Origin of the sequence: Mesorhizobium sp. AR07, assembly GCF_024746815.1 — a bacterium.
GTDB lineage: Bacteria > Pseudomonadota > Alphaproteobacteria > Rhizobiales > Rhizobiaceae > Mesorhizobium.
On record NZ_CP080525.1, the window covers coordinates 989,972 to 1,101,485 of the forward strand.

Annotated in this window: 102 protein-coding genes and 1 pseudogene (2 of these 103 cut by a window edge); 43 read left to right on the plus strand and 60 right to left on the minus strand. The window is 62.9% G+C overall.

Going from position 1 to position 111,514, the window contains the following annotated elements:
• The 6 genes from BPNPMPFG_RS05285 to BPNPMPFG_RS05310 form a co-directional block, all read right to left on the minus strand.
• Window positions 1–124, minus strand: partial view of a proteasome-type protease gene (locus tag BPNPMPFG_RS05285; protein WP_258593685.1) — the 5' portion only. It extends 608 nt beyond the left edge of the window; only the first 124 of its 732 coding nucleotides appear in the window; its start codon is at window positions 122–124; its stop codon lies off the left edge, out of view.
• A gap of 29 nt (window positions 125–153) precedes the next feature.
• Window positions 154–948, minus strand: coding sequence for a transglutaminase family protein (locus BPNPMPFG_RS05290; RefSeq protein ID WP_258593687.1), 795 nt, complete (start codon window positions 946–948; stop codon window positions 154–156).
• Between the two features lie 85 nt (window positions 949–1,033).
• The gene (locus tag BPNPMPFG_RS05295) at window positions 1,034–1,975 is read right to left on the minus strand and encodes an alpha-E domain-containing protein (RefSeq protein WP_258593689.1); all 942 of its coding nucleotides are present in this window, start codon (window positions 1,973–1,975) and stop codon (window positions 1,034–1,036) included.
• A 64-nt stretch (window positions 1,976–2,039) separates the two neighbouring features.
• Complete coding sequence (locus BPNPMPFG_RS05300) at window positions 2,040–2,354, minus strand: four helix bundle protein (protein ID WP_258593691.1); 315 nt, start codon at window positions 2,352–2,354, stop codon at window positions 2,040–2,042.
• Between the two features lie 112 nt (window positions 2,355–2,466).
• Window positions 2,467–3,879 (minus strand): circularly permuted type 2 ATP-grasp protein, encoded by a 1,413-nt coding sequence (locus tag BPNPMPFG_RS05305; protein ID WP_258593693.1) that lies wholly within the window; start codon window positions 3,877–3,879, stop codon window positions 2,467–2,469.
• Window positions 3,880–4,049: 170 nt separating this feature from the next.
• Entirely contained in the window at window positions 4,050–4,286 is a 237-nt protein-coding gene (locus tag BPNPMPFG_RS05310; RefSeq protein WP_258593695.1) for an Lrp/AsnC ligand binding domain-containing protein, read from the minus strand.
• A gap of 253 nt (window positions 4,287–4,539) precedes the next feature.
• On the opposite strand from BPNPMPFG_RS05310, the gene BPNPMPFG_RS05315 reads away from it, so the two are divergent.
• On the plus strand, window positions 4,540–4,959 hold the full coding sequence (locus tag BPNPMPFG_RS05315; RefSeq protein ID WP_258593696.1) for a DUF4864 domain-containing protein: 420 nt from the start codon (window positions 4,540–4,542) through the stop codon (window positions 4,957–4,959).
• 3 nt (window positions 4,960–4,962) lie between these two features.
• Here BPNPMPFG_RS05315 and tgt read toward each other — a convergent pair whose 3' ends face one another.
• The 7 genes from tgt to coaD form a co-directional block, all read right to left on the minus strand.
• Window positions 4,963–6,093 carry a tRNA guanosine(34) transglycosylase Tgt gene (gene tgt, locus BPNPMPFG_RS05320; RefSeq protein WP_258593697.1) on the minus strand — a complete coding sequence of 377 codons (1,131 nt, stop codon included), beginning with the start codon at window positions 6,091–6,093 and terminating at the stop codon, window positions 4,963–4,965.
• Entirely contained in the window at window positions 6,086–6,355 is a 270-nt protein-coding gene (locus BPNPMPFG_RS05325) for a hypothetical protein (RefSeq protein ID WP_258593699.1), read from the minus strand. Before BPNPMPFG_RS05325 ends, tgt begins: the two co-directional genes overlap by 8 nt.
• Entirely contained in the window at window positions 6,345–7,433 is a 1,089-nt protein-coding gene (gene queA, locus BPNPMPFG_RS05330; RefSeq protein WP_258593701.1) for a tRNA preQ1(34) S-adenosylmethionine ribosyltransferase-isomerase QueA, read from the minus strand. The genes BPNPMPFG_RS05325 and queA overlap by 11 nt, the downstream gene beginning before the upstream one ends.
• A complete protein-coding gene (locus BPNPMPFG_RS05335; protein ID WP_258593703.1) occupies window positions 7,433–7,882 on the minus strand; it encodes a DMT family transporter in 450 nt (149 codons plus the stop codon). The genes queA and BPNPMPFG_RS05335 overlap by 1 nt, the downstream gene beginning before the upstream one ends.
• Window positions 7,883–7,894: 12 nt before the next feature.
• Complete coding sequence (locus BPNPMPFG_RS05340) at window positions 7,895–8,407, minus strand: peptidylprolyl isomerase (protein ID WP_258593705.1); 513 nt, start codon at window positions 8,405–8,407, stop codon at window positions 7,895–7,897.
• 41 nt (window positions 8,408–8,448) lie between these two features.
• Window positions 8,449–8,943, minus strand: coding sequence for a peptidylprolyl isomerase (locus BPNPMPFG_RS05345; protein WP_258597066.1), 495 nt, complete (start codon window positions 8,941–8,943; stop codon window positions 8,449–8,451).
• Window positions 8,944–9,109: 166 nt separating this feature from the next.
• Window positions 9,110–9,610 (minus strand): pantetheine-phosphate adenylyltransferase, encoded by a 501-nt coding sequence (coaD, locus tag BPNPMPFG_RS05350; protein ID WP_258593707.1) that lies wholly within the window; start codon window positions 9,608–9,610, stop codon window positions 9,110–9,112.
• A 195-nt stretch (window positions 9,611–9,805) separates the two neighbouring features.
• Between coaD and BPNPMPFG_RS05355 the strand changes: the two genes are divergently transcribed.
• Window positions 9,806–9,958: a hypothetical protein gene (locus BPNPMPFG_RS05355; RefSeq protein WP_258593708.1), complete on the plus strand. Its 153-nt coding sequence runs from the start codon at window positions 9,806–9,808 to the stop codon at window positions 9,956–9,958.
• 68 nt (window positions 9,959–10,026) lie between these two features.
• On the opposite strand, the gene gyrA is transcribed toward BPNPMPFG_RS05355, so the two are convergent.
• Entirely contained in the window at window positions 10,027–12,831 is a 2,805-nt protein-coding gene (gyrA, locus tag BPNPMPFG_RS05360) for a DNA gyrase subunit A (protein ID WP_258593710.1), read from the minus strand.
• Window positions 12,832–13,042: 211 nt separating this feature from the next.
• Here gyrA and BPNPMPFG_RS05365 point away from each other — a divergent pair, with 211 nt between their 5' ends.
• Window positions 13,043–14,743, plus strand: coding sequence for a SulP family inorganic anion transporter (locus BPNPMPFG_RS05365; protein ID WP_258593711.1), 1,701 nt, complete (start codon window positions 13,043–13,045; stop codon window positions 14,741–14,743).
• Window positions 14,740–15,360 (plus strand): ParB-like protein, encoded by a 621-nt coding sequence (locus BPNPMPFG_RS05370; RefSeq protein WP_258593713.1) that lies wholly within the window; start codon window positions 14,740–14,742, stop codon window positions 15,358–15,360. Before BPNPMPFG_RS05365 ends, BPNPMPFG_RS05370 begins: the two co-directional genes overlap by 4 nt.
• On the opposite strand, the gene BPNPMPFG_RS05375 is transcribed toward BPNPMPFG_RS05370, so the two are convergent.
• Complete coding sequence (locus BPNPMPFG_RS05375; protein ID WP_258593718.1) at window positions 15,324–16,223, minus strand: helix-turn-helix transcriptional regulator; 900 nt, start codon at window positions 16,221–16,223, stop codon at window positions 15,324–15,326. The genes BPNPMPFG_RS05370 and BPNPMPFG_RS05375 overlap by 37 nt on opposite strands.
• Window positions 16,224–16,308: 85 nt before the next feature.
• Between BPNPMPFG_RS05375 and BPNPMPFG_RS05380 the strand changes: the two genes are divergently transcribed.
• Window positions 16,309–16,839 carry a hypothetical protein gene (locus BPNPMPFG_RS05380; protein WP_258593720.1) on the plus strand — a complete coding sequence of 177 codons (531 nt, stop codon included), beginning with the start codon at window positions 16,309–16,311 and terminating at the stop codon, window positions 16,837–16,839.
• A gap of 314 nt (window positions 16,840–17,153) precedes the next feature.
• A complete protein-coding gene (locus BPNPMPFG_RS05385) occupies window positions 17,154–17,783 on the plus strand; it encodes a MarC family protein (RefSeq protein ID WP_140569344.1) in 630 nt (209 codons plus the stop codon).
• A 28-nt stretch (window positions 17,784–17,811) separates the two neighbouring features.
• Here the strand turns inward: BPNPMPFG_RS05385 and BPNPMPFG_RS05390 are convergent, their stop codons facing one another.
• The 3 genes from BPNPMPFG_RS05390 to BPNPMPFG_RS05400 are packed head-to-tail and all read right to left on the minus strand — an operon-like array spanning window position 17,812 to window position 19,244.
• Window positions 17,812–18,237, minus strand: coding sequence for an OsmC family protein (locus BPNPMPFG_RS05390; protein WP_258593724.1), 426 nt, complete (start codon window positions 18,235–18,237; stop codon window positions 17,812–17,814).
• Between the two features lie 50 nt (window positions 18,238–18,287).
• A complete protein-coding gene (locus BPNPMPFG_RS05395) occupies window positions 18,288–18,701 on the minus strand; it encodes a DUF2306 domain-containing protein (protein ID WP_258593726.1) in 414 nt (137 codons plus the stop codon).
• A 27-nt stretch (window positions 18,702–18,728) separates the two neighbouring features.
• A complete protein-coding gene (locus BPNPMPFG_RS05400; protein ID WP_319945977.1) occupies window positions 18,729–19,244 on the minus strand; it encodes a single-stranded DNA-binding protein in 516 nt (171 codons plus the stop codon).
• Between the two features lie 227 nt (window positions 19,245–19,471).
• On the opposite strand from BPNPMPFG_RS05400, the gene BPNPMPFG_RS05405 reads away from it, so the two are divergent.
• The 8 genes from BPNPMPFG_RS05405 (at window position 19,472) to BPNPMPFG_RS05440 (ending at window position 27,632) form a co-directional block, all read left to right on the plus strand.
• Window positions 19,472–19,786, plus strand: coding sequence for an ArsR/SmtB family transcription factor (locus BPNPMPFG_RS05405; RefSeq protein ID WP_258593733.1), 315 nt, complete (start codon window positions 19,472–19,474; stop codon window positions 19,784–19,786).
• Between the two features lie 14 nt (window positions 19,787–19,800).
• Complete coding sequence (locus tag BPNPMPFG_RS05410; protein ID WP_258593735.1) at window positions 19,801–20,301, plus strand: SRPBCC family protein; 501 nt, start codon at window positions 19,801–19,803, stop codon at window positions 20,299–20,301.
• Window positions 20,302–20,326: 25 nt separating this feature from the next.
• Window positions 20,327–20,932, plus strand: coding sequence for an ATP-dependent Clp protease proteolytic subunit (locus BPNPMPFG_RS05415; RefSeq protein ID WP_258593736.1), 606 nt, complete (start codon window positions 20,327–20,329; stop codon window positions 20,930–20,932).
• A 93-nt stretch (window positions 20,933–21,025) separates the two neighbouring features.
• A complete protein-coding gene (locus BPNPMPFG_RS05420) occupies window positions 21,026–21,325 on the plus strand; it encodes a hypothetical protein (RefSeq protein WP_258593737.1) in 300 nt (99 codons plus the stop codon).
• 717 nt (window positions 21,326–22,042) lie between these two features.
• Window positions 22,043–24,964, plus strand: coding sequence for an excinuclease ABC subunit UvrA (gene uvrA, locus BPNPMPFG_RS05425; protein ID WP_258593739.1), 2,922 nt, complete (start codon window positions 22,043–22,045; stop codon window positions 24,962–24,964).
• 34 nt (window positions 24,965–24,998) lie between these two features.
• Complete coding sequence (locus BPNPMPFG_RS05430; protein ID WP_258593741.1) at window positions 24,999–25,469, plus strand: GNAT family N-acetyltransferase; 471 nt, start codon at window positions 24,999–25,001, stop codon at window positions 25,467–25,469.
• 24 nt (window positions 25,470–25,493) lie between these two features.
• Window positions 25,494–26,300, plus strand: a complete 807-nt coding sequence (locus tag BPNPMPFG_RS05435; protein WP_258593743.1) for a DUF72 domain-containing protein — start codon at window positions 25,494–25,496, stop codon at window positions 26,298–26,300.
• 183 nt (window positions 26,301–26,483) lie between these two features.
• Window positions 26,484–27,632, plus strand: coding sequence for a GGDEF domain-containing protein (locus BPNPMPFG_RS05440; protein WP_258593744.1), 1,149 nt, complete (start codon window positions 26,484–26,486; stop codon window positions 27,630–27,632).
• A gap of 52 nt (window positions 27,633–27,684) precedes the next feature.
• Here BPNPMPFG_RS05440 and BPNPMPFG_RS05445 read toward each other — a convergent pair whose 3' ends face one another.
• From BPNPMPFG_RS05445 to urtA, 6 genes are all read right to left on the minus strand, one after another.
• On the minus strand, window positions 27,685–27,861 hold the full coding sequence (locus BPNPMPFG_RS05445) for a hypothetical protein (RefSeq protein ID WP_258593745.1): 177 nt from the start codon (window positions 27,859–27,861) through the stop codon (window positions 27,685–27,687).
• A 267-nt stretch (window positions 27,862–28,128) separates the two neighbouring features.
• Window positions 28,129–28,824, minus strand: a complete 696-nt coding sequence (gene urtE / locus BPNPMPFG_RS05450; RefSeq protein WP_258593747.1) for an urea ABC transporter ATP-binding subunit UrtE — start codon at window positions 28,822–28,824, stop codon at window positions 28,129–28,131.
• Window positions 28,825–28,893: 69 nt separating this feature from the next.
• Window positions 28,894–29,640 carry an urea ABC transporter ATP-binding protein UrtD gene (gene urtD / locus BPNPMPFG_RS05455; protein ID WP_258593749.1) on the minus strand — a complete coding sequence of 249 codons (747 nt, stop codon included), beginning with the start codon at window positions 29,638–29,640 and terminating at the stop codon, window positions 28,894–28,896.
• 6 nt (window positions 29,641–29,646) lie between these two features.
• Window positions 29,647–30,879, minus strand: coding sequence for an urea ABC transporter permease subunit UrtC (gene urtC / locus BPNPMPFG_RS05460; protein WP_258593751.1), 1,233 nt, complete (start codon window positions 30,877–30,879; stop codon window positions 29,647–29,649).
• The gene (gene urtB / locus BPNPMPFG_RS05465) at window positions 30,876–32,492 is read right to left on the minus strand and encodes an urea ABC transporter permease subunit UrtB (RefSeq protein WP_258593753.1); all 1,617 of its coding nucleotides are present in this window, start codon (window positions 32,490–32,492) and stop codon (window positions 30,876–30,878) included. Before urtB ends, urtC begins: the two co-directional genes overlap by 4 nt.
• A 108-nt stretch (window positions 32,493–32,600) precedes the next feature.
• Entirely contained in the window at window positions 32,601–33,911 is a 1,311-nt protein-coding gene (gene urtA / locus BPNPMPFG_RS05470) for an urea ABC transporter substrate-binding protein (RefSeq protein WP_258593755.1), read from the minus strand.
• A gap of 313 nt (window positions 33,912–34,224) precedes the next feature.
• Here urtA and BPNPMPFG_RS05475 point away from each other — a divergent pair, with 313 nt between their 5' ends.
• Entirely contained in the window at window positions 34,225–34,632 is a 408-nt protein-coding gene (locus BPNPMPFG_RS05475; protein WP_258593762.1) for a hypothetical protein, read from the plus strand.
• Between the two features lie 289 nt (window positions 34,633–34,921).
• On the opposite strand, the gene BPNPMPFG_RS05480 is transcribed toward BPNPMPFG_RS05475, so the two are convergent.
• The 3 genes from BPNPMPFG_RS05480 to BPNPMPFG_RS05490 all read right to left on the minus strand — a co-directional run bounded on the left by BPNPMPFG_RS05480 (window position 34,922) and on the right by BPNPMPFG_RS05490 (window position 37,546).
• On the minus strand, window positions 34,922–36,493 hold the full coding sequence (locus BPNPMPFG_RS05480) for a GMC family oxidoreductase (RefSeq protein ID WP_258593764.1): 1,572 nt from the start codon (window positions 36,491–36,493) through the stop codon (window positions 34,922–34,924).
• Between the two features lie 47 nt (window positions 36,494–36,540).
• Entirely contained in the window at window positions 36,541–37,071 is a 531-nt protein-coding gene (locus BPNPMPFG_RS05485) for a gluconate 2-dehydrogenase subunit 3 family protein (protein ID WP_258593766.1), read from the minus strand.
• Window positions 37,072–37,150: 79 nt separating this feature from the next.
• Window positions 37,151–37,546: a VOC family protein gene (locus tag BPNPMPFG_RS05490; RefSeq protein WP_258593771.1), complete on the minus strand. Its 396-nt coding sequence runs from the start codon at window positions 37,544–37,546 to the stop codon at window positions 37,151–37,153.
• A 234-nt stretch (window positions 37,547–37,780) separates the two neighbouring features.
• Here BPNPMPFG_RS05490 and BPNPMPFG_RS05495 point away from each other — a divergent pair, with 234 nt between their 5' ends.
• Entirely contained in the window at window positions 37,781–38,086 is a 306-nt protein-coding gene (locus tag BPNPMPFG_RS05495) for a ribbon-helix-helix domain-containing protein (RefSeq protein WP_258593772.1), read from the plus strand.
• 170 nt (window positions 38,087–38,256) lie between these two features.
• Here the strand turns inward: BPNPMPFG_RS05495 and cckA are convergent, their stop codons facing one another.
• Window positions 38,257–40,830 carry a cell cycle histidine kinase CckA gene (cckA, locus tag BPNPMPFG_RS05500; protein WP_258593774.1) on the minus strand — a complete coding sequence of 858 codons (2,574 nt, stop codon included), beginning with the start codon at window positions 40,828–40,830 and terminating at the stop codon, window positions 38,257–38,259.
• A gap of 222 nt (window positions 40,831–41,052) precedes the next feature.
• Here cckA and BPNPMPFG_RS05505 point away from each other — a divergent pair, with 222 nt between their 5' ends.
• Complete coding sequence (locus tag BPNPMPFG_RS05505) at window positions 41,053–41,805, plus strand: flagellar biosynthetic protein FliO (RefSeq protein WP_258593776.1); 753 nt, start codon at window positions 41,053–41,055, stop codon at window positions 41,803–41,805.
• Between the two features lie 193 nt (window positions 41,806–41,998).
• On the opposite strand, the gene dksA is transcribed toward BPNPMPFG_RS05505, so the two are convergent.
• Window positions 41,999–42,415, minus strand: a complete 417-nt coding sequence (gene dksA, locus BPNPMPFG_RS05510; RefSeq protein ID WP_006202025.1) for an RNA polymerase-binding protein DksA — start codon at window positions 42,413–42,415, stop codon at window positions 41,999–42,001.
• 299 nt (window positions 42,416–42,714) lie between these two features.
• On the opposite strand from dksA, the gene BPNPMPFG_RS05515 reads away from it, so the two are divergent.
• The 4 genes from BPNPMPFG_RS05515 to BPNPMPFG_RS05530 all read left to right on the plus strand — a co-directional run bounded on the left by BPNPMPFG_RS05515 (window position 42,715) and on the right by BPNPMPFG_RS05530 (window position 46,568).
• Window positions 42,715–43,218: a SixA phosphatase family protein gene (locus BPNPMPFG_RS05515; RefSeq protein WP_258593777.1), complete on the plus strand. Its 504-nt coding sequence runs from the start codon at window positions 42,715–42,717 to the stop codon at window positions 43,216–43,218.
• 76 nt (window positions 43,219–43,294) lie between these two features.
• Window positions 43,295–44,773, plus strand: a complete 1,479-nt coding sequence (locus tag BPNPMPFG_RS05520) for a YcjX family GTP-binding protein (RefSeq protein ID WP_258593780.1) — start codon at window positions 43,295–43,297, stop codon at window positions 44,771–44,773.
• The gene (locus tag BPNPMPFG_RS05525) at window positions 44,770–45,879 is read left to right on the plus strand and encodes a YcjF family protein (RefSeq protein WP_258593782.1); all 1,110 of its coding nucleotides are present in this window, start codon (window positions 44,770–44,772) and stop codon (window positions 45,877–45,879) included. The genes BPNPMPFG_RS05520 and BPNPMPFG_RS05525 overlap by 4 nt, the downstream gene beginning before the upstream one ends.
• Before the next feature lie 134 nt (window positions 45,880–46,013).
• Window positions 46,014–46,568 (plus strand): hypothetical protein, encoded by a 555-nt coding sequence (locus BPNPMPFG_RS05530; RefSeq protein ID WP_258593794.1) that lies wholly within the window; start codon window positions 46,014–46,016, stop codon window positions 46,566–46,568.
• Between the two features lie 79 nt (window positions 46,569–46,647).
• Here the strand turns inward: BPNPMPFG_RS05530 and BPNPMPFG_RS05535 are convergent, their stop codons facing one another.
• Window positions 46,648–46,914, minus strand: coding sequence for a hypothetical protein (locus BPNPMPFG_RS05535; protein ID WP_258593795.1), 267 nt, complete (start codon window positions 46,912–46,914; stop codon window positions 46,648–46,650).
• Window positions 46,915–47,262: 348 nt separating this feature from the next.
• On the opposite strand from BPNPMPFG_RS05535, the gene BPNPMPFG_RS05540 reads away from it, so the two are divergent.
• Window positions 47,263–49,098, plus strand: a complete 1,836-nt coding sequence (locus tag BPNPMPFG_RS05540) for a monovalent cation:proton antiporter-2 (CPA2) family protein (protein WP_258593797.1) — start codon at window positions 47,263–47,265, stop codon at window positions 49,096–49,098.
• Window positions 49,099–49,112: 14 nt separating this feature from the next.
• Window positions 49,113–49,658, plus strand: a complete 546-nt coding sequence (locus tag BPNPMPFG_RS05545; protein WP_258593798.1) for a DUF924 family protein — start codon at window positions 49,113–49,115, stop codon at window positions 49,656–49,658.
• A 26-nt stretch (window positions 49,659–49,684) separates the two neighbouring features.
• Here BPNPMPFG_RS05545 and folK read toward each other — a convergent pair whose 3' ends face one another.
• Genes folK through folP form a run of 3 tightly spaced genes read right to left on the minus strand, consistent with a single transcriptional unit; the run spans window position 49,685 to window position 51,395 of the window.
• On the minus strand, window positions 49,685–50,197 hold the full coding sequence (folK, locus tag BPNPMPFG_RS05550) for a 2-amino-4-hydroxy-6-hydroxymethyldihydropteridine diphosphokinase (protein ID WP_258593800.1): 513 nt from the start codon (window positions 50,195–50,197) through the stop codon (window positions 49,685–49,687).
• Entirely contained in the window at window positions 50,181–50,540 is a 360-nt protein-coding gene (gene folB / locus BPNPMPFG_RS05555; protein WP_258593802.1) for a dihydroneopterin aldolase, read from the minus strand. Before folB ends, folK begins: the two co-directional genes overlap by 17 nt.
• A gap of 3 nt (window positions 50,541–50,543) precedes the next feature.
• A complete protein-coding gene (gene folP / locus BPNPMPFG_RS05560; RefSeq protein ID WP_258593803.1) occupies window positions 50,544–51,395 on the minus strand; it encodes a dihydropteroate synthase in 852 nt (283 codons plus the stop codon).
• 124 nt (window positions 51,396–51,519) lie between these two features.
• Between folP and BPNPMPFG_RS05565 the strand changes: the two genes are divergently transcribed.
• Together BPNPMPFG_RS05565 and BPNPMPFG_RS05570 are read left to right on the plus strand one after the other, a co-directional pair.
• Window positions 51,520–52,137: a DUF922 domain-containing Zn-dependent protease gene (locus BPNPMPFG_RS05565; protein WP_258597069.1), complete on the plus strand. Its 618-nt coding sequence runs from the start codon at window positions 51,520–51,522 to the stop codon at window positions 52,135–52,137.
• Window positions 52,138–52,351: 214 nt separating this feature from the next.
• Complete coding sequence (locus BPNPMPFG_RS05570; RefSeq protein WP_258593804.1) at window positions 52,352–53,830, plus strand: MDR family MFS transporter; 1,479 nt, start codon at window positions 52,352–52,354, stop codon at window positions 53,828–53,830.
• 32 nt (window positions 53,831–53,862) lie between these two features.
• Here the strand turns inward: BPNPMPFG_RS05570 and BPNPMPFG_RS05575 are convergent, their stop codons facing one another.
• From BPNPMPFG_RS05575 to BPNPMPFG_RS05585, 3 genes are all read right to left on the minus strand, one after another.
• Window positions 53,863–54,891, minus strand: coding sequence for an NAD(P)/FAD-dependent oxidoreductase (locus BPNPMPFG_RS05575; RefSeq protein WP_258593806.1), 1,029 nt, complete (start codon window positions 54,889–54,891; stop codon window positions 53,863–53,865).
• Between the two features lie 156 nt (window positions 54,892–55,047).
• Complete coding sequence (locus tag BPNPMPFG_RS05580) at window positions 55,048–55,368, minus strand: (2Fe-2S)-binding protein (RefSeq protein WP_258593808.1); 321 nt, start codon at window positions 55,366–55,368, stop codon at window positions 55,048–55,050.
• Window positions 55,369–55,467: 99 nt separating this feature from the next.
• Window positions 55,468–55,836 carry an Hpt domain-containing protein gene (locus BPNPMPFG_RS05585; RefSeq protein WP_258593810.1) on the minus strand — a complete coding sequence of 123 codons (369 nt, stop codon included), beginning with the start codon at window positions 55,834–55,836 and terminating at the stop codon, window positions 55,468–55,470.
• Window positions 55,837–56,107: 271 nt separating this feature from the next.
• Here BPNPMPFG_RS05585 and BPNPMPFG_RS05590 point away from each other — a divergent pair, with 271 nt between their 5' ends.
• The gene (locus BPNPMPFG_RS05590; RefSeq protein ID WP_258593811.1) at window positions 56,108–62,674 is read left to right on the plus strand and encodes a kinesin; all 6,567 of its coding nucleotides are present in this window, start codon (window positions 56,108–56,110) and stop codon (window positions 62,672–62,674) included.
• Window positions 62,675–63,033: 359 nt separating this feature from the next.
• Here the strand turns inward: BPNPMPFG_RS05590 and BPNPMPFG_RS05595 are convergent, their stop codons facing one another.
• The 4 genes from BPNPMPFG_RS05595 to BPNPMPFG_RS05610 are packed head-to-tail and all read right to left on the minus strand — an operon-like array spanning window position 63,034 to window position 67,108.
• Entirely contained in the window at window positions 63,034–63,672 is a 639-nt protein-coding gene (locus tag BPNPMPFG_RS05595) for an ABC-type transport auxiliary lipoprotein family protein (RefSeq protein ID WP_413776899.1), read from the minus strand.
• A gap of 37 nt (window positions 63,673–63,709) precedes the next feature.
• A complete protein-coding gene (locus BPNPMPFG_RS05600; RefSeq protein WP_258593814.1) occupies window positions 63,710–65,083 on the minus strand; it encodes an MlaD family protein in 1,374 nt (457 codons plus the stop codon).
• Window positions 65,084–65,097: 14 nt separating this feature from the next.
• Window positions 65,098–65,919, minus strand: a complete 822-nt coding sequence (locus tag BPNPMPFG_RS05605) for an ABC transporter ATP-binding protein (RefSeq protein ID WP_258593816.1) — start codon at window positions 65,917–65,919, stop codon at window positions 65,098–65,100.
• Between the two features lies 1 nt (window position 65,920).
• Window positions 65,921–67,108, minus strand: a complete 1,188-nt coding sequence (locus BPNPMPFG_RS05610) for an ABC transporter permease (RefSeq protein WP_258593817.1) — start codon at window positions 67,106–67,108, stop codon at window positions 65,921–65,923.
• 76 nt (window positions 67,109–67,184) lie between these two features.
• Here BPNPMPFG_RS05610 and dgcA point away from each other — a divergent pair, with 76 nt between their 5' ends.
• Complete coding sequence (gene dgcA, locus BPNPMPFG_RS05615; protein ID WP_258593818.1) at window positions 67,185–68,168, plus strand: N-acetyl-D-Glu racemase DgcA; 984 nt, start codon at window positions 67,185–67,187, stop codon at window positions 68,166–68,168.
• Here the strand turns inward: dgcA and BPNPMPFG_RS05620 are convergent.
• Together BPNPMPFG_RS05620 and BPNPMPFG_RS05625 are read right to left on the minus strand one after the other, a co-directional pair.
• Window positions 68,139–69,353: an MFS transporter gene (locus tag BPNPMPFG_RS05620; protein ID WP_258593820.1), complete on the minus strand. Its 1,215-nt coding sequence runs from the start codon at window positions 69,351–69,353 to the stop codon at window positions 68,139–68,141. The genes dgcA and BPNPMPFG_RS05620 overlap by 30 nt on opposite strands.
• A gap of 125 nt (window positions 69,354–69,478) precedes the next feature.
• Window positions 69,479–70,294, minus strand: coding sequence for a UDP-2,3-diacylglucosamine diphosphatase (locus BPNPMPFG_RS05625; RefSeq protein WP_258593822.1), 816 nt, complete (start codon window positions 70,292–70,294; stop codon window positions 69,479–69,481).
• A 120-nt stretch (window positions 70,295–70,414) separates the two neighbouring features.
• Between BPNPMPFG_RS05625 and BPNPMPFG_RS05630 the strand changes: the two genes are divergently transcribed.
• The 3 genes from BPNPMPFG_RS05630 to BPNPMPFG_RS05640 all read left to right on the plus strand — a co-directional run bounded on the left by BPNPMPFG_RS05630 (window position 70,415) and on the right by BPNPMPFG_RS05640 (window position 74,975).
• On the plus strand, window positions 70,415–71,194 hold the full coding sequence (locus BPNPMPFG_RS05630) for an SDR family oxidoreductase (RefSeq protein ID WP_258593824.1): 780 nt from the start codon (window positions 70,415–70,417) through the stop codon (window positions 71,192–71,194).
• Between the two features lie 175 nt (window positions 71,195–71,369).
• Entirely contained in the window at window positions 71,370–73,694 is a 2,325-nt protein-coding gene (locus BPNPMPFG_RS05635; RefSeq protein ID WP_258593825.1) for an NADP-dependent malic enzyme, read from the plus strand.
• Window positions 73,695–73,769: 75 nt separating this feature from the next.
• Complete coding sequence (locus BPNPMPFG_RS05640) at window positions 73,770–74,975, plus strand: DUF2865 domain-containing protein (protein ID WP_258593827.1); 1,206 nt, start codon at window positions 73,770–73,772, stop codon at window positions 74,973–74,975.
• Here BPNPMPFG_RS05640 and gltX read toward each other — a convergent pair.
• From gltX to BPNPMPFG_RS05670, 6 genes and pseudogenes are all read right to left on the minus strand, one after another.
• Window positions 74,893–76,266, minus strand: a complete 1,374-nt coding sequence (gene gltX / locus BPNPMPFG_RS05645; RefSeq protein WP_258593828.1) for a glutamate--tRNA ligase — start codon at window positions 76,264–76,266, stop codon at window positions 74,893–74,895. The two genes, BPNPMPFG_RS05640 and gltX, sit on opposite strands and share 83 nt — an antisense overlap.
• Before the next feature lie 206 nt (window positions 76,267–76,472).
• Window positions 76,473–77,654: a hypothetical protein gene (locus BPNPMPFG_RS05650; protein WP_258593829.1), complete on the minus strand. Its 1,182-nt coding sequence runs from the start codon at window positions 77,652–77,654 to the stop codon at window positions 76,473–76,475.
• Between the two features lie 493 nt (window positions 77,655–78,147).
• Window positions 78,148–79,954 (minus strand): annotated as a pseudogene (locus tag BPNPMPFG_RS05655) (ABC transporter ATP-binding protein).
• A 388-nt stretch (window positions 79,955–80,342) separates the two neighbouring features.
• Entirely contained in the window at window positions 80,343–80,753 is a 411-nt protein-coding gene (locus BPNPMPFG_RS05660; protein ID WP_258593830.1) for a GNAT family N-acetyltransferase, read from the minus strand.
• Between the two features lie 52 nt (window positions 80,754–80,805).
• Window positions 80,806–82,482 carry an NAD+ synthase gene (locus BPNPMPFG_RS05665; protein WP_258593832.1) on the minus strand — a complete coding sequence of 559 codons (1,677 nt, stop codon included), beginning with the start codon at window positions 82,480–82,482 and terminating at the stop codon, window positions 80,806–80,808.
• Window positions 82,483–82,666: 184 nt separating this feature from the next.
• Window positions 82,667–83,383 carry a DNA-3-methyladenine glycosylase I gene (locus tag BPNPMPFG_RS05670; protein WP_258593833.1) on the minus strand — a complete coding sequence of 239 codons (717 nt, stop codon included), beginning with the start codon at window positions 83,381–83,383 and terminating at the stop codon, window positions 82,667–82,669.
• Window positions 83,384–83,477: 94 nt separating this feature from the next.
• Between BPNPMPFG_RS05670 and BPNPMPFG_RS05675 the strand changes: the two genes are divergently transcribed.
• Both BPNPMPFG_RS05675 and BPNPMPFG_RS05680 read left to right on the plus strand, forming a co-directional pair.
• Window positions 83,478–84,041 carry a DUF1003 domain-containing protein gene (locus BPNPMPFG_RS05675; RefSeq protein ID WP_258593835.1) on the plus strand — a complete coding sequence of 188 codons (564 nt, stop codon included), beginning with the start codon at window positions 83,478–83,480 and terminating at the stop codon, window positions 84,039–84,041.
• Entirely contained in the window at window positions 84,038–84,625 is a 588-nt protein-coding gene (locus tag BPNPMPFG_RS05680) for a DedA family protein (protein WP_258593837.1), read from the plus strand. The genes BPNPMPFG_RS05675 and BPNPMPFG_RS05680 overlap by 4 nt, the downstream gene beginning before the upstream one ends.
• Before the next feature lie 45 nt (window positions 84,626–84,670).
• Here the strand turns inward: BPNPMPFG_RS05680 and BPNPMPFG_RS05685 are convergent, their stop codons facing one another.
• From BPNPMPFG_RS05685 to BPNPMPFG_RS05695, 3 genes are all read right to left on the minus strand, one after another.
• Complete coding sequence (locus BPNPMPFG_RS05685; RefSeq protein ID WP_258593839.1) at window positions 84,671–85,255, minus strand: hemerythrin domain-containing protein; 585 nt, start codon at window positions 85,253–85,255, stop codon at window positions 84,671–84,673.
• 102 nt (window positions 85,256–85,357) lie between these two features.
• Window positions 85,358–85,717 carry a diacylglycerol kinase gene (locus BPNPMPFG_RS05690; RefSeq protein WP_258593841.1) on the minus strand — a complete coding sequence of 120 codons (360 nt, stop codon included), beginning with the start codon at window positions 85,715–85,717 and terminating at the stop codon, window positions 85,358–85,360.
• A 78-nt stretch (window positions 85,718–85,795) separates the two neighbouring features.
• Entirely contained in the window at window positions 85,796–86,215 is a 420-nt protein-coding gene (locus BPNPMPFG_RS05695; RefSeq protein WP_258593842.1) for a GFA family protein, read from the minus strand.
• Between the two features lie 441 nt (window positions 86,216–86,656).
• Here BPNPMPFG_RS05695 and BPNPMPFG_RS05700 point away from each other — a divergent pair, with 441 nt between their 5' ends.
• From BPNPMPFG_RS05700 to BPNPMPFG_RS05710, 3 genes are all read left to right on the plus strand, one after another.
• Window positions 86,657–87,727 carry a GGDEF domain-containing protein gene (locus BPNPMPFG_RS05700; protein ID WP_258593844.1) on the plus strand — a complete coding sequence of 357 codons (1,071 nt, stop codon included), beginning with the start codon at window positions 86,657–86,659 and terminating at the stop codon, window positions 87,725–87,727.
• Window positions 87,728–87,822: 95 nt separating this feature from the next.
• Window positions 87,823–88,197 (plus strand): MbcA/ParS/Xre antitoxin family protein, encoded by a 375-nt coding sequence (locus BPNPMPFG_RS05705; protein WP_258593846.1) that lies wholly within the window; start codon window positions 87,823–87,825, stop codon window positions 88,195–88,197.
• Window positions 88,157–88,924, plus strand: coding sequence for an RES family NAD+ phosphorylase (locus BPNPMPFG_RS05710; protein WP_258593848.1), 768 nt, complete (start codon window positions 88,157–88,159; stop codon window positions 88,922–88,924). Before BPNPMPFG_RS05705 ends, BPNPMPFG_RS05710 begins: the two co-directional genes overlap by 41 nt.
• A 30-nt stretch (window positions 88,925–88,954) precedes the next feature.
• Here the strand turns inward: BPNPMPFG_RS05710 and BPNPMPFG_RS05715 are convergent, their stop codons facing one another.
• The 4 genes from BPNPMPFG_RS05715 to BPNPMPFG_RS05730 form a co-directional block, all read right to left on the minus strand.
• On the minus strand, window positions 88,955–89,518 hold the full coding sequence (locus BPNPMPFG_RS05715) for a DUF4337 domain-containing protein (protein ID WP_258593849.1): 564 nt from the start codon (window positions 89,516–89,518) through the stop codon (window positions 88,955–88,957).
• 199 nt (window positions 89,519–89,717) lie between these two features.
• Complete coding sequence (locus BPNPMPFG_RS05720; protein ID WP_258593851.1) at window positions 89,718–91,091, minus strand: class II 3-deoxy-7-phosphoheptulonate synthase; 1,374 nt, start codon at window positions 91,089–91,091, stop codon at window positions 89,718–89,720.
• 363 nt (window positions 91,092–91,454) lie between these two features.
• Complete coding sequence (gene mfd / locus BPNPMPFG_RS05725; RefSeq protein WP_258593853.1) at window positions 91,455–94,952, minus strand: transcription-repair coupling factor; 3,498 nt, start codon at window positions 94,950–94,952, stop codon at window positions 91,455–91,457.
• Between the two features lie 96 nt (window positions 94,953–95,048).
• Complete coding sequence (locus BPNPMPFG_RS05730) at window positions 95,049–95,336, minus strand: succinate dehydrogenase assembly factor 2 (RefSeq protein WP_258593855.1); 288 nt, start codon at window positions 95,334–95,336, stop codon at window positions 95,049–95,051.
• A gap of 92 nt (window positions 95,337–95,428) precedes the next feature.
• Here BPNPMPFG_RS05730 and recG point away from each other — a divergent pair, with 92 nt between their 5' ends.
• Window positions 95,429–97,537, plus strand: a complete 2,109-nt coding sequence (gene recG, locus BPNPMPFG_RS05735; RefSeq protein ID WP_258593857.1) for an ATP-dependent DNA helicase RecG — start codon at window positions 95,429–95,431, stop codon at window positions 97,535–97,537.
• Here the strand turns inward: recG and BPNPMPFG_RS05740 are convergent.
• From BPNPMPFG_RS05740 to BPNPMPFG_RS05760, 5 genes are all read right to left on the minus strand, one after another.
• Window positions 97,489–98,244: a DUF502 domain-containing protein gene (locus BPNPMPFG_RS05740; RefSeq protein ID WP_258593858.1), complete on the minus strand. Its 756-nt coding sequence runs from the start codon at window positions 98,242–98,244 to the stop codon at window positions 97,489–97,491. The two genes, recG and BPNPMPFG_RS05740, sit on opposite strands and share 49 nt — an antisense overlap.
• Before the next feature lie 81 nt (window positions 98,245–98,325).
• On the minus strand, window positions 98,326–98,628 hold the full coding sequence (locus BPNPMPFG_RS05745) for a HigA family addiction module antitoxin (RefSeq protein WP_258593859.1): 303 nt from the start codon (window positions 98,626–98,628) through the stop codon (window positions 98,326–98,328).
• Window positions 98,629–98,660: 32 nt separating this feature from the next.
• Window positions 98,661–100,484, minus strand: coding sequence for a glutamine--fructose-6-phosphate transaminase (isomerizing) (gene glmS, locus BPNPMPFG_RS05750; RefSeq protein WP_258593861.1), 1,824 nt, complete (start codon window positions 100,482–100,484; stop codon window positions 98,661–98,663).
• Between the two features lie 175 nt (window positions 100,485–100,659).
• The gene (glmU, locus tag BPNPMPFG_RS05755) at window positions 100,660–102,018 is read right to left on the minus strand and encodes a bifunctional UDP-N-acetylglucosamine diphosphorylase/glucosamine-1-phosphate N-acetyltransferase GlmU (RefSeq protein WP_258593863.1); all 1,359 of its coding nucleotides are present in this window, start codon (window positions 102,016–102,018) and stop codon (window positions 100,660–100,662) included.
• Between the two features lie 152 nt (window positions 102,019–102,170).
• Window positions 102,171–102,917: a cytochrome c biogenesis CcdA family protein gene (locus tag BPNPMPFG_RS05760; RefSeq protein WP_258593864.1), complete on the minus strand. Its 747-nt coding sequence runs from the start codon at window positions 102,915–102,917 to the stop codon at window positions 102,171–102,173.
• A 179-nt stretch (window positions 102,918–103,096) separates the two neighbouring features.
• Here BPNPMPFG_RS05760 and BPNPMPFG_RS05765 point away from each other — a divergent pair, with 179 nt between their 5' ends.
• The 7 genes from BPNPMPFG_RS05765 to BPNPMPFG_RS05795 all read left to right on the plus strand — a co-directional run.
• Complete coding sequence (locus tag BPNPMPFG_RS05765; RefSeq protein ID WP_258593866.1) at window positions 103,097–103,474, plus strand: COG4315 family predicted lipoprotein; 378 nt, start codon at window positions 103,097–103,099, stop codon at window positions 103,472–103,474.
• Window positions 103,475–103,845: 371 nt separating this feature from the next.
• Window positions 103,846–106,482, plus strand: a complete 2,637-nt coding sequence (gene topA, locus BPNPMPFG_RS05770; RefSeq protein ID WP_258593868.1) for a type I DNA topoisomerase — start codon at window positions 103,846–103,848, stop codon at window positions 106,480–106,482.
• Between the two features lie 6 nt (window positions 106,483–106,488).
• Window positions 106,489–108,795, plus strand: a complete 2,307-nt coding sequence (gene rnr, locus BPNPMPFG_RS05775; RefSeq protein ID WP_258593870.1) for a ribonuclease R — start codon at window positions 106,489–106,491, stop codon at window positions 108,793–108,795.
• Window positions 108,796–108,806: 11 nt separating this feature from the next.
• On the plus strand, window positions 108,807–109,241 hold the full coding sequence (locus BPNPMPFG_RS05780; RefSeq protein WP_258597070.1) for a DUF983 domain-containing protein: 435 nt from the start codon (window positions 108,807–108,809) through the stop codon (window positions 109,239–109,241).
• A 74-nt stretch (window positions 109,242–109,315) separates the two neighbouring features.
• Window positions 109,316–110,056 carry an NUDIX hydrolase gene (locus BPNPMPFG_RS05785; RefSeq protein ID WP_258593871.1) on the plus strand — a complete coding sequence of 247 codons (741 nt, stop codon included), beginning with the start codon at window positions 109,316–109,318 and terminating at the stop codon, window positions 110,054–110,056.
• A gap of 15 nt (window positions 110,057–110,071) precedes the next feature.
• A complete protein-coding gene (locus tag BPNPMPFG_RS05790) occupies window positions 110,072–111,250 on the plus strand; it encodes an MFS transporter (protein ID WP_258593873.1) in 1,179 nt (392 codons plus the stop codon).
• Between the two features lie 118 nt (window positions 111,251–111,368).
• On the plus strand, window positions 111,369–111,514 hold the start of the coding sequence (locus BPNPMPFG_RS05795) for a YqfO family protein (RefSeq protein ID WP_258593874.1). 313 nt of this gene lie beyond the right edge of the window; 146 of the gene's 459 nt are visible here — the first part of the coding sequence; its start codon is at window positions 111,369–111,371; its stop codon lies beyond the right edge, outside the window.

A 111,514-nucleotide genomic window follows, 5' to 3' on the forward strand; every position in this document is an offset into this window, starting at 1 on the left:
CGCCCGGCTGCTCCCAGACATGCATTTTTCGAAAGGTGGAGATCGAATCCATGCCGGCATTGGTGCGCGTGTCCGACATGAACACGAGCCCGCGATCGATCTTCAGGCCGACGCAATAAGTCATGGAATCTCTTTAACGGCAATCCTAGGGGATTACTGCTCTACCGTAACGGTGACCGCAAGCTGTTCTTCCGCCTGTCCCAGCCGAATTCCCGACACCGGCGTGGCATCGCGATAATCGCGCCCTGTCGCCACCTTTACATAGCGCTCGTCCGGAGAAATGCCGTTGGCGGCGTCGAAGGCGACCCAGCCGAGACCCGCGACATGCGCTTCGGCCCAGGCATGGCTCGCGGCCTGCTCGACAGTCGTATCCAGCATCAGATAGCCGCTGACATAGCGGGCCGGAAAGCCCATGGCGCGCGCGGCGGCGGCAAAGATGTGGGTGTGATCCTGGCAGACGCCGGTCTTCAGCGCCAAGGCTTCCTCCGCCGGCGTCGTCGCATTGGTAGTGCCGGGCGTATAGGCGACGCGTTCGCCGATCATGGCCATCAGCCGGTGCAGCCTTTCGATGTCGGTGCCCTTGCCGACCGACGCGGCAAGGTCGCGAACACCGCCGCCGATCGCCGTCAATGGCGTTTCATGGCTGTAGAGCCAGAGCGGCGTGAAACCCTGATGTGGTCCGGATACACCTGCCGTATCGCGCGTCACCACTTCGCCTGATGCTTCCACCGTGATGAAGTCGCGCTCGCCCTCGACGCTCAGCAGCCTTGTGTCGTTGCCGAAATGGTCGACAAAGCGAACCTCTTCGCGCGCGCCTTCGATGGCCAGCGCCCAGGACAGCACGGTCTGCGTCGATCCGCTGACCGGAAGCAGCCGCAACCGCTGCAGGAGATAGTGCACCGGCGCATCGTAGCGGTATTCGGTCCGGTGGGTGATCTTCAGCCGCATATTTGTTGTCCGTTTGCGAGCATCATCTCGACCGAAAACCGGTTCCCACTTTTCGCCATCGCGGTCCTTCGGTTCGGGATCATGCTCAATTGAACCGGTAATCCTGTGCGATCTCGTCGCCGAGCCTGGTGTTGTCACGAATGAAGTTGGCGAGGAATTCATGCAGGCCGGTGTCGAATATGTCCTTGATCGACCCGGCTCTCAGCATGGCTTGCGTCGTGTCGGCGGTTGCGTGGCAGGCATGGCGTTCGCCGTAGTCGTCGCCGAGGAATTTCAGATGTTCGGCCAGGAAGCGGTAGCAGAAGGTCAGCGAGCGCGGCATGCGGACATTGAGGATCAGATAGTCGGCGATGTTGGTCGGCTTGTAGTCAGCGTCATAGACCCAGCGGTAGGAGCGGTGCGCCGACACCGAACGCAGGATCGATTCCCACTGGTAGTTGTCGAGCGTCGAGCCGACCCAGGAGATCGACGGCAACAGCACGTAGTATTTCACGTCGAGGATGCGCGCCGTGTTGTCGGCGCGCTCGACATAGGTGCCGAGCTGCGAGAAATCGAAGATCTCGTTGCGCAGCATGGTGCCATAGAACGAGCCGCGGATCAGCGCCGTCTCGCGCTTGATCGCATCGAGCACGCTGGGCAGGTCGCGCTCGTCGATCGGCCTTGCCAGCATCCGCTTCAGCGACATCCAGGCTTCGTTGATGCTTTCCCAGGTCTCGCGCGTCAGCGCGGTGCGCACCATGCGGGCATTGTTGCGAGCCGTCTCGATCGCCGCCATCGTGCTCGATGGGTTGGACGTATCGCGCAACAGGAAGTCGGCGACATTGGCTGCGGTATATTCAGAATATTTCTGGCTGAAGGTGACGTCCGAACCGGCACTAAGCAGCACGGAACTCCACTCCTCAGACGCGCTCTGGGTGCGGGTCAATGCCATGCGCAGGCCGGCATCAACAAGGCGTGCCATGTTTTCCGCCCGCTCGATGTAGCGGTTCATCCAGTAAAGCCCGTTGGCGGTGCGGCCTAAAAGCATTTCAACGTGCCTCGATATTGAGCGAGTAGGGAATAGCGAATAGCGAATAAGGGAAAAAATCGCTTCATGACTTTTGTTGCAGGCTCCTGATCATGGAACGCAGCATTTTCCCGATCTCCTCGGCTTGGCTAAGCAAACGTACCACTTCTGCTTCGATCATCAGTCCTACTTTTCCGGACAAGATCAGGTGTGTTTCCAATTCTTTGAGAGACCCCTGCGCCATGCGAAGAAATTGAATGAATGACCCTGTATTTTCTCGTCCATGTCCTTCGGCGATATTCGCGGCAATCGATACGGACGACCGCCGTATCTGGGAGGTCATCCCGTAGATTTCGCTGCTTGGAAAAGCCTTCGTTGCCGAATAGCAATCTACGGCCAACTCGACAGCCGCCTTCCAAACAATCAAGTCCCTGTAAGAATTGATCGCCGTCTCACTGCCCCCCTTTTCCTTCTTTCCCTACTCGCTATTCCCTACTCGCTATTCCCTCATCTCAATCATCCAGCACCCACGTATCCTTGGTGCCGCCGCCCTGTGAGGAATTGACGACCAGCGAGCCTTCCTTGAGCGCGACGCGCGTCAGCCCGCCGGGTACGATCTGGATGCGGTCGGAGACCAGCACATAGGGCCGCAAATCGACATGGCGCGGCGCCAGCCCCTTTTCCGTCAGGATCGGGCAAGTCGACAGCGCCAGCGTCGGCTGGGCGATATAGTTCGATGGCCGTGCAGCGAGTTTCTTGGAAAAATCCTCGCATTCCTTCTTGGTCGCGGCCGGCCCGACCAGCATGCCGTAGCCGCCGGAGCCGTGCACTTCCTTGATCACCAACTCGTCGATGTGTTCGAGCACATATTTCAAACTGTCGGGCTCCGAACAGCGCCAGGTCGGGATGTTGCCGAGGATAGCCTTGCGACCGGTGTAGAATTCGACGATCTCGGGCATGTAGGAATAGATCGCCTTGTCGTCGGCGATGCCGGTTCCCGGTGCGTTGGCGATGGTGATGTTGCCGGCGCGGTAGACATCCATGATGCCGGGTATGCCAAGCGCCGAATCCGGCCGGAAGGTCAGCGGGTCGAGGAAGGAATCGTCGACGCGGCGGTAAAGCACATCGATCTGCTTGTAGCCTTCCGTGGTGCGCATCGCGACATGGCCGTCGACAACGCGCAGATCCTGGCCTTCGACAAGCTGCACGCCCATCTGGTCGGCAAGGAAAGCGTGTTCGAAATAGGCGGAGTTGAAACTGCCTGGCGTCAACACGGCGATGGTCGGCGTGCCCTTGGTGCTTTGCGGCCGCACCGCCGCCAGCGACTGGCGCAGAAGCTGCGGGTAGTTCTCCACCGGCCGCACCTTGATCTTCTGGAACAGCTCGGGGAACAGCTGCATCATCGTCTCGCGGTTCTCCAGCATGTAGGAGACTCCCGACGGTGTGCGTGCATTGTCCTCCAGCACGTAGAATTCGTCCTCACTGATGCGGACGATGTCGACGCCGATGATGTGGGTGTAGACGCCGGCCGGCGGCCTGACCCCAATCATTTCCGGCAGGAACGCCTCGTTTTTGGCGATCAATTCCCTGGGCACGCGGCCGGCGCGCAGGATCTCCTGGCGATGGTAGATATCGTCGAGGAAGGCATTCAGCGCCTGCACACGCTGTTCGATGCCTTGCGTGAGGCGCCGCCACTCATTGCCCGAGATGATGCGTGGAACGATATCGAACGGGATCAGCCGTTCGGAGGCCTCCTGCTCGCCATAGACGGCGAAGGTGATGCCGGTCTTGCGGAAGACGCGTTCGGCGTCCTGCATCTTCTCGGTAAGCCTGGCCGGATCCTGCTCCTTCAGCCAGCGATCATAAGCCGAATACGGTCTTCTCAATCCGGAGACTTCCGGAAGCATTTCATCGAACGCTGCCAATCGCATACTCCCCTGTGACGCCATTTCACTGGCGTCGCCGGAGAAAATCAAGCGTAATCGGTGATTTGAGAGGTGCGGAAGACCAGTATGTTGCGCCTGCCTAAAATTGAGGCAGCTGAAATATGACAGTAATCAGGCTTTGCCTCGTGCCCGGGCACGGGCGTTGAAGGCTAGAAGGCGCGGAACGTGACGACGGTGAACGTGTCCTTGATGCCCGGGAGAATCTGCACCTTCTCGTTGACGAAATGGCCGACATCTTGCTCGTCGTCGACATAGAACTTGGCGAGCAGATCGTAGTTGCCGGCGGTGGAGTAGATTTCCGAGGCGATCTCGGCATCGGCGAGCGCGCTGGCAACCTCGTAGGATTTGCCCAGCTCGCATTTGATCTGCACGAAAAATGCCTTCATGGCTTCGTCCCGCTAAACGTCCAAGTCCAAGCGGCCCTTCTGGCAGACTGGAGGCGGGCTTTCAAGCGTTGGAATACAGACTTAGCCGGCCCGAGCCTGGGCAACGGCTTTCCGCGGCTCCGTTATAATTCGCCGATGCAAGACGAATATTCGCCATCGCTGAAACCGTGAAGCGCCGCCAAGCGTATGTTAGAATGCTTCCAGGAACAGCTTTTCTGGAGAGGCAGCTTTCGAGGGACAACGGAGACAGGCCATGCGCCGCATGTTTTTCGCATTCGCGTTCGTTCCATTCATTCTGGCCTCGTCGGCATTTGCCGGTGATGCCGAAATCAAGGCCGGGCAAGCTGTCATCGACGGTCAGTTGAAGGCCCTCATCGCCAATGACGGCGCCACGGCCTACAGCTTCGCCGCGCCGAATGTGAAGCAGATCTTTCCGACCGTCGACGCCTTCATGAACATGGTCACCAACGGCTATCCGCCGGTGCGTAAGCCGCAGACCTACTCCTTCGGCAAGGTCGAGGAAACAGGCCCGGGTTCGATCATCCAGCAGGTGCTGATCGTCGGGCCGGACGGCAAGGATTATGAGGCGGTCTACACGCTCCAGCTACAGCCCGATGGCCGCTATCAGATCACCGGCTGCAGCCTGCGCGCCTCGAATTCGCTAAGCACTTGAAGTTCACAGGACGGGGATATCGCCCCTCGCCCAGCCTTCGGTCATCTCGGCCGCGCGCGCCTCGAACGCACCGGTCTCGATCGCGGCGCGGATGTCCTGCATCAGCTGCTGGTAATAAGAAAGATTGTTCCAGGTCAAAAGCATGGCGCCGAGCGCCTCTTGCGAACGCACCAGATGGTGCAGATAGGCGCGTGAGTAGTCCCGGGCGGCCGGGCAGTCGCTTTCCTCGTCCAGCGGGCGCGGATCGTCGGCATGGCGGGCGTTGCGCAGATTGACCTTGCCGCGCCTGGTGTAGGCAAGGCCATGCCGGCCGGCCCGCGTCGGCATCACGCAGTCGAACATGTCGATGCCGCGCGCCACCGATTTCAGGATATCGTCCGGCGTGCCGACGCCCATCAGATAGCGCGGCTTGTTGTCAGGCAGTTCCGGACAGGTGATGTCGAGCATCTCGAGCATCACCCCTTGCGGCTCGCCGACGGCCAGGCCGCCGACGGCATAACCCTTCAGCTCCATCGCGCTCAGCGCCTGCGCCGAACGCACCCTGAGGGCTGCATTGTCGCCGCCTTGCACGATGCCGAACATCGCCTTGCCCGGCTGGTCGCCGAACGCCGTCTTGCAGCGCTCGGCCCAGCGCAGCGACAGCTCCATGGCGCGCTCGATCTCCTTCATCTCGGCCGGCAGCGCCGTGCATTCGTCGAGCTGCATCTGGATATCGGAATCGAGCAACCCCTGGATCTCGATCGAGCGCTCCGGCGACATCTCATAGGCGGCGCCGTCGATATGCGAGCGGAAGGTGACGCCTTTTTCGGTGAGCTTCCTCAGCTTTGACAGCGACATCACCTGGAAACCGCCGCTGTCGGTCAGGATCGGGTGCGGCCAGCGGGCGAATTCATGCAAGCCGCCCAGACGCGCCACGCGCTCGGCGCCGGGCCGCAGCATCAGATGGTACGTGTTGCCAAGGATGATGTCGGCACCAACGCCGCGCACCTGGTCCATATACATGGCCTTGACCGTGCCGCCGGTGCCGACCGGCATGAAGGCCGGCGTGCGGATCTCGCCGCGCGGCATGTCGATAACACCGCGCCGCGCCTTGCCGTCGGTCGCCAGAATCTTGAAGCTGAACGGCTTAGCCATTGAATTCCTTGTCGTGGACCGGCGCATCCGGCGCCTGCTTGTCGAGCGACTGCCGATACTGGACGCAACCGCGCATGAATTTGGGCCAGGGTGGTACGGCGATCGATGGCTCGGTTTTTTCTGGCAGCAGATCCCACAGATCGGGATGATGCCAGCAGAGATCATGGCCAGATGTATCGCGATGCGCACGAATGCCGGCGCGCAGTTTTCTCACTTCCGCGATCAAGGCATCGCGGTCCAGGCTCTTGAGATCATCGTCCATCGCTCATCTCCGCTCGATAAAGCAGGCTTGCGTCTCCGTAGGAGTAGAACCTGTAGCGGTTGTCGATGGCATGCGCATAGGCGGCACGCATCGTGTCGAGGCCGCTGAAGGCCGAAACCAGCATGAACAGGGTCGAACGCGGCAGATGGAAATTGGTCATCAGCAAGTCGGCGGTGCGAAAGCGGTAGCCGGGGGTGATGAAGATGTCGGTCGGGCCGGACCAGGCAACCAGCGTGCCGTCCTCGCGCGCTGCACTCTCCAACAGGCGCAGCGAGGTCGTGCCGACGGCGACGATACGGCCGCCCCTCGCCTTGGCCGCGTTAAGCGCCTCGGCGGTTGCCTCGCTGACCAAACCGGTCTCGGCATGCATCTTGTGGTCGGCGGTGTCGTCTGCCTTCACCGGCAGGAAGGTGCCGGCGCCGACATGCAAGGTGACGAAGCGGCGCTCGACACCCTTGGCGTCGAGTGCCGCAAAAAGCTCCGGCGTGAAATGCAGGCCCGCCGTGGGCGCCGCTACGGCGCCTTCCTCCCTGGCATAGATGGTCTGGTAGTCGGCCCGGTCGCGTTCGTCGTCGTCGCGCTTCGAGGCGATGTAGGGCGGCAGCGGAATGTGGCCGACCGCATGCAGCGCTTCGTCCAGGAAGGGTCCCGACAGGTCGAAGCCAAGCAGCGCCTCGCCGCCCTCGCCTTTTTCGATCACCGTGGCGTCAAGCTGGCCGAGGAAACAGGAATTGCCGTCATGGCCGAAATGGATGCGGTCGCCGGCGGCGATGCGCTTGCCCGGCCGCATGAAAGCCAGCCAGCGGTCCGGCGCCATGCGCATATGCAGCGTGGCTTCGACCTGCGCCTGTGCCTCGCCGCGCCGCCGGATGCCTTTCAGCTGCGCTGGAATGACCTTGGTGTCGTTGAACACCAGCACATCGCCGGCGCGGAGCAAGGATGGCAGGTCGCCAACCGCCCGGTCGTCGAGCCCCTCGCCTGGCTTGACCACCAGCATTTTGGCACTGTCGCGCGGCTCCGCCGGGCGAAGCGCGATACGCTCCTCCGGCAGATCGAAGTCGAAAAGGTCGACGCGCATCAGTAGAGCCGGACGAGCAGCGCTCCGGCCAGCAACAGCACCGCACCGGCGATGCGTCCGAGCGAGATTTCGCGCACCGCGACGCCGAGGAAGCCGACGCGGTCGATAAGCATGCCGGCCAGCAACTGGCCAGCCACCAGAAACGCCATCAGCGCGGCAGCGCCGATGCGCGGCGTCAGGATCGTCGACAGCGTGACATAGAAGCCGCCGAGCATGCCGCCGGCGACGAACAGCCATGGTGCCGGCACCTTCCAGTCGAGCGAGATGCCTTGCAGCTTCACCACCGTGACGGAGATGATGCCGAGCACGACCGCGCCCGACAGGAACGAAAACGCGGCCGCCGCGACCGGGAGGCCCAGGCCGCGCGCCAGCTGCGAATTGATCGGCGCCTGAATGGCAATGAAGGCGCCGGACAGGATGCCGAGAAGCGACCAGACGACGCCCATCATTGTCGTTTCGCCTTACTTCACGTCGGCCGCGACCTTCAGCGACACGATCTTGTCGGGATCCGGTACCGGCTCGCCGCGCTTGATATTGTCGACATTGTCCATGCCTTCGATGACCTGGCCCCAGACCGTGTACTGGCGGTTGAGGAAGGCGGCATCGTCGAAGCAGATGAAGAACTGCGAATTGGCCGAGTTCGGGTTCTGCGAACGGGCCATCGAGCAGGTGCCGCGGCCATGGTTGGCGTTGGAGAATTCGGCCTTGAGGTCCGGCTTCTCGGAACCGCCCATGCCAGCGCGCGACGGCGCGAACGAAGGCTTGCTCGAATTGCCGAACTTGACGTCGCCGGTCTGCGCCATGAAGCCGTCGATGACGCGGTGGAAGACGACGCCGTCATAGGCGCCTTCGCGTGCCAGTTCCTTGATGCGGGCGACATGGCCGGGCGCCAGGTCGGGGAAAAGTTCGATGACGACCTTGCCCTTGGTCGTTTCCATGATGAGCGCGTTCTCGCGGTCCTTGATCTCAGCCATGTCGGATATCCTTTTTCAGAAAACAGATTTATTTGACAACTTTACTTGTCTGCGGCGATGCGCACCTTGATCATCCGGTCGGGATCGGTGACCGTGCCATTGTCCGCCTGGTCGCCCTTCTTGATGTGATCCACCAGCGCCATGCCGCTGACGACGTTGCCGACGATGGTGTACTGGCCATCGAGCGGCGGCGCCGGTGCGAACATGATGAAGAACTGCGAATTGGCGGAGTTGGGGTCCTGCGAGCGGGCCATGCCGACCACGCCGCGTTTGTAGTGTTCGCTCTGCGAGAATTCGGCCGGCAGGTCGGGCAGATCGGAGCCGCCGGTGCCGACGGCCTGGGCGCTAAAACCCTTCTTCATGTTGCCGAACTTGACGTCGCCGGTCTGCGCCATGAAGCCGTCGATGACGCGGTGGAAAGCGACATTGTCATAGGCGCCCTGGCGCACCAGCTTCTTGATCTGCTCGACATGCTTGGGCGCGAGATCGGGCCTGAGCGCAATGGTGACGTCGCCATCCTTCAGCGTGATGATCATGGTGTTTTCCGGGTCGGCGGCGAAGGCCGAGACCGATGCGGTCACGAGACCGGCAAGCACGACGAGGAACGAGGCGAGCTTTTTCAGCTGCATAACTATCTCCGGGATCTTTGTTTCCATGCATGTCGTTGCCCCAAAACCGGGTTCCACTTTTGGGCGACATGCATCATTTCGCGAATTTTGCGGTGAGCGAACCGGCCACGGCCGCCGGCACGAAGGGGCGGATGTCGCCGCCCATCGAGGCTATCTGGCGGACAAGTGTGGCGGTAATGGTGCGCACGGAGGGGCTGGCGGGCAGAAAAACCGTCTGCAGCTCCGGTGCCATGGTTTCGTTCATGCCGGCCATCTGCATCTCGTAGTCAAGGTCGGTGCCGTCGCGCAGGCCGCGGATCATGATCGAGGCGCCCTGCTTTCTGGCCGCATCGATGACCAGCCCGTCGAAGGCGACGACCTTGATGCGGCCGCCATCGCTGCCGAATTCCGCTGATGTAGCCGCCTCGATCAGCTGCACGCGTTCCTCAAAGGAAAACAGCGGCTTCTTGCCGGGATGGATGCCGATCGCCGCATAGACGATATCGGCGACGGCCAGCGACGCCTTCAGCACGTCGAGATGGCCGTTGGTCAGCGGGTCGAAGGAGCCGGCATAGAGGGCGATGCGTTCAATCATGGCTGGTGCTTCTAGCGAGCCTCTCTCGCAAAGGCAAATCCGATTGGCGAGCAGGGGCGTGAACCTTTTCCGGCCCATGAACGACAGATGAACACGCTGATCACGAAGCCTTCACGCAGCGTTCACTAGATTGCACCTTAATAAGATGAAACCAAAATCCCATCTATCCGTTGTAAGGCGCAGGAGAACACGCACATGCTGATCTACATGCTCGCCACCGCAATGACCGTCGCCATGCTGATCGCCACCGTATTCGGGTTGCATCAGGAAGCTCAACGCGTCCGCGTCAAGGCGACCACAAAGCGTTACGAAGGCTTCGGCCCTCGCAAGCCGTATCGTCACTACTAAGTTCGTCTGAACTTGCTGCCGCGCCGGCCAATGGGCCGGCGTTGCTATGTCAAAACCCGAAGCTGGACTTACTCAGCACCATCCGGAGCGGCGTCCACCGCCGGATCGATCTCGGCACCGGCATCGGCGCTTTCTTCGATTTCCTCGTCCGATTGCGGTTCAGAGATCCGCTCGACCGAAACCACCTTTTCGCCTTCAGCCGTGTTGAAGATGGTCACGCCCTTGGTGGCGCGGCTGGCGAAACGGATGCCGTTGACCGGCACCCGAATGACGGTGCCACCATCCGAAACCAGCATGATCTGGTCGTCATTGCCGACCGGGAAGGTCGCCACCAGCCTGCCGATCTCGGCTACCTTCGAAACGTCGGTGGCACGGATGCCCTTGCCGCCGCGTCCGGTCAGCCGGAAATCGTAGGACGACGAGCGCTTGCCGTAGCCATATTCGGTCACCGTCAGCACGTATTGCTCGTGTGCCTTGAGGAACTCATAGCGTTCGTCGGAAAGCTCCGTCTCCTCGCCGACCTCCTCGTTGGTCAGCGCGATCTCTTCCTCCTCGCCGGCCGCGATGCCGGCGGCAAGCCGCCGTTCCGCCGCCGCGCGCTTGAGATAGGCAGCGCGCTCAGCCGGTGGCGCGTCGACATTCTCGATAACCGCCATGGAAATCACCCTGTCGGTATCGGCCATGGCAATGCCGCGCACGCCAACCGAATTGCGGCTCTGGAACACGCGCACGTCGCCGACCGAAAAGCGGATGCACTGGCCGGAACTGGCGGTCAGCAGCACGTCGTCATTGTCGGTGCAGGTCTCGACGCCAAGAATCTCGTCGCCCTCCTCCTCCAGCTTCATGGCGATCTTGCCGTTGCGGTTGACCTGGACGAAGTCGGAAAGCTTGTTGCGGCGCACGGTGCCGCGCGTGGTGGCGAACATCACGTCGAGCTCGCCCCAGCTCGTCTCGTCCTCGGGCAGCGGCATGATGGTGGTGATGCGCTCGCCCTGCTCCAGCGGCAGCATGTTGATCAGCGCCTTGCCGCGCGATTGCGGGTTGCCGATCGGCAGCCGCCAGACCTTTTCCTTGTAGACGATGCCGCGCGAGGAGAAGAACAGCACCGGCGTGTGGGTGTTGGCCACGAACAGCCGGGTGACGAAATCTTCTTCCTTGGTCGACATGCCGGAGCGGCCCTTGCCGCCGCGGCGCTGCGCCCGGTAGAGCGACAGCGGCACGCGCTTGATGTAGCCGGAATGGCTCACCGTCACGACCATGTCCTCGCGCTGGATCAGGTCCTCGTCTTCCATGTCCGAGCCACCGTCGGTGAGTTCGGTGCGCCGTGGCGTACCGAACTCGTCGCGCACGGCGGCGAGTTCGTCCTTGACGATCTGCTGAACGCGCGCGCGGGACGACAAAATGTCCAGATAATCAATGATTTCGGCGCCGATCGTGTTCAACTCGTCGGCGATCTCGTCGCGGCCGAGCGCGGTCAGGCGCTGCAGGCGCAGTTCGAGGATGGCGCGTGCCTGCTCCTCGGAGAGATTGTAGGTGCCGTCCTCGTTGATGCGATGACGCGGATCGTCGATCAACAGGATCAGCGATTCGACGTCGCCTGATGGCCAGCGCCGCTCCATCAACTGCTCGCGCGCCGTCTGCGGATCCGGCGCGGTGCGGATAAGCTTGATCACTTCATCGATGTTGGCGACGGCGATGGCCAGACCGACCAGCACATGGGCGCGGTCGCGCGCCTTGCGCAGCAGGAATTTCGTGCGCCTTGTGATCACCTCCTCGCGGAAGGCGACGAACGCCTTCAGCATGTCGGTCAGCGTCAGCAGTTCCGGCTTGCCACCATTCAGCGCCACCATATTGGCGCCGAAAGAGGTCTGCAGCGGCGTGAAGCGGTAAAGCTGGTTGAGGATGACGTCGGCGACGGCGTCGCGCTTCAACTCGATGACGACGCGGTAGCCCTGGCGGTCGCTCTCGTCGCGGATATCGGAAATGCCCTCGATGCGCTTGTCGCGCACCAGTTCGGCCATCTTCTCGATCATCGACGACTTGTTCACCTGGTAGGGAACCTCGGTGATGATAATCGATTCACGGTCGTTACCGCGTTGTTCGATGTTGACCTTGCCGCGCATGACGATGGAGCCGCGACCGGTCGAATAGGCGCTGTAGATGCCGGAACGGCCAAGCACGATGGCGCCGGTCGGGAAATCCGGGCCGGGAATGATCTCCATCAGCGCCGGCAGGTCGATCGCCGGATTGTCGATGAGGGCGATGGCGCCATTGCAGATTTCGCCGAGATTGTGCGGTGGGATGTTGGTCGCCATGCCGACGGCAATGCCGCCGGAACCGTTGACCAACAAATTGGGGAACCGTGCCGGCAGAACCTTGGGCTCGCTGCCTGATGCGTCATAAGTGTCTTGGAAATCGACGGTGTCCTTGTCGATGTCCTCAAGCAATTCATGCGCGACCTTGGTCAGCCGCGATTCGGTGTAGCGCATCGCCGCCGGCGGATCGCCGTCGATCGAGCCGAAATTGCCTTGCCCGTCGATCAGCGGCACGCGCAGCGACCAGTCCTGCGCCATGCGCACCAAGGCGTCGTAGATGGAGGCGTCGCCATGCGGATGGTATTTACCCATCACGTCGGCGACCGGGCGGGCCGACTTCACATATTTGCGGTTCCAGTGGTAACCGCTCTCATGCGAAGCGAAGAGAATGCGGCGATGCACCGGTTTCAGGCCGTCGCGCACGTCCGGCAGCGCACGGCTGACGATCACGCTCATGGCGTAATCGAGATAGGAGCGCTGCATCTCCTCGACGATGGATATCGGCTCGATGCCGGTGGGGCCGCCGTCGGCGCCGCGCGGAGTCTTTTGGTCGGTCAAATCGGATCACAATCTAATCGGGAATCACTTGCTGCTTATATAGGAAGCAAGCTCGAAACTCCAATATTCGCGGCACTTTTCCAGTGTCAATTTTGGTGGTAATTTCAAAAGGATACCACTGATTGCGACGATATGGCCAAGACAGTTTTCGCCGCCATCAAGGCAAAAGCCTGCAATGGACCGTTTTCCCCGAGCGAAAGCCGCGAGCGCGATGAATTGGACCCCTTGGCTGCCTTTGCGAGCACTGAGCGGTTGGACGCCGAGGGATCTCAACGGCGATCTGGTCGCGGGCTTGACACTGGCGGCGATCGCCATTCCCGAACAGATGGCGACCGCCCGCCTCGGCGGCTTTGCTCCCGAGATCGGCTTCTTCGCCTTTGTTGCCGGCTCGGTGGCGTTCGCCCTGTTCGGTGCCAATCGCCACCTCTCGGCCGGCGCGGATTCGACCATCACGCCTTTGTTTGCCGGCGGCCTCGCCGTGCTCGCCGCATCCGGGTCGCCGCATTATCTGGCGCTGGCTTCCATGCTGGCGCTGATGGTCGGGCTGATCGTGACCTTGAGCGGCATCTTCCGCCTCGGCTGGGTCGCCGACTTGCTGTCGGTACCGGTCACCACAGGTTTTCTGGCCGGCATCGCCGTCCATATCATCGTTTCGCAATTGCCCGGACTGCTCGGCCTGCCCGCCGAGAACGGTGAAACCTTGCGGCGCGTCGGCGAGATCGCCGGCAGCCTCCATCTCACCAATCCCTGGAGCCTGGGGCTCGGCCTCGGCGTGTTCGCCATCGTGTTCTGCGCCGAGCGCATCAGCGCCCGCATCCCCGGCGCGTTGATCGGCATGGTGCTCGCCACCTCGGCCGTTGCCGTCTTCGGCCTTAGGAATCACGGCGTCGAGGTGCTCGGGGCCTTGCCCAATGGCCTGCCACAGGCCGGCCTGCCGCTTGCCAGCCTTGACGATGTGCAGGCGCTGGTCCCGCTGGCATTGCTGATCGCCATCGTCGTCATGGTGCAGACGGCGGCCACCTCCCGCTCCTTCGCGCCGCAACAGGGTGACGCTCCCGACGTCAACCGCGATTTCGTCGGCGTCGGTGCCGGAAGCATCGTGTCAGGCCTGTTCGGCGCCTTTGCCGTAAACGCCAGCCCGCCGCGCACGGCAATCGTCTCCCAGTCGGGCGGCCGGTCGCAGCTCGCGGGCCTCGTTGCCGCGGCCATCGTGCTGGCGCTGGGGGCTTTCGGCGGCGGACTGCTTGCCGATGTTCCGCAGGCCGCCCTTGCCGGCGTCCTGCTGTTCGTTGCCCAGCACATTCTGCGCTGGAAGGTGTTCGCCAATGTCTACCGGCAGGCGCCGGTCGAATTCGCGTTGATCCTCATCACCATGGCAGCCATCGTCGCGCTGCCCATCGAGACTGGCGTGGCGATCGGCATCGGCCTGTCGCTGCTGCATGGGATCTGGAGCGCGACCCGCACACAGCCGATCGAGCTGGAACAGGTGCCGGGCACCTCGGTGTGGTGGCCGCCCGGCAAGCCAAGTGCGGGCGAACAGCTACCAGGCGTGCTGGTCGCGGCGTTCCAGGCGCCGCTGTCCTTCGTCAATGCCGACCGCTTCAAGCGCGGCCTTTGCGATCTTGTCGATGCCAGGCGCGAAACCGTGAAGCTGGTCGTGCTGGAGGCCAGCAACATCGTCGAGATCGACTACACAGCCGCGCAAGCCCTCATCGAAACCATCACCCATTGCCGCAAAGCGGGCGCGGTCTTTGCCATCGCCCGGCTGGAATCGCTGCGTGCCCAGGCAGCGCTGGGACGATTTGGCATCGCCGACCTGATCGGCCCACAGCGGATTTTTCACAGTGTCGATGCCGCGATCAGAACGCTCGGTCCGGACCAACGGCCGCAACAACAGGACGAAGCACAATGACAACCCAGCGCGAACCCTTGCTGAACCCCGTCGCTGTCAGCGATTTGCGGCCGACGCAGATCACCGTCGGCATGCGGGAAGTGGCCCTGAAGCGCCAGATGATCCGCTCGCAAACCGCCCGAAAGACCGGGACGTTTCTCGGCACCCACATGGTCCCCGTCGTGCTGGGGCCAAAGAAGCGCAACTACGTCACCGATCACCACCATCTCGCCCGCGCCCTGCTCGAGGAAGGCATCAGGGATGTTCTGGTCACGGTGATCAGCGACCTGTCGGGCCTCGACAAGGACGCCTTTTTCAATGTGCTCGACAATCGCGGCTGGATGCACCCGTTCGACGAGAACGGCAAGCGCCGGGACTACGACGCCATTCCCAAAACCATGGCTGAACTCGTCGACGATCCCTACAGGAGCATGGCTGGCGAACTGCGCCGGCAAGGCGGCTTCGCCAAGGACACCACGCCGTTCAGCGAATTCCTGTGGGCGGATTTCCTGCGCCGGCGCATCGACCGGGATGCGGTGGCGAAAAACTTCGACAAGGCGATGAAGGAGGCCCTGAGCCTTTCCAAGGGCAAGGACGCCGGCTACCTGCCGGGTTGGTGCGGGCCGACATCGGATTGACGTCGCAAAGCCGCAGCGGCAGATAAAGTGGGCACAACGCCGCTCGCCCAGCGGGCGCGATAAACCCCCGGCGTCTCACCCATGACGCGTCGAAACCGGCGGTTGAAAGTCGACAGATCGTTGAAGCCGACCTCGAAGGCGATCGCCGAGACTGCATCGTCCGACATGCGCAGCCGCACCGCCGCGCGGTGCAGCCGGGTCTTGAGCAGGAACTGATAGGGCGTCGCGCCCGCGACCTGCCGGAAAATGCGCAGGAAATGATAGGGACTGGTCGCGGTCTCATCGGCAAGCGCTGAAAGCGAAACCGACCTGTCGGCATCGAGTTCGATGCGCCGCACCGCTTCAGCAACCCGTTTCTGATCGCGGCGGCTTGGCGCGCGTCTGACATGCGTGAGGCCAGAGGCGGCAGCGACTGAAGCCCCTGCAATACGCAGGGAAAGCTCCTCGAAGGCGTCGTTGTCAGCCATTTCGCGCGCGGTTTCCGCCTCGGCCAACAGTGGTGCCAATACCGGCAAAGGTGGCAGGCGTGGCGCATCGAAGGCCAGCTTTTCTGCGCCCGGCACGCCGGCCACGATGCGTTCCATATAGGCCGGTCCGAAATGGAAGGAGAGGCAACGGTCGCCGCTGCCATGTTCATGCCCGCATTCATAGCATGTGCCGGGATTGCCAAGCAGGAGCGCACCGGGCGCCAACATCGCCGTGCCTTGTTGGGCGCGATAGCGGAACGTGCCGCTGGTGACCGCGGCGACACAGAAATCCTGATGTGCTTCCTCGAATGGCCGGTCACCGGCGTCGGCCGTGCAGATCACATCCGCCACGTGCCAGCCAAGCCCGGATGCGAGAGTGTGCGTGGTCGCTGTCATGACCGAAATATAGCAATTTTTCCCAAGCACAGAACCCCGTGACGGCCTACTCCTCGTGGTCTCCTGACAAGAAGAGGCCGGAGTCATGTTCGACCAATCCTCGTTTGCCAAAGCCTTGCACAGCCCCGGACCAATCGAAGGGCTTACCGAAAAACTGAACCTCTATGGCCGTTTCGTCGGCGCCTGGACTTTTGACGCCTCGCGCCATCTCGAGGACGGCACGGTGCTAACCGGGCGTGGCGAGGTGCATTTCGGCTGGGTGCTGGAAGGCCGGGCAATCCAGGATGTCTGGATCCTGCCCGCCCGCGACGCTGGCCCCTCGCCCTCGCTCGGCAAATGGACTTTCTATGGCACGACGCTGCGAGTCTATGATCCCGGTGCGGATGCCTGGCACATCTTCTGGAGCGACCCGCGCAACCAGTATTTTAGCCGCCAGCTTGGTCGCGTCGAGGGCGACACCATCGTGCAGGTGGGCGCCGATGGCACCGGCTCCTCGGTGCGCTGGAGTTTTTCCGGCATCACCGAGAATTCCTTCCGCTGGCTCGGTGAGCGTTCGCACGACAATAGCGCGACATGGCGGTTCGAAGTCGAGTTCCTGGCGCGCCGAATGGTTTGATCACCGAGGAATGCAGCAGCCCGGAATGAAAGCGTCGCGATCCTTCGCGCCCCCCTCTGTCCTGCCGGACATCTCCCCCCACTTGGGGGGAGATCGGCTGTAATCGCCGTTTTTGCCAATATTCAACATCGCAGGATGGGCGAAGCATAGACGCTGCCAATCTCCCCACCTGTGGGGGAGATGTCCGGCAGGACAGAGGGGGGCGCTGTCCCGCCAACATCAAAGTTCCCGGCACGCGAACCACTGTTCCCACCGACCGGGCTTTGCTCTACCAATATCACGATGCGGGCATGGCCCGGCGGGAGGGGTCAGCGATGCCGAGCTTCGACAGCCTGTTCAACGCCTTCGTCACCATTCTCGTGACCATCGATCCGCCCGGCCTGGCACCGCTGTTCCTCGCCGTGACACGCGGCATGAACCGCGAGGAGCGCCAGCAGGTTTCCGTCCGCGCCTCGATCATAGGCTTCCTGGTGATGGCGCTGTTTGCGGTTGCCGGCGCCTCGATCCTGTCGGTGTTCGGCATCACGCTGCCGGCCTTCCGCGTCGCCGGCGGTTTTCTTTTGTTCTTCATCGCCTTCGAAATGGTGTTCGAGCGCCGGCAGGACCGCAAGGAGAAGATCGGCGACGTCGCCATCACCAAGGACATGATCCACAACATCGCCGCCTTCCCGCTGGCGATCCCGCTGATCGCTGGCCCCGGCGCCATTTCGGCAACGGTGCTGCTCTCCGGCTCGTTCCAGGGCTTTGCCGCCCAGGCGGCGCTGGTCGGCATCATCTTCGTCTGCCTGGCTATCACCTATCTGGTGTTCGTGCTGTCGGAGCGCATCGACCGCATCCTCGGCCAGACCGGGCGCTCGATCCTGACCCGGCTTCTCGGCGTCATCCTGGCGGCACTGGCCGTGCAGTTCGTCGCCGACGGCATCAAGGCGCTGATGGCGAGCTGACGCGCTACTACCGTCGCCGAAGCCGACCCTACCTTGCAGTCGTGTCGATGACCTCGAAATCGTGCGTGATGGTGGCGGTCTTGGCCAGCATCGCGGAGGCGGAGCAATATTTTTCGATCGAAAGGTCGATCGCCCGTTTGACTTTGTCGGGCGAAAGCGCCCGGCCCTTGACGACGAAATGCATGTGGATGCGCGTGAAAACCCGAGGCTCGGTTTCGGCCCGGTCGGCATCGAGCTCGACCACGCAATCCTCGATCGCCTCGCGGCCCTTTTCGAGGATATGCACCACGTCATAGGCCGAACAACCGCCGGTGCCGATCAGCACAAGTTCCATCGGGCTCGGCCCCGGCGTCTTGCCGTCCGGTCCGAGCGCGGTTCCCAGCACCACCTTGTGGCCGCTACCGGACTCGCCGACGAAGGTGCGCTCCTCGACCCATTTTACGCGTGCTTTCACGTGAGATTTCCTTCCACTCGGGGGTCATCCGCCTCAGGGATAATACAGGATCACGGTCCAGCTCGTGCGGAGCCAAAGACGACGTCGTGCATGATCCTGCCCGGCAGCAGGGTGAAGATGCCGGCGCCAATCAGCGCGAAAACATAAAGCGAAATCATGACCTTGCGATGCTGGGCGACGCGGTGATTGTGGGCATGCCACACCGCCAGCGGCACGGTGACCAGCACCAGGATCGACAGCAGATGAATCGGGCTGAAAGGGCCGATGAGGCGTATCTGATGAATCCAGAAACTCGAGACGGCGATGACCAGCATCAGCGCAGTCCAGACATAACCCGCGATGCGATGGCGCGGCGTTCCCTTCGGCAGTGCCAGCTGCGTGGCCCCTATCGCCAGTGCGGCGAAGGCCGCAAAGGCATGCCAGGGAATCGGAGAGGGTGCGGCAAGCAGCGGTTGCAGCGACATTGCCGCCTCTCTGCTGGTTAACTGTCCTCAGAACGGGATTTCGTCGTCCAGCTCGCGCGACGAACCGCCGCCGCCCTTGGGAGCGCCGCCACCACGATTGAAGCCTTCGCTCGGGCTAGACTGGCCGAAATCGGAACCACGGCTGCTGCCGCCACCGGCATAGCCGCCGACCTGACCGCCCTCACCCTGGCCGCGCGCGTCGAGCATCTGCAGCTCGCCACGGAATTTCTGCAGCACGACTTCCGTCGTGTACTTGTCGTTGCCGGTCTGGTCCTGCCATTTGCGCGTCTGCAACTGGCCTTCCACATAGACCTTCATGCCCTTCTTCAGATACTGCTCGGCCACCTTGGCGAGCTGATCGTTGAAGATGACGACGTTGTGCCACTCGGTCTTTTCCTTGCGCTCGCCAGAATTCTTGTCGCGCCAGCTTTCCGACGTCGCGATGCGGATGTTGACGACCGGCTCGCCCGAATTCAGGCGACGGATTTCCGGGTCCGCACCGAGGTTGCCGACCAGAATGACCTTGTTGACGCTACCCGCCATGATATTTCTCCGCGCTCATCCGAAACAAAATTTTTGTTGCAGCACCTTACAGGCTACGGACAATCGCCGCCTGCTATGGCTGGCTTTTCCCACAAGGTTTTTGTTCCCTTTTCGTTCCTATATGCATTGCCGCTTATTGTCAAGGAATGGCAGCAATGTCCTGACCCAACATATGGGTTTCAAAACAGCGCTTGCCAAATCAATAAGTGTAGACTTATTCTTCTGCCATGATCGAAGCAGAGATTTTCCGCGCCCTTGCCGACCCGACACGCCGCGCGGTCTTCGAGCGCCTCGCCACGGCTGAGATGAGCGTGTCGGAACTGCGCAGCGGCATGACGGTGTCGCAGCCGGCCGTATCTCAGCATCTGGCGGTGCTGCGCGGCGCTGGCCTGGTTGTCGAGCGGCGGGCGGGCCGCAACGCCTATTACCGCGTCGATCCGCAGGGGCTTGCCCCCTTGCTCTCCTGGATCGAACGCTACCGGACCTTCTGGCCGGAGCGCATCGAAAGGCTGAAGACGGTTTTGAAGGACATGGATCAATGACGAGCATGGGATCAATGACAGGCCAAAGCCACGCGGACTCCGAGGCCGCGCTTGACGCGATCGAGTTCGAATGCGACCTGCCGGAGCCGCCTGAGAAGGTGTGGCGGGCCTTGACCGTGCCGGAGCTGCTCGCCGCCTGGATGATGCCGAACGACATCAGGCCGGAGATCGGTAGCCGTTTTGCCTTCGCCGGACCGGATGCGGCGATCGAATGCGAAATCATCGACGCCGAGCCCGAACGGCTGTTGCGCTATTCCTGGCGCGAGCGGCCGCAGCCAGGCGATGCCGCGCGGCAGAATCCGCTCGACAGCCCATTGGACAGCATTGTCACCTTCACGCTCGCCCGCACCGTTTCCAGCGGCACGCATCTGCGCATCGTCCATGACGGCTTTGCCCGAAAGGCGATGCCCGCGGTTGCAGTGGTCAGCACCGGCTGCCGGCTTTCATTCGACGCAAACAGGTCACGCAAACCAATCGCCGCAAACACGCCTCGCCTCTTGCTGCGCGCGGCCTGACCAACGAAACGAACGGAGAAAAACAATGAGCGGTGTTGCCAATCTGGTACCGATGGTGATCGAGCAATCGAGCCGCGGCGAACGTGCCTTCGACATTTTCTCGCGGCTGCTGCGCGAGCGCATCGTCTTCATCAACGGTGAAATCAACGACGATGTCTCGGCGCTGGTCTGCGCGCAACTGCTGTCGCTGGAATCGGACAATCCCGACAAGGAGATCTCGCTCTACATCAACTCGCCAGGCGGCGTGGTGACCAGCGGTTTCGCCATCTACGACACGATGCAATATATCGCCTGCCCGGTGTCGACCGTGTGCATGGGCTTTGCCGCGTCGATGGCTTCGTTCCTGCTGATGGCCGGCGCGCCTGGACGTCGCATCTCGCTGCCGAACGCTACCATCCTGCTGCATCAGCCGCTGGGCGGATTCCAGGGCCAGGCCTCCGACATCCAGCGCCATGCCGAGCGCATCGGCCAGACAAAACGGCACATGGCGGAACTCTACGCGCAGCATTGCGGCCGCACCTATGAAGAAGTCGAGCGCACGCTGGACCGCGACCACTTCATGACGGCCCGCGAAGCCCAGGCCTGGGGCATTGTCGACCACGTTTTCGACACGCGCAAACAGGCTGCGTGAGGCTAATTTGGGCCAGATCGGATTCCAGCCGGCTGTCGAAGATTTGACGATGCCGGTCTGGTTCCGTCGGCGTCACGTCACTATAATCAGGCGATGACCGACACTCATCCGTCCACAACATTGCCCCGCGTCATCGCCGTTGTCGTGGTCGCTCTTGCCGGCCTCACGAGCGGCGCGGCCTTTGCCGACGACAGCTCACCGGCGCAGAAAGGCGCCCTGCCCGGCGTGACCGGTGACTATCGCATCGCCAAACCGGCTCCCGTGCCCGAACCGGACGACGTACTCCCCAGCAATGGCAACGGTCAGTTCAAGATCGGCAATACGGATGTCAGGATTTCCGGCAGCATCACCGTCGATGTCGGCGCCGGCTCGATAGGGCTGCCGCGTCATTGATACCACGCGGCGGTGTGCCGCGCTGCAAAAACAAACAGCCCCGCCGTGCTTTGCGCAAACGGACGGGGCTTTTTGGATATCAAATCCAATTTTGCCGGGAGTGTACTGCCGGCGTTTGATTTCGGATGCTTCGCGGTGTTCAGCCGACGATCCGACTAGCAGTCTCTGATTTTTGGGGGATATGGCAGGTCACGGTTTGTCGGGTGGCGCAAACGCTAAACCCTGGCACTTATGCCTGCCGCAGCTCCAGTGACAACTGGAACCCTGGGGGACTATCCGGTGGCGTCATTGGCTCCGCTCCTGTGTCCGTTTGCGACTGTTGTCAATCCGAAGCGCAAATCGCAAATGCCTGCGGCGTCTCGCAAGCCGCCCCTGGGCGGCGAGGCCATCGAAAGACGGCCGGCTTCGTTGACTTCTGGAGTCTGCTCCCCTGATTCGAAGACGTCAACCTTCAATAGCCGGTTACGGAAAAAAGTGATCGCAAGACGCCTGGTGGAGCCAGGGGGTACACAGGAGAAGCCAGGGTGGTACACAGGATTTGTCAGGAGCGTGTTCGGCCTTTGTTCTTTCCGCTTGCCCGTTGAGGCGAAAGACGGTTAAACGCTTTTGTCGGGAATTGTGGCGTCTCTCGACGTGGCGGCAAAATTACCTACATAGGGGATGGCCGGGAAAACCCGCCATTCCAGGAAATTCCAGATTCTGAGGCGGCGACCGGCAATGGCCGACCATAAATATCTTTCCATTCGCGGGGCGCGCGAACACAATCTGAAGAATGTCGACCTCGATTTGCCGCGTGACAGCCTGATCGTCATGACCGGCCTGTCGGGGTCCGGCAAATCGTCGCTTGCCTTCGACACCATCTACGCCGAAGGCCAGCGTCGCTATGTCGAGAGCCTGTCGGCCTATGCAAGGCAATTCCTCGAAATGATGCAGAAGCCGGACGTCGACCAGATCGACGGCCTGTCGCCGGCCATTTCGATCGAGCAGAAGACCACCTCGAAGAACCCGCGCTCGACGGTCGGCACCGTCACCGAGATCTACGACTACATGCGGCTGCTGTTCGCGCGCGTCGGCATCCCCTATTCGCCGGCCACCGGCCTGCCGATCGAAAGCCAGACGGTCAGCCAGATGGTCGACCGTGTGCTGGCGGTCGAGGAAGGCACCCGCCTGTTCATCCTGGCGCCGATGGTGCGCGGCCGCAAAGGCGAGTACCGCAAGGAACTGCTGGAGCTGCAGAAGAAGGGCTTTCAGCGCGTCAAGGTCGACGGTGTCTTCTATGAAATCGCCGATGTGCCGGCGCTGGACAAGAAGTACAAGCATGACCTCGACGTCGTCGTCGACCGCGTCGTCGTGCGCGGCGATCTGGCCACAAGGCTTGCCGATTCCATCGAGACGGCGCTGAAGCTGGCCGACGGGCTTGCCGTGGCCGAGTTTGCCGACAAGCCGCTCGACGCCAGCCAGACCGGCGAGGACTCCGTCAACAAGTCGAAGAACGAGACGCATGAGCGCATCCTGTTCTCGGAAAAGTTCGCTTGCCCAGTCTCCGGCTTCACCATTCCGGAAATCGAGCCCAGGCTGTTCTCGTTCAACAACCCGTTCGGCGCCTGCCCGACCTGCGACGGTCTCGGCAGCCAGCGCGCCATCGACCCCAATCTGGTCGTGCCCGACGAGAACGCCTCGCTGCGCGATGGCGCCGTCAGCCCGTGGGCGAAATCGACCTCGCCCTATTACGCGCAGACACTGGAAGCGCTGGGCAAGGCCTATGGCTTCAAGCTTGGCGACAAGTTCAGGGATTTGAGCGCTGACGCCCAGGAGGCCATCCTGCGCGGTACCGGCGAGCGCGAAATCACCTTCCAGTATGATGACGGCCTGCGCTCCTACAAGACCACCAAGACTTTCGAAGGCGTCATCCCCAATCTCGAGCGGCGCTGGAAGGAGACCGAATCCGCCTGGATGCGCGAAGAGATCGAGCGCTTCATGTCGGCCACGCCCTGCCCGGTCTGCAAGGGCTATCGGCTGAAGCCCGAGTCGCTGGCCGTCAAAATCGCCGGCAGGCACATCGGCGAAGTCACCGAACTTTCCATTCGCAAGGCCGACCAGTGGTTCACCGACCTGCCGGCGTCGCTCAACGACAAGCAGAACGAGATCGCGGTGCGCGTCTTGAAGGAAATCCGCGAGCGGCTGCGCTTTCTCAACGATGTCGGTCTCGACTACCTGACGCTGTCGCGCAATTCCGGCACGCTGTCGGGCGGCGAGAGCCAGCGCATCCGGCTGGCGTCGCAGATCGGCTCCGGCCTCACCGGTGTGCTCTATGTGCTGGACGAACCCTCGATCGGCCTGCATCAGCGCGACAATGCGCGGCTGCTCGACACGCTGAAGCATCTGCGCGACATCGGCAACACGGTGATCGTCGTCGAGCACGACGAAGACGCCATCCTGCATGCCGACTATGTCGTCGACATGGGTCCGGCCGCCGGCATCCATGGCGGCGAGATCATCGCCCAGGGCACGCCGCAGCAGGTGATGGCCAATCCCAACTCGATTACCGGCAAATATCTGTCGGGCGCGCTCGAAGTGGCGACACCCGGCGTGCGGCGCGAAGCCAAGAAGAACCGGCGGCTGAAAATCGTCGGCGCACGCGGCAACAACCTGAAGAATGTCACCGCCGAAATCCCGCTCGGCACCTTCACCGCCGTCACCGGCGTCTCGGGTGGCGGCAAGTCGACCTTCCTGATCGAGACGCTGTTCAAGGCCGCCTCGCGCCGCATCATGGGGTCGCGCGAACACCCGGCCGAGCACGACCGCATCGAGGGCCTCGAATTCCTCGACAAGGTCATCGACATCGACCAGTCGCCGATTGGCAGGACCCCGCGCAGCAACCCCGCCACCTACACCGGCGCCTTCACGCCGATCCGCGACTGGTTCGCCGGCCTTCCCGAGGCCAAGGCGCGCGGCTATCAGCCCGGCCGCTTCTCCTTCAACGTCAAGGGCGGCCGCTGCGAGGCCTGCCAGGGCGACGGCGTCATCAAGATCGAGATGCATTTTTTGCCCGACGTCTACGTCACCTGCGATGTCTGCCACGGCAAGCGCTATAACAGAGAGACACTCGATGTCCTGTTCAAGGGCAAGTCGATCGCCGACGTGCTCGACATGACCGTCGAGGAAGGCGTCGATTTCTTCGCCGCCGTGCCCGGCGTGCGCGACAAGCTGGAAACGCTGAAGCAGGTCGGCCTAGGCTATATCCATATCGGCCAGCAGGCGACAACGCTGTCCGGCGGCGAGGCGCAGCGCATCAAGCTGGCCAAGGAACTGTCGCGCAAGGCGACCGGCAAGACGCTCTACATCCTGGATGAGCCTACCACCGGCCTGCACTTCCACGACGTCGCCAAGCTCCTGGAAGTGCTGCATGAACTGGTCGACCAGGGCAACACCGTGGTGGTCATCGAGCACAATCTCGAGGTGATAAAAACCGCCGACTGGGTGCTCGATCTCGGCCCCGAAGGCGGCGACGGCGGCGGCGAACTGGTCGCCTCCGGTACGCCGGAAGCCATTGTCCGCGAGAAGCGCAGCTACACCGGCCAGTTCCTCAAGGAATTGCTGGAGCGACGCCCCGGAGGCAAGCGCGAAGCGGCGGAGTGATGGTCTGGCCGGTTGGCGCTCGGAGAGCCTTTGAATGACAATCAGAAAAGCGCTTGCCGGTGATCTCCAAACTGTCGTCTCGCTGACCGAAGCTGCCTATGCGCCGTACACCGCCCTGTTCGGCGCGCCGCCAATCCCCGTCACCGAGGACTATGCACCGCGCATCGCGGGTGGCGAGGTCTGGCTTTTGGAGAGTGGTGGCGACGTTGCCGGACTGCTCACCTTGGAACGTCATGAAGATCACGCGATGATCTTCTCCGTCGCTGTCGCACCAGCATTTCAGGGCAAGGGGTTTGGTATCGCCTTGCTGGAACATGCCGATGAACAGGCCCGTCTGTGGGGCTTGCCTGAAGTACGGCTCTACACCAACGCCAAAATGGAGCGGAACATCGCGCTCTATCTGGCCTACGGTTTCCACGAAACGGGTCGCCGGCCCAATCCCTACCGGCCTGGATGGGTGCTCGTCGACATGGCCAAGGCCGTCGACGAAATCACGACGGCCTGATTTTTCTGAACTCGGGAGGATGACATGAGCAAATCGGGAACAATCCGCTCCGGCATGGGCGGCTGGACGTTCGAGCCGTGGGATACCTCCTTTTATCCTGACAAGCTTTCCAAGGCCAAGCAGCTGAACTACGCCACTCGGCAGGTGCCGAGCATCGAGGTCAACGGCACCTATTATTCCAGCTTCAAGGAGCCGACCTTCGTCAAATGGGCGAGCGAGGCGCCAGACGGTTTCGTCTATGCGCTGAAGGGCAACCGCTTCGTCACCAACCGGCGCGTGCTTGGCGAGGCGGGAGAATCGATGATGCGCTTCCTCGGTTCGGGCGTTGCGGCACTCGGCGAAAAGCTCGGGCCGATCCTGTGGCAGTTCGCGCCGACGAAAAAGTTCGATCCGGACGATTTCGAAGCCTTCCTGAAATTGCTGCCGGAAAAACAGGACGGCGTTGCGCTGCGCCACGCGGTCGAGGTCCGCAACGACAGTTTTGTCGTGCCGGAATTCGCGGCGCTCGTGCGCAAATACAAGGTGGCGATCGTCTATGCCGACCACGCGAAATATCCTGATATCGCCGACGTCACGAGCGATTTCGTCTATGCGCGGCTGCAGACCGGCAGCGACGACAATCCTGATTGCTATACGTCAACGGGCCTCGACGAATGGGCTGTGCGGGCAAAGACGTGGGCGCAGGGCAAGCAGCCGGCCGACCTGCGGCGCGCCGATCCCGCCACTGAAGCGCCGGTCAAGCCGCGTGACGTCTTCGTCTACTTCATTACCGAGGGCAAGGTGCGCGCGCCGTTCGGAGCCATGGCGCTGATGCAGCGCGTGGCCGACTGAAGAGCTCCCGCGTAAGACTCCTCACACGCTGCAAGCGCGTCACATATGCGTTTTGCGCGCATTCGAAAGTCCAATCGCGGCATATTCGGCGTCATCGTAACCTTATCGATACCTCCTTGCTGCATGACTCCAGGCAGGCGAAATCGCTGATCCGGGATCGCCGCCGGCAACGGACGAGGGGGCATGTCGCTCGACTACACTTCACTTCTGCTGGCCGTTGGTTTTTCCGCCGCCTGCCTGAGCCTGACATTGTTTGGCATGTGGCTAACGGCGCGCTCGGAGAAATTCCTGCTGACATGGGCTATCAGCCTGCTGTTCGTGGTCGGCGATATTTTTGTCTATGACGCCTATATCGAGATGCCCGGGCGCCTGCTCGGCATCGCAACCCTTGCCCTGTTGCTGATTGGGTTTTCGACCATGATGGGCGCCGCCTACCAGTTCAGAACCGGCGGCTCGCCGATCCGGCGAACGGCGCTTGGCAGCATTTCGCTGGCCGTTGCGCTGCCGCCCATGGCCCTTGGTTATGACGGCCTCGGTTTCATGTTCGAGAACCTGTTCGCCGCCTTGCTTCTGTTTGCGACTGCGTTCGAATACTGGAAGGGCCGCGACGAAGCCCCAGCCCTGACGATCGGCATCACCGCCCTCTATTCGGCCACGGCCATGTCCTTCGCTCTCTGCGCCATGGTTCTTATCCGGGACGGAAAGCTGATCCTTGGGCATGCGCCGAGCAACTGGGCCGAAGAGTTGAGCCTGATCATCGTCATTGCCAGCATGACCGGCATCGGTGCGCTGTCACTGGCGCTCAATCAAGGGCGTCTGGCTAGGCATCACCGCCACAACGCCCTGACCGATCCCTTGACCGGTCTGCTCAACCGCCGTGCCCTGTTCGACCTGCATGGCAATGCCCCGGTCGGCGCTTTCACCGCCGTGGTTGTGTTCGACCTCGACAGCTTCAAAGCCATCAACGACGAATTCGGCCACGCCGCCGGCGATGACGTGCTGAGGGTGTTCGCCAGGGAACTCGCCGGCAATCTTCGCCCGGCTGACGTCGCCGCGCGCATGGGCGGCGAGGAATTCGCACTGGTGCTGAAGCGGACCTTGCCCGAAACGGTGGAAGCCACCGCCGAGGCGATACGCGCAGCCTTCGCCGCGCGCCGCATCGAAACCGAAACGGGTTCGCTGATGTGTACGGTCAGTGCCGGATTTGCTTTCGGCACCAAGGAGGGGCTCAGCTTCGACAAGGTGCTTAGCGCTGCCGACAAGGCGCTGTACGCCGCCAAGCGCGGCGGCCGCAACCGCGTCACCGGCTCGACATTCCGGCGCGCGAGCTGACCACGGGCATCAATACCGCGTCCATGATTGTTGGAATGGGCGAGCGCGGCTTCTATGCCGCCATGACAATTTCGTTGAAAGCATCGAGATCGACATAGAAGACCTTGGTGATTTCCCCGATCAGCTCGTCGTAACCATACCCCTGGGACCTCAATATGTTGATGGCGGTGATGATGTCGACGCGCTCGGTAAGCCGCCGCTTCTGGTAGTCCTCGACGTAACGTTCCATGGCTGTCCCTTAGCCTGTGTGCCCAAACGCGTTGAACGACAATCAGATCGCAGGAGGGAAGCTAGGAATGCTTGCTTGCGTGGAACTTGCCCGGCCTTCGCCGCGCCCCTCGATCCGCGATAACCAGACTGATACGGAAGCGGCCGACTCACAAAAGCCAAGTAAAAGACTAGCACGCAGCCCCCGGTGCGCCAGAGACGTAGATGACTGGATCGAAGAAATATTCGACCGCGAAGGACTTCGGTCACCTGAAGTCCAGTACCGATTCTAGACGGTCAGGAATTTACGGACATCCGCCCTATCGAGATCTTCCGCCGGGCCGGTATGGACGATCAGGCCGCGGTCCATGATGTTGACCTCGTCGGCGAGCTCGCGGCAGAAATCGAGATATTGTTCGACCAAAAGCACGGCAATGCCGGCCTGGTCGCGCAGATAGCGGATGGCGCGGCCGATATCCTTGATGATCGACGGCTGGATGCCTTCGGTCGGCTCGTCGAGCACCAGCAATTTCGGCCGCATCACCAGCGCCCGGCCGATGGCGAGCTGCTGCTGCTGGCCGCCGGAAAGGTCGCCACCACGGCGGCCGAGCATCTGCTTGAGCACCGGAAAAAGCTCGAAGACATGGGCCGGCACGTTGCGGTCGGCGCGCTTCAGCGGCGCGAAGCCCGATTCGAGATTTTCCCGCACCGTGAGCAGGGGAAAGATCTCCCTGCCCTGCGGCACGAATGCGATGCCCGACCGGGCGCGATCATACGCCGCGCTCCGGTCGAGCGCCTTCCCCTCGAAGGCAACGCTTCCGCTCGTCAGCCGGTGGTGGCCGACGATCGATCTCATCAAACTGGTCTTGCCGACGCCGTTGCGGCCGAGCACGCAGGTGATCTTGCCGGCGCCAGCCTTCAGCGTCACGCCGCGCAGCGCCTGGGCGGCGCCATAATGGAGCGTGGCATTGGAAATTTCGAGCATGTCAGCGCCTCTTCCAGAACCGGAGGAACGACAGATCGAAGCGATGGAATTGAACCCGCCAGACCATGCTCATCTCCCCAGATAGACTTCGACGACGCGCTCGTCGGCCGAAACGAAATCGAGTGTGCCTTCGGACAGCACCGAGCCCTCATGCAGGCAGGTGACCTTGACGCCGAGCTCGCGCACGAAATGCATGTCATGCTCGACGACGATGACCGAATGGTCGCGCGCAATGTCTTTGAGCAGCCGGGCGGTTTCCTCGGTCTCGGCATCGGTCATGCCGGCAACCGGCTCGTCGACCAGAAGCAGCTTCGGGTCCTGTGCCAAGAGCATGCCGATCTCCAGCCACTGCTTCTGTCCGTGGCTCAAATTTGCCGCCAGTTGGTCGCGTTTGTCGCCCAGCCGGATGACACCAAGAATGTCGTCGATCTGCCGCGCTTCGGCGGCCGAGCGGCGATGGAACAGAGCCGGGAAGATCGAGCGTGGCCCCTTTAGCGCCAGCATCAAATTTTCCTCGATGGTGTGGCTTTCGAAAACGGTCGGCTTCTGGAATTTGCGGCCGATGCCCATCATGGCGATCTCGGCTTCATCATGCTTGGTGAGGTCGACCAGGCCGTCGAAGAACACCTCGCCCTCATCGGGCCGCGTCTTGCCGGTGACGATGTCCATCATCGTCGTCTTGCCGGCGCCGTTGGGGCCGATGATGGCGCGCATCTCGCCTTTGTCGAGTACCAGCGACAGATTGTTGATGGCCCGGAAGCCGTCGAAGGAAACCGAGACGCCGTCGAGATAGAGGATCGTGTTCGACTTGCTCATGGTCGCTCACTCCGCCGGCTGCGGTTCAGGGCTGGACGAGGACCAGTCACCCGGCTTTGTCGCCGCGCCGCGAACGATCTTCCGTGGCGGCGGGACATCGGGATCGGTGCCGGCTTCCTCGGCGATCGAGGCCGCTCGCAACGCCCTGGCGTTGCCGCGCCAGGAATCCCACATGCCGACGATGCCTTTCGGCAGCAAGAGCGTGACGGCGACGAACAGGCCACCGAGCGCGAACAGCCAGAATTCCGGCAGCACGCCGGTGAACCAGGATTTGCCGGCATTGACCAGCAGCGCGCCGAGGATCGGCCCGACAATGGTGCCGCGCCCGCCAACGGCCGCCCAGATCACCACCTCGATCGAGTTGGACGGCTCGAACTCGCCCGGATTGATGATGCCGACCTGCGGCACATAGAGCGCGCCGGCGATGCCGGCCACGACAGCCGACACGGTGAAGGCGAACAGTTTTACATTTTCAGCCCGCCAGCCGAGGAAGCGAGTACGGCTCTCGGCGTCGCGCACCGCCATCAGCAGCTTGCCGTATTTGGAGCCGACGATCGCCCAGGTGACGAACACGGCCAGCGAAAGCATGATGGCACTGGCCGCGAACAGCGCCGAGCGTGTCGCGTCGGCCTGCACGTTGAAGCCCAGAATATCCTTGAAATCGGTCAGGCCGTTGTTGCCGCCGAACCCCATATCGTTGCGGAAGAAGGCGAGCAGCAGCGCATAGGTCATCGCCTGGGTGATGATCGAGAGATAGACGCCGGTGACGCGGCTGCGGAAGGCGAACCAGCCGAAGACGAAGGCGAGCAGGCCGGGCACCGCGAGCACCATCAGACCAGCGAACCAGAAATGGTCGAAGCCGGTCCAGAACCAGGGCAATTCCTTGTAGTTCAGGAACACCATGAAATCAGGCAGGATCGGATTGCCATAGACGCCGCGCGAGCCGATCTGGCGCATCAGATACATGCCCATCGCATAGCCGCCGAGCGCGAAGAACGCGCCGTGGCCGAGCGAAAGGATGCCGCAATACCCCCAGACGAGGTCGAGCGCGAGCGCCAGCAGCGCATAGCAGAGATATTTGCCGGTCAGCGCGACGATGTAGGACGGCACGTAGAACGCGCTGGTCGGCGACACCGCAAGATTGAGCAGCGGCACGATGATGGCGGCCGCCAGCAGGGCGACAATCGTGACGGCGATGCGGCGATCCGCACCCGCGGCGAAGAAGCGCCCGGTGATCATGCTTCCACCGCCCTGCCCTTGAGTGCGAACAGGCCGCGCGGGCGCTTCTGGATGAACAGGATGATCAGCACCAGCACGACGATCTTGCCGAGCACGGCGCCGGCATAGGGTTCGAGGACCTTGTTGACGATGCCGAGCGAGAAGGCGCCGACAAGCGTGCCCCAGAGATTGCCGACGCCGCCGAAGACGACGACCATGAAACTGTCGATGATGTAGCCGCGGCCGAGATTGGGCGAGACATTGTCGATCTGGCTGAGTGCGACACCGGCAATACCGGCAATGCCGGAACCGAGCGCGAAGGTCAGCGCATCGACCCATGGCGTCCTGATGCCCATCGACGCGGCCATCCGCCGGTTGGCGGTGACGGCGCGCATCTGCAGGCCCCAGGGCGTGCGCTTCATCACATAGAGCAGTACGGCGAAGATGGTGAGCGCGAAAACCAGGATCCACAGACGGTTCCAGGTGATCGCGAGTTGGCCGACATTGAATGAGCCCGACATCCAGGATGGGTTGCCGACTTCCTGGTTGGTCGGTCCGAAGATCGAGCGCACGGCCTGCTGCAGGATCAAAGAGACGCCCCATGTCGCCAACAGCGTCTCCAGCGGCCGGCCGTAAAGGAAGCGGATGACGCCGCGCTCTATGGCCAAGCCGACGATCGCGGCAACCAGGAAGGCCAACGGCAGCGCGATGACCAGCGACCAGTCGAACAGGCCGGGAAAGGATGTCCGGATCACCTGCTGGACGACGAAGGTGGTGTAGGCGCCGAGCATGACCATCTCGCCATGCGCCATGTTGATGACGCCCATGACGCCGAAGGTGATGGCAAGCCCGATCGCCGCCAGCAGCAGCACCGAGCCCAGCGAGATGCCGTACCAGATGTTCTGGCCGGCATCCCAGAAGGCCAGCGTCGAATTGATGTTGGCAATTGCGGCGGTCGCCGCTTCCTTGACTGCGCCCGAGCCATTCGCCTCGACCGAGGTCAGCAGCGAAACCGCATCACGGTCGCCACGCGCACCGATCAGCGCGATTGCTGCGAGCTTGTCGGCATCTGGCCGATCCGAGACAAGAACCGAAGCAGCGCGCGCCTGTTCGAGCAGAGCCTTGACGCTGGCGACGGTCTCACTGGCGATCGCCGTGTCGAGCGGCCCGATGTTTGCGGCGTCTTGTGTCTTGAACATGGTGTCGGCGGCCGCAATGCGCACGGCCGGATCCTTGGCGCCAAGCGTCAGCGTGCCCAGCGCATCGCGGATGACGCGGCGCAGCGTGTTGTTGACCTTGATCTTGGTGATGTCGTCCTTGGCCGCTTCGCCGGACGCTTCGCCGCTCAGCGGATCGAACAGTTGGACGCTTTCGCCCGCTTCCTTGCCGACAAACACCAGCGAATCGGCCTTGCGGATATAGAGGTTGCCGTCGGCGAGCGCGGCAAGCGGCCGTTCGACCAGGGGATCACCCGTGGCCGTCAGTTCGTGGACGACAGCTCCTGTCTCCGAAAAACCCTTGGCCGTCGCGAATTTGCCGATGATGCCACGCAGATCGGCTTCGCCAGCGCCCGATGACGACAAAGTCGCCAGCAGAAACAGCAGCGTCAGGCCAAATGCGCGAAACAGGTTCATCGGCTTCAGGTGACCCTTGAAGGTTGAATTGGGCGTCCGGACGGCGGAGGAAACCGTCCGGACGCCTGCGGTCTTAGGCCATGGACCTGCGGTCCAGACCGGGGAGGATCAGTTTGTGCCCTTGCCGCCGCATTTGCCGGTGACGACATTGAAGTTGCCGCAGGACAGAGGCGCGCGCCAATCGGAGATCAGGTCTTTGGAGTCAGGCAAATAGTCGGACCATTCGTCGCCCATCACCAGGCCCGGCGTGCGCGAGACCGTTTCGAACTGGCCGTTGGCCTGGATTTCGCCGATCAGCGCCGGCTTGGTGATGTGGTGGTTCGGCATCATCGTCGCATAGCCGCCGGTCAGGTTCGGCACCGAAACGCCGATCATGGCATCGATGACCTTGTCCGGATCGGTGGTGCCGGCCTTCTCGACCGCCTTCACCCACATGTTGAAGCCGATATAATGGGCTTCCATCGGGTCGTTGGTGGTGCGCTTGTCGTTCTTGATGAATTTGTGCCAGTCGGCGATGAACTTCTTGTTCTCGGGCGTGTCGACGCTCTCGAAATAATTCCAGGCGGCGAGATGGCCGACCAGCGGCGCGGTGTCGAGACCGGCAAGCTCTTCCTCGCCGACCGAGAAGGCCATGACCGGGATGTCCTCGGCCTTGATGCCCTGGTTGCCGAGTTCCTTGTAGAACGGCACGTTGGCGTCACCGTTGACGGTCGAGACGACGGCGGTCTTCTTGCCGGCCGAGCCGAATTTCTTGATCGCCGAGACTTCGGTCTGCCAGTCGGAGAAGCCGAACGGCGTGTAGTTGACCATGATGTCTTCGGCCGCGACGCCCTTGGCCTTCAGATAGGCCTCGAGGATCTTGTTGGTGGTACGCGGATAGACGTAGTCGGTACCTTCCAGCACCCAGCGCTTCACCGAACCGCCGTCCGCGCTCATCAGATAGTCGACAGCGGGAATGGCCTGTTGGTTTGGCGCGGCACCCGTGTAGAACACGTTGCGCTCGCTTTCCTCGCCCTCATATTGGACGGGATAGAACAGGATGTTGTCGAGTTCGGAGAACACCGGCAGCACCGATTTGCGCGACACCGAGGTCCAGCAGCCGAACACCGCGGCGACCTTGTCCTTGGAAATCAGCTCGCGCGCCTTCTCGGCGAACAACGGCCAGTTGGAAGCCGGATCGACGACGACGGCTTCGAGCTTCTTGCCGAGCAGGCCGCCCTTGGCGTTCTGCTCGTCGATGAGCATCAGCATGGCGTCCTTCAGCGTTGTCTCCGAAATCGCCATGGTCCCCGACAGCGAATGGAGAATGCCGACCTTGATCGTGTCGTCAGCCGCCCTGGCCGGAGCGGACATCAACAGACCGGCGGCAACCACGCTTGCCGAAAAGATTTTTGTTATTGTCGAGAAATTACCCCTCATGTCCAAGACTCCCAAGCTGGTTGATTTGCACCGCAACAATGCAAAGCAACCCCCGTGCCAAGTGTCGAAATGGTGTCACCAGAGGTAGATAATTTAGCATTATCAGCATGTTGCTACATCAAGCTTATGGAAAAAACGAGGATCGGTTAAAAATTGGTTGAGAGAAATTTGCGCAGCGCACAAGACTCCTGCCTAATTTTCGCCCAAATCAAACCAATGCCTAGTTTTTAACCTCCGTGACCAGGTCACGGACGACAATTGTTGCGGCATGGCACAAAAATGGGGCAAGCTCGCCCTTCAACCGAGCGACGCCATGGCATCCCTTATCTCACGCATTTTTCTCTGCATATGGCTTCTGGCTGCGGCAACCGGCGCCGCACGAGCCGACTTCAGTGACGGCAAGATGCCCGACGGCACCTACCATTGCGAAGTGTACCTGCTTGGCATGTTCCTCAACCTTGGCGACATCACCATCAAGGGAAACGTTTACAGCGGCCCGGTCACCTTCGGGACCGCCCAGCAGGGTTATAATTATCAGATGGATGCAAACGGCGTGATCTCCTGGCTGGGACCGCTGGGTGGATACACCGCCGGCGGCAACTCGCTGTCGCTGACCCAGGCCACGCTGGACGGCGAGACCGCGCCCTCCTTCGACATCATCATGAAACAGCCCGATGGGGCCTTCACTGCCTCGACCTGCACAAGGGGCAGCAGCCAGTAGGGCTGCGCCCGGGGAAGCAGCCAGTAGGCCATTCCCCGGCAACGGCCGCCGCCTCTGCGGCCTGCCTGCCTCTCATGTCATCTGGATGTTGCCGAAGCTGGATAGGCAGCGGTGCGCCGTCACCATCCACCTTGAGAGGCGTGATCGCCATCCGCCGCAAGGACGGACAGCCGGTCGGCGCATAGCAAGTCGATAAAAAGCGGAACGCGCGTTACGCGTTCCGCTTGGCGGTCCGGGAGGACGCTGAAGTTTGGCACCGCCCCGATGACCGGGGCGATGTCTTGCCGGCTCAGATCGTCTTGGCCGACATCTGCGCGGCGATGTAGTCGGCCTGGCGGATGGCCAGCGAAACGATCGTCAGGGTCGGGTTTTCGGCAGCCCCTGTCGTGAACTGGCTGCCGTCCGACACGAACAGGTTCTTGATGTCGTGCGTCTGGCCATGTTTGTTGACCACGCCGTCGGCCGCCTTCTCGCTCATCCGGTTGGTGCCGAGATTGTGGGTCGACGGATAGGGCGGCGTCGGGAAGGTGCGCGTGGCACCGACCGCGTCGTAAAGTGCCGATGCCTGCTTGTAAGCATGGTTGCGCATCGCGGTGTCGTTCGGGTGATCGTCGAAATGCACGTCGGCGATCGGCATGCCGTGCGCGTCCTTCATGTCGGCATGCAGCGTGACACGGTTCTCCGTGCGCGGCATGTCCTCACCGACGATCCACAGGCCGGCCATATGATCGTAGTGGTCGAGCGCCGTGGTGAAGGAGCGGCCCCAGGCACCCGGATCGAGGAAGGCCGCCATGAACGGCAGTCCCAGCGACAGCGTCTCGAACTCATAGCCGCCGACGAAGCCGCGTGACGGATCATGGCGCGCCTCGTCGCGGATGATGCCGGCCATGGTGGTGCCACGATACATGTGCACGGGCTTGTCGAAGATGGCATAGACCGAGCCGGTGGTGTGGCGCATGTAGTTTTTGCCCACCTGTCCCGAGGAATTGGCAAGACCATCGGGGAACTTGCCCGACGCCGAATTGAGCAGCAGCCGCGGGCTTTCGATCGAATTGCCGGCGACGGCGACGATGCGGGCTTTCTGCTCCTGCAGCTTGCCGTCCTTGTCGGCGTAGACGACACCAGTCACCTTGCCCCCGTCGTCATGGTTGATCTTGATCGCCATGGCGTTCGGCCTGACCTCGAGATGGCCTGTCGCCTCGCCCTTGGGGATCTCGGTGTAGAGCGTCGACCATTTGGCGCCCCATTTACAGCCCTGGAAGCAGAAGCCGGTCTGCTGGCAGGACATGCGATCGTCGCGCTGCACCGAGTTGATCGCCATGTTGCCGGTGTGGCATTCCTTGTAGCCGAGCTTGTCGGCGCCGGCCTTCAGCACCTTGAAGTTGTTGTTACCCGGCAGTCTCGGCCAGTCATTGGTGCCGGTGACGCCCATCTTGGCTTCGGCCTTGGCATAGTAAGGCTCCATCTCGGCCAGCGTGATCGGCCAGTCGAGCAGGTTCGCGCCCTCCAGCTTGCCGTAGGTCGACAGCGTCTTGAACTCATGTTCCTGGAAACGCAGCGACGCTCCGGCCCAGTGGGTCGTCGAACCGCCGACCGACTTGACGATCCAGGCCGGCAGGTTCGGAAAATCCTTGGCCACCCGCCAGTCACCTGAGGTGGTGCGTTTGTCCGTCCAGGCAAGCTGGGCGAAAGAACCCCACTCGTCGTTGACAAAATCCTCATATTCGTGACGCGCGCCGGCCTCCAGGATGACGACGTCGACACCCTTCTGGGCAAGTTCGTTGCCGAGCGTGCCGCCGCCGGCGCCCGAGCCGATGATGACGACCACGCCGTCGTTGTTCAGATCAAATGCTGCTGCCATGGTTTCCTCCCATGATTTTCTGTTTGCGGCTTCAAGAACGACTGGGCTCAGAGCCACTCGATGTCGTTGAAACCGCGTGCGATGTAGCCACCCTTGGAATAGGACTCGCCCTCGTAGCCGAAGATCGGCCAGACCTCTTTCTGGTTGTAGAGGCTGACGACGAGGCCACCACGGATGGCCTGGAAGAACGGCGAGGATTCGATCTGCTTCAGCACCGCGACGCGCTGGTCCTCCCAGCCAAGGCCCCGGTAGCCTCCGTCCCCCGACTTCTTGTCGAGGTCGGCGATGCCGTCTTCGATCATGGCCTTGTAGGTGGCGTCCTTGCCGGCCTGCTCGTCATGGCCCTTCACGGCAATGGCGTAATATTTGTCGGGAACCTGATCGTGCGGATAGATGTCGCGTGCCAACTGGATCAGCGTTGCCATGGTTTCGGGCTTGAGCGTCGATGTCTCGAGCCCCCAGGCGTGTTCGGGGCTGATGACCGCGCTGCCCGAGATGACGAGCAACGCGCCGATGCCGCCGCGTTTGAGAAGCTCACGACGTGAAAGTCCAGGCTTCGCGTCATAGATCGTGACCATTTTTGTTCCTCCCTGCTTGCTGTTCGCACCCCAAGGGTGCCGTTGCTGGCGCCGCGCCGGTCCGCGCGGCGGGTTGTCCCTATTGGAAGCGGCCTCCGCGCTGCAGAACCTCGATCTTGTAGCCGTCCGGATCCTCGATGAAGAAGAATCGGGCGATCAGCGAACCGTCATGGTTGAACTCGACGATCTTCCTTGGGTTGAGGCCAAGCGCGCCGAGACGATCATGCTCGCTGTCGAGGTCGGCGACCGAGGCCGCGAGATGGCCGTAGCCGTCGCCGAGCCCGTAAGGCTCGGTCCGGCCCTTGTTCACGGTCAGTTCGAGTTCGAACCCCGTTTCAGCGTTGCTGAGGTAAATGAGCGTGAATGTCTCGAAGTCCAGCCTGTCGGCGATATCGAGCCCGAAGGCGTTTCTGTAGAAGTCGACGGATCGGGCCTCATCGAGAACCCGGATCATGGAATGGATCGCCTTGGCCAAATCAGTCTCCGCCCTGGTGTGTGGAAACGATTATGGGCAGCGCCGGAAAAAGGTGGTGGCAGCCGGTTACCACGCCCAAAAGCGTGATTTGGGCTTCATTGCCGACAGGGACGAAAGTCCGATTGCCGTTCCGGCAGTTTTGCCCGAGAATACGTATGGGGACAGGTCGAGCAGGATCAGAATCAAACTGCAGGCCTACCCGCCCAAGACCAACAAGCATGGGAGGTTTGTCGGATGTGCAGGGTATTTGCGGGCCAGGACCCCGAAGGCTATCGCCAGATCAACCGGTCGATTCGCATTGACGGCCACTCGACCAGCATCCAGCTTGAAGCGACATTCTGGGCGCTGCTTGATGAGATCGCCGAAAACCAGGGTCTGACGACGCCAAAATTCATCTCGAAGCTTTATGACGAAGCCATCGAGATCAACGGCGCCATTCCGAACTTTGCGTCGATGCTGCGCACCACTTGCGCGCTCTACCTGCGCGGTCATCGGCCAGGCATGGATGAGCTGATGGTGCCGAAGCGGGAAGCGGCCTAGCGCCCTTGCACGGCGACAGCGGGCGCCAGACGCCAAGGACCGCGTCAGCGATTGAAGCAGCGCGGTGCCTCCGGAAAAAGTTTGCGCCACCCTTCAGCGCGTTGCGGGTCGCCCGGCAACAGCACCGTCGTCACGGCGCTGTGCAAGGAAAGAACATCAATTAGGCGTCACTAAGACTCCAGCACATCCTTGACGATCGTCGCCAACTGCTTGAGCGAGAACGGCTTTGGCAGGAAGCCAAAATGCGCGTCTGCCGGCAGGTTTCTGGCGAATGCGTCCTCGGCATAGCCGGACACGAAGACGAACTTGATGTCCGGCTGGCGCTTGCGCAATTCACCGAGCAGCGTCGGCCCGTCCATTTCCGGCATCACCACGTCGGAGACGACGATGTCGACCTTGCCGCCCAGCGCTTCGAACACTTCCAGCGCCTCGACGCCCGAGGATGCCTCGTGCACGGTGTAGCCGCGCGACACCAGCGCCCGCATGCCGCCCATGCGCACTGCGTCCTCGTCCTCGACGAGCAGCACCGTGGCCGAGCCCGACAGATCCTTGGCTGTATCGGCGACTTTCACTGGTGCTGCCGGCACATCGTCAGGCGAGCCTGCTTTTTTCGCTTCGGCGATATGACGCGGCAGGAAAATGCGGAAAGTCGAGCCTTTGCCGACCTCGGAATCGCAGAAGATGAAGCCGCCGGTCTGCTTGATGATGCCGTAGACCATCGACAGGCCAAGACCGGTGCCCTTGCCGACTTCCTTGGTGGTGAAAAACGGCTCAAAAATCTTCTTCAGCACGTCTGGCGCGATGCCGCTGCCGCTATCCTCGACCTCGACCACGACATAGTCGGCCGGGGTGAGTTCGCGGTAGGAAAAGGCCTTGCACTCCTCTGCGGTCACATTGCGCGTGCGCACGGTGAGGTCGCCGCCGGTCGGCATCGCGTCGCGCGCGTTGACCGCGAGGTTGACCACCACCTGTTCGAACTGGCCGATGTCGACCTTGACCGGCCACAGGTCGCGGCCATGATCGACCTTCAGCTTGATGTCGTTGCCGACCAGGCGGGCGAGCAGCATCCTGAGGTCGGCGAGCACGTCGGTCAGGTTGAGCACTTCCGGCCGCAGCGTCTGCTTGCGCGAGAAGGCCAGCAATTGCCGCACCAGCGAAGCCGCCCGGTTGGCATTCTGCTTGATGTTCATGATGTCGGGGAAGGACGGGTCCGACGGGCGGTGATTGGTCAACAAAAGGTCGGACGCCATGATGATGGCGGTCAGCACATTGTTGAAGTCATGCGCGATGCCGCCGGCAAGTTGGCCGACCGCCTGCATCTTCTGGCTTTGCGCCATCTGCCCTTCGAGCGCCTTCTGCTCCGTCGTCTCGACGGCGTAGACGATGGCCGACTCCTCGGCGCCCTCGCCGCCGGTGCCGTCGGCGACCGCGTTGACGTAGAAGCGGATGTGCCGGTCGTCGTTGCCGGGCAGCAGGGTGTCGATCGGCTCGATGTCGGCCTGCCGCTGCTGCGCCTTTTCGAAGGCCGCGGCAAAGGCTGGCCGGTCGCGCTCATGGATCACCGTGTCGAGGCGCACGCGGCGATCGACGGCATCGCGGTCGACAACGGACGAAAACAGCGACAGGAAAGGCGCATTGGTGCGCAGGATGCGCCCGTTATGGTCAACCCCCGCGATCGCCATCGGTGTCGAGTTGAAGAAGCGGGTGAAGCGCACTTCCGAAGCACGCAAATCGGCCGAGGCGTCCTCGCCTTGCGTGCGGTTGAGCACGATCGTGCGCGTCGGGCCGTTGAGGCCTTCGCGGCTGGCTGAAACGCGGTGCATGAAGCGCACCGGCAGCGCCTCGCCCGTCATCGTCGTCAGATCGAGATCGATGACCGCGTTGCGTGTCGTGCCGGGATCGGCCTTGACCGAGCGGACCAGTGCCATGCCGTCGCCGGCCACGATCTCCGGCAAGGAGACGGAGCCGGGCGTGAAGCTGGTAAGGTCGATGCCCAGCCATTCGGCGAGCGTCGCGTTGATATAGGTGACGCGGCCTTCCTGGTCGGCCGAAAAGAAGCCAGCCGGGGCGTGGTCAAGGTGATCGATCGCCTTCTGCAAATCGAGAAAGAAACGCTCCTGCTCGGCCCGCTCCTGCGAAATGTCGGCAAGCTGCCAGGCCAGCATCGGCAGCCGCTGGCCCGGAACGCTGAAGGCGCGGGCGCGCGCCCGGTACCAGCGGGCGCCCGGCTCGGCACCGGGGCGGATGGACTGTGCCAGCCGAAACTCGCCGTCGCCCGGCTGGCCGTCGCGCAGGCCCGACGCCAGCCGATAGATCGTCACCGAGGCTTCGGGAACGTCCGAGAGCAACCCTTCGACCGTCTTCAGGTCGGCCGCCGACGACGCTCCGGTCATGTCGGCATAGGCCCGATTGGCGTAGACCACCCGGCCCTTGGTGTCCGTGACGAGAAGGCCCTGCGCCATCGAATCGACGAATGCCTTCGACAGTTCGTCGCCCGACGAGCGTGGCGTGACCTGCACGAAGCCGATCGCCGTGGCGAACAGGAAGCCGACACCGATCATCGCCAGCACGCCAAGCATGCCGAGCAGGAAAGGATCGCCGAGACGCTCGCGGAAAAGGCCGAAGACGATCGCGGCCCCCGTCAGAACGATGATGAAAATGATGAGCCGGGTGACCGCACCCGGTCGCGTATTCTGGTCGACGATCGGTACCGGATAGAAATCGCCACGCGCTTCCTTGGCCATATGTCCCCTGCTCGTGAATTCCGGTGTTCCGACACCCGCCCCTAGCGGGTTGAATCACATTCTCCTAGACCGGAAAAGGCCTGGGCGGCAAATGTCGGATAAAAATGATGTCTTGCGGCCTTTGGAGTTTTCAAGCTGTTACCAAGCGTGAAAGGCAACTTGCGGTGGCCCGCCGCAACAGTCTAGTGTCGCGTCACTTCCAAGGACAATCAGGGGAAACCAATGCAATGGCTGGATAGCGTGGCGGGCCCCGGTTATGCCGCAGCCCTGTTGTGGACGTTTGCAGCACTCGTCCTGCTGGTCATCGTCCTCGTCATCGTCAAGCTGGTGCGCAATCTGACGTTTGGAACCTTCGTTGCCGGCGGCAGGAACCGCAAGACGCGGCTGGCCGTCATGGATGCCACCGCCGTCGACAGCCATCGTCGGCTGGTGCTGATACGCCGCGATGACATCGAACATCTGCTTCTGATCGGTGGTCCGACCGACGTCGTCGTCGAACGCGACATCCGGCTTTCGGCGCCGCGCCGTCCGGCGCTGACCGGAGATGGCGGCCTGCAGCCGGTCCCGGCCGCGTCGGCCCCAGTGGCAAGGCCGCGTCCGCCGCAGCCCGCTCCGGCGCCGGCGCGGCAGGCACCCGCTCCACAACCGGTGAACATGGCGGCGCCTGCCCGCCCGCGCCAAACGGCGCCAGTACCCACACCCACACCCGCACCGAAGCCGGTGGCGCAAAGCTACCAGCCGACCAATGTCACGCCGCTGCCCGCCTATGGATCCGCGAACGCCAATACCGTCAGGCATGCGCCGCCACCGCCAAGACAGGACAGCATCGACGATACGCTGATGAAGGAACTCGAAGTGTCGCTCGACCAGCCGCGTTCGAGCGGCCCGGTGGCCAAACCGGTGGCGAAAGCGCCGCCATCGCTCGACGACGAAATGACGAAGCTGCTGGGCGAACTCTCCAGCCAGAAGAGATGAGCGGCCGCCAGTCCGTCTGAAAAGACCGCGATCTGTTTGTGCCGGAACCTCAGGCCCAGAAACACGTCAGGGCCTGGGATTTCTTGGTGTCCCGACAGGTGTGTGGCGCGCCAACAAAAATGGCCGGAAAACCGGCCATTTTCAAAATCAACGTCGCTCGTGACGGCTTGCCGTGCGCCGCCCGCCTTGACCCTTAGTCGTCGCGATAGACTTTCTCGCGGCGCTCATGCCGCTCCTGCGCTTCGATCGACAAGGTCGCGATCGGGCGCGCATCGAGCCGCTTCAGCGCGATCGGCTCGCCGGTCTCCTCGCAATAGCCATAGGTGCCTTCGTCGATGCGCTGCAGGGCGGAATCGATCTTTGAAATGAGCTTGCGCTGACGGTCGCGGGCCCTGAGCTCGATGGCGCGGTCGGTTTCCGAAGAGGCGCGATCGGCAAGATCGGGGTGGTTGGCGTTTTCCTGCTGCAGGATTTCGAGTGTTTCGCGCGCTTCGCGCAATATGTCATTCTTCCAAGTGACGAGCTTCAGGCGGAAGTAGGATTTCTGCCGCTCGTTCATAAACGGCTCGTCTTCGGAGGGTACGTAATCGGCGGTAACGATGTCGTTCATTCGACTCACCCAAACAGCCCCAAATTTCGCGCCTATATATTCGCGGTCCGACGCCTGCACAAGCGCAATCGGCCGCCGTCTCACGCAATTGTTAATGTGCGGCGGCGGACACCTTTGCGTCGGCGTAAGGTCGTTTTGATACCAAACCGCGCTGCGCCACTTTGCCGATACACGAGCGCCTTTGCGGCACCGCACCATGGGTGATTCGGCGTGTTCGAAGAACGCGGGCCATTGTGCGCGACGCCATTCTCGTGGCTAATCCTGGGAGCTTCGGCATTCGGCGCCGGCGGAGGGTTGGGGTGAGCAGGCTTTATCTGTTGCGACATGCCAAGGCCGGCTGGGCGCTACCCGGCATGCGTGATTTCGATCGTCCGCTCGACGCATCCGGCCGCGCCGATGCCGAGATGATGGGCGCCGCCATGCGGTCCCGCTGCTATGTTCCGGACCTGACCCTGTGCTCCAACGCCAAGCGCGCCAAAGAGACGCTGGAAGGCTTGGCCGGCCAGACCGATACTGGCCGAGTCCTGTTCCTTGGTTCGCTTTACAGCGATGATGCCGCCGGCTACCTCCGCCTCATCCGGGACAATGGCGGATCGGATTCACTGCTGGTTATCGGCCACAATCCGATGACGGAAGATCTCGCCATGGCGGTTTCGGGCGACGGCGACGAGACGGCGCGGGCAACGCTCAACCATGGCTTCCCGACTTCGGGCCTGGCGGTCGTTCGCTTCGACGGCGATCTGGCGAAAGCTGCCCAGGGCGACGGCTATCTCGAAGCGTTCCTGACACCGGCCGACCTGTGATGTCGACCCCCAGTGCCATTTCAAAGCTGGGTTGCAGAGCCTATATCGGGCGGACCGAGGCCCGAGAGATCATATTTTGGCATCATCGCTGACCACCTTCACCGACGAGGCGAGGATTGCCCTCGACACGCTGTCGGGCCGCGCCACCGGGCTTTTTTCGCCATCGCTGCGATTGGGTGTCACGGGCCTGTCCCGCGCGGGCAAGACGGTCTTCATATCGGCTTTTGTCCACAATCTGATCCATGGCGGGCGCCTGCCGCTGTTCGAGGCACAGAAATCCGGGCGCATCGCCCGCGCCTTCCTCGAGCAGCAGCCGGACGACGCCGTGCCGCGCTTCCAGTACGAGGACCACATCGCGGCCCTGGTCAATGACCGCGCCTGGCCAGATTCGACACGCGCCATCTCGGAATTGCGGCTGACCATCGAATATGAATCGGCCTCCGGCTGGAGCCGCATGTTTTCCTCCGGCAAACTGTCGGTCGATATCGTCGACTATCCCGGCGAATGGCTGCTCGACCTGCCGCTGCTTGGCAAATCCTTCGCCGATTTTTCGCGCGAAGCCTTCGAAATGGCCGCTCTGCCGGTGCGCGAGGACCTGTCGCGGGCCTGGCGGGCACTATCGGGCGAGGTCGACCCCAACGCCGATGCCGACGAGATGACGGCACGCCGCCTAGCCGAAAGCTTCGCCGCCTATCTGAAGGCATGCAAGCTCGACGAGCGAGCGCTTTCCACCTTGCCGCCCGGCCGTTTCCTAATGCCTGGCGATCTCGAAGGCTCGCCAGCTCTGACCTTCGCGCCCTTGGCGGGGCTCGCCGCCACGCGCCCGCGCCCGGGGTCGCTGCATGCCATGATGGACAGGCGCTACGAGGCCTACAAGACGCATGTTGTCAAACCCTTCTTCCGCGAACACATCGCCCGTCTCGATCGCCAGATCGTGCTGATCGACGCCATGCAGGCTCTGAACGCCGGCCCCGGCGCCATGGCCGACCTGGAGCGCGCCGTGACCGAGATCCTCAGTTGCTTCCGCCCTGGCCGCGGCAGCTTCCTCACCGACCTGTTTTCGCGGCGCATCGACCGCATCCTGGTTGCCGCGACCAAGGCCGACCACCTGCACCACGAAAGCCATGACCGCCTACAGGCGATTGTGCGACGGCTTGCCGATCGCGCCGTGGCACGGGCGAATTTCACCGGCGCCGATGTCGACGTGGTTGCCATGGCGGCGGTGCGCGCGACCCGCGAAGGCACCGTCAAGCAGGGCCGGGAGACGCTTCCCGTCATCATCGGCACGCCGATCGCCGGCGAGCGGATCAACGGCGAAACATTTGATGGAAAGACGGAAACGGCTATTTTCCCTGGCGATTTACCGGAGAACATCGATGCGGTGTTCGATGTTTCGGGACCCAACCACAGACAGGACACTGCGGATCCTGCGATCCGCTTCGTCCGTTTCCGTCCACCAAAACTCGAACGCACGGCCGAAGGCATCACGCTGTCGCTGCCGCATATCAGGCTCGACCGCGCCTTGCAGTTCCTGATCGGAGATCATCTGGCATGACCGCGCCCCGCAAGCCGGCGGCATTCCGCATCGAGCCGGAACCCGCACCGAAGCAGGAAGCGCCGGAGGCGCGCCGTGCCCAGGCTGGTACTCGTTCCCAGACCGATACCGAGCGCAAGCCGCGCGCGATAAAAACCGATGTCGCGATGGTCATTCCGGCGGAGGTCGATGTCTTCGACGAGCCTGACATCGTTGCCGCCGAGCCGCCGCCGGCGATCGCGCCCAGAAAACGCTCGCTGCTCGCCAGCATCTTCTTCGGCGCCTTTGGCGTCCTGGTTTCGCTGGCCGTCGGCCTGTGGACCGATCAGCTCATACGCGACCTGTTCGCGCGCGCCGAATGGCTGGGCTGGCTGGCCGCCGGCATGGCGGCCATCGCCGTGCTGGCACTCGTGGTCATCCTGATCCGCGAGTTCTTGGCGATCGCCCGCCTCGCCGAGGTCGAAAAGCTGCAGAAGCGGGCGCTCGATGCCATTGCGCGTGACGATCCCAAGGCGGCACGATCGGTGGTCGACGAGCTGTCGGCCTTCGTCGCGGCAAAACCCGAGACCGCGGCCGGCCGGCGTGCGCTGGCCGAGCTGCGTGGCGAGATAATCGATGGCGGCAATCTGGTGCGTCTGGCCGAAGCCGAAATTCTCGGTCCCCTCGATGCCAGGGCAAAGGTGATGATTCTCGAAGCCGCCAAGCGCGTCTCGCTGGTGACGGCGGTCAGCCCGCGCGCGCTCGTCGACGTCGCCTATGTCGTGTTCGAGGCCGGACGCCTCATTCGCCGCCTCTCGGAACTTTATGGCGGAAGGCCGGGAACGCTCGGTTTCTTCCGCCTGGCGCGCAGCGTGCTGGCGCATCTGGCGGTCACCGGCTCGATCGCGGTGGGTGATAGTTTCGTCCAGCAGATCGTCGGCCACGGCCTGGCGGCGCGCCTTTCGGCGAAACTTGGCGAGGGCATCGTCAACGGCATGATGACGGCGCGCATCGGCATCGCGGCGATGGAGACGGCACGCCCCCTGCCCTTCAGCGCCGCCAGGCGTCCGGGACTGGGCGATTTCCTCTCGGCGCTGACATCGTTTGCCACCAAAAAAGGTGTTGAAACGACCCCACCCGGCAAGTAAGCCGGGCGGCAACGTTGGACCTTCGGAATTGTTGCCGGACTGCTTGGTGACGGCCCTGCGGTGACGAAGCATTAACCAATCTTGTTCATGGTCAGACGGGTTCCAAACAGCCTCTTTGTTGCCGGGTGTCGTCGATGAAAAGCGTATTTCTGTCCTGCGTCCTGCCCCTGGCGACCGTGATCACGGCAGTCGCCGGTATTGCCGGAGCAGCATCCGCGGCGGAACCGGACATGCAGTTCTTCCACTCGGCCGAAGGCAAATGGATCGGTCCTGGCGAAATCATCGCCGGCAAATACAAGGGCACCAAATTCAACTGCAGCTTCACCGGCTCGACGCCGGACGGCAAGGTCGGCATGGCGCTCGACGGCGGCTGCCGGGTCGGCATGTTCACCCAGCAGATGTCGGCCAAGATCGAGCGCAAGGGCCGCGAGGGCTATAAGGGCAGCTTCATGGGTGGCGCGACCGGCTCCGGCCTGGACATCATCGGCGGCAACGTGGTCGATGCCCGCAAGGTGGTCTTCACCATCAACCGCAACCAGCTGCGCGGCGTCATGCAGGCCCGCATCCCCGACGATAATTCGATGACGGTGACCATTGCGGTGCGCGTCGACGACCAGTTGGTGCCGGTGATCGGCATGAGCCTGAAGCGTGTCGATGCCGTAGAAGTCGGCTCCATCGCGCCGAACTGAACAATCATCGATCCCTAAAGACAAAAAAGGCGGCGACCCAACGGTCGCCGCCTCGTTTAGACTGGTCGAATGAGGCCACTTAGCCCTTGATAGCGGCCGTCACCTCGTCATAGGCCTTGCAGGCGTCGGCCAAGGTCGTGGTCCCCTGATACTTGGTTGTCACCGCCTGGACCTTGGCCGTCAGATCAGCCGCCTTGGACGGGTCCTTGGTGATCGCTTCCTGCAGCGCGGTAGCCATGTCCTGCGCTTTCTTGGTCGCGATCTCGGTCGTGCACTCAGGCGCCTTCGAACAAGCCGAACCGGCAAGCACCGCCAGGCCGACGGCAGCAAACAAAAACTTCTTCATGTCAGTCATCTCCTCAAAAGGGCTCGACTTGATCGTCGCTCACCCTTCAATGGCCGAAGCCGAGCGTCCTTAGCCTTCGATTGTGGCAAGATGCAACGCGCGCCAAGCGTCAACTTGTGTAACGCGCCTGCAACATCGCCGGCGATCCGGATTCGGGCTGTTCGATCCCTGCCGAAGCCCCTATCTTCGGCCTAAGCAGGTTCAGCAAAAGTGTCCCACGGTTTTGCGGCAAGAACCTGCGACAAACAAAAGAAAACGAAGCAGACGCGCGTTGGCGAAGCCAGCGAAGTCGGCTTGGTCACAGAACTTCGAAATCGGAATCGGCCCTCAAACGAGCGGAATGACGGCATGGCGGTAGAGGCATCGAACAGCGATCTGGTTCAGGTGGTGGCACTGCTTGCCGCCGGCGTTGTCGCCGTTCCGATCTTCAAGCGCATGGGCCTCGGCTCGATTCTCGGTTATCTGGCCGCCGGAGTGGTGATCGGTCCATTCGGCCTCCGCGTCTTTTCCGAATCGGAGGCCATTCTCCATGTCGCCGAACTCGGCGTGGTGATGTTCCTGTTCATCATCGGGCTGGAAATGCAGCCGTCGCGGCTGTGGGGTCTGCGCCGCGAGATCTTCGGCCTTGGCGCACTGCAGGTCGGCGTCTGCGCGGTCTTGCTGACCGGTGTTGGCATGGTGGGAGGTTTTCCAATCTCGCAATCCTTCGTCGCCGGCGCCGGTTTCGTGCTGACCTCGACTGCGATCGTCATGCAGCTTCTCGAGGAACGCGGCGAAATCGCCGCACCGAAAGGCCAGCGCATCGTGTCGGTCCTGCTGCTCGAGGACCTCGCCATCGTGCCGCTGCTGGCCCTGATCGCGTTCCTGGCGCCTGGCGGCGCCGACACCAGCTTGACGGAGCGGCTCACGGAGGTCGGTATCGGCCTTGCCGCGATCGTCGGACTGGTGCTGGCCGGCCGTTATCTGCTCAATCCGTTCTTCCGCATCCTGGCGGATGCCCGCGCCCGCGAGGTGATGACGGCCGCGGCACTTCTGGTCGTTCTCGGATCCGCGCTCGCCATGCAGCTCAGCGGCCTGTCGATGGCAATGGGGGCGTTCCTGGCCGGCGTGCTTTTGTCGGAATCGACCTTCCGCCATCAGCTCGAAGCCGACATCGAACCCTTCCGCGGCATCTTGCTCGGCCTGTTCTTCCTCGCGGTCGGCATGTCGCTCGACCTGCATGTGGTGGTCGCGAACTGGCGGCTGATCGCCATCTATGTTGTCGCCTACATGGTGATGAAGGCGCTCGGCATCTACATCGTCGCCCGCGTGCTGAAGTCAGGCCATCGCGAAGCTTTGGAGCGTGCCGTCTTCATGGCGCAAGGCGGCGAGTTCGCCTTCGTGCTCTATTCGGCGGCTGCCGCGGTCGGCATCATCGACAGCCAGGCCAATGCGACGCTGACCGCCATCGTCATCATCTCGATGGTGCTGACGCCGCTGGCGATCATCGCGCTGCGCTACCTGACGCCGCGCGACGAGCAGTCGCTCGACGGGATCGACGTCGCCGACGGCCTGACCGGCAGCGTGCTGATCATCGGCTTCGGCCGCTTCGGCCAGATCGCCAGCCAGCCGCTTCTGCTGCGCGGCATCGATGTCTCGATCATCGACAATGATGTGGAGATGATCCAGGCGGCGGCCGATTTCGGCTTCAAGGTCTATTATGGCGACGGCACACGGCTCGACATCCTGCGCGCCGCGGGCGCCGGCCGGGCGCGTGCCGTGCTCATCTGCGTCGACAAGCCGGATGCCGCCGTTCGCATCGCGGAGCTCATCAAGGCGGAGTTTCCCCTGCTCACCGTACTGGCACGCGCCTTCGATCGCGGCACCGCGCTGCAGCTCATCCGCGCCGGCGTCGATTATCAACTCCGTGAAACCTTCGAATCAGCCCTTGTCTTCGGCGGCTCCACCCTGGAAGCCCTGGGTGTCGACCCGGAAGATGTCGCCGAAGTGATCGAGGATGTCCGGCGCCGCGACGCTGCCCGGTTCGAGACGCAGCTCGCCGAAGGCATCCGCTCCGGACAACGCTTCCTGAAAGGCAATATCGGCACGCCGATCCCGACACCGCTCTCGACGCCACGGCGCCCTGGCCAGGCACTCAACGAAGAGACCGCGGGCGTGCTGCACAAATCCGAGCCCACCGGTTGAACAAGGAATTAGGCATGCAATTGGACAGCGGAGCCTTGTCTGTCACCAAATTCTGGCGCGACGCCGGCGAGGATGCGTGGTTCGAGAAGAACGAGGCCTTCGATGCCGACTTCCGCAACCGCTTTCTCGATCTGCACTACGCCGCAGCGCGGCGGGAATGCGACGACTGGTCGGAGCATGCCGAAGGCTCGCTGGCGCTGATGGTCCTGCTCGACCAGTTTCCGCGGAACTGCTTTCGCGGCACCGGCCATATGTACGCGACCGATCCTCTGGCCAGGTATTTCGCCGCAAAGGCGATCGCGGCGGGTCATGATCTGGCGCTCGAGGAAGAAGTCCGCGTTTTCCTCTATTTGCCATACGAGCATTCGGAACTGCTCGCCGATCAGCACATATCGGTAGACCTCACGCAAGCCAGGGCCGAGCCCTACCTGAAATACGCCGTCGAGCACCGCGACATTATCGAGAATTTCGGCCGTTTTCCGCACCGAAACAGGATGCTTGGCCGCGAGACGACACCGCGGGAGCAGGCCTTCCTGGATGGTGGCGGCTTCTCCGGTTAAGATCTCGCTGCCGCGCCATCCAGGCGTCAGACCAGCCACCAATCTCGGCCGGAAGGCAACCGTTCGATACCCGAGATGTCGACGGCAACCAGCCGGTCCGTGATGCTGCGGCCACCGACAACCAGGTCGGGCGCGATCTCGGCCAGCGGCGCCAGCACGAAGGCGCGTTCCAGCATGCGCGGATGCGGCACTTCCAAGCCGGTCTCATGGATGACGCGGTCGCCGAACACCAGAATGTCGATATCAATCAGCCGCGGTCCCCAGCGCTCCTCGCGCACCCGCTTCAGTTTGCGCTCGGCGTCGAGACAGAGGTCAAGCAGGGCGCGCGGCGCGAGCCTGGTGGAAATTTCGGCGGCCGCGTTGAGAAAGTCCGGCTGATCGAGCTTGCCCCAGGGCGGCGTGCGATAGAGCGAGGAGACGCCGGTGACACGGGTATCCGCGTCGGCGTCCAGCATGCGCAACGCCGCGCCCATCGACTTTGCCGGGTCGCCAAGATTGCCGCCAAGGCTGAGGTAGACCGTGCTATTCGGGCCAGACAACGGTCACCTCGACATAATCGAGCACGCCGGGCACCGGGGCGTTGGGCTTACGCACCGTGATCTCGGCTTTCTTGATCTGCGGAAAACGCGCCGTCAGCGCACGGGCCACCTCGAGCGCCAGGGACTCGATCAGAAAACGACGCTGCCCCGTGATGATCTTTTCGATCACCGTGAAAGCGATACCGTAGTTGACGGTGTCTTCGATGGAATCGTCGACAAGCGCCCGGCCAGGATCGACGGTAAGGGCGGCATCGACATAGAAGCGCTGGCCGAGCCTTTCCTCCTCGTCCAGCACGCCGTGCCGGGCAAAGAAGGCGCAATTCTTCATGCGGATGACATACATCGCTCAGTTTCTCGCCCAGTCGGTTTGACGTGCCAGCATAGCATCTGCAAGCGCCAATGCGTCCACGTTGAATGCGACATCGTGGACGCGAAACAGATCGGCGCCCTTGAGCCTCAGGATGACGCTGGTCGCCGCGGTCCCGACACCTCTGTCGGCGGCATCGCGACCGGTGACAGTGCCGATGAAGCGCTTGCGCGAGGTTCCGGCCATCAGCGGAAAGCCGAGCGCATTGAGCTCGGAAAAGCGCGCCATCAGGTCGAGATTTTCCTCCGCCGTCTCCTTGGCGAAGCCGAACCCGGGATCGAGCACGATATGGTCGTCGGCAACGCCGCTCCGACGGGCGATTTCCAATGATGTTCGCAAGAAGGCCAACTGATCGGCAATCACGTCCGGCAGCTTCTCGCGGTCCCGCCCGGTATGCATGATGACAAGCCCGGCGCCGGTGTCAGCGGCGACACGCGCAATGTCTGGCTCGCGCTGCAGCCCCCAGACATCGTTGACGATGTGCGCGCCGGCGGCAACCGCAAGCCGGGCGGTATCGGCGCGATAGGTATCGACCGAAATCAGCACCTCGCCTGCGCTTGCCAGCGCCTCGATCACCGGCAGGATGCGGTCCTGTTCCTCATCAGCCGATATCGCGGCGGCGCCCGGACGGGTTGATTCTCCGCCGACATCGACGATTTGTGCCCCTTCCCCCATCATGCGGCGGGCCTGGGCCAGCGCCTTTTCGGGGACATCGAACAGACCGCCGTCGGAAAAGCTGTCGGGCGTGACATTGAGGATGCCGACGACCACGGCCTTGCCGCCAAGGTCGAGATGGCGTCCATGCGCCAACTGCCATTGCCTCGCCGTCATTGTTCATCAACCATGGGGCTCATCAAGCATGTGTGATCCGTGGCGGATCAATTCCGTTGCGCCGGCAACGGCCGTAAAGCAAGGTGGGCGAAGAGGCAACATGATGAAACGATCCATGCTTGGCATGAAACATTCCTTGGCTTGCGCGCTGCTGCTTGGCGTTACCGCCGTCCCGGCCGGTGCGGCCAATCTCGTCAAGACGTACAGCTATTTCGCCGTTGGCGGCAGCACGCTCGACGACATCGAGGCACAGCTGTCCAAGCGCGGGCCGGAGGTGAAAAGCACTGGCACGCGGCACCCGGGCGCCACGCAGATGGCCTTCACCACCCGCATCAGCTATGCGAAGACATCGACCTCCTGCCGGATCGCCGACGCGGTTGTGACCGTCAAGGTCAAGGTGATCCTTCCCGAGTGGCGCCGCCCACGCAAGGCGGATGCCGATGTGCGGCTGTTCTGGGATACGCTATCCGCCGACATCAAGCGCCATGAGGAGCGTCATGTCGAGATTGCCAAGAACCATGGCCGCGAACTCGAAGACGCCCTGAAAGCCACCTACCCGCAAAAGAATTGCGACGCCGCCAAGGCCAAGGCCGCGGAAATCACCGCCGCCGTTCTCGCCAGGCATGACCGTGCCCAGCTGCAGTTCGACCGCGTCGAAAGCGCCAATTTCGAAAGCCGTATCCTGCGGCTGCTGCGTTATCGCGTCGAACGCATAGAGAGCGGTCAACTGCCGCCGGCCTGAACGCATTCGAGCCGGTCAGCTGAAAGCCAAATTCGCCGAAGCGTAGTGCCAGCCTCGAAAAACTTTCGAGCCCCTGTCGAAATCGGCCTATACGGGACGACTTATATCAGGTTCGCCAGGCGCGGACTTCAAACGCCAATGCGATCAAAAGCGGTCCAAGTGACTGGACGGCCGAGCAGCGCCGGTCAGATCGCAAGCTTACGGATGAACGATCATGGACCAGGCTGTCGACAAGCAAACGATGGTGGAAACCGGCACGCCGCTGACCGAAAGCGAAAAGAACGCCATCATCGGCGGCGTGCTGCTGTCGATGCTGCTGGCGGCACTCGATCAGACCATCGTCGCACCTGCCATGCCGACCATCGGCCATGCGCTCGGCCATGCCCAATATCTGCCGTGGATCGTCACCGGTTACCTCCTGACCGCGACCGCCATGGCACCGCTCTACGGCAAGATCTCAGACGTTTATGGCCGCCGGCCGACCGTTTATGCGGCGATCCTGATCTTTCTCCTGGGTTCGCTGGTCAGCGCCATGGCTCCCAACATGTTCGTGCTGGTTGTCGGGCGAGCGATCCAGGGCGCCGGTGGCGGCGGCCTGTTCACATTGACGCAGACCGTGATCGGCGATCTGGTTCCACCACGCGAGCGGGCGCGCTACGCCGCCTGGATCTCCGGTACCTGGGCTGTCGCCAGCATTGCCGGGCCGCTGCTCGGCGGCACTTTCGCCGAACATCTGCATTGGTCGCTGATTTTCTGGATCAACATTCCGCTCGGCCTGCTGGCCATGGCGATCATCAACAACCCGCTCAAGAAGCTGCCGATCGCCGCGAAGCAGCATCGCATCGACGCCCTGGGCGCGCTGCTGCTTGTCGTGGCCACGGCATTGCTGCTGCTGGCGTTGAACTGGGGCGGCAGCACCTACCCCTGGCTGTCGCGCGAAATTCTCGGGCTGCTGGCCGTCTCGGTGGTTTTCTGGGCGGCGTTTGCCTTGCGGCTGCTGCGCGCGGCCGAACCGCTGATCTCGCTTGAAGTGCTGAGCAACCCGATCGTTCTCGCCGGCACCTCGTCGATGTTCCTCCTGCAAGCCGCCAACATAGGTCTGGCGGTCTATCTGCCTGTCTATCTGCAGTCGATTGTCGGCCTCTCGGTGAGCGAATCGGGTCTCGCGATGCTGGGCCTGCTGCTGGGCACCGTGGCCGGCGCTACGTTCAGCGGACGCGCAATACCGCGCTTCGTCCACTACAAGCGGATCGCCATGGTGGGCGTGCTCTTTTCGATTGTATGCCTCGGCCTGCTCGCCCTGGTCGCCGGGCACGCCTCGCTACTGGTTGTCGAGATCCTGACGGTCTGCATCGGCGTGGGCAGCGGCACGACCTTCCCGGTCGCCACCGTATCGGTCCAGAATGCCGTCGACCGCACGCACCTTGGCGTCGCAACCGGCGTGCTGACCTTCCTGCGTTCGCTGGGCAGCGCGCTGGGCGTCGCCATGCTCGGTGCCGTCGCCCTCGGCTACGGCCTGCCGCTTGCAGGTGAAGGCACGCTGGCCGTCGGCCAGGTTGTTTCGGCAGCGCCCTTCGTGATGATCTTCCTTGTCGCCGCGGCAACGCTGCTGCTGGCGCTGATCACACTCGGCCTGATGCCGGAGAAAGCACTTCGCGGCCACGCCGAGCCTGCTCCGGTGATGGCGGAATAGAGCGGTTGGCGAAACTGCGCCGATCCTGCGGCTCAGCCGACGACGCCGAGCTTCTTCTGCAGGCTGGTCGACGAGGTCGTGTACTGGAACACGATGCGTTCGCCGGGGCTGATGATGCGCTTGGCCGCTTGCGCCATCAGCGCCACCTCGTGGAAGCCCGACAAGATCAGCTTCAGCTTGCCCGGGTACCAGTTGATGTCGCCGACCGCGAAGATGCCGGGCACCGATGTCTGGAACTTCTCGGTATCGACCGGAATGAGGTTCTCGTGAAGATTGAGCCCCCATTCGGCGATCGGCCCGAGCTTCATGGTCAGGCCGAAGAACGGCAGCATGCGCGTACAGGGCACCTCGACGTCGCCGTCCGGCCCCTTGATGACGGCCGATGACAGCTGGCCGTCGGCGCCGGTCAATCCGGTCACTTGCCCGACCTGGAACTCCAGCTGCTTCATCTCCTGCATGGCATACATCTTGTTGACGCTGTCTGGCGCGGCGCGGAATTCGGGCCGCCGGTGCACCAGCGTCACGCTCTTTGCCACCGGCTGCAGGTTGAGCGTCCAGTCGAGCGCCGAGTCGCCGCCGCCGACAATGACAAGGTCGTGGCCGCGAAAGTCCTCCATCCGGCGCACCGAATAGAACACGCTCTTGCCTTCATAGGGTTCGATGCCCGGGATCGGCGGGCGTTTCGGCTGAAAAGAGCCGCCGCCGGCCGCAATCACCACCACCTTGGCCTCGAACACCTCGTTCTCGTCGGTGATGACGCGAAAACTGCCGTCCTCCAGTCTTTCGAGGCTGGAAACCATGCGGTTGTAGGTGAAGTCAGGCTTGAACGGAGCGATCTGCTCGAGCAGTCTGTCGACCAGCCCCTGCGCCGAGATCGATGGCCAGCCGGGAATGTCGTAGATCGGCTTCTCCGGATAGAGTTCGGCGCACTGGCCGCCCGGCCGGTCGAGGATATCGATCAGGTGGCATTTCATGTCGAACAGGCCGAGCTCGAACACGGCGAACAGGCCGACCGGCCCTGCCCCGACGATAAGCACGTCTGTCTTGGTGATGTCGGTCATGCGATGTGCCTCGCTGCGCCAAATAGAAGTGCCACGGCGTCCTTTGCGCGGCCAAGAGGATGCGCGGCGCCGTGGTGGAAACAAGCACGACACTGCATGACCATTGCTCCGCTGCCAAGCCGCGGCAGGAGAAATCAGTTGGCAAATATCCTGGGCTTATCCCTGACGGGCCGGCACGCGCACGATCAAGCCATCAAGCGCGTCGCGCACCTTGATCTGACACGACAGCCGCGAGTTCGGCTGGACGTCGTAGGCGAAGTCCAGCATGTCCTCCTCCATCGCTTCCGGCTCGCCGACTTGCGCCGTCCATGCCTCGTCGACATAGACATGACAGGTCGCGCAGGCGCAGGCACCGCCGCATTCCGCCTCGATCCCGGGCACCGCGTTGCGGATCGCGTTCTCCATGACGGTAGAGCCGTTTTCGGCGTCCATGTCGAAATGTGTGCCGTCATGGGCGATGAAGGTCAGCTTGGTCATTTGTCACCTGAAGGAGTCGCAGCCGAGATAATCACTCCGGCAGACAAGTCAACTGCCGCGCGAAAGCGCCGCTCCGTGACGTTTTTCCGCAAACCGGGTTCAGCGATTGATGGCGGCGATGAAATCGCGCACTTCGTCGATCAGCTTGCCAAGCCGCTTGAGCGTCTGATTGTCTTCCGGCTGACGCTCGATCTCGGTGGCGCAATCGGCAATGGCAAAGGCGCCGACGCCCCGTGCCGAACCCTTCAGCCCGTGGGCGAGCAGAAGCCGGTCCTTGATATCGGCGTCGACTATTCTGTCGCGCACCGACAGCGCCTGTTGTACAAAGAGCGCCAACACCTCCTGTTCGAGGCTGCGGTCGCCCATCGTCTGGCGGGCAAGGTGTGCCAAATCGACCGGCCGTGACCGTCTTGGTCCGGATACGTCGCCCCCGGGCATTGAGAAGGCAATGCCGCTTTCGCCACGCATGAACTCGAACTCCGTTTCTTCGATCGCCCGAAAACCTAGGCGAATCCAATGGACAACGGGTTAATGAATGGCCGGGAAAAATGTTGCGAAAGCGGCGCCGAAATCACGCTTCCGTTAACCTTATATTTAAAGTTTTACGTATCTCGCGGAATGCATGTTTTCTTTACCCCCCTGTGTCATTACGATACGAGGGTCCATTTTCAGCCTCCTGCGCGGGGGTACGACAACCAGAATTATAAGCCCGCGGCAGCTAGTACAGGGTAGCGAAGGCATGGCAAAGAAACCAACGACGACGAGAAATCTCGACAGCGACGTGGCCAGGGAACTGGAAAAGGCGCTTGATCTCGACCTCAGCAGCGATGTCGGCGGCGACCTCGACATCGCGGCTTCGATGGAGGATCTGGAGGCGCAGATATCCCAGGCCGCCGACGAATTGGCGCGCGAGGGACGCAATCAGACACCGGAGCCCTCTCAGAAACCGGAGCCCGTCTTCAATCAGAGCCAGGCCGCAAAGCCGGCGCCAAAGGCCAAGCCTGCCGAGTTGCGCCCCGTGGAAACACGCAATGGCGCCCAGCCTGCCGGTTTCGCGCCGGCCAATGACGATCGCCAGAAGGACTACAAGACGCTCCTGCACAGCCTCAACAGGCGTGCCTCGAACACCATTTATTGGGTCGTTGCCTTTGTCTCGCTGGCCTGGATCGCCGGTGCCGGCGGATTGGCCAATCTCCTTTTCGGACCGAGCATCTGGAGGATCCGCACGCTCGATCAGTTTTTTGCCCGCCCCGAACTGATCGGCCTGGCGATCGCGGCGATCGTGCCCGTCATCCTGTTCTGGGCCTTCGCGACGATGATTCGCCGCGCCCAGGATATGCGCATCGCCGCCCAGTCGATGACCGAAGTGGCCTTCCGCCTGACCGAACCGGAAAATCTTGCCCAGGATCGCGTCATGATGATCGGCCAGGCCGTTCGCCGCGAGGTTGCGGCCATGGGCGAAGGCATCGAACGCACGCTCGCCCGCGCCGTCGAACTGGAAACGCTGGTCCACAGCGAGGTCAACCAGATCGAGCGCTCCTATTCGGAAAACGAATCCCGCATCCGTTCGCTGGTCGACGGGCTCGGCAGCGAGCGTGAGGCCGTTGTCACCCACGCCGAGCGTGTCCGCGCCTCGATCACCGGCGCGCATGAGACGCTGAAGGATGAGATCGGCGCTGCCAGCGACATCATCCGCGACAGCATCCTCAATGCTTCGACCAAGCTGTCGATGACGATCACCAATTCCGGCGACACGCTCATCGACCGCATCAATGAAAGCTCGCTGTCGATCTTTGATTCGGTGGAAGGCCGGCTCGATTCGATCACCGACAAGCTGTCGACCTCTGGCGAGGCCTTCGCCAGCCTTCTCGATACCCGGATCGCCAAGCTGACGGACACCACCGACGGCCTGACACGGTCGTTGACCGATCTGCTCGACGATCGCACCACTGGCATGGTGTCGCTGCTTGGCGGTGCCGCGCGCACCCTGAATTCCGAGTTCGAGGCCAGCCTCAACGGCATCGAGCGGACGCTTGCCGAACGCGGCCAGGCGCTGATCAGCGAGTTCCAGACCCGCGCCGAGGCGCTGGACACCGGGACGCAGAAGCTCAACGCGGCGCTCGAGGCCCGTGCCCGCCAGATCAACGAGACGCTGGTCGAGCGCGCACGCGAAATCGCGCACACCTTTGCCGAGAGCAAGGACACGCTGTCGGCGATGATCGATCAGGGCAAGACCCAGATCGGCGCCGACATGGCCGACATCGTCACCTCGACCTCCTCCATGCTCGAAGCCCGCGCCAGCGATTTCGCCGGCCGCATGGAAGCCGCGCGTCACGTCGTCTCGCGTTCGTTCGACAGCGACATCCAGCGGCTCGCCGACGCCCGCGTCGGCATCGAGGAAGCCGTCGAAAACCACAGCCGCAAGCTTTCCGAAAGCCGCGAGCGCATGGCCGAGGCTATGCAGGCCGACCTGGCGAAGTTCGCCGACGGCCGCGCCGGTATCGATGCGGCGGTGACCAACCAGGTGCAGAAGCTGGCCGAAGGCCGCAACCTGATCTCGCGCGCCCTCGAAGAGGATCTGCGCAAGGTCAATGAATCGCGGGCTGCCATCGATGCATCGCTGGGCAGCCATCTTGAAAGGCTGGAAGAAGGCCGCAACAGGCTCTCAAATGCCTTGAACGAAGACTCCGGGAAACTGGTACAAGCGCGTACAATCATTGATGAAATGGTTGCTGGACACGTCGGCAAGCTTGCCGAGGGTCGCAACATCCTGTCGCGCGCCCTGGAAGCCGATCTCGGCAAACTGTCCGACAGCCGCGCCAGCATCGACGGGCTGGTCGCCGGCCAGGTCGAGAAGATCGCCGAAGGTCGCGCCGTGCTCGCCAAGGCGTTGGAAAACGACATCGTCGGCATCAAGAGTCTCATCGAAGCTCACTCCTCCAAGCTGGCGGAAGACCGCACGCAGCTTTCCCGTTCGCTCGACAACGATCTGTCCGGCATACGCGGCCTGATCGACAGTCATTCGGGACGGCTGGCCGAGGATCGCAGCCTGCTGTCGCAGACCCTTGAAGCCGACCTTGCCAAATTGGCGGACAGCCGGTCAAGCATTGACGGGCTGGTTGCCGGTCAGGTCGAGAAGCTGGCCGAGGGCCGCGACATTCTCAAGCGCGCGCTGGAATCCGACCTGAACACGATCAAGAGCGTCATATCAAGCCAGTCGGAAAAGCTGGCCGAGGATCGCGGGCAGCTTTCGCGGGTGCTGGAAACCGACCTGCAAAATGTGAACAGCGTCATCGCCGACCACATGAACAAGCTCGTTCAGGATCGTTCGACCCTGTCGAAGGCGCTCGAAGACGACCTCGCCAAGCTGGCCGAGAGCCGTTCCAGCATCGACGGGCTGGTCGCCGGCCAGGTCGAGAAGCTGTCGGAAGGCCGCGACATCCTGCGCCGTGCCCTCGAAGCCGACCTCAATACGATCAAGGGCACCGTTGCCGACCAGTCGCAGAAACTGGTCGATGATCGGGCACAGTTCGCACGCGCCCTCGAAGCCGACCTGGAAAGCGTCAACGGCCTGGTCAACAGCCATTCCGAACGGCTCGCCCAGGATCGCTCGACGCTGTCGAAGGCACTCGAGGCAGACCTCGAAAACGTCAACAGCCTGGTCAACAACCACGCGGAACGGCTTGTCGATGAGCGCTCGACCCTGTCGAAAGCGCTCGAAGACGATCTTGCCAAGCTGGCCGAGAGCCGTTCCAGCATCGACGGGCTGGTTGCCGGTCAGGTCGAGAAGTTGTCGGAAGGCCGCGACATCCTGCGCCGTGCCCTGGAAGCTGACCTCAATGCGATCAAGAGCACCGTTGCCGACCAGTCGCAGAAACTGGTCGATGACCGGGCACAGTTCGCCCGGGCACTCGAGGCTGATCTCGAAAACGTCAGCGGCCTGGTGAACAGCCATGCGGAAAGACTTGTCGGGGAGCGCTCGACCCTGTCCAGGGCGCTCGAGGACGATCTCGCCAAGCTGGCCGAAAGCCGGTCCGGCATCGACGGACTGGTCGCTGGCCAGGTCGAGAAGCTCGCCGAAGGCCGCGACATCCTCAAGCGCGCTTTGGAAGCCGATCTGCAGAAGCTGTCGGCAAGCCGCGGCGATATCGACGACATCATCACCGGACATGTCGGCAAGCTGGCCGAAGGCCGGGATCTGCTGGCCCGCGCGCTTGAAGACGATCTCGGCAAGCTGGCCGAGACCCGCAAGGACGTCGACCGCTCGCTTTCGGGCCATATCGACCAGATCGCCGCCAGGAGCACCGGCATTTCCGATGCGATCGCCGCCGATGTCGAAAAGATCGAGCAGGCTTTCAGCCGCCAGACCGGCATCATCGAGGAGCGTGCCGGCACCATGGAGCGTGCGCTCTCGACAGGCGTCGACAACGTCCGTGCCGTGCTCGAGAAGAGTGCGGTCTTCGTTGCCGGCGCACTGCGCGAAAAGGTCCTGGAAGTCACCAGCACGCTGCACGAGCAGGCTGGCGCTGCGTTCAGTGACGCCGACCGCAAGATCGCCGAGCGTGCGGAGCAGACCTCTGCCGCCCTGCTGGCGCGAGCCGAAGACATCGCTCGCACCTTCGAGGAGGCCGACCGTCGCCTCCACGCCCGCGCGGAAGACACGTCGAACGCCTTGCTTGCCCGCGCGGACGATACCTCCAGTTCCCTGCTGGCCCGCGCTCATGAAACCGCTGATCAATTGGCCGCTCGTGCAAGCCAGATCGCCGGCACCTTCGACGTAGCGGACCAGAAGTTTGTCGCCCGCGCCCAGGAAACCGCCGATCAGCTGGCTGCTCGTGCAAGCCAGATCGCCGGCACCTTCGACGTGGCGGACCAGAAGCTCGCCGCCCGCGCCCAGGAAACCGCCGATCAGCTTACCGCCCGCGCCCAGGACACCGCCGACCATATGGCCGCCCGTGCCAGCGAGATTGCCGGCGCATTCGATGCGGCCGACCAGAAGCTGGTCGCCCGCGCTGTCGAGACGGCCCAGTCGCTGGCCGCCCGCGCAGGCGACATCCTGCGCAACTTCGAAGGTGCCGACCAGCGGCTCGGCGTGCGCATCGGCGAATCGGCCGAAGCGCTTGCCGCACGTGCATCGGACCTTGGCCGCATCTTCGATGCCGCCGACCAGCAATTGGTCTCGCGCATCGCCGAAGGCTCGGAAGCACTGTCGAGCCGCGCGTCGGAAATCGGCCGCATCTTCGACGACGCCGATCAGCGTCTGGTGTCGCGCATCGCCAACAGCACATCGACGATCGGCGAGCATGCCGAGACCATTGTCGGCGCCTTTGCCGATACCGAGCAAAGGGTCGCCGAACGTGCAAGGCGGACCGGCCAGGAAATGGCTGTGCATGCCCGCGAAATCGAGCAGGCGCTTGCCGGCGCCGACGAGCGGCTCGCATCGAGCGCGGCGGCCGCGGCCGCCCGTGTCGAAGAGCAGGTCTCAAGCGTCGAGAACCGCCTCGCCTACACGGCCGAGACGATGGGCCAGAGGCTCAGCGAGCAGGTGTCGAATGCCGAGGCGCAACTGGTATCGCGCGCCAATGTGATCGCCGAGACCTTCACCGCGGTTGGCCAGCATATCGGCCAGAGCACCAACGACGCCGCCAAGACCATCGGCGCCAACACCCGCGAGCTCAACACCATGCTCGCGGCGCGCTCGGCCGAAATGTCGAAGATCCTCGACGAGACCGCGCGGCCGCTGGTCGAACGCTTCGCCCAGGGCGGCTCGGACCTGCAAAAGAGCATGGAAGAGGTCACCGAACGCGCCACCGAGAAGCTGCGCAGCGAGAATGCCGCACTGGTCAACGCGCTCGCCAGCCGCACTGCCGAGACCTTGTCGGCGGTCGAAGGCGCCCGCTCGTCGCTGTCGGACAGCGTTGCCGATCTCATTGGCCGCATGACCAAGTCCAGCTCGCAGCTCGGTCAGTTGATCGAGCAGGCCGCGGTCAATCTCGGTCAGGTCGATGAACGCCTCAGCGGCAGCACGCAAAGCTTCGCCGCCACCACCGAGAAAGCCGCGCAGACCTTTGCCAGCTCGGCGCGGCTGGTCGATTCGAACACGACAAGGCTGACGGAACTGTCGTCGTCCACCTTGCGCGAGGTCGCCTCGATCGCCACCAAGTTCGACGAGCACAGCCGGTTGCTGTCCAGCGCTTCGGACCTGCTGAGCTCGGCCCAAAGCAATCTCGAGCACACGCTCGAAAGGCAGTCGTCGCTCGAAGACCTCGCCGTCGGCCTGGTCAAGAAGTCGGAAGATCTCGAAAGGGTCATGCGCTCGTTCGAGAATCTCGTCGGCCAGACGCTGCAGAACGCCGAAGGCAAGACGATGGAGTCGGCCGACAAGATCCGCATCGCCATCACCGACGTCGTCGATTCGGCAACCAAGCGCTTCGCAGATGCAACCGAGGAGATGCGGCGCACGGCGGGCTCGATCAAGAGCGAGCTCGACCTTACCCGCGCCGAGCTCAAGAAGGGCGTCATCGAGATGCCGGAAGAGGCAAAGGAATCGACCTCGGCCATCCGCCGCGCCGTTTCCGAGCAGATCAACGCCCTGAAAGAGCTTTCGGACATCGTGGCCAAGTCCGGGCGCGGCGGTGATGCCTCCGAGCCTCGCAATCTGCGCCCGGCGCCGCAAGCGCCCGTCGCACGCCCCGCCGAGCCACCGCGCCGCGCGCCGCAGGCACCGCAGCCGGAGCTGCGCAGCCCTCAGGCGCCGTTAGGCGGCGCGGCACTGCGTGGCACGCTCGACCTTGAGCGTCCGGCCGAAGCCGCACCGCGCCAGCGTACCGACGCCAACGCCCGCACGCCGCAAGGCGGCTGGGTGCGCGATCTCCTGACCGGGGCATCACGCGAAGAGGACGCCAGGCCGGCAACGCCCGCGGAAGCGCCCCGCGCGGCTCCTGCCCAGCGCTCGCCGCTGCATGTCGTGGAATCGCTGAACTCGCTCTCCGTCGATATCGCGCGGGCCATCGACCACGATGCTTCGATCGAGTTGTGGAACCGTTACCGGCGCGGCGAGCGTGACGTGTTCACACGGCGGCTCTACACGCTGAAGGGTCAGCAGACGTTCGACGAGATCCGTCGCAAGTACCAGGCGGAGGCCGAGTTCCGCGCCGCCGTCGACCGCTACTGCGACGACTTCGAGAAGCTGCTCAAGGATGTCTCGCGCAACGACCGCGACAACATCATGGCGCAGACCTACCTGACGTCCGATACCGGCAAGGTCTACACCATGCTGGCCCACGCCAGCGGCCGCCTGCACTAATGGGGCGACGGTAAACAGAACAAAGGCGGGCCACGGCCCGCCTTTTCGTTCAGGGCAAGCCATTGTCCGCCCCGCGGCCGGAAAAAATCATGATCGGTCCGCGCTGCCCCTCATCCGCCTGCCGGCACCTTCTCCCCGTATAGTGACGGGGAGAAGGGAGATGTCATCGACCTCGCCGCCATTCTGCAACGTTGGATATCGGCGAAATCATCGATGCCAGCGTCTTTCTCCCCGTCCCTATACGGGGAGAAATGCCCGGCAGGGCAATGAGGGGCGGCGCAGACCGACCGTCTCTAGTCGATGCGTTTGTGTGAGGTGGTTTCAACGTGACGCACGGTCGCCTTGAAAGCTTCGACCGCTCAGATCACCGAATCCGTCCAGCGCACGATCTGCCTGGCTGCATCGCCGAACGCGCTGTCGAGGGCGCTGACATAGGCGGGATTGCCGCTGCCCGAAACGGGCGCGGATGCGGTGAAGCTTTTGGAGGCGCGCACCTCGCCATTGCGATCGTTGAGGATGCGCACGAACAGATCGACCTCGGCATGCTCGCCGCCGTCGACGCGGACCTCGAACGAACGGATCTCGACGATCACCTGATAGTCGATCGCCAGGCCCTCGCCCGGCTTGCCGACGCCGGCAAAGCTGCCCGAACGCTGGAACGTCTCGGCCAGCCGTGCCTGCACGATCAGCGGCAGCCGATCCGCCCATTGCGCGCCCTTGAGATACTGGATCGAGCGATCCGCTGGCTTGATGACGATGTTCTGGCTGTCCAGCGCCTTGAGCGCCGACGGCTGCGCGATCAGGATCTGACGGCGGCTGTGGCCATGCGCGTCGACCGAAGGCGCCGACAGCTCGAAGGTGTCGAGAGGTGCAGGCCCGCCACCCGGCAGGGCCGCACAACTGGCGAGGGCCAAGGCAAGCAATGCCACACCCGATTTAACGACGATCGACTTCACGCGCGATCCCTGTTGTCCCCGGATCGTGAACACAACCCGCACCTGCAACGACTGTTTCTGGGGCGCGCCGAGGCCGAAGTCAACGCCGCGCCCTGCCATCGAACTGCCGAACCTCGCCCTCGCCACCCGAAAGGATGCGCTGCGGATTGCGGCTGAGATCCGTTACCGCCTGCTCGATGCGACCGATCGAGCGGCGGCTGTCCTGCACCAGCGCCTCGACATTCGAAAGCCCCTGGCCCGAGAAGCGCGCCAGATTGTCGGTGATGACGCCCAGGCGCGCATTCAACGTGTCGGCAACCTGCTTGAACGACTTCAGCGTATCCCTGGCGTCGGCCATCACGCCATTGGCCTGCCCCGAGCCGAGCAAAGTGTCTACCTTGGCGAGGATGCCGTCGACACGCACCGAGGCATCGTTGAGCCGCTGCGTCAGCTGGCGGGCGTCCTTGATCGTCTGGTCGATGTCGTCAGCCCGGTTGGCGAACTTGTCGGTCACCTTGGCGATGTCGGCGGCGGCCTTGTCGGCGTTTTCGCTCGCCTTCTGGATGTTGGCCAGTGCCGCGCGCACCTGCGTCGGATCGATGCCGTCGAGCACGCCGTTCACCTTGGCCAGCGTGCCTTGCGTCTGCTTGGCGAAATCGTTGACGGAGCCGACCGCGGTGTCGACATTCTTGATCACGCCGTCGAGCTGCTGCGACGTTGCCTTGAGGTTGCCTGTCACCGTGTTGACATTGGCGACAATGCTCTTGATCTGGTCCTTGTCGACGGCATTAAGCAGCCCTTCCGCTGCCTTCAGCGTGCCGTCGAGCTTGCCGGAAACGGCTTTCAACTCGTCGGAGAGCGCACTGACGCTGGACAGGAACTTGTCGATGCCGTCCGAATTCTTGGCCAGCGCATCGGAGAAGGTCTGCACGTTCTGCACGGTCTGCGTCAGCGGCCCGCGAACATCCCTGGTGAAGCCCTCGAGCTGCGTAAGCACCGTGTCGGCACGGGTGAAGATGTTCTGTGCCGTTTGCAGCAGATTGGTCACCGCAGAGGGGTTGGCGACGATCTCGGCGACCTTACCTTCCTTTTCGGCCTGGTCGAGGAGTTTCACTTCCTTGGGATCGGCGCCCTTGAGTTCGATATTGGCCTGCCCGGTGAGGCCGGCAAGCCCGATATCGGCCTGCGTCGACTTGGTGATCGGCGTCATGCGGTCGATTTGGGTATCGGCGATGGCGACCGTCGGATTGTCGACGTCGATATAGACGCGTTTGACATCACCGACCTTGACGCCGTTGAACAGCACGAAGCTGCCGCGGCCGAGGCCGGAAGCCGAGCCTGGAATGCGCACGCGCAGCAGAACTGTCTCGCCCTTGTCGCCGATCGCCGCCGTCCAGTAGACGAAAGCGAACGCTCCCAGGATCGCAGCCAGCGTGAAAATGCCGACGATGACGTAATTGGCTCTGGTTTCCATTGTCCCACTTATGGCTATGCGCGCGCCGCAAGATCAAGTTGCCGGGCGCGTTTTCCGCGGAAATAGGACTTTACCCACGGTTCCTCGCTCTTCAGCATGTCATCGATGGTGCCTTCGACCAGAACTTTCTTGTTGCCGAGCACTGCCACGCGGTCGCACGCAGTGAACAGGGTGTCGAGATCGTGCGTCACCATATAGACGGTCAGGTCCATCGTATCGCGCAGCTTGACGACCAGCTCGTCGAACTCCGCCGCGCTGATCGGATCGAGGCCCGATGTCGGCTCGTCGAGGAAGACGATGTCGGGATCGAGCGCCAAGGCGCGAGCCAGCGCCGCCCGCTTGATCATGCCGCCGGAGAGTTCGGACGGGAATTTCTGTGCCGCGTCGGGCGGCAGTCCGACCAGCTCGATCTTGAGCAAGGCCAGTTCGTCCATCAGCTTTCGCGGCAGGTCGAGATATTCGCGCATCGGCACCTGGACGTTTTCCAGCACCGTCAGCGCCGAAAACAGGGCGCCGTGCTGGAACAGCACGCCAAGGCGCATATCGATGCGCAGACGCTCCACATCGCTCGCCTTCTCGACATCGACGCCGAACAGCTTGATCGTGCCCGACTGCTTGCGCGTGAGACCGAGGATAGTGCGCAGCAGAACGGACTTGCCAGCACCAGAAGCGCCGACAAAGCCGAGGATTTCGCCGCGCCTGATATCGAGCGACAGCTTGTCGAGTATGAGCTTGTCGGCGAAGGACACGGTGATGTCGTGCGCGGAAAGCACGACGTCGCCCTCGCCCGCTTCGTCCGTCGCCGCGATCGCCTTTGTCCTCTTCCGCAGCTTCATCTCAGAACCCGATCGCAGCGTAGAAAATGGCGAAAAGCCCGTCGAGAATGATGACGACGAAAATCGACTTCACCACCGAAGCGGTCACGTGTTGGCCGAGCGATTCCGCGCTGCCACCAACCTTCATGCCTTCGACCGAGGCAATCGTGCCGATGATAATGGCCATGAACGGCGCCTTGATCAGGCCGGCGAAAATGGTGCTGAGATCGATGGCGACGCGCAACCGGTCGATAAAAGCGGCGGGCGGGATGTCGGAATACAGCCATGCGGCCAGAATGCCGCCGCCGAGTGCCGCGAAATTGGCGATGATGGTCAGGCACGGCAAGGCGATGACCAGCGCCACCAGCCGCGGAAAGACCAAGACACCGATCGGGTTGAGGCCGATGACCTTCAGCGCGTCGACCTCCTCGCGCATTTTCATCGAGCCGATCTCGGCGGTGATCGCGCTGCCGGAGCGGCCGGCGATCATGATCGCAGTCATCAGCACGCCGAGTTCGCGCAGGATCAGCACGCCGACCAGGTCGACGACGAAGATATCGGCGCCGAAATAGCTGAGCTGATAGGCGCCTTGCTGGGCAACGATGGCGCCGACGATCGCCGACATCAGCACCACAACCGGAATGGCGCCGACGCCCATGCGGTCGATCTGGTTGAAGATCGCCGCCGGGTTGACGGCATGGCCGCGGCCGAGCTTCATCTGCGCGCCACGAATGGTGGCGCCGAGGATGTTCATCGAGGCGAGGAAGTCGTCGCGCATATCGTAGACGCGCCGGCCGACCGCCTCCAATGCGCGAATGATGATATTGGGCGGCCGCGCGGGAGCGGATTCGGGCTCGCGCCGGACGGCCTCGCCGACCGCGTCGAGCAGGATGGACGCGATCTCGCTCTGGCCTTGCAGCCTGATCTCGACGCCCTTCTTCTCGAAGACGCTGACCAGCCGATCGATCAGCCAGGCGCCGGCCGTGTCCATTTTCTCGATCTTGGAAAGATCGAGCGCCAAGGTCCTGAAACCGCTCCGTTTTTCGATCTTGCGCATCTCGGCGTCGATTAGCGCGACGGTCCGTGTCGTCCAGATTCCCGAGAAGGCGCAGCCGAGAACGCCATCTTCCTCGCCGATCGCCACGCGCGGTTCGTGGTCAGCCTCCCCTGCGGTCGTGCCGCTTGCGTCGCGCTTGCCGATGGTCAACATGGCGTCCTGTTTAGCCCGACGGGTCTGACCTGTCGATTTGCCGACAACGCTTGTTGCATAGCCGGAGCAGAAAAATATGACGCGTGTCATTTCGGTTGAGGCGGAGCGTTTTCCCATCGCCGGAACCTTCACCATTTCGCGTGGTTCCAAGACCGAAGCCGAAGTGATTTCTTGCGCGATCAGCGAGGGCGGCCACACCGGCCGTGGCGAATGCGTCCCCTACAAGCGCTATGGCGAGACCATGGACGGGGTCCGTGACGCGATCGAGGCCATGCGCGAGCGGATCGCCGGCGGCTTCAGCCGGATCGCCTTGCTCGATGCGATGCCCGCCGGAGCCGCCCGCAACGCCATCGACTGCGCCTTGTGGGATCTGGAAGCAAAGATCAGCGGAATACCGGTGGCTGCCGCCATTGGCGCTGTTCCGTCGCAGGCGCTTGAGACTGCCTACACGCTGTCGCTCGGTGAACCCTCGGCGATGGCGGCGCAGGCCCGTGCCAATGCGGCGCGGCCGCTGCTCAAGGTCAAGATCGGCGGCGATAACGACATCGTCCGCATCCGCGCCGTCAGGCAAGCCGCTCCCGCCAGCCGCATCATCCTCGACGCCAATGAGGGCTGGACCGACGACAATATCGTTGCGAACCTCGCCTTTGCCGCCGAGCAAGGCATCGCGCTGATCGAACAGCCGCTGCCGGCCGGCCACGACGAGATCCTGCGCCATATCGCGCATCCCGTGCCGATCTGCGCCGATGAAAGCGTTCACGAGGCCAAGAACCTCGAAGCGCTCGTCGGCCTCTACGACGCCGTCAACATCAAGCTCGACAAGTCGGGCGGGCTGACAGCGGCCCTTGTGCTGCGCGATCGCGCTCGCGAACTGGGTTTCGGCATCATGGTCGGCTGCATGGTCGGCACGTCGCTGGCTATGGCGCCCGCGGTGCTGCTCGCCCAGGACGCCGACTTCGTCGACCTCGACGGTCCGCTGCTGCTTGCCCGCGACCGGGTGCCCGGCCTCGTCTACCGGGGATCGCTGGTGTCACCGCCGGATACGGCGCTGTGGGGCTGAGCGCGCCGCCAGCCCGATCAGCACCAGTCCGATCAAGGCGATCGGGATCATGGCAAAGAAGCCGTCGACGCCGAAACGGTCGTAGAGCGGGCCGGACGCCAGCGTCCCCACGGCCATGAAGAAGCCGTTGGAGAAATAGGCGATGCCTTGCGCGGCACCGGTTCGCTCCTCGGAAACCGTTTCGCCGATCATCTTCTGCAGGCCGATCAGCACCAGCGCCACCGAAACCGAGTGCAGCGATTGGACGCCGAAGAACCCGGCAACGCCGAGGCCAAGCGGCCAGACCAGCGGAAAGGCGATCCAGCGCACGATGGAGCCGATCCCAGCCATCACCATGATCGAGACGACCGAGAACGAATTGAAAAAGCGGGTGAACATCATGAACATGCAGACTTCCGACACCACGCCCCACGCCCACAAAAGGCCGACAACCGAATCGCCGATACCGATCGATTTCCAGTAGATGGAGACGAAGCCGTAGAGGAATGCGTGGCTGGCGGTGATGACGCCGACACCGATGGAAAAATACAGGAAATATGGGTTGAGAAGTTTTGGCGCCGAATGCTGGATATCGGTGGCCGACAGCGGCGAGGCGCGGCGCGGACGGCCAAGACGCGGCGCCAGCAAGCCGGCTGCAAGCGCCACGGCAAGGGCTACGAAAATGATGACCGGAACCGCCCGGGCGCCGGCTGCCGACAGGATGAAGCCACCGGCTACATTGGCGAACAGATAGGAGATCGAGCCCCATTTGCGCATGCTCGTATAGTTCGAGCCAAAGCGGCGCACACCCGAAAGCGCCAGCGAATCGGCGATCGGCGAATGCGGTGTCCAGACAATGGTTAGCGCCAGCGACACCGCCAGCACCATGGCGTAGGTCGGCGTCAGGAAGTAACCGGCCGACAGCAGCAACGACGCCGCCACCAGCGCGATATAGATATCGGCGCGGTCCCTGGCCCTGTCGGCAAGTGCGGTCAACAACGGCGTCGTCACCACGCGCAGGAACATGGGGGCCGCCAGAATGACGGCGATCTGCTCGGCGTGAAAACCCTTGGCCTGCAGCCATAGCGGGAAATATGGCAGATGCGTTCCGAGCGGCACGAACAGCGTCGCGAAGATCAGGCTCATGCGCAGTTCGAAATGGCGCGGCTTGACGAGTTGTTCGGGCGAAAGCGGCGGCAGCGACATGAATCGATCCAATAACGCTGCACTCGACCGGACGGCAACGCGTATCGATCCCTTAACATGAGCGAAAACCGGGCGAAACCGGTTGGACTAATCGATTGATCCCGAAACCCGCGGCGAGTACCGCATCAGGCGGCCTGCCCGACCCGATCCTCGATGAGCAGCGGGATAAAGGGCTCGTCCGATGCCTCCGGCAGCACCTGCGCCCAGGTCAGGATTTCCATCCGGCCGTCAAAGTGCTCGACAACCGCCGTGCAGCTTTCCACCCAGTCGCCGGTGTTGATGTACCGCACGTCCTCGAAGCTCTCGATCGCCGCATGGTGGATGTGGCCGCAGATCACACCGTCGACATGCGAGCGGCGGGCTTCCTCGGTCAGCACGGTCTGGAACGAGCCGATGAAATTGACCGCTTTCTTGACCTTGACCTTGGCCCAGGAGGAGAACGACCAGTAAGGCAGGCCGAGCAGCTGGCGCAGCCGCGTCACCACGCGGTTGACGATCATCGCCGCGTCATAAGCGTGATCGCCAAGATAGGCGAGCCAGCGCTGATTGTGCACCACCGTGTCAAACTGGTCGCCATGGATGACGAGCAGGCGCTTGCCATCGGCGGTCTCGTGAATGGCGCGGTCGGCAACGACGATGCCGCCGAAATGCACGCCCTGGAACTGGCGTGCGAATTCGTCATGGTTGCCGGCGATGTAGGTGATGCTGGCGCCCTTGCGCGCCTTGCGCAGCAATTTCTGCACGACGTCGTTGTGGCTTTGCGGCCAGTGCCAGCTCCGCCGCAGCCGCCAGCCGTCGACGATATCGCCGACCAGATAGATGATGTCGGCGTCGTGATATCTAAGGAAATCGATCAGGAATTCGGCCTTGGCCGCCTTCGAGCCGAGATGAACGTCGGAAATGAACATGCTGCGGAAAGTGCGGGGCTCTTGGCCTGACATCGCGATTTCACCCTTGCTTTCTCGCAGCCTATGCCCCGATTCATGCAACAACCGTATGACGGTTGCGATTGGTCCAGCCGAAGGACTAGCCTGCGGCCGGCTCACAAGGAGAAAATCGTCATGGATCTCGGTATTCGCGGCAAGAAGGCCATCGTCTGCGCTTCGAGCAAGGGCCTGGGGCGTGGTTGCGCCATGGCACTGGCCGAGGCCGGCTGCGACATCGTCGTCAACGGGCGCAATGCCGAGCTGGTGGCCAAGACCGCCGCCGAGCTGCGCGAACGCTATGGCGTGACAGTGGCGGAAGTCGTCGGCGACGTCTCGAAGCCCGAGGTGCAGAAAGCGCTGCTCGCCGCCTGCCCCGAACCGGATATCCTCGTCAACAACAATGGCGGCCCGCCATTCCGTGATTTCCGTGAACTCGATCGCGCCAAGATCCTCGAAGGCGTGACCCAGAACATGGTCACCCCTGTCGAGCTGGTGCAGGCTGTCATCGACGGCATGGCGGCGCGCGGCTTCGGCCGCATCGTCAACATCACATCGCTCTCGGTTTACGTGCCCATTCCCGGCCTCGATTTGTCATCGGGTGCGCGCGCCGGCCTGACCTCGTTTCTCGCCGGCGTGGCGCGAACGGTGATCGACCGCAACGTCACCATCAACAACATGCTGCCGGGCAAGCTCGATACCGACCGGCTGCGCGGCCCGCATGAGGCCGGCACACCAGAGGACCCCGCCACGGCCGCCGCGCGCAAGACCCGCATCAGCGCCGATGTGCCGGCCAAGCGGCTCGGCACGCCGGAGGAATTCGGCCAGATCTGCGCCTTCCTGTGCTCGGTCCATGCCGGTTATCTGACCGGGCAGAACATACCGGTCGATGGCGGTCTCTACGTCAGCGCTTTTTGATCGATGCGCCTGCGAGCAGTAGGATTTATATGCGATGAAATCACCATAAGCATTTGATAGATCGTCGTTTTCGACGCGCCGTCACTTAAAGCCGCCGGCGCGTCATTTAGCGTCGCGAAAAATCTTGGCCGCATGCTAAAAGGACTCTCCAGGCAGATTTCGAGGGAGCGGCCGCATGGAAGGCGAGACCAAAAAACCGGTGCGTTCGGACCTCGACGAAGCCGCCCTCTACTTCCACAAGCATCCACGACCGGGAAAGCTCGAGATCCAGGCAACCAAGCCGCTCGGCAACCAGCGCGACCTCGCGCTCGCCTATTCGCCGGGCGTCGCCGCCCCTTGTCTCGAGATCCGCGACGATCCGGCAACCGCCGCCGACTATACGGCGCGGGCCAATCTGGTCGGCGTGGTCTCCAACGGATCGGCCGTGCTCGGCCTCGGCAATATCGGCCCGCTGGCCTCCAAGCCGGTCATGGAAGGCAAGGCTGTCCTGTTCAAGAAATTCGCCGGCATCGACGTCTTCGACATCGAGATCGACGCGCCCGGCATCGAGCGCATGGTCGAGACGATCTCGGCGCTGGAACCGACCTTCGGCGGCATCAACCTCGAGGACATCAAGGCACCCGAATGCTTCGAGGTGGAAGAGCAGCTGAAGGCCCGCATGGGCATTCCGGTCTTCCATGACGACCAGCACGGCACCGCCATCATCGTCGCCGCCGCCGTGCTCAACGGACTGGAATTCGCCGGCAAGACCATATCGGACATCAAGATCGTCACGTCAGGCGCCGGCGCGGCCGCCCTTGCGTGCCTCAACCTGCTGGTCTCGCTCGGCGCGCGGGTGGAGAACATCTGGGTCACCGACCGTTTCGGCGTCGCCTACAAGGGCCGCACCGACGAGATGGACCGCTGGAAGGACCCCTATGTGAAGGACACCGATGCGCGCACGTTGGCCGATGTCATCCCCGGCGCCGACGTCTTCCTCGGCCTCTCGGCGGCAGGCGTGCTGAAGCCGGAGCTGCTCCAGCACATGGCGCCGAAGCCGCTGATCCTGGCGCTGGCCAACCCCAATCCCGAGATCATGCCGGAAGAAGCGCGCGCCGCTCGTCCCGATGCGATGATCTGCACCGGGCGTTCCGATTTTCCCAATCAGGTCAACAACGTCCTGTGCTTTCCTTACATCTTTCGCGGTGCGCTCGATTGCGGCGCCAGCGCCATCAACGAGGAGATGAAGATGGCGGCGGTGCGGGCGATCGCAGCCCTCGCCCGTGAGGAACCTTCTGATGTCGCGGCGCGCGCCTATTCCGGCGAGACGCCGATCTTCGGTCCTGAGTTCCTGATCCCCTCGCCCTTCGATCCGCGCCTGATCCTGCGCATCGCCCCGGCGGTCGCCAAGGCAGCCTGCGACACCGGTGTCGCGACACGGCCAATCACCGACTTCCCTGCCTACATCGACAAGCTCAACCGCTTCGTCTTCCGCTCCGGCCTGGTGATGAAGCCGGTGTTCTCGTCCGCCAAGGCGTCGAGCGCCAAGCGCGTCATCTATGCCGACGGCGAAGACGAGCGCGTGCTGCGTGCCGCCCAGGTGGTGCTTGAGGAAGGCATCGCCGAGCCGATCCTGATCGGCCGCCCGCATGTCATCGAAGTCAGGCTGAAGCGCTACGGCCTGCGCATCAAGCCCGGCGTCGATTTCGGCCTGATCAATCCGGAAGACGATCCGCGCTATCGCAACTATGTCGACCTGCTGATGGAGCGCGCCGGCCGGCGCGGCGTGACGACGGAGGCCGCGCGCACCATGGTGCGCACCGACAACACGGTCATCGCCGCGCTGGCGCTGAAGCGCGGCGATGCCGACGCCATGGTCTGCGGCCTCGAAGGTCGCTTCGAACGGCATCTGCGCAATGTCAGCCTGATCATCGGCCCGCGCGCCGGCATCAAGGACCACGACCTGTCGACGCTTTCGATGCTGATCTCGCAGCGCGGCATCATCTTCCTGACCGACACGCATGTGTCCGTCGACCCGACCGCCGAGGAGATCGCCGAGATGACGGTGCTGGCGGCGGAAGAGATCCAGCGCTTCGGCATCGAGCCGAAGGCGGCGCTGCTGTCGCATTCGGATTTCGGCTCGCGGGATTCGCCGAGCGCGCTCAAGATGCGGCAGGCGGCGGCGATCCTGGCGCGCATCGCACCCGATCTGGAGTGCGACGGCGAGATGCATGCGGACACTGCCTTGTCGGAGCATCTGCGCCAGCGCGTCTATCCGCATTCGCGGCTGAAGGGCGAAGCCAACCTGCTGGTGTTCCCCAACCTCGATTCCGCCAACATCACGCTGACCGCGCTCAGGACCATGATGGACGCGCTGCATGTCGGGCCGATCCTGCTCGGCACCGACATGCCGGCGCATATACTGACACCGTCGGTCACCTCGCGCGGCGTCGTCAACATGACGGCGCTTGCCGTGGTCGAAGCCGCCCACAAGGCGCAGGCGGTCGTCAATCTGGGCTGAACACGGATTTCGCGGTAAACTGCGGTTAACCGCGAACACGGTAGCCTTGCGGACCAACAGGCGGAGTTTGGGCGGATGGCAAGCGGAGGGTGGAAGCAGGCGCATGCTGCCGTGCTGCTCGGCCTCTTGTTGTCCAGCGGCTGGGTAGCCGAGCCACAGGCCGCTTCGCGTGTCTGCCGCCAGTTGGAGGCCGATCTTGCCGCTGCCTCGCGCGCCGGCGGCGGCGGTCCTATGATGATCCGGAAATACGACGCCGCGATCGAAAGACAACGCGAACAGATTTCGAAGGCCCGTGGCCAGGCCAACAGCGCCGGTTGCGGTTTTTCCCTGTTCAGCCGCAACATCAATCAATGCGCCGGGCTGAACGCCACGATCGACCGCATGAACGCCAATCTCGACGCCTTGCAAGGCAAACGCGAGCGGCTGGCCGACAGCGGCTCGCGCCGCGACCGCGGCCGCATCCTGGCGGCACTCGACGCCAAGGGCTGCCGTGACGACACGGTTGCGCCACGGCGCGCACCGCAGCAGGAAGCGAACCGCGAAGACGGCAACGCAAACCTGTTCGACCAGCTTTTCGGCGGCAACAGCCGGCAGCCCGATACGGTCGACACGCTCGACCAGCCTGACGATCCCGGCGAGGAGCGCAATGTCCGCGTGCTCAACCAGCCCGGCGTACCGGATTTTCCAAGCGTCGGCGGGGAATTCCACACCTCTTGCGTGCGCACCTGCGACGGCTACTTCTTCCCGATGTCGAACTCGGCTTCCACCAGCGATTTCGAACGCGACCAGAAGAATTGCGAATCGAGCTGCCCCGGCACCGAGATGCAGGTTTTTTACTCGCGCGGCATGGATGATGATTCGGCTAACATGACGTCGTCGGTCACCGGCAGGCCCTACAGCGAATTGCCGACCGCCTACCTCTACAAGCAGTCCAACATGTCACGGCCGCCGGCTTGCGGCTGCAACGCCGCGCAAAATTTCCAGATTATTGGCGGCAACCCGCCGAACCCTGAGCAGTCGCGGCCTGAAACGGACGCCGCGCCGTTCATTCCGGTCCCGGTTTCCAAGCCCGATGCGGGCGCCGATCCGGAAACCCTGGCCAATCTGGAAGGCGGGCTCGACCGCGAAGCGATCAAGCGGCTTTCCGCCAAGCCGGTGGTGTCGCCGGTATCCGCCTTGCCGCCTGACCAACGCAAGGTCAGGGTCGTCGGGCCAACGTTCCTTCCCGACCCATCAGCGGCAATAGATCTGCAAGCTCCGGCCCCGAAGGCAGTCCGGTAAGCGCGAGCCTGAGCGGCATGAACAACGCCTTGCCCTTGCGGCCGGTCGCTTCCCTGATCTTGCCCGTCCAGTCCTTCCAGATCGTTCCGGTCCAGGGTTCCTCCGGCAGCAGGTCGAAGGCCTGCCCCAGGAAATCGCGGTCGTCAACGGAAAATTCCGGCTTCTCCCGCGGGCCTTCGCGCAAGGTACGCCACCAGTCCGCGGCATCCGCCAGCCGGTCGAGATTGCCACGCACCGCCAGCCAGAAAGGTTCAGCCTGTTCGCCCGAGACCCCGAGCACGATCAGCCGGTCGCGCGCCTCGGAGAACGGCATATGATGCAGTAGCGCCCGATTGAGCACGAACAGCTCGTCCGGATCGAACTTGGCGGCGGATTTCGACGTCGCCGCCGGATCGAAGCGTTCGGCGAGTTCGCCCATCGTCGGCAACGCCGCGACATTCTCCGAAGTGCCGACCAGCACGGCCAGCGAAGCGACCGCCATCGGCTCGATGCCGTCCTCGCGCAGGCTTTCGATGGAGAGCGCGCCGGTGCGTTTCGACAGGCCCTCCCCCGACGCCGTGGTCAAGAGGTTGTGGTGGCCAAACACTGGCGGCTGGGCAGCCAGCGCCTGGAACAAGGCGATCTGCACACCGGTGTTGGTGACATGGTCGTCACCACGGATGACATGGCTGACGCCCATCTCGATGTCGTCGACGACCGAAGGCAGCGTGTAGAGATAGGTGCCGTCCTCGCGCACCAGAACCGGGTCGGAAAGCGAGGCAAGATCAACGGTCTCCTCGCCGCGCACCAGATCGTTCCAGTGGATCTCGGTGCGTTCCGGCTGTTGCGGATCGACACTGAAATTGGGCAACAGGAAGCGCCAGTGCGGCCGGCGGCCATCGGACTGGTATTCGGCGATCTGCTGCGGCGACAGCGTCAGAGCCTCACGGCCGTAGACCGGCGGCAGGCCGCGCGTGCGGCGCACCTTGCGCCTGAGATCGAGCTCCTCAGGCGTTTCGTAGCAGGCGTAGAGAACGCCCGCCGCCTTCAGCCTCTCGACCGCCGCGTCATAGACCTCGAAGCGCCGCGACTGGTATTCTGTGGCATCGGGAAAAATGCCCAGCCAATGCAGATCATAGAGGATGGCATCGGAAAACTCCTGCTTCGAGCGGGCGATATCGGTGTCGTCGAAGCGCTGGATGAAGCGGCCCTTGTTGTTCATGGCGAACAGCCAGTTGAACAGAGCAGTGCGCGCATTGCCGATATGGATGCGGCCGGTCGGCGAAGGGGCGAAACGAACGGTAACTGTCATGAGCGGGGCGTACCGGATGCTTTTGTGATTGACAAGACGCGCCCCCGCGCGGTGCGGCAGACATAGAACATGACGCGCGCAATGAAAAGACCGCGCGGCGTGTGCCTCAGGAGGCGCGTAGGCGGCCGCGCCCGCCATGACTGAGCCCAGCTCGTAGCGTGCCAAGACATGTCTACTGGTGCCGACGACCAGGTCGTTGACGGCGATCAGCGGCCGAAGTCATCGGAACTGAGACGGGTCCAGCGGTCGCCCATCAACCCACCGATAAAGATGTCGCCGGAGCGGACCGCTTCCGTGACCTCGGCGATTCGCGAGCGGACCATCGTCCCCCCGGCATAGCGGAAGAAGACATTCTTGTAGCCGAAGAGTTGAGGCATGAATCTGCTCTGCGCCTGCCCGGTGATGCCCACGCAGCCCATATCCCACGCGGCCGCGATAAGGCCATCCAGCGTCGCGCCCCAGTGAGATCCGGACGCCTGGATTTGCAACAGGCACGCGATGTCGCCGGCTTGACCGTAGAAGGCATAACAACCGAGCATTTTGCCCGTTCCGTCGTAAGTCCCACCGAAATGAAGTGGGCCGTCGGCCCGCTTCTCGGCCGCCAGCGCGAGCAGCCGTGGCAGTTCGCCATCCTTCCAACTCGGCCGAAGAGAGTAATCGGACAGGAAGGTCGGCAGCCACTCGGCAAATTGCGCGGCATTGATCGGCTCACCGTGGACCCGTTGCGACGATGAAAGCTGGGCGGGGCGCTCGAACCTTCTTTTCGCAAGAGCATCGAATGCCCTCGCGCAGGGATCGAATGCCAAGCGAGGCAGGCCGGGCCATTTACGGTGCAGTGCGGCGGCGGCCATCGCAGCCGGCCGGAAAATACAGGTCCATCCCAGACAATGCACCGGCAGGAGTTGATACTTCATCGGGCGCGCGAAGGCCAAGGATGTCCGGTTGGCCGAATCGGTCAGCTGCAGATCGAATTCGCCTTGATGCACGGCACGCAGCAATTGCGGTCCGGCCGAGCCGTGATCGGTGCCGGGGTCGGCCATGAGCGGACCGATGATCGCCGCATTCAATGCCGCTCCATTGAGCTCGTAGCGAGCTTTCAGGACGCCGAGGAACCCACCCAGACGACCCTGCCTGTTGATCTGGACAAGAGCGTTGCTCTCACCGGACTGGCCGGCAGGGTCAAGATAGATCTCTCTCATATACTCGGCCGTCTCCGCGACCGCGCGATCGAGGAGGTGACGCCGCCGCCGGCGAAACTTCGTCAGGAAGAGTGCGGCGACGCGCTCGAGATCTTCGGCAGCGAGCGGTCGAACCGAGCCGTGCTGAGATTCCAGCACCGACGGCGCAGCCACCTTTTCCGGACCGGCATTTGCGGAAACGAGATGCATCGTGAAGCCTATGAAAGGTCGTCTGCCGCAGGGCGAAATCCTACGCTGATCAACCGGATCCCAGGATATGCATCGATCGCCTCTGGGTTGCTTTGAGAAAGAACATACAACCCAATGGTTGAAACAACGTATCTAGATCAGCATCAAAACAAAACGTGTCACAAATTCAGGATTTGAAAAGGAAAATTGCATGCCGCGTCGCGTCACTCCAACTGGCCTGATGAAAGGGCGCTGTTGCAACTGCAGAGTTGGCAGGCAGATTTGCCCGGCCAGCATACGCTGAGCGACAGGGACTTCGGACATCTCACGCCACGCCGATGCGCTCCACCCGCCAGGCTGATAGCGCCTGACAGAGCAATTCTAGGAAAAGTGTGAAACGGCTTTCCGTCCGGAATTGCGTTAAAACAAAGAGAGTGAGCGGGTCGGCGGCTCCGTGAAACGGTGAACCGCTCTCTAGAGGTGGCCTCCGGCCGAATCCGGAGGCCACCTCAGGTCAGATCACCAGGCCTTTGGTTAGTTCCAGTGCCTGGCGTTCGAACAGGCGGCGGTAGATGCCGCCCTTCAGCCGGATCAGTTCGTCATGCGAACCTTCCTCGACGATCTTGCCGCGATCGAAGACCAGCAGCCTGTCGAGCGCCCGCACCGTCGAAAGCCGGTGCGCGATGACCAGCGTCGTGCGGCCGACCATCAGCCGCTCCATCGCCTGCTGGATCAGCACCTCCGATTCCGAATCGAGGCTCGATGTCGCCTCGTCGAGGATCAGGATGCGCGCATCGGCCAGGAAAGCGCGCGCGATCGCCACGCGCTGACGCTCGCCGCCCGACAGTTTCACGCCGCGTTCGCCGACCAGCGTGCCGTAGCCCTTCGGCAGGTTGACGATGAAGTCGTGCGCGCTCGCCAGCCGGGCGGCATGCTCGATCTCGTCCTGCGTCGCTGTCGGCCGGGCATAGGCGATGTTCTCGGCCAGCGACCGGTGGAACAGGATCGGCTCCTGCTGGACGATGGCGATCTGTCCGCGCAGCGACGCCTGCGCCACCTGCGAGATATCCTGGCCGTCGACCAGGATCTTTCCCGCATTCACGTCATAGAGCCGCTGGATGAGCTTGACGAAGGTCGTCTTGCCCGACCCCGAATGGCCGACGAGTCCGACGCGTTCACCCGGTGCGATATCAACCAAAAAGTCGCGATAAAGCGGCGATCGATGACTGCCGTAGTGGAAAGGTGACAGTATCGAAGCTGATGCGCCCCTGCGTGATCCGGATCGGCTTGGCGCCGGGCCGGTCCTCGATGCCGAGCGGCTCGGACTGGAAATCGACCAGCTCCTCCATGTCGTTGATCGAACGCTGCAAATTGCGGATATGCGTGCCGATATCCCTGAGATAACCCTGCAGCACGAAGAACGAGGTCAGCACGAAGGCGACATCGCCGGCGCTCGCTTGCCCCCACGACCACAGCATCAGCGCCAGGCCGATCACCGCTGCTCGCATCACCAGCAGCAACGCCCCTGGCGTGGTGCCGTTGATGGTGCCGCGCACCCAGGTGCGCCTCGTGCGCGCGCGCCATTTGCCGACGACCCTGGCGAGGCGGCGCTCCTCGCGCTCCTCGGCGCCAAAACCCTTGACCACGGCGTTGCAGCTGACCGCATCGGCCAGCGAGCCGCCGAGGCGCGTGTCCCAGGTGTTGGCGAGCCTTGCCGCCGGCGCGACATAGCCAAGCGACAGCATCGCCGTCACCGTGATGAACAGCACCGAACCGGCGGCAACGACCGCGCCCATCATCGGCCAGAACCAGCCAAGCAGCAGCGTCGAGCCAACGAGCATGACGATGGACGGCAGCAGCGCGATCAGGATCGTGTCGTTGAGCAGGTCGAGCGCCCACATGCCGCGCGTCACCTTGCGCACGGTCGAGCCGGCAAAGCTGTTGGCGTGCCAGTCGGTGGAAAAGCGCTGAACGCGATGGAAGGCGTCGGCGGCGATATCCGCCATCATCTTCAGCGTCAGCTCGACGATCGCCATGAAGGCAAGGTTGCGCAGCACGACGCCGGCCAACGCCAGCGCCATGAGTATCGAAAACGCCGTCATCGCGGCATTCCAGGCAATCGCGTCGGCGCCGGCGCTGCTGGCGACGGCGTCGACCAGCCGGCCGGAATAGAGCGGCGTCAAGACGTCGGCCAGCGTCGACAGCAGGAAACCGCCCATGATGAGCGAAAGCCGCCACGGCTGGCGCCGCCAATGGGTGAGCGTGAAACCAAGAACGTTGCGAAAGGCGCTCGCGCGCAAATCGATTTTAAAACGAGCCATGATGTCATTCGGGCGCAAACGAGCCCGATCCCAGGTAAGTCGAAAATTGAAGAAACCGCGCAGGGGCTAATCGTTGCCCGGAATGCGGAGTGGCATATTTGGTGCGCCCGTAATCGGGCGGCGACCGGCATCGGCATGAGCCTGTGCTCGATCCGGCATCGGTGCGAGGATAAAACCCTCGCGGAACGCCTGATGAGACCTAGGCTTCGCGGCCTCGCATTACCTTCTGAAATACTGCCATTCGGACCTCCCGCAAATGAATCGCGGAAGGGTTCTTATAGAGACGCCCTGATGCATCGCCAAGATCGGCTCACGCCAAAAGTCTATCTGGTCCAAGCACTGAGGTTATTTTGCAACAACGGCGGATGTCGCCATGGTCGCGTGCTCCTCATTGCGGAATGCGATCGAGGCGCATGTATCGACCATCCGTCGATGGCTTGAAGCCAAGCTTTTCATAGACTCCATGCGCGTCGCTGGTCGACAGGCTCCAATGCGAAACCGTGCCGAGTTCAGGGTGATCGATGAGTGCCCGCACCAGTCGCAACCCAATGCCCTGCCCGCGATGTTCCGGCCAGATGATGATGTCGGCGAGATAGGCGAACACCGTGCGGTCGGTGATTGCCCGGCCGAAGCCGATCTGTTTGCCATCGACATAGGCGCCGGCGCAGAACGAATTGGCAAACGCGCGACGATGGAACTCGTCCGTGCGCCCCGCGCCCCAGTAACTGGCCATCAACAGGTCGGATGTCGCGCGGAAATCGATCCGTGCGAGGTCGAAGCTGATTTCACAGTCGGACATGGCTGTACCCTTGCCCGCGTGATTGCGCGAGCTTTCGGTCCGCGACCGGCATCTAGCCGCGATCCCTGAAACGGTTGGTGATGGGATAGCGGCGGTCGCGGCCGAAGTTCTTTTTGGTGATCTTCACGCCGGGTGCCGCCTGCCGGCGCTTGTATTCGGCGATGTAAAGCAGATGCTCGATGCGCGTCACCGTCGCCCGGTCGTGGCCCCGCGCGACGATGTCGTCGACCCCCATCTCGTTCTCGACCAGGCATTCGAGGATATCGTCCAGCACTGGATAGGGCGGCAGCGAATCCTGGTCGGTCTGGTTCTCGCGCAATTCCGCCGACGGCGCCTTGTCGATGATGTTCTTGGGGATCACCTCGCCGGAAGGCCCGAGCGCGCCCGGCGGCACGTGGCTGTTGCGCCAGCGCGACAGCGCGTAGACCTGCATCTTGTAGAGGTCCTTGATCGGATTGAAGCCGCCATTCATGTCGCCATAGAGCGTGGCATAGCCGACCGACATCTCGCTCTTGTTGCCGGTGGTGACGACCATCGAGCCGAACTTGTTGGAGATCGCCATCAGGATGGTGCCGCGCGCGCGGCTCTGCAAATTCTCCTCGGTGATGCCTTCCTTGGTGCCTTCGAAGAGTTGCGTCAGCGTATGCAGGAAGCCCTCGACCGGTTCGAAGATCGGCACGATGTCGTAGCGGCAGCCGAGCGCGCGGGCGCAGTCCTCGGCATCCTTGAGCGAATCCTTCGACGTGTAGCGGTATGGCATCATCACCGCGCGCAGCCTCTCCTCGCCGAGTGCATCGACGGCAAGAGCGGCGCAGATTGCCGAATCGATGCCGCCGGACAGGCCGAGCACGACATTCTTGAAGCCGTTCTTGTTGACGTAGTCGCGCAGGCCAAGCATGCAGGCGCGATAGTCGGCCTCCTCCCTGTCCGGGATCTTCGACATCGGCCCTTCCGAGCAGACCCAGCCGCCATCCGTCCGTTTCCAGGTGGTGACGTCGACCGCCTCGTCGAACTGGCTCATCTGGAAGGCAAGCCGCTTGTCGCCCCCTATGGCAAACGACGCGCCATCGAAGATCAGTTCGTCCTGGCCGCCAAGCTGGTTGGCATAGATGATCGGCAGCCCGCATTCGATGACCTGGCGGATGACGACCTGGTGGCGGACATCGATCTTGGCGCGGTAGTAGGGCGAACCGTTCGGCACCAGCAGGATTTCCGCCCCGCTTTCCGCCAGCGTTTCGCAAATGCCGACATCTCCCCAGATGTCCTCGCAGATCGGAACGCCGATGCGCACGCCGCGGAAATTGACCGGCCCCTGGATCTCGGGTCCAGCCTGGAAGACGCGCTTCTCGTCGAACTCGCCGTAGTTCGGCAGATCGAGCTTGTAACGCTCGGCGATGATCTTGCCGCCATCGGCGAAGACGATGGAATTGTGCGTGCCGCTCTTGCGCTTCAGCGGCGTACCGATGATGACGCCCGGGCCGCCATCGGCGGTATCGGCGGCAAAGTCCTGCGCCGCCTTTTCGCAGGCCTTCAGGAAGGCCGGCTTCAGCACCAGGTCCTCCGGCGGATAGCCGGCGAGGAAAAGCTCGGTATAGAGCACCAGGTCGGCACCCTGGCGGGCGGCATCCGCCCTCGCCTCGCGCGCCTTGGCGAGATTGCCTGATATGTCGCCAACGGTCGGATTGAGCTGGGCGATGGCGATGCGCAGGATGTCGAGCTTCTTGGTCATGCCTGCTGACTTAGCGCGGCAAATTTCGTCGGGCAATGGCGTTCGTTTGGACCACTTCAGACCGAATGACTTCAGTCATTCGCGTCTCGACCGATGGACAGACGTCGTGCCCATTCCGACCGATCGACGAATGTCGATCGTGCCCGCCGCACAGAGATGTTGATCGTGGCCGCGCCACCAGGGATCAATCGTCGCCCATGTATTCGCGCAACGCTTGCGGAGAATGGTTGTCGCCGATCGACATCGCCAGGATGCGCGAGATATGACGGCGCGGCAGGCCTGTCTGCGCCACCCACTGGTTGACCTGGGCCTGGATCTTGTCGAGGTCCCTCTTGGATGTCGGGCTTTCGGCGATATCGAGGCCGGCGTCGCGCAATGCCGCCGCCATATCGGCCGAAATGACGAACGCATCCCAGCCCAGCCAGCGCAGGAAATACTGGCCGGTGTTGCCGCCGAGCCGGCTGCCATGCTTGCCGAGATAGGCCATCAGCCCGACCTGATCGTCAGCCGGCCAATCCGCAAGGAAGTTGCCGAAGCCGCCATGTTCCCTGGACACACGCTCGACGAAGGCCGCGTTCTCGCGAACAGATCTGATTTTCTGCGGATTGCGCACAATGCGCTGATCGGAAGCCAGATCGTGCCAGAAATCGTCGGGCTGAAACAACAGCCGCTTAGGCTCGAAGCGCAGAAACGCCTCTTCGAAGCCTGGCCATTTCTGCTCGATGACGCGCCAGACGAAACCGGCGGCAAAGACGCGCTCGGCCATAACAGACAGAATGCGATCGTCCGCGATGTCAGCCACAGCTGCATTGTCGGGCGCCGGCCCCAAAAGCGATGAAAGCTCTGCCTCGCCGCCCTTGCGTTTTGCCGCACGGGCGCGGATTTTTGCGAAATCGGGCATTCTGCTTCCATCCTCACGGCGTGCTTTTGACGAACCGGCATCTTCCTATATGGAAACCAGACTGCCAAGCCGATGCTTTTGTATGGAGACATCCATGAACAAGACCGTGCCCGAACTGGCCAATCGCTGGCTGAGGCGAAACCCAGAGAACCTGAGCGAGCTCGAGAGACGGGTGCTGCAGAGCACAGTCGACCGCAAGCCCATATCGCAGGACATCAACGACAGCCTGGCCGGCTTTCAGGGCGCGGGCGATCGTATCGCCGATGCCATTGCACGCATCGGCGGCTCGTGGACGTTCATCCTGTCCTTCATCGCTTTCCTGATCCTCTGGATCGGTGCCAATTGGTGGCTGCTGGGGCAAGACTCGTTCGACCCCTTCCCCTTCATCTTCCTCAACCTCGTGCTGTCGATGATCGCCGCCTTGCAGGCACCGGTAATCATGATGTCGCAGAACCGTCAGGCGGCACGCGACCGCATCGACGCCGCCCACGACTACGAGGTCAACCTGAAGGCCGAGATCGAGATCATGGCGCTACACGAAAAGCTGGACGAGTTGCGCCACAGCCAGATCATCGGCATGCGCGACGAGATCGCGCAGATAGCCGATCAGTTGAAGCGGATTGATGAACGGCTCGCTCCCCAGACCCAGCCCTCATGACCGGCGCGATCCATCACTTCATCGAACAGTATGGGCTGCTTGCCGTCTTCCTCGGCTGTGTCGCCGAGGGCGAAAGTGCCGCCATCCTCGGTGGCTTCTTCGCGCACCAGCAGGTCTTCGTGCTGTGGCACGCCTTCCTCGCGGCCGCTCTTGGCGCCTTCGTCGGCGACACTTTCTTCTTCACCCTTGGACGAAGCTTTGCCGACCATCCCTATGTCGTCAGGTTGCGCAAGCGGCCCGGCTTCCGCCGCGCCTATCGCCTGCTCAACACCCATCCCAACATCTTCGTGCTATCCAACCGCTACATCTACGGCATGCGCCTCGTCGGCGGCATCGCGGCCGGGTTGTCGCGCGTCACGGTGCAGCGTTTCATCGTCCTCAACGCACTTTCATCGGTGATCTGGGCCGTTCTGTTCAGCACCATCGGCTACGTCTTCGGGCTGGGCGCCGAGCGCATCATCGGACAGGCCTTGGCCCACCATGAGCGGTTGCTGGTCGCGCTTGCCATCGGCTTGACGGTGGCGGTCCTCGCCTGGTTCGTCGGTCGCCATGTCGCCAGGAAAGAGCGCGCCAAAGAGAGTTGAGGTCTTTGGTTCCCAAAACCGCTGTGCACTTTTGGGCGACATACATTAGTCGGTACCGAGCGCGACATCACCCCGATCGAGGATCAGCGGGATGATCAGGTCTTCCTCGTCGGCAAGATGCCGGGTCAGCATGGCGATCAGCCGGCTGTTTTCGTCGGCATAGGCGTCGGCGGCGAAGCGCTGCCTGTCCTTGCTCTCCTGAAGCGTCTTGATGAAGGCATTGGCCGCCTCGGCATTGCGCTCCAGCCCTTCATGGATGGTGTGATGGTCGGCATCGAGGATCTCGAAGCCGCGCTTCAGCCGCGTCTCCGCCTTGGCGAAGACCGGGAAATAATGATGATCCTCGACATTGTGGTGACCGTCGAGATGGCCGAGAAAATGGTTGAGACGCGGCGCGAACCAGCGCGCGAAGTCGGGCGCCGTCAGCCTGCCCTCGCGATAGTCCCCAATGCCCTTGGTCAGCATGCCGCCGAGTTCGCGGAACATGTCGTGCCGCTGCAGCCACATAGAGGCAATGCCTTGGATATTGGCGTGGCCTTGCCAATCTTCACGCGGGTATTTTTCGGCCAGCCAGCGCAAATCGTCCGGCAGGCCCTTGCGCTCCAGAAGCAGAAAATTGGCCGAGGTCATGACAGTCTCCTCAGACCATGATCCCGAAAAGTGGATCCCGGTTTCCGGAATGGATCATGGTTGGGATCAGGTCGTGGTAACCGTCATGTAGGGACTGAAGTGTCAGATCGGTAGGCCAATGATCCGCTCGATGAGGGCGATGCCCCAGACGCCGGCGACGATGACCACAGAAATCAGCACCGCCAGCGAACCGCAGTCCTTGGCCAGCTGGATGTCGACATTGAATTCCCGGCTGAAGGCGTCGCACGCCGCCTCGATGCCGGTGTTCAGCACCTCGACCATGATCAGCAGCAGCACCGCGCCGACCAGCAACGCATAGCCGCGCCACGACACCGAAACGAACCAGCCGAGCGGCAAGGCGAGTACGAGCAGCATCAGCTCCTGCTGAAAAGCCTTCTCGCTGACCGCCAGCTTTCGAAACGCCCGCACCGAATTGAAAAAAGCGTCGATCAGCCGCTGCATGCCCAAATCCCTATCCGAATCACCGGCACGGGATAAAGCAATGGCCCGATCAATGAAACAAGGCAGCTCTTCCAAAATTCATTCGTCCGCAACCTTCACCGACGGTGTCGACTTTTCGAATTGCGGCAACGTGTCGTCGATCGAATAATAATCGCCCTTGTCGCCGACGAAGATATGGCATTCGCCCTGGAGGCCAGTCGGCCTGTCGAACGATCCCGCCATGACCGAAATGTAGTCGTCGTCTCGCGGCTTCCAGAACAGCACCGACCCGCATGCCTTGCAAAAACCGCGCCGGGCGAAGGAGGACGCTTCGTACCAGGTGATGCTTTCCGCGCCTTCGACCACGATGTCGGTGTCCGCGACATTGGTCGCGGCGTAAAAATGTCCGCTTTGCTTGCGGCACTGGGTACAATGGCAATAGATGACGCCGCGCAGCGCTCCCTGCGTCCTGAAGCGAACCGCTCCGCACAGACACGATCCTCGGTGACTGTCACTCATGTCGACCTCTCCTTGAAGAAGACGCTGCCTGGCACCAGCATCGCCGTCAGGATTCCAGCTTTGCCGCAGCCACGCGCAAGCAAATGCGACATGTGCTGGTGCGGCAAAAGCGAAATTCGGTTTCATTTTTAGCTGCGCGATGCGCGAATTTCGCATTCAAAGCCACCCAACTGGCGTCATCCCGGATGAACTGGCGTTCATCCGGGATTGTTGGTGCGCAACCTGAAGCTTTTACAGCCGCAGGTAGAGAAAATGTGTCCGGTTCTTACAAATTAAGGAAACTTTAGCGCTGCCGCATTTATGGTCACGGCAGCGAAGGTCGTGGGTGGGGACGCGCCCCTTCGCAAATTGTTCTGGACTATCGGGCAGCATTCCTCATGTCGGCGCCAAATGGAACCCGCGAATTCTGCGGCGGGATCCGAGGGGAAGAGTGAACAGAACATGCAGCCGGCAGCCGTCCCGATCGAACGAAGCACCGACACCGCAGCCTCTGTTGTCGCCACGATGCGCCAGTTGGGTGTGCTCGGCCTGCCGCGCAACTACGAGATTTTCTATGAGGCACTGAGCGGCACCAATCGCGAACTCAGCCTCGCCGTCCTTTCGCTGAGCAGCCGGCCGACGCAGGACGAGTTGGACCAGATCGGCCGCGCCTTCTTTGCCCAGAACCATGGTCCCAGCATCGTCGAGCATGCCAGGGACGTCATTGCCAGGGAGCTCGAGGACGTCGCTTCGCTGTTGAGAAGCGAACGCAGCCACATCGAGAAATACGGCAGGATCCTCAATGAGACATCGAGCGGCCTGAGCAACCGCAGCCTTCTCTCCCAGGATCTCTTGCACAAGATCGCCAACGCCATGGCGACTGCCACCCATTCGACGATCGATCACGGCCGGCAGGTGGCCTCGACGCTCAGCGACAAGACGGCCGAACTCGAAAGCGTCAAGTCGAAACTCGAGGAATACAAGCGGCTGGCCGACACCGATCCATTGACCCATATCTGGAACCGCCGCGCTTTCGACAAGGAAATCACCCGGATATACACCAGCAACAAGGGTATCCTGTTCAACGCCTTGATCCTTGCCGACATCGATCGTTTCAAGGACATCAACGACAGATACGGCCATCCGGTCGGCGACAAGATCATCCAGATCATCGCCGACATTTTTCAGACCAGCATTCGCGGCGACATGTTCGTCGCCCGCACCGGCGGCGAGGAGTTCGCGCTGATCATCGAGGGCGCCAGCGAGGACGCCACCTACGAGATCGCGGAGCGCATTCGCGCGCTGATCGAGCAGACGCCGTTCACCAGCAGCCAGACCGGCACAAACTACGGCACCGTCACCGTCTCGATGGGTATCTGCATGGCATCCGAGGCTGAGGGGCCCGAGGACCTCTACACCAAGGCCGACCGGGCGCTCTATCGCTCCAAGGTCAGCGGGCGCAACCGCGTCACCAAGCATTCGACGATGGCCGGCCGCGCCGGCAAGAGCTGGCTGCTCTACAAGAAGGACTGAGCTTCCCTTCTGTCCCTGTATTCGAATTTTCGCATCGCCCCTTTCCATATGAATTTTTGTGGACTATATTTTCCACAGAAACAGGAGGCATCGCGATGCAACCTCAAACCGCCGCCAAGACAGCCGAAAACGCAGTCCTGACCAAGGCGACGCTGCGCGCGGCCGATCTGCTCGACATCACCGCCAGGATGCTGGCCTCCGTGATTGGTGTTTCGGAGGCCACGGTTTCGCGCATGCGCAGGGAAGAATTCCTGTTGGAGCGCGGCACCAAGCCATTCGAGCTCGCGGTGTTGTTCGTCAGGCTGTTCCGCTCGCTCGACGCCATCGTCGGTGGCGACGCGGCTGTTGCCCGGGCATGGCTGAAGAACGCCAACACGGCGTTCGATGCCGTTCCGCTTGAAAAAATCCTCACCATCACCGGGCTTGTTGATGTCATCGCCTATCTGGACTCCCGGCGCGCTCTCGTCTGAAGCCGTCGGCATCGACGGCAAATACTGGCGCATGGTCGAGGCGCAGCACCATGTCTCGACGCTGAAAATAGTCGACACGCTCGACGAGCAGGCCCTGCTCGAAGACCTGATCGAGGAAACCAAGCCGCGGATTCCGCAGGAATGCCGCCATCTCCACTATCTCCTGGCGACGCCCTTCCGCTACGGCTCGGTCTATCCGCATGGCTCGCGCTTCCGGCGCGCCGGCAGGACCAAGGGGGTCTACTACGCGGCCGAAACCATGATGACCGCTGTGGCCGAAATGGCCTTCCACAGGCTGCTGTTCTTCGCCGAGTCGCCTGCAACACCATGGCCGAGCGACGCCGCCGAATACACGGCCTTTGCCGCCGCGATCAAATGCGCAAGCGCGATCGATCTCACCCGGCCGCCGCTCGACCGCGACGCCGCCGCGTGGATGCATCCAACCGACTATGCCGCTTGCCAGGCAATTGCCGACGCCGCCCGCGAGGCCGGGCTGGAGGCGATCCGCTACCGTTCCGCGCGTGACCCGAAGGGCGCCAACATCGCGCTCCTGACATGCCGCGGCTTTACCAAGGCCAAGCCGCTGGAGCCGCGAACCTGGCGCATCCGGCTCGGCGCGTTCGGCGTTCAGGCGATCTGCGAGTTTCCGGAAAAGCGCATCGAGTTTTCGCGGACGGCGTTTGCCGATCCCAGACTCGCCAGCCTGCGCTGGGAGCGCGGGCGTTAGGGCATTTTGCAGCCCGGAGTGCCGGTCCGCTCAGACATAGGCGAAGCCGGCCGCGATCACCCCCAGTGCGCCCAGCGCCAGCGAGCCGATCCACGGCCAGCGCTTGCCACGCATGATGATGGAGAGTGTCGCGACAGCGATCGATATGTGCAGCAGCGTCACCGCAAACGTCAGGACATGGTGGCGGTGTGCCCGCAGGTCGCTGTCGCGCAGCTTTTCATCGACCTGCTTTTCAAATTCGACCGCCTTGGCCTGTATCTCCGCGCCATCGGATTCATTGCGCTTCGCGTTGGCCTGGAATTGATCGGTGGCGGGGCCGCCCATTGCCGCCGCGATCTCATAGCTGTTCTTCTTGATGCTCTTTGCCTGAAAGAAGCTCCACTGATCGCTGGCCTTGTTCTGGAGATAGGCCGCCTCGCTCTTGTCGTTGATCGCCTCCGCGGTTTCGAGCGACTCGAAACTGCCGACCGTCGCGGCGAGAACCGCCAGCACGGCAATGGTTACCGAGACCGTGGTCAGAAAAGGATTGCCCTCATGCGCGGCGTGTTCGGCATGCTCGGCGTTCTCAAGGTGCTCTTGGGTGGAGTCTTCCATTGCCGTTCGCCGAATCCTGACCTGATATGATGGTGTCTGCGGCGACCCTTCACCTCAATCTTGGTCTTGCAGTGGTCGCGTCGGCATACATTTTCGTAAGGTTTGACGTGACGACCGCCTGGACAGCATCGTCCCGGAACGAAAAAGGCGCCGGACTTCTCCGGCGCCTCGATCAACCAAATTCAGGCCGGCAGGCGGTTCACCCGTTCGCGGCCTGCTTGTGCTGCACCGGGTGGCTCTTCTTGAGCAGGTCGGACACCAGGAACGCCAGCTCGATCGCCTGGTCGGCGTTGAGGCGTGGGTCGCAATGCGTGTGGTAGCGATCCTGCAATTCGTCAGCGGTGATGGCGCGCGCGCCACCGGTGCATTCGGTGACGTTCTTGCCCGTCATTTCGACATGGATGCCGCCCGGATGCGTGCCTTCGGCGCGGTGCACCTCGAAGAAGGTCTGCACCTCCTTCAGGATCCGGTCGAACGGCCGCGTCTTGTAGCCGGCGGCCTCGATCGTGTTGCCGTGCATCGGGTCCGACGACCACACCACGCTGCGGCCTTCCTTCTGCACCGCGCGCACCAGCTTCGGCAGATGGTCGGCGACCTTGTCGGAGCCGAAGCGTGCGATCAGCGTCAGCCGTCCCGGCTCATTCTCCGGGTTGAGCAGGTCGATGAGCTCCAACAGCCCGTCAGGGGTCAGCGAGGGGCCACATTTCAGGCCAAGCGGGTTCTTGATGCCGCGGCAATATTCGACATGCGCATGGTCTGGCTGGCGGGTTCGATCGCCGATCCAGATCATGTGGCCCGACGTGGCATACCAGTCGCCGGAGGTCGAATCGACGCGGGTCAGCGCCTCCTCGTAGCCGAGCAGCAGCGCTTCATGGCTGGTGTAGAAATCCGTCTCGCGCAGCGCGTAATTGGTTTCCGAGGTGATGCCGACGGCCTTCATGAAGTCCATCGTCTCGGTAATGCGGTTGGCGAGAGACTCATACTTCTCGCCCTGCGGGCTGTCGGACACGAAGCCGAGCATCCAGCGATGCACGTTCTCCAGACTGGCATAGCCGCCCTGCGCGAAGGCGCGCAAAAGGTTGAGCGTCGCCGCCGACTGGCGGTACGCCATCTCCTGGCGGGCGGGATCGGGAATGCGCGACTTGGCGTCGAACTCGATGCCGTTGATGATGTCGCCGCGATAGCTGGGTAGCGTGACCTCGCCCTTGGTCTCGTTGTCGGACGAGCGCGGCTTGGCGAACTGGCCGGCAACGCGGCCGACCTTGACCACCGGCTGCGCGCCGGCGAAGGTCAGCACCACCGACATCTGCAGGAACACCCGGAAGAAGTCGCGGATGTTGTCCGCGCCATGCTCGGCAAAGCTCTCGGCGCAATCGCCGCCCTGGAGGAGGAAGGCGTCACCGGCAGCGACCGCCGCCAACTGCTTCTTCAGCTTGCGCGCCTCGCCCGCAAAAACCAGCGGTGGAAAGGTTGCGAGCTGCGCCTCCGTGTTCTTCAGCGCGGCAAGGTCCGGATAGGCGGGAACCTGCTTGATCGGCTTTGCTCTCCACGAATTCGGCGACCATTTCGTCATCGCAACACCCAACGCTCTTTCCGAGCAATTCCGGGAAAAGTGTGAAACGGTTTTCCGTCCGGAATTGCGTCAAACAACAAGGCGAGCGCCATCGCTCGCCAATCCGCCCCATATGGGGATCGCGGCTCCATACACGAAGCCGATTTCCTATTCTAGACCGGATTTGGCCGTGTGGCGAATGCACATGCGCTGTCAAGGTGTGTTGAGATTCAGGTCAGGCCGAGCCGGAGTCGAAGACGGGCGCGAAGCGACCAAACAAGGTGGTTTCCGAGAACCGGAGCGGAGCGTACTTTTTGTACGTGAGCACCGGAAGCGCAGGAAGCCGCCGTTTGCAGGCCGGCCTCACCTGAATATCAATACACCTTAAGCCGCCTTATCCACCAGCCGAGCCAACTGCGTCATGACGACCGCCGAACCCGCCAGCCGCTTCTCGGCCGTCGGCCAGTCGCGCACGAACACCACGCTGTGGTCGGGCCGGATCTTGGCCAGCGAACCCTGCTCGCCGATGAACTGGACCAGTCCGACCGGGTTGGAGAATTCGCGTTTGCGGAAATGGATGACGACGCCCTTCGGCCCGGCATCGAGTTTCTCGACATTGGCCTTGCGGCAGAGCGCCTTGATGAAGACGATCTTCAGGAGATGCTTGACCTCCTCCGGCAGTGGGCCGAAGCGGTCGATCAGCTCGGCGCCGAAGGCGTCGATTTCCTCGGTGTTTTCGAGGTCGCCGAGGCGGCGATAGAGCGCCAGCCTGAGCTGCAGGTCCGGCACATAGCTTTCCGGAATCATCACCGCCGTGCCGACGGCGATCTGCGGCGACCAGCCGCCATCCTGGACTTCGCCGGAATCCTTCACCTCGGCGACGGCTTCTTCCAGCATCTGCTGGTAAAGCTCGAAACCGACTTCCTTGATATGACCGGACTGCTCTTCGCCGAGAAGATTGCCAGCGCCCCGGATATCGAGATCGTGGCTGGCCAGTTGGAAGCCGGCGCCCAGCGTGTCGAGCGACTGCAGCACCTTCAGCCGGCGCTCGGCGGTGTCGGTCAGCTTGCGGTTGGCCGGCAGCGTGAACAGCGCATAGGCGCGCACCTTCGAGCGGCCGACGCGGCCGCGCAACTGGTAGAGCTGCGACAGGCCGAACATGTCGGCGCGATGGATGATCAGCGTGTTTGCGGTCGGGATGTCCAAGCCGGATTCGACGATGGTGGTCGACAAAAGCACATCGTACTGCCCATCGTAGAAGGCGTTCATGATGTCGTCGAGTTCGCCCGGCGGCATCTGGCCATGGGCTACCGCCACTTTCAGCTCCGGCACGGATTCCCTCAGGAAATCATGGATTTCCGCCAGATCGCTGATGCGCGGAACGACATAGAAGGAATGTCCGCCGCGATAGCGCTCGCGAAGCAGCGTCTCGCGAATGACAAGCGGATCGAAGGGCGAGATGAAGGTGCGCACCGCCATGCGGTCGACAGGCGGCGTGGCGATCAGCGACAGCTCGCGCACCCCGGTCAGCGCCAGTTGCAGTGTGCGCGGGATCGGCGTCGCCGACAGCGTCAGCACATGCACATCGGTCTTCAGGTCCTTCAGCCGTTCCTTGTGCTTGACGCCAAAGTGCTGTTCCTCGTCTATGATCAAAAGGCCAAGGTTCTTGAACGAGATCGAGGCGCTAAGCAGCGCGTGGGTGCCGACGACGATGTCGACCTGGCCCTCGGCAATGCCCTTCTTGGTCTCGGCCAGTTCCTTGGCACCGACCAGCCGCGAAGCCTGGCCGACGCGGATCGGCAGGCCGGAAAAGCGCTGCGAGAAGGTCTTGAAATGCTGGCGCGACAGCAGCGTCGTCGGCACCACCACCGCCACCTGAAACCCTTCCATCGCGGCGATAAAGGCCGCCCGCAGCGCCACTTCGGTCTTGCCGAAGCCGACGTCGCCGCAGATCAGCCGGTCCATCGGCTTGCCGGCGGCAAGGTCATCCCGCACCGAGTCGATCGCCGTCTGCTGGTCGTCGGTCTCCTCATAGGGGAAACGGGCAGCGAACTCGCCATAGAGACCATCCGCCGGCACCAGCGCCGGGGCAGCGCGCATCTGCCGTTCGGCGGCGATGCGGATCAGTTGTCCCGCCATGTCGAGCAGGCGTTTCTTCAGCCGCGCCTTGCGCGACTGCCAAGCGCCACCGCCGAGCTTGTCCAGCGTCGCCTCGGCCGAATCCGAGCCGTAGCGCGACAGCAGCTCGATGTTCTCGACCGGCAGGAACAGCCGGTCATCACCGGCATAGTGGATTTCCAGGCAGTCATGCGGCGCGCCGACCGCTTCGATAGTGCGCAGGCCGATGAAGCGGCCAATGCCGTGATCGGCATGGACGACGATGTCGCCGGCCGACAACGCCGAAGCCTCGGCAATGAAGTCCGAGGCGCGCTTCTTGCGCTTCGAGCGCCGGATCAGCCGGTCGCCGAGAATGTCCTGCTCGGCGACGACGACCAGTCTTTCGGTCTCGAAACCGGATTCCAGCGGCAGCACGGCAAGGGCCGCCTGCCCCGGCTCGAGCTCTTCCGCTTCCGCCAACGTGGCGACCTGCTTCAGATTGCCGAGATGGTGTTCGCCAAGGATCTGGCCAAGCCGGTCGAGCGAGCCTTCGGTCCAGCCGGCAATGACGACGCGTCGGCGTGCCGCGCGTTCGTCGGCGATGTGTTTGACGACAACATCGAAGACATTGATGCTGGGATCGGCGCGCTCCTCGACAAAGCTGCGGCCATGGCGCGAGCCGGCGTGGAACACTTTCTTGGCCCCGGCATCGGGCGCGTCGAAGGGCGTGAAGTCGATCGCTTCGCGCGGTCCGAGCGAAGAAATCAGGTTTTCCGGCGAGAGATAGAGCAGGTCCGGCGGCACCGGCTTGTAAGGCACCGCATCCTTCAACGCGCTGTCGGCCTGCTTCCTGCGCGCCTCGTAGTGATCGAGGATCAGCGTGTGGCGTTCGGCGAGCGCCTCATGCGCCAGATGGTCGAAGATGACCGGTGTATCAGGCAAATAGTCGAACACGGTCTCCAGCCGTTCGTAGAAGAACGGCAACCAGTGTTCCATGCCGGCGAAGCGTCTGCCCTCGCTGACCGCCGCATAGAGCCCGTCGTCGCGCTGCGGCGCGCCAAAGGCTTCGATATAGGAGCGGCGGAAGCGGCTGATGGTTTCCGGCGTCAGCGCCACTTCGCTCATCGCCTGCAGCGCCATCGACTTGCGCTGGCCGGTGGTGCGCTGGGTGGCGGCGTCGAAGACGCGGATCGATTCCAGCGTGTCGCCGAAGAAATCGAGCCTGAGCGCCTCGGTCCAACCCGGGGCGAACAGGTCGAGAATGCCGCCGCGCACCGCGAATTCACCGATGCCGCGCACGGTCGACACCCGCTCGAAGCCGGATGTTTCCAGCCGCGACACCAGAGCGTTCATGTCGATCTGGTTGCCGGGCCTGGCATGAAACGTCTGTGCCTCGACAAGGCCGGCCGGCGGAATGCGCTGCAGCAGCGCATTGGCGGTGGTGAGGATGACGGCGCGGTGCGGCTTCTTCGCCAGCGCGATCATGGCGGTCAACGCATCGAGCCGCTTGGCGGCGGCATCCGAACCGGGCGACACCCGGTCATAAGGCAGACAGTCCCAGGCCGGCAGCTCCAGCACGGGAAGGCCGGGCGCCGCGAAGGACAGCGCCTCGACGATCGCCGGCAGGCGCTGGCCGTCACGCGCCACGAACAGCACCGGCTTGTCGGGCGCGATCTCGAGTGCCGCCTGCACCAGCGCAAAGGCTTCGTAGCCATCGGCGACGCCATCGACGATGAACTGGCCGGCGCGGCCTTTCGGCAGGCCGATTTTGGGAATGAGGCTCATGAAATCACGGTCTTGTTTTGTCGCAATTCCCCAGGGAAAGCGCTATGCGCTTTTCCCGGGAAAACCGCTTCGCATTTTTCCTGGAATTGCTTGTGTTCAAAATGTCATGGAATGGCGGAAAGCCAGGATCTTTTGCAGGACGGCACAGTCGACATCCCTGGGAATCGGGCGCTCGCCGGTGACCATGGGCAGGAATTCGGTGTCGGGAATGTCGAGAAGCCTGTCATATTGTTCGATTTCCTCGCTGGTCAAGGCGCCGATCTCGGCGTCGGCGAAGGTGCCGAGGATCAGGTCCATCTCGCGCATGCCGCGATGCCACGAGCGAAACAGAAGCTTGCGGCGGCGGGCGTCCAGCCCCTCGCTTGATCTCGTCGTTCCGGTCATTGTGCCGCATCCTCACTTGCTGCGGCGCATATAGCGTGGATAGAAGGTGCTGTCAGCCTTGCGCTGCGGCCGTCGCGACATAAGCTGACATCATGCGTCCTTCCATCCTTGATCCGTTGTTTGTTCCGATCACTTCGCTTGCCGGCGTCGGGCCGAAGGTTGGCTCGCTGATCGAGAAGGTCGTCGCCGCCGATCTCGGCGATCGCGCCGCACGCGCCGGCGACCTTTTGTTCGTGCTGCCGCACACCGTCATCGACCGCCGCAGCCGGCCGGGCATTGCAGGTTCCGCGGAAGGCCAGATTGTCACGCTCGAGGTGCGCATCGACCGCCACCAGCCGCCGCCGCGCGGCAACAGGTCGGTGCCCTATCGGGTCTACGCCCATGACGACACCGGCGAGATTGCGCTGACCTTCTTCCATGCCCATGCCTCTTATCTCGAAAAGGCGATGCCCGAGGGCGAGCATGTCGTGGTCTCCGGCCGCATGGAATGGTTCAACGGCCGCCCGACCATGGTCCACCCCGATCATATCGCGCTGGCCAGCGAGGCGGAAAACCTGCCGCTGGTCGAACCCGTCTATCCGCTCACCGCCGGGCTATCGGGCAAGGTGCTGCGCCGAGCGATCGGCCAGGCGCTTGCTCGCGTGCCCGAATTCCCTGAATGGCAGGACGGCGCTTTCATGCGCCGACACACCTTTGCCCCCTTTGGCGATGCGCTCGCCCGCATCCACAATCCGGCCGACCCGATCGACGTCTCGATCGAAGGTACGGCGTGGCGACGTCTTGCCTATGACGAGCTGCTGGCGGGCCAGGTCTCATTGGCACTGGTGCGAGCAAAAATCCGCCGCCTGTCCGGCCGTCCTCTGGTCGGCGACGGCACTATCGTCGAGAAACTGCGCGCCGCACTCCCCTATTCGCTGACCGCTTCCCAAGAATTCGCGCTCGCCGAAATCAATGCCGACCTCGCCGATCCCGAACGCATGCTGCGGCTTCTGCAGGGCGATGTCGGCTCCGGCAAGACGGTCGTCGCGCTGCTGGCCATGGCGCGCGCCGTCGAGGCCGGTGGCCAGGCAGCCCTGATGGCGCCGACCGAAATCCTGGCCCGCCAGCATCTGGCGACCATCGCGCCGCTTGCCGCCAAGGTCGGGTTGCGCATCGCCATCCTCACGGGCCGCGAAAAAGGCCGCGAGCGCACCGATACGCTGGCCGGCCTGGCGAGCGGCGAGATCGACATCGTCGTCGGCACCCACGCGCTGTTCCAGGAGACCGTCACCTTCCATGACCTGGTCTTTGCCGTCATCGACGAGCAGCATCGCTTCGGCGTCCACCAGCGGCTTGCCATTACCGCCAAGGGCGATGCGCCCGACATGCTGGTGATGACGGCCACGCCGATCCCGCGCACGCTGGTGCTGACCGCCTTCGGCGACATGGACGTGTCGAAGCTGACGGAAAAGCCGGCCGGACGCCAGCCGATCCGCACCGTCACGCTGCCGCTCGAACGGCTCGACGAACTGGTCGACCGCATGGTCGACGCCGTCGCCGGCGGCCAGAAGATCTACTGGATCTGCCCGCTGGTCGAGGAATCCGAAGAGATCAAGCTGATGTCGGCCGAGGATCGTTTTGCCTCGCTCAAACCGCTGTTCGGTGACCGCATCGGTCTCGTCCACGGCCGCATGAAGGGCGCCGACAAGGACGAGGCGATGCGCGCCTTCAAGCAGGGCGAGACACGCATCCTGATCGCCACCACTGTCATCGAGGTCGGCGTCGATGTGCCGGACGCCACCGTCATGGTCATCGAGCATGCCGAGCGCTTTGGCCTCGCCCAGTTGCACCAGTTGCGCGGTCGGGTCGGGCGCGGCGACATCAAGTCCTCCTGCGTGCTGCTCTACAAGGACCCGCTCGGCGAGACCGCCAAGCGAAGGCTGTCGGTGATGCGCGAGACGGAAGATGGCTTCCTGATTGCCGAAGAAGACCTGAAGCTGCGCGGCGAAGGCGAACTTCTGGGCACCCGCCAGTCCGGCACGCCGGGTTTCCAGGTGGCGCGCATCGAGGCGCATGCCGACCTTTTGGAGGCCGCCCGCGACGACGCCAGGCTGATCCTGTCGCGCGACCCGGAGCTGCAGTCCGAGCGTGGCGAGGCGTTGCGCCTGTTGCTTTATTTGTTCGGGCGCGACGAGGCCGTGCGGCTCCTGCGCGCCGGTTGAGCCAAGGCGGCAACCGAGGGGTTGGCAAGCGCTCCGTCGATCGGCTCGCCGTTCACGACGACCATTTGCTTGACCTCGGGCGCCACCAGCCCGGCGGAGACGATCAGCTTGGCTCCGTCCTCGATCGTCATATCGAGCAGCACGATGTCCGACTTCGGCACATACATCAGGAACCCGGTCGTTGGATTGGGCGTGCACGGCATGAACACCGCGATCAGCGGATCGCCTTCCTGATCGAGCTTCTGGTTGATCTCGGTTTCCTTCTCGCTGGCAACGAACACCAGCGACCACACACCCTTGCGCGGATATTCGACCAGCCCGACCTGGCGGAACATGTCGCCCTTGTTCGACAGCACGGTCTCGAAAATCTGCTTCAGCGAACCATAGATGCCGCGCACCAGCGGCATGCGGCCAAGCAGCCGCTCACCGAAATTGACGATGGCACGGCCGACAATGTTTGCCGTCAGGAAGCCGATCAGCGTGATCAGGATCAAGGCGACGATCAGCCCGAACCCCGGGACCGGAAACGGCAGGTAGGTGTCGGGACTGTAGCGGGCCGGAATATAGGGCTTTACCCAGGAATCGACCCAGCCGATGAACGACCAGGCGATGTAGGCGGTAATCGCCAGCGGCGCGCAAACGATGAAGCCAGTGAGGAAATAGTTCCTCAGCCGGGTCATGCCGGAAGTCTTTGGAGCATTGGACATGGTTCACCGGGGCGTGCTGTTGCGATGCAACATTAGTGAACCGGACGGCGCATTGGAACTGCGAAGTTTTTAAAGGGCCGATTATGCCGCCGCTTCCATCGGTTCAATCTTCTCAAGTTCCGGCGCCAGTTTCCTGGCTTCGGTTTCAAGCTCGTAGGCCTGCTGAAAATTCATCCAGAATTCGGGCGTGGTGTTGAAAAATCTGGCGAGGCGAAGAGCCGTATCGGGGGTCAAGCCGATCTCTTCCTTGGCGATACGCTCAATACGGGTGCGCGGAAGATTAAGCTTTTTCGCGAGCGCGCCGGCGCTCATGCCAGGCGGGGCGAGATATTCTTCGCGCAGGAGTTCTCCAGGGTGAACTGGACGTGTGACCTTCGATGCCATTTGGCTCGACCTCCCAATTTGGGAAGCAAAGCCTACTCCACGGTGACCGATTTCGCCAGGTTGCGCGGCTGGTCGACATCGGTGCCCATGAACACGGCGGTGAAATAGGCCAGCATCTGGATCGGCAGCGCGTAGATGATCGGCGAGATGATTTCGGGCACGTCCGGCAGCACGATCGTCTCCATCGTCTTGACGCTCGTCAGGGCCGCGCCCTTGCTGTCGGTGATCAGGATGATCTTGCCGCCGCGCGCCGCCACCTCCTGCATGTTCGACACGGTCTTTTCGAAGATCCGGTCGTGCGGCGCGATGACGATGACCGGCATGTTCTCGTCGATCAGCGCGATCGGCCCATGCTTCAACTCGCCCGCGGCATAGCCCTCGGCGTGGATGTAGGAGATTTCCTTGAGTTTCAGCGCCCCTTCCATGGCCAGCGGGAAGTTGGTGTCGCGGCCGAGATAGAGCACGTTCTTGTAGTGCGCGAGGTCGCGCGCGATCTTTTCGATCTGATGGTCGAGCTTCAGCACCTGATTGGCATAGCGCGGCGCTTCCGACAGTTCGCGCACAAAGGTCTTTTCCTGCTCGCGTGAGATCGTGCCGCGCGCCACGCCGGCGCGCACGGCAAGCGATGCCAGCACCGAAAGCTGGCAGGTGAACGCCTTGGTCGAGGCGACACCGATCTCCGGACCGGCCAGCGTCGGCAGCACCACGTCGGATTCGCGCGCCATGGTCGATTCCCGCACATTGACGACCGCGCCGATCTTCATGCCGGCCTTGCGGCAATAGCGCAGCGAGGCCAGCGTGTCGGCGGTCTCGCCCGATTGCGAGATGAAGAACGCCGCGTCGTTCTTCGACAACGGCATTTCGCGGTAGCGGAATTCCGAGGCGACATCGATGTCGACCGGCAGCCGGGCGTAGCGCTCGAACCAGTATTTGCCGATCAGGCCGGCCAGATAGGCGGTACCGCAGGCCGAAATCGCCAGCCGGCCGATCCTGGCGAAATCGAAAGGCAGGTCGAGCGGCTTGGACACGCCGCCGACGAAATCGAGATAATTCGCCAGCGTGTGCGAGATCACTTCCGGCTGCTCATGGATTTCCTTCTCCATGAAATGGCGCCGGTTGCCCTTGTCGACCATGAAGCTGGTCGACAGCGACTGCTGGCGCTTGCGGTCGACCTTTTTGCCATCGATGTCGAAGATGGTGACGCCGTCGCGGCGTACCACCGCCCAGTCGCCGTCTTCGAGATAGGTGATCGAATTGGTGAACGGGGCGAGCGCGATGGCGTCGGAGCCCAAAAACATCTCGCCATCGCCATGGCCGACGGCCAGTGGCGGGCCGTTGCGGGCGCCGACGATCAGGTCCTCGTCACCCCTGAACATGATCGCCAGCGCAAAGGCGCCTTGCAGCCGCTTCAGCGCCTGGTGCGCGGCCTCGACCGGCTTCAGCCCCTTGGCCAGTTCGCGCGCCACCAGATGCGCGACGACCTCGGTGTCGGTCTGCGAGGAGAAGGAATAGCCGTCGCGCTTCAGTTCCTCGCGCAATTCGGCGAAATTCTCGATGATGCCATTGTGGACGATGGCGACGCCGTCGGAAAAATGCGGGTGCGCATTGGTCTCGTTGGGCACGCCATGCGTCGCCCAGCGGGTGTGGCCGATGCCGATCGTGCCGTCGAGCGGATCGTCCTTGAGCCGGCGCTCGAGATTGATCAGCTTGCCTTCGGCCCGCCGGCGGGCAAGCTCGCCATGCTCGATGGTGGCGACGCCGGCCGAGTCATAGCCGCGATATTCGAGCCGCTTCAGCGCGTCGACGATAAGCGGCGCAACCTGCGAGTGACCGACGATTCCAACGATACCGCACATGCAGACAGTCCCCAATTCCCAATGGAAAACCAGCGCTATTTAGGGATGGCCGGCCTGCCGCGAAAGTCACATTGCATTTCGTCCCGTGTAACGGAACGCTTCTGCACGCATGCATCATGACAGACCGCTCTTGCAATCCGGTTACCGCGATCGTTCGGTTTTTTGCAGGTCGGTTTTACTTTTTCTTCGCAGCGGCTGCCGAAGCAAAACGCTCTCGCAATTCCCTACCCTTGCCGGGGATCGTCTTCTGGCGGGCGCGGCCGAAGGCCAGCGCATCGTCGGGAACGCTTTCGGTGATGACGCTGCCCGAAGCGATGTAGCCGCCCTTGCCGATAGACACCGGCGCCACCAGCGAGGAATTCGAACCGACAAAGGCGCCCTCGCCGATGTCGGTGAAGAATTTCGAATAGCCGTCATAGTTGCAGGTGATGGTGCCGGCACCGATATTGGCCCCCGCGCCGACGCGCGCATCGCCGATATAGGTCAAGTGGTTGACCTTGGCGCCCTCCTCGATAACAGCCTGCTTGACCTCGCAGAAATTGCCGACCTTGGCCTTGTTCTTGAGATCGGCACCCGGCCGCAGCCGTGCGAACGGCCCGACGTCGCAATTCGTGGCGATGGTGGCGCCCTCGATATGGCTGAAGGCATGGATCTTGGCGCCGCCAGCGATTTTCACGCCCGGCCCGAACCAGACATTGGGCTCGACGATCGTGTCGGCGCCAATCTCGGTGTCATGCGAGAAGAACACGGTTTCCGGCGCGATCAGCGTCACGCCCGACAGCATTGCCTCATGGCGGCGGCGCGCCTGCCAGATGCCTTCGGCCTGCGCCAATTCGGCGCGGTTGTTGATGCCGAGCGCGTTCTCGAAGCTGGCCTCGGTGGCAACGACATCGAGGCCCTGTGCGCTGGCGATCTCGACGATGTCGGTGAGATAATGCTCGCCCTTGGTGTTCTCGTTACCGACAGCATCGAGCAGCTTCAGCGCGTGAGCGCCCGCCACCGCCATCATGCCGGCATTGCAGAAGCCGATCTTCCTTTCCTCCGCGCTGCAGTCCTTCTCCTCGCGGACGGCAATCAGCTTGCCGCCTTTTTCGATCAGCCTGCCATAGCCGGTCGGATTGGGCGGCCGGAAACCGATCACCACGACAGCAGCACCTTCCGCCAGTTTCAGCCGCGCCGCGGTCAGAGCATCCGCGTCGATCAGTGGCGTGTCACCGAACATGACCAGCACATCGTCATAACCCTTTGATATCGCATCGCGCGCGGCCAGCACCGCGTGCGCGGTGCCAAGGCGCTTTTCCTGGACGAAGGTCTCGGCCTTCGGTGCGAATTTCTGCGCCGCCTTGCGCATCTCGTCGGCGCCATGGCCGATCACCAAAGCCTGGCTGCTCGCACCTGCGGCCTCGGCCGCCTTCACCACATGGGCGACCATGGGCAGGCCGGCAATCTGGTGCAGCACCTTCGGGATCGCGCTTTTCATGCGCGTGCCTTCGCCGGCGGCGAGGATGACTGACAGGCAGGATCTCTGGCTCATGGATGGACAACCATATGAAAAGGGTTGGGAATCAAGACAGGATAGCAGTGGCGCCATGCTGCACCAATGCGGTTAAATTCCGGTGAGATGATTGAGCAGCTGACTCTTGATCAGCGGGTCCACGGCGCGCATTTTGCACTTGGGCTACGAGATCACCCCAACCGGCCCAGCACCGGGAAATTCTCCAGCAGCCAGTACGATACCGTCTGCACGCCACCGGTCAGGAAAAACACGCCGGCGACGACCAGTAGAGCGCCGATGGCTTTTTCGACGCGGCCGAGATGGACGCGGAATTTGCCGAGGAAGCGCATGAAGGCGCCGGAAAACAGCGCCGCGATCAGGAACGGGATGCCGAGGCCGAGCGAGTAGGCGGCGAGCAACAACGCGCCCTCGCCCACCGTCTCGCGGCCACCGGCCAGCGTCAGGATCGGCCCCAGCACCGGACCGATGCATGGCGTCCAGCCAAAGGCGAAGGCCAGCCCCATGACATAGGCAGCGACAGCACTTGCCGGCTTGCCCTGCGACTGGAAGCGCGCCTCGCGCGACAGCAACGGAATGCGCAGTATGCCGAGGAAATTCAGGCCCATCAGGATGATCAGCACACCGGCGCCCATGGCCAGAGGCTCCTGCCAGACGCGCAGCAACCGGCCGATGGTCGACGCTCCCGCACCAAGCGCCACGAACACGGTCGAGAAGCCGAGCACGAAGGCAATCGAGGAATAAAGCAGTGCACCGCGTGCGCCTTCGCGTGCGGTGGCACCCGCATTGCCGCGAAAATCGTCGACCGAAACGCCGGCCATATAACAGAGGTAGGGCGGCACCAGCGGCAGCACGCAAGGCGACAGGAACGAGATCGCACCCGCTCCGACCGCGCTGACGTAGCTTATGTCCAATGCCATTCCAAAACTCCGACTGTTCCGGCGCCGATATAGGTCCGACAGCGCTTCTCCACCAATCACCATTTTGTGGCAAGTCGTCGCCGCATGCGCGGACCGGGGAAGAAACGATGGCCCGCGGGCGTTAATACGGCGAGGCCGCATTTCCCGCGCGCCTCCAGATATCAGCCAGGGAGATTTTCATGAAAACCATAACCGTAGGGCTGGCAGCGCTTTTGCTCAGCACCGCCGCATCCTTCGCCGCCGATGCGTGGAAGGAAGCCGATGTCGGAGGCACCAAGATCTACACCGATGCCAAGGGCATGACGCTTTATTCCTATGACAAGGACGAGAAGGGCAAGTCGAACTGCTACGACAAATGCGCCGCCAACTGGCCGCCTCTGAAGGCCGAGGCCGGTGCGAAGGGTTCCGAAGGATGGACAATCGTCGACCGCACCGACGGCACCAAGATGTGGGCCTATGACGGCAAGCCGCTTTACACATTCGTCAAGGACAAGAAGGCCGGAGATGTGAGCGGCGACGGCGTTGCCGGCGTCTGGCACATCGCTAAGGCCGACTAAAGTCCTCGATGCCGCTTCCTGCCTGCTGGCGGGAGATGGGCTGGTCGCCGGGCATCCCTCCATGCCGCCGGCGGCCAGCTTCAAACACCCTGCCATGGCGTCGCCCCGGTTCGGTACCGGGTCAGCTTTTCTCGACTCGGCCGAAAATGAACCGGGTCATTTTCGCTGACTCGGAACCACCATCCCGCCCAAGCCAAAATTCTGTGATTTTCTCCATACACTCTAAGAGTGTATTGCTGCGGACAGTCTTGCAATTTGGGCGCTTCCCCTTGACCGGATGCAAAAGCGCGGCCATGTGAGCGGCAAATAGAACGAGATTTCGTCGCGCGCAGCGGAATTCTTCTGCCGCATCACAGCTGATATGAGACCTCATGGACGTCGTCGTCGTCGAATCGCCGGCCAAAGCGAAGACAATCAACAAATACCTCGGCAAGAACTACAAGGTTCTGGCCTCGTTCGGCCATGTCCGCGATTTGCCGGCCAAGGATGGCTCGGTGCGTCCCGACGAGGATTTTGCCATGTCCTGGGCGGTCGACACCGCCTCGGGCAAGCGCCTTGCCGACATCGCCAAGGCGGTCAAGGATGCCGACGGCCTGATCCTCGCCACCGACCCGGATCGTGAAGGCGAAGCCATTTCCTGGCACGTGCTGGAAGTGCTGAAGCAGAAGCGTGCGCTGAAGGACAAGCCGGTCAGCCGCGTCGTCTTCAACGCCATCACCAAATCGTCGGTGCTCGAAGCGATGGCCAATCCGCGCCAGATCGATGCGCCGCTGGTCGATGCCTACTTGGCCCGCCGCGCGCTCGACTATCTCGTCGGCTTCACGCTGTCGCCCGTCCTGTGGCGCAAATTGCCGGGTGCCCGCTCGGCCGGCCGTGTCCAGTCTGTCGCGTTGCGTCTGGTCTGCGACCGCGAATCCGAGATCGAGCGCTTCATCCGCGAGGAATACTGGCAGATCGCAGCCCTGCTTGGCACGCCGCGCAACGAGAATTTCGAAGCGCGCCTGACGGCCTTCGACCGCAAGAGGCTGCAGAAGCTCGACATTTCCAACAAGGCGCAGGCCGACGACATCAAGTCGATGCTCGAAGGCGCGACCTTCAAGGCGGTGTCGGTCGAAGCCAAGCCGACCAAGCGCAATCCCGGCCCGCCCTTCACCACCTCGACGCTGCAGCAGGCCGCTTCATCGGGCCTCGGCTTCTCGGCCAGCCGCACCATGCAAGTGGCGCAGCGCCTCTATGAAGGCATGGAGATCGGCGGCGAGACCACCGGCCTGATCACCTATATGCGAACCGACGGCGTGCAGATGGCGCCGGAGGCGATCGACGCTGCCCGCGACGCGATCGCCAAGGAATTCGGTCCAAAATACCTGCCGGAAAAGCCGCGCCAATATACCGCCAAGGCCAAGAATGCCCAGGAAGCGCACGAAGCGATCCGCCCGACGGATTTCATGCGCACCCCGGCATCGGTCAGGCAATATCTCGATTCCGACCAGATGCGGCTCTATGAATTGATCTGGAAGCGCGCCATCGCCAGCCAGATGCAGCCAGCCGAGATCGAACGCACCACGGCCGAGATCGAGGCGGTCAACGGCGCCCGCACCGCCGAGCTTCGCGCCATCGGTTCGGTCGTTCGCTTCGACGGCTTCATCGCTGCTTACACCGACCAGAAGGACGACGATTCGGAAGACGAGGAAAATCGCCGTCTGCCCGAGATCCGTGCCGGCGAGCAGCTTGCCCGGCAGGCGATCAACGCCACCCAGCACACCACCGAGCCGCCGCCGCGTTACTCCGAAGCCTCGCTGATCAAGAAGCTGGAAGAGCTCGGCATCGGCCGGCCGTCGACCTACACGGCGATCCTGAAGACGCTCGAGGACCGCGACTACGTCACCATCGACAAGCGCCGGCTGGTGCCGCAGGCCAAGGGCCGCTTGCTGTCGGCCTTCCTCGAAAGCTTCTTCAAGCGCTATGTCGAGTATGACTTCACGGCGTCCCTCGAGGAAAAGCTCGACGAGATCTCGGACGGCAAGCTCGCCTGGAAGGACGTGCTGCGCGATTTCTGGAAGGACTTTTCCGGCGCCGTCGCCGACATCAAGGAGTTGCGCGTCACCGACGTGCTCGATGCGCTCAACGAGGAACTGGCGCCGCTGGTGTTTCCGGCGCGAGAAGACGGCTCCAATCCGCGCATCTGCCCGAAATGCGGTACCGGCAATCTGTCGCTGAAGCTCGGCAAGTTCGGCGCCTTTGTCGGCTGCTCGAACTATCCCGAATGCTCCTTCACCCGCCAGCTCGGCGACGCCGCCAACCCCAATGGCGAGAACGGCAGCGGCGAAGACGGCACCAAGGTCATCGGCAAGGACCCCTATACATCGGAGGAAATCACGCTGCGCAGCGGCCGCTTCGGCCCCTATCTGCAGCGTGGCGACGGCAAGGAAGCCAAGCGTTCCAGCCTACCTAAGGGCTGGACTGCCGATACAATCGACCACGAGAAGGCGCTCGCCCTGCTGTCGCTGCCGCGCGATGTCGGCAAGCATCCCGAATCCGGCAAGATGATCTCGGCCGGGCTCGGCCGCTACGGCCCGTTCGTGCTGCATGACGGCACCTACGCCAATGTCGACAGCATCGAGGACGTGTTCTCGATCGGCCTCAACCGCGCCGTGTCGGTGATCGCCGAGAAGCAGTTGAAGGGCAAGGGCGGCCGCAATGGCGGCACACCGGCAGCTCTCAAGGAGCTTGGCGATCATCCCGATGGCGGCGGCAAGATCGTCGTGCGCGATGGCAAATACGGGCCTTACGTGAATTTCGGCAAGGTCAATGCCACCCTGCCCAAGGGCAAGGACCCCCAGTCGGTGACTATCGAGGACGCACTGGCGCTGATTGCCGAGAAGGAAGCCAAGGGCGGCGGCGGCAAGAAACCGTTCCGCAAGGCGGCAGCGGCCAAGACCCCCACGACCAAGAAAACCACAACCAAGAAAACGGCGGCCAAGAAGCCGGCCGTGAAGAAAAAAGGGTAGGACAGCGTGGCGCGCAGGATCACCGGAAGAAGCCACGGCGATCCGCGCACCGCCGACACGAGGGCCAAGGTCAAGGACGACTACCGGCCATCGCGTGACGAAATCCTGCGCTACATCGCCGAAAACCCCGACCGCGCCGGCAAACGCGACATCGCCAAGGCGTTCGCGCTACGCGGCGACGACCGCATCTGGCTGAAGGATCTCCTGCGCGACTTGCAGGACGAAGGCGTCCTGACCAAGGAGCGCAAGCAACTGGCCCGCGTCGGCGCCCTGCCCCATGTCGCCGTGCTCGACATTTTTGGCCGTGACGGCGATGGCATCTTGCTGGCGCACCCGGCGGAAGCCGTCGGCACTGGCGAGCCACCGGTTGTCTCCATTCGGATCTCACGCAGCGGCAACGGCCCGGCGCCCGGCATCGGCGACCGCGTGCTGGCAAAAACCTTCCCGACCAACGAAGCGACAGGCCCCGCCTATACCGGGCGGGTGATGAAGATCTTCGAGAAGCGCAGCGATGCGGTTCTCGGTGTCTTTCGCATCCTGCAGGACGGCACCTTCCGCATCGAACCGGTCGAACGGCGCCAGCCTGAGCTGATCGTCGACAAGGAATTCCAGAACGGCGCCAAAAACGGCGACCTGGTCGAGGTCGAGCCCGCGCGAGCCTCCCGCTATGGGCTGCCCCGCGCCAAGGTGCTCAACGTGCTGGGTTCGCTGACCAGCGAGAAGGCGGTCTCGATGATCGCCATCCATGCCCACGACATTCCGCATATCTTCCCGGCCGATGTCATCGCCGAATCCGAAGCCGTCAAGCCCGCGACGCTTGCTCACCGTGAGGACTGGCGCGACCTGCCGCTGGTCACCATCGATCCGGCCGACGCCAAGGACCATGACGACGCCGTCTTCGCCACACCGGACCTCGATGAGAAGAACCCGGGCGGCGTTGTCGCCACCGTGGCGATAGCCGATGTCGCGGCCTACGTGCGTTATGGCACGGCACTCGACCGCGAGGCGCTGAAACGCGGCAATTCGGTCTATTTCCCCGATCGCGTCGTGCCGATGCTGCCCGAGCGCATTTCCAACGATCTCTGTTCGCTGCGCGAAGGCCAGGATCGCCCGGCGCTCGCCGTGCGCATGGTTTTTTCGGCCGATGGCCGCAAGCTCCGGCACTCCTTTCATCGCGTCATGATGAAGTCCGCGGCGAAGCTCGCTTACAGCCAGGCACAGGCGGCGATCGACGGCGTGCCTGATGACAAGACCGGTCCGATCCTCGACACCATATTGAAGCCGCTATGGGACGCCTATGCGATCTTGAAGCGCGGCCGCGACGGCCGACAGCCGCTCGAACTCGACCTGCCGGAGCGCAAGATCCTGCTCAAGCCCGATGGCACGGTCGATCGCGTCATCGTGCCGGAACGGCTCGACGCCCACAGGCTGATCGAAGAATTCATGATCCAGGCCAATGTCGCGGCGGCCGAGGCGCTGGAGGCGAAGAAGCAGGAGCTGGTCTACCGCGTCCATGACGCGCCTTCGCTGGCCAAGCAGGAATCGCTGCGCGAGTTCCTGCAGACGCTCGGCCTGTCGCTGGCGCGCGGCGCGCAGATGCGGCCAAGCCAGTTCAATGGCATCCTCGAGCGCGTGCGCGGCGACGACAACGAAGGCCTGGTCAACGAGGTGGTGCTGCGCTCGCAGAGCCAGGCTGAATATTCGCCCAAGAACATCGGCCATTTCGGCCTCAACCTGAAGCGCTATGCCCATTTCACCTCGCCGATCCGCCGCTACGCCGACCTGATCGTGCACCGCGGACTTATTGCCGCACTTGGCCTCGGTCCAGGTGGCCTGACGCAGGACGAGGAAGCGCGGCTCGAAGATGTTTCCGTGCTGATTTCCGGCACCGAACGGCGCGCGATGGCTGCGGAACGCGATACGGTCGACCGGCTGATCGCCTCCTACCTCGCCGAGCGCGTCGACGACCGGTTCGATGCGCGTATTTCCGGCGTCACCAAATCGGGACTATTTGTCCAATTGCCGCAGTACGGCGCGGATGGTTTCATCCCGGTGTCAACATTGAATGGCGATTACTATATATACGATGAAACGGCCCGCTCCTTGTTCGGAGAACGCTCGGGCAAAGGCTACCAGCTTGCCGACCGCGTCGAGGTCCGGCTCGTCGAGGTGGCGCCGATGGCCGGTGCGATGCGCTTCGAGATGTTGACCGACCCGAAGCCCTTGCCAGGCTCCAAGCGGTCGTTTCACAAGGCCAAGGGCCGTGCCCGCGCGTCGCAATCGCGACCGGGTTCGCGCGGCAGGAGACGATGATGACGACAGTCATGGAAGACCAGGTTTTCGGCGGCGAACATCACTCGGGCCGTGTTGCCCGCCCGCTGTGGACGGCCATGAAGCGCGGCATGCTCGGCCGCTGCCCGCATTGCGGCGAAGGCAAGCTGTTTCGCGCCTTCACCAAGTCCGTCGACACATGCAGTGTCTGCGGCGAGGAACTGCATCACCATCGCGCCGACGACCTGCCCGCCTATCTTGTCATCGTCATCGTCGGCCACATCGTGCTTGGCGCCTTCATGGGCGTGGAGGCGACATCGACCTTGTCTACCTGGCAGCACATCGCCATCTGGGTGCCGCTGACCATTATTTTGTCGGTCGCGCTGCTGCAGCCGGTCAAGGGTGCCGTCATCGGATTGCAATGGGCCTTCTATATGCATGGATTCGGCGGCGAGCAGGACGTGATCGAGCCCCATCCCGGGGCCTAGAACGCCGCCTGGCGCAACATGCCGACCGTGAAAGGCCACTTTCGCTTGCCAGAAGTTTCCGCTAGGTCCTGCGCATGGACGGTATGACCAAGGCGGAAGTCGACAGGATCGAGCGGAGCATGATCGCTCATGGCGACCAGCCAATCCGTCCGCGCGATGCGGCGACACTGATCCTGCTCGACCGCAAGGGCGACGAGGTGCTGGTGCTGATTGGCCGCCGCCACGCCGGCCACGCCTTCATGCCGGGCAAGTTCGTCTTTCCCGGCGGCCGTACCGATCCGGCCGACAGCCGCATCCCGATCGCCGCCGCATTGCACCCGGAGCAGGAAGCAAGGCTCATCGCCGGTCCCGGCCGCACAAGTGCCGCGCGTGCGCGCGGCATCGCCTTGTCGGCGATTCGCGAGACCTATGAGGAAGCCGGGCTGCTGATCGGCCGCAAAGGCGCGTTCGCCACCACCAGGCCTGATTGGCAGGGCTTTGCCGAACACGGCGTGCAACCTTCTCTCGACATGCTGCGCTTCGTTGCCCGCGCCATCACGCCGCCCAACCGGGTGCGCCGCTTCGACACGCGCTTCTTCAGCGCCTGGCGCGACGATGTCGCGGTCGAACTGCCGGGTGGCGGTCCAACCAACGAGCTCGAGGAACTGGTCTGGCTGCCGCTTGCCAAGGCCAGGGAAGCCGACATACCCGACATCACCCGAATGATCCTGGACGAGCTGGGAAAGCGCCTCGCCCATGATCCGCTGTTGCGTCCGGGCGGACCCGTGCCCTTCTACCGGCTTGTCCGCAACCGCTTCACCCGCGAACTTCTGTAGAGTAATCAGCATCCCATGACGGTCGATACCCAACCACAGGGCGACGAACGCGTACACTGGCTGCCGATGGTGGCGGCGATCTCGTCGATCAGCGTCGTCGGCATCGCCATCGGCCTCGGCATGCCGCTGCTCAGCGTCATTCTGGAAACGCGCGGCCATTCGGCCTCGATGATCGGCCTCAACACCGCCGTCGCCGGCCTGGCCTCGATCGCCGGTGCACCGCTGGCCACACCGCTCGCCATGCGCTTCGGCGTAGCCTGGACGATGGTCGCCATGATTGCCACCGGTGCCCTGGCCTTCGTCGGCTTCCACTTCGCGCCGGATTTCTGGATGTGGTTTCCACTGCGCATCGTGCTGCACATCGCGCTGACGGTGCTGTTCATCCTGTCGGAATTCTGGATCAGCACTTCGGCGCCGCCGCACCGGCGCGGCCTTGTCCTCGGCATCTACGCCACGGTTCTGTCGCTCGGCTTTGCCGCCGGCCCGTGGCTGTTCGCCCATCTCGGCAGCTCCGGCTTCAGGCCGTTCGGCGTCATCATCGTCTTGGTGACGCTGGCCGCGATACCAGTGCTGGCGGCGCGCAACGAGAGCCCGACCATCGCCTCCGACGGCGAAACCAGCAATTTCCTGCGCTACATCTGGCTAGTGCCGTCGGCGACCGCCGCCGTGCTGGTGTTCGGCGCCGTTGAAACCGGCGGCTTTGCGCTGTTCCCGATCTACGGCAACCGCATCGGCTACTCCGAGGCCGACGCAGCCCTTCTCCTGACCATGATCGGTCTCGGCAACGTGCTGTTGCAGATCCCGATCGGCATGATCAGCGACCGCGTCAACGACCGCCGCTATCTGCTGCTGGCCTGCGCCATCGTCGGCTTCGCCGGCACGGTCTTCATGCCTTTCTTTGCCCAGAATTGGCACCTGATGGCAGCCCTTCTGTTCGTCTGGGGCGGCGTGGTCGCTGCCATGTACACGATCGGCCTTGCCCATCTCGGCTCGCAGCTCTCCGGCCACGAACTGGCGTCGGCCAACGCCGCCTTCGTGCTGTGCTATGGCGTCGGCATGGTGCTCGGCCCGCAAGCGATCGGCATCGGCATGGACGCGTTCGGTCCGGCCGGCTTCGGCTGGTCGCTCGGCCTGTTCTTCGGCGCCTACATCGCCCTGGTTAGCGTCAGGCTGGTTCGCAAGATCCTACTGTAGCGCAACAGCACGGCGAACCCTGTGTTCAGCGTGGCGCGAGGACAGGCTGCTGACAGAACCATGTCAGCAGCCCCCGGTTATAAGGTTTCCTCAAACATCTGAAGTTGAGGATACTTCCATGATCGACAGCGGCTTTGAAACCACTTCGTTGCGAATGACACTGCTCCTGCTTGTGACCTTTCAGGCACCGGCCGCCGATGTCGACCGCATCATGGACGCGGTGGTGGCGATAGCGCCGCTGGCGATGGGCAAATATGATCGCAA

Excerpts from the sequence above, each read along its gene's own strand:
- BPNPMPFG_RS05290 (WP_258593687.1), bottom strand. The coding sequence starts at position 948 with ATGCGGCTGAAGATCACCCACCGGACCGAATACCGCTACGATGCGCCG.
- BPNPMPFG_RS05295 (WP_258593689.1), bottom strand. The coding sequence starts at position 1,975 with ATGCTTTTAGGCCGCACCGCCAACGGGCTTTACTGGATGAACCGCTAC.
- BPNPMPFG_RS05310 (WP_258593695.1), bottom strand. The coding sequence starts at position 4,286 with ATGAAGGCATTTTTCGTGCAGATCAAATGCGAGCTGGGCAAATCCTAC.
- BPNPMPFG_RS05315 (WP_258593696.1), top strand. The coding sequence starts at position 4,540 with ATGCGCCGCATGTTTTTCGCATTCGCGTTCGTTCCATTCATTCTGGCC.
- tgt (WP_258593697.1), bottom strand. The coding sequence starts at position 6,093 with ATGGCTAAGCCGTTCAGCTTCAAGATTCTGGCGACCGACGGCAAGGCG.
- BPNPMPFG_RS05325 (WP_258593699.1), bottom strand. The coding sequence starts at position 6,355 with ATGGACGATGATCTCAAGAGCCTGGACCGCGATGCCTTGATCGCGGAA.
- queA (WP_258593701.1), bottom strand. The coding sequence starts at position 7,433 with ATGCGCGTCGACCTTTTCGACTTCGATCTGCCGGAGGAGCGTATCGCG.
- BPNPMPFG_RS05335 (WP_258593703.1), bottom strand. The coding sequence starts at position 7,882 with ATGATGGGCGTCGTCTGGTCGCTTCTCGGCATCCTGTCCGGCGCCTTC.
- BPNPMPFG_RS05340 (WP_258593705.1), bottom strand. The coding sequence starts at position 8,407 with ATGGCTGAGATCAAGGACCGCGAGAACGCGCTCATCATGGAAACGACC.
- BPNPMPFG_RS05345 (WP_258597066.1), bottom strand. The coding sequence starts at position 8,943 with ATGATCATCACGCTGAAGGATGGCGACGTCACCATTGCGCTCAGGCCC.
- coaD (WP_258593707.1), bottom strand. The coding sequence starts at position 9,610 with ATGATTGAACGCATCGCCCTCTATGCCGGCTCCTTCGACCCGCTGACC.
- BPNPMPFG_RS05355 (WP_258593708.1), top strand. The coding sequence starts at position 9,806 with ATGCTGATCTACATGCTCGCCACCGCAATGACCGTCGCCATGCTGATC.
- BPNPMPFG_RS05365 (WP_258593711.1), top strand. The coding sequence starts at position 13,043 with ATGAATTGGACCCCTTGGCTGCCTTTGCGAGCACTGAGCGGTTGGACG.
- BPNPMPFG_RS05370 (WP_258593713.1), top strand. The coding sequence starts at position 14,740 with ATGACAACCCAGCGCGAACCCTTGCTGAACCCCGTCGCTGTCAGCGAT.
- BPNPMPFG_RS05375 (WP_258593718.1), bottom strand. The coding sequence starts at position 16,223 with ATGACAGCGACCACGCACACTCTCGCATCCGGGCTTGGCTGGCACGTG.
- BPNPMPFG_RS05380 (WP_258593720.1), top strand. The coding sequence starts at position 16,309 with ATGTTCGACCAATCCTCGTTTGCCAAAGCCTTGCACAGCCCCGGACCA.
- BPNPMPFG_RS05385 (WP_140569344.1), top strand. The coding sequence starts at position 17,154 with ATGCCGAGCTTCGACAGCCTGTTCAACGCCTTCGTCACCATTCTCGTG.
- BPNPMPFG_RS05395 (WP_258593726.1), bottom strand. The coding sequence starts at position 18,701 with ATGTCGCTGCAACCGCTGCTTGCCGCACCCTCTCCGATTCCCTGGCAT.
- BPNPMPFG_RS05400 (WP_319945977.1), bottom strand. The coding sequence starts at position 19,244 with ATGGCGGGTAGCGTCAACAAGGTCATTCTGGTCGGCAACCTCGGTGCG.
- BPNPMPFG_RS05405 (WP_258593733.1), top strand. The coding sequence starts at position 19,472 with ATGATCGAAGCAGAGATTTTCCGCGCCCTTGCCGACCCGACACGCCGC.
- BPNPMPFG_RS05410 (WP_258593735.1), top strand. The coding sequence starts at position 19,801 with ATGACAGGCCAAAGCCACGCGGACTCCGAGGCCGCGCTTGACGCGATC.
- BPNPMPFG_RS05415 (WP_258593736.1), top strand. The coding sequence starts at position 20,327 with ATGAGCGGTGTTGCCAATCTGGTACCGATGGTGATCGAGCAATCGAGC.
- BPNPMPFG_RS05420 (WP_258593737.1), top strand. The coding sequence starts at position 21,026 with ATGACCGACACTCATCCGTCCACAACATTGCCCCGCGTCATCGCCGTT.
- uvrA (WP_258593739.1), top strand. The coding sequence starts at position 22,043 with ATGGCCGACCATAAATATCTTTCCATTCGCGGGGCGCGCGAACACAAT.
- BPNPMPFG_RS05430 (WP_258593741.1), top strand. The coding sequence starts at position 24,999 with ATGACAATCAGAAAAGCGCTTGCCGGTGATCTCCAAACTGTCGTCTCG.
- BPNPMPFG_RS05435 (WP_258593743.1), top strand. The coding sequence starts at position 25,494 with ATGAGCAAATCGGGAACAATCCGCTCCGGCATGGGCGGCTGGACGTTC.
- BPNPMPFG_RS05440 (WP_258593744.1), top strand. The coding sequence starts at position 26,484 with ATGTCGCTCGACTACACTTCACTTCTGCTGGCCGTTGGTTTTTCCGCC.
- BPNPMPFG_RS05445 (WP_258593745.1), bottom strand. The coding sequence starts at position 27,861 with ATGGAACGTTACGTCGAGGACTACCAGAAGCGGCGGCTTACCGAGCGC.
- urtE (WP_258593747.1), bottom strand. The coding sequence starts at position 28,824 with ATGCTCGAAATTTCCAATGCCACGCTCCATTATGGCGCCGCCCAGGCG.
- urtD (WP_258593749.1), bottom strand. The coding sequence starts at position 29,640 with ATGAGCAAGTCGAACACGATCCTCTATCTCGACGGCGTCTCGGTTTCC.
- urtC (WP_258593751.1), bottom strand. The coding sequence starts at position 30,879 with ATGATCACCGGGCGCTTCTTCGCCGCGGGTGCGGATCGCCGCATCGCC.
- urtB (WP_258593753.1), bottom strand. The coding sequence starts at position 32,492 with ATGAACCTGTTTCGCGCATTTGGCCTGACGCTGCTGTTTCTGCTGGCG.
- urtA (WP_258593755.1), bottom strand. The coding sequence starts at position 33,911 with ATGAGGGGTAATTTCTCGACAATAACAAAAATCTTTTCGGCAAGCGTG.
- BPNPMPFG_RS05475 (WP_258593762.1), top strand. The coding sequence starts at position 34,225 with ATGGCATCCCTTATCTCACGCATTTTTCTCTGCATATGGCTTCTGGCT.
- BPNPMPFG_RS05480 (WP_258593764.1), bottom strand. The coding sequence starts at position 36,493 with ATGGCAGCAGCATTTGATCTGAACAACGACGGCGTGGTCGTCATCATC.
- BPNPMPFG_RS05485 (WP_258593766.1), bottom strand. The coding sequence starts at position 37,071 with ATGGTCACGATCTATGACGCGAAGCCTGGACTTTCACGTCGTGAGCTT.
- BPNPMPFG_RS05495 (WP_258593772.1), top strand. The coding sequence starts at position 37,781 with ATGTGCAGGGTATTTGCGGGCCAGGACCCCGAAGGCTATCGCCAGATC.
- cckA (WP_258593774.1), bottom strand. The coding sequence starts at position 40,830 with ATGGCCAAGGAAGCGCGTGGCGATTTCTATCCGGTACCGATCGTCGAC.
- BPNPMPFG_RS05505 (WP_258593776.1), top strand. The coding sequence starts at position 41,053 with ATGCAATGGCTGGATAGCGTGGCGGGCCCCGGTTATGCCGCAGCCCTG.
- dksA (WP_006202025.1), bottom strand. The coding sequence starts at position 42,415 with ATGAACGACATCGTTACCGCCGATTACGTACCCTCCGAAGACGAGCCG.
- BPNPMPFG_RS05525 (WP_258593782.1), top strand. The coding sequence starts at position 44,770 with ATGACCGCGCCCCGCAAGCCGGCGGCATTCCGCATCGAGCCGGAACCC.
- BPNPMPFG_RS05530 (WP_258593794.1), top strand. The coding sequence starts at position 46,014 with ATGAAAAGCGTATTTCTGTCCTGCGTCCTGCCCCTGGCGACCGTGATC.
- BPNPMPFG_RS05535 (WP_258593795.1), bottom strand. The coding sequence starts at position 46,914 with ATGAAGAAGTTTTTGTTTGCTGCCGTCGGCCTGGCGGTGCTTGCCGGT.
- BPNPMPFG_RS05540 (WP_258593797.1), top strand. The coding sequence starts at position 47,263 with ATGGCGGTAGAGGCATCGAACAGCGATCTGGTTCAGGTGGTGGCACTG.
- BPNPMPFG_RS05545 (WP_258593798.1), top strand. The coding sequence starts at position 49,113 with ATGCAATTGGACAGCGGAGCCTTGTCTGTCACCAAATTCTGGCGCGAC.
- folB (WP_258593802.1), bottom strand. The coding sequence starts at position 50,540 with ATGTATGTCATCCGCATGAAGAATTGCGCCTTCTTTGCCCGGCACGGC.
- folP (WP_258593803.1), bottom strand. The coding sequence starts at position 51,395 with ATGACGGCGAGGCAATGGCAGTTGGCGCATGGACGCCATCTCGACCTT.
- BPNPMPFG_RS05565 (WP_258597069.1), top strand. The coding sequence starts at position 51,520 with ATGAAACATTCCTTGGCTTGCGCGCTGCTGCTTGGCGTTACCGCCGTC.
- BPNPMPFG_RS05570 (WP_258593804.1), top strand. The coding sequence starts at position 52,352 with ATGGACCAGGCTGTCGACAAGCAAACGATGGTGGAAACCGGCACGCCG.
- BPNPMPFG_RS05575 (WP_258593806.1), bottom strand. The coding sequence starts at position 54,891 with ATGACCGACATCACCAAGACAGACGTGCTTATCGTCGGGGCAGGGCCG.
- BPNPMPFG_RS05580 (WP_258593808.1), bottom strand. The coding sequence starts at position 55,368 with ATGACCAAGCTGACCTTCATCGCCCATGACGGCACACATTTCGACATG.
- BPNPMPFG_RS05585 (WP_258593810.1), bottom strand. The coding sequence starts at position 55,836 with ATGCGTGGCGAAAGCGGCATTGCCTTCTCAATGCCCGGGGGCGACGTA.
- BPNPMPFG_RS05590 (WP_258593811.1), top strand. The coding sequence starts at position 56,108 with ATGGCAAAGAAACCAACGACGACGAGAAATCTCGACAGCGACGTGGCC.
- BPNPMPFG_RS05600 (WP_258593814.1), bottom strand. The coding sequence starts at position 65,083 with ATGGAAACCAGAGCCAATTACGTCATCGTCGGCATTTTCACGCTGGCT.
- BPNPMPFG_RS05605 (WP_258593816.1), bottom strand. The coding sequence starts at position 65,919 with ATGAAGCTGCGGAAGAGGACAAAGGCGATCGCGGCGACGGACGAAGCG.
- BPNPMPFG_RS05610 (WP_258593817.1), bottom strand. The coding sequence starts at position 67,108 with ATGTTGACCATCGGCAAGCGCGACGCAAGCGGCACGACCGCAGGGGAG.
- dgcA (WP_258593818.1), top strand. The coding sequence starts at position 67,185 with ATGACGCGTGTCATTTCGGTTGAGGCGGAGCGTTTTCCCATCGCCGGA.
- BPNPMPFG_RS05620 (WP_258593820.1), bottom strand. The coding sequence starts at position 69,353 with ATGTCGCTGCCGCCGCTTTCGCCCGAACAACTCGTCAAGCCGCGCCAT.
- BPNPMPFG_RS05625 (WP_258593822.1), bottom strand. The coding sequence starts at position 70,294 with ATGTCAGGCCAAGAGCCCCGCACTTTCCGCAGCATGTTCATTTCCGAC.
- BPNPMPFG_RS05630 (WP_258593824.1), top strand. The coding sequence starts at position 70,415 with ATGGATCTCGGTATTCGCGGCAAGAAGGCCATCGTCTGCGCTTCGAGC.
- BPNPMPFG_RS05635 (WP_258593825.1), top strand. The coding sequence starts at position 71,370 with ATGGAAGGCGAGACCAAAAAACCGGTGCGTTCGGACCTCGACGAAGCC.
- BPNPMPFG_RS05640 (WP_258593827.1), top strand. The coding sequence starts at position 73,770 with ATGGCAAGCGGAGGGTGGAAGCAGGCGCATGCTGCCGTGCTGCTCGGC.
- gltX (WP_258593828.1), bottom strand. The coding sequence starts at position 76,266 with ATGACAGTTACCGTTCGTTTCGCCCCTTCGCCGACCGGCCGCATCCAT.
- BPNPMPFG_RS05650 (WP_258593829.1), bottom strand. The coding sequence starts at position 77,654 with ATGCATCTCGTTTCCGCAAATGCCGGTCCGGAAAAGGTGGCTGCGCCG.
- BPNPMPFG_RS05660 (WP_258593830.1), bottom strand. The coding sequence starts at position 80,753 with ATGTCCGACTGTGAAATCAGCTTCGACCTCGCACGGATCGATTTCCGC.
- BPNPMPFG_RS05665 (WP_258593832.1), bottom strand. The coding sequence starts at position 82,482 with ATGACCAAGAAGCTCGACATCCTGCGCATCGCCATCGCCCAGCTCAAT.
- BPNPMPFG_RS05670 (WP_258593833.1), bottom strand. The coding sequence starts at position 83,383 with ATGCCCGATTTCGCAAAAATCCGCGCCCGTGCGGCAAAACGCAAGGGC.
- BPNPMPFG_RS05675 (WP_258593835.1), top strand. The coding sequence starts at position 83,478 with ATGAACAAGACCGTGCCCGAACTGGCCAATCGCTGGCTGAGGCGAAAC.
- BPNPMPFG_RS05680 (WP_258593837.1), top strand. The coding sequence starts at position 84,038 with ATGACCGGCGCGATCCATCACTTCATCGAACAGTATGGGCTGCTTGCC.
- BPNPMPFG_RS05685 (WP_258593839.1), bottom strand. The coding sequence starts at position 85,255 with ATGACCTCGGCCAATTTTCTGCTTCTGGAGCGCAAGGGCCTGCCGGAC.
- BPNPMPFG_RS05690 (WP_258593841.1), bottom strand. The coding sequence starts at position 85,717 with ATGCAGCGGCTGATCGACGCTTTTTTCAATTCGGTGCGGGCGTTTCGA.
- BPNPMPFG_RS05695 (WP_258593842.1), bottom strand. The coding sequence starts at position 86,215 with ATGAGTGACAGTCACCGAGGATCGTGTCTGTGCGGAGCGGTTCGCTTC.
- BPNPMPFG_RS05700 (WP_258593844.1), top strand. The coding sequence starts at position 86,657 with ATGCAGCCGGCAGCCGTCCCGATCGAACGAAGCACCGACACCGCAGCC.
- BPNPMPFG_RS05705 (WP_258593846.1), top strand. The coding sequence starts at position 87,823 with ATGCAACCTCAAACCGCCGCCAAGACAGCCGAAAACGCAGTCCTGACC.
- BPNPMPFG_RS05710 (WP_258593848.1), top strand. The coding sequence starts at position 88,157 with ATGTCATCGCCTATCTGGACTCCCGGCGCGCTCTCGTCTGAAGCCGTC.
- BPNPMPFG_RS05715 (WP_258593849.1), bottom strand. The coding sequence starts at position 89,518 with ATGGAAGACTCCACCCAAGAGCACCTTGAGAACGCCGAGCATGCCGAA.
- BPNPMPFG_RS05720 (WP_258593851.1), bottom strand. The coding sequence starts at position 91,091 with ATGACGAAATGGTCGCCGAATTCGTGGAGAGCAAAGCCGATCAAGCAG.
- mfd (WP_258593853.1), bottom strand. The coding sequence starts at position 94,952 with ATGAGCCTCATTCCCAAAATCGGCCTGCCGAAAGGCCGCGCCGGCCAG.
- BPNPMPFG_RS05730 (WP_258593855.1), bottom strand. The coding sequence starts at position 95,336 with ATGACCGGAACGACGAGATCAAGCGAGGGGCTGGACGCCCGCCGCCGC.
- recG (WP_258593857.1), top strand. The coding sequence starts at position 95,429 with ATGCGTCCTTCCATCCTTGATCCGTTGTTTGTTCCGATCACTTCGCTT.
- BPNPMPFG_RS05740 (WP_258593858.1), bottom strand. The coding sequence starts at position 98,244 with ATGTCCAATGCTCCAAAGACTTCCGGCATGACCCGGCTGAGGAACTAT.
- BPNPMPFG_RS05745 (WP_258593859.1), bottom strand. The coding sequence starts at position 98,628 with ATGGCATCGAAGGTCACACGTCCAGTTCACCCTGGAGAACTCCTGCGC.
- glmS (WP_258593861.1), bottom strand. The coding sequence starts at position 100,484 with ATGTGCGGTATCGTTGGAATCGTCGGTCACTCGCAGGTTGCGCCGCTT.
- glmU (WP_258593863.1), bottom strand. The coding sequence starts at position 102,018 with ATGAGCCAGAGATCCTGCCTGTCAGTCATCCTCGCCGCCGGCGAAGGC.
- BPNPMPFG_RS05760 (WP_258593864.1), bottom strand. The coding sequence starts at position 102,917 with ATGGCATTGGACATAAGCTACGTCAGCGCGGTCGGAGCGGGTGCGATC.
- BPNPMPFG_RS05765 (WP_258593866.1), top strand. The coding sequence starts at position 103,097 with ATGAAAACCATAACCGTAGGGCTGGCAGCGCTTTTGCTCAGCACCGCC.
- topA (WP_258593868.1), top strand. The coding sequence starts at position 103,846 with ATGGACGTCGTCGTCGTCGAATCGCCGGCCAAAGCGAAGACAATCAAC.
- BPNPMPFG_RS05780 (WP_258597070.1), top strand. The coding sequence starts at position 108,807 with ATGGAAGACCAGGTTTTCGGCGGCGAACATCACTCGGGCCGTGTTGCC.
- BPNPMPFG_RS05785 (WP_258593871.1), top strand. The coding sequence starts at position 109,316 with ATGGACGGTATGACCAAGGCGGAAGTCGACAGGATCGAGCGGAGCATG.
- BPNPMPFG_RS05790 (WP_258593873.1), top strand. The coding sequence starts at position 110,072 with ATGACGGTCGATACCCAACCACAGGGCGACGAACGCGTACACTGGCTG.